Genomic DNA, 113,464 nt, shown 5'->3' on the forward strand with positions numbered 1-113,464 from the left:
CCGAGAAGTACCAGCTCAAACCCCGCGACTGGACCCGCGCCGACACCGAGGGCATCGCGCCTCTCATCACCCGCCTCAACACCGTCCGGCGCAGGCACCCCGCACTCCAGCAGCTGCGCGACCTGAGCTTCCACCACACCGACAACGACTCCGTCATCGCGTACAGCAAGCGCGCCGGGACGGACACCGTCCTGGTGGTCGTCAACCTTGATCCGCACCACACCCAGGAGGCCACGGTCTCGTTGGACATGCCGCGACTCGGCCTGGACAGCAACTCCGCCCTGTCCGTGCGGGACGAACTGACAGGTGAGACCTACTCGTGGGGCAGGACCAACTATGTACGTCTCACACCCGGCCGGGCGCCGGCGCATGTGCTCCAGGTAGGGCGACCGACACCAGCGAACGGAGGGCCCAGCGCGTCATGACTGTCAACGACCCCGTCCAGGACACCTTCGAGGACACGCCTGCCAAGGACCGGGACCCGGAGTGGTTCAAACGCGCCGTCTTCTACGAGGTTCTGGTGCGTTCCTTCCAGGACAGCGACGGTGACGGCATCGGCGACCTCAAGGGTCTGACCGCGAAGCTCGACTACCTGCAGTGGCTCGGTGTCGACTGCCTCTGGCTGCCCCCGTTCTTCAAGTCCCCGCTGCGGGACGGCGGTTACGACGTCTCCGACTACACCGCCGTACTCCCCGAGTTCGGTGACCTCGCCGACTTCGTGGAGTTCGTCGACGCCGCCCACCAGCGCGGCATGCGCGTGATCATCGACTTCGTCATGAACCACACCAGCGACCAGCACCCGTGGTTCCAGGAGTCCCGGAAGAACCCCGAGGGGCCGTACGGCGACTTCTACATGTGGGCGGACGACGACAAGCAGTACCAGGACGCGCGGATCATCTTCGTCGACACCGAGGTCTCCAACTGGACCTTCGATCCGGTGCGCGGCCAGTACTACTTCCACCGCTTCTTCTCCCACCAGCCGGACCTCAACTACGAGAACCCGGCCGTCCAGGAGGAGATCCTCTCCGCGCTGAAGTTCTGGCTGGACCTGGGCATCGACGGCTTCCGCCTGGACGCGGTGCCGTATCTGTACCAGCGCGAGGGCACCAACTGCGAGAACCTGCCGCCCACCCATGAGTTCCTGAGGCGGGTCCGCCGCGAGATCGACGCGATGTATCCGGACACCGTCCTGCTGGCGGAGGCGAACCAGTGGCCCGAGGACGTCGTCGACTACTTCGGCGACTACGAAAAGGGCGGCGACGAGTGCCACATGGCGTTCCACTTCCCCGTCATGCCCCGCATCTTCATGGCGGTGCGCCGGGAATCCCGCTACCCCGTCTCGGAAATCCTCGCCAAGACCCCCGCCATCCCCTCCGGCTGCCAGTGGGGCATCTTCCTGCGCAACCACGACGAGCTGACCCTCGAAATGGTCACCGACGAGGAACGCGACTACATGTGGGCCGAGTACGCGAAGGACCCGCGGATGCGCGCCAACATCGGCATCCGCAGGCGGCTGGCCACACTCCTCGACAACGACCGCAACCAGATCGAGCTGTTCACCGCCCTGCTGCTCTCCCTGCCCGGCTCGCCGATCCTCTACTACGGCGACGAGATCGGCATGGGCGACAACATCTGGCTCGGCGACCGCGACGCCGTCCGCACCCCCATGCAGTGGACCCCCGACCGCAACGCCGGCTTCTCGACCTGCGACCCGGGACGTCTCTACCTGCCGACCATCATGGACCCGGTCTACGGCTACCAGGTCACCAACGTCGAGGCGTCCATGTCCTCGCCGTCCTCGCTGCTGCACTGGACGCGCCGGATGATCGAGATCCGCAAACAGAATCCCGCGTTCGGGCTCGGCACGTTCACGGAGTTGCAGTCGTCGAACCCGGCGGTGATCGCCTTCCTGCGGGAGGCTCCCTTGTCAGAGGAAGGAGGGGACGACCTCGTCCTGTGCGTGCACAACTTCTCCCGGTTCGCCCAGCCCACCGAACTCGATCTGCGGGTCTACGACGGCCGGCATCCGGTCGAGATGATCGGCGGGGTGCGGTTCCCCGCCATCGGTGAACTGCCCTACCTGCTGACCCTCGCGGGGCACGGCTTCTACTGGTTCCGGCTCTCCCGAGTCGCCTCCCGCATCGGCCGTCGGCGCTGAGCGTGCGGAGCCGAGGAAAGGACGCGTCACGATGACGAAGACCGTTGACCTCCCCCGGAGCACGGCGGCCACCGGCCTCGACCGGCCGCTGGCCTCGCTCGGCGGGCTGCTGCGCGACTGGCTGCCCCGGCAGCGCTGGTTCGCGGGCAAGGACCGGCCCGTCACGGACCTCTCCGTACTGTCCCTGACCGAGCTCTTTCCCGGCTGTCTGCATCTGCTCGTCCACGCCGACCACTCCCCCGGCGGGGACAGCGTCCCTTCCGGTGACTGCTACCAGCTCCTGCTCGGCGTACGCGAACACCGCACCCCCCGGCTGGAGCGGGCGTACATCGGCCGGGCCGAGGAGGGCCCGCTGGCCGGACTCGCGGTGTACGACGCCCTGCAGGACCCCCGTGCGGCCGAACTGCTCCTTGACCGGCTGCGGATGCCCGGCACGGTCGGCCCGCTGCGTTTCGAGAGCGCCCCGCGGACCCGGATACCCGGTGGACTCGCGCCCCGCCTGCTGGCCGCCGAGCAGTCCAACTCCTCCCTGGTGTACGGCGATTCCTACATCCTGAAGGTGTTCCGGCGGATCCAGCCCGGCATCAACCCGGACCTGGAGGTGCCCGGGGCGCTGGCCGCGCAGGGCTGTGCGCGGGTGCCCGCGCCGGTGGCCTGGTTCCGCACCACCGAGCCGAGCCCGGCGACCCTCGGGGTGCTGCAGCCCTTCCTGCCGGACGCGGCCGACGGCTGGACCCTCGCGCTGCGCGCGCTCGCGGCCGGTGACGACTTCGCCATCGAGGCGCACGAGCTGGGCCGGGCCACCGCGGACGTGCATCTCGCGCTCGCCGCCGCCTTCCCGTCCGCCGTCCACGACGAACACGGCCGTACCGCGGAGGCCATGTCGGCGCGGCTGGAAGCGGCCGCGCACGCGGTGCCGGCGCTGCGGCCGTACGTGCCGGGGCTGCGGGGTGCCTTCGACGCGCTCGCCACCTGTGACGCGGTGCCGCACGCCCAGCGGATCCACGGCGATCTGCATCTCGGGCAGGTGCTGCGAGCGGACCGTGAGTGGTTCGTCATCGACTTCGAGGGCGAGCCGTCCCGTCCGCTCGCCGAGCGGCGCAGCACCCAGTCCCCGGTGCGGGACGTGGCCGGCATGCTGCGGTCCTTCGACTACGCGGCCCGGCAGCGCCGCCCCTGGCGCCCGGAGTGGGCCCGCCGCTGCCGGGAGGCCTACTGCGCGGGTTACGCTGCCCGGGCCGGCTGGGACCCGCGGAAGAAGCACGCGTTGCTGCGCGCCCACGAGACGGACCGCGCGGTGTACGAAGTGGTGTACGAAGCCCGGCACCGGCCGGCCTGGCTTCCGGTTCCCATGGCCGCGATCGAGCGGCTCGCCCGCTGGGGAGGCTGACCTCATGGCCCTGCGCGACTCTTCGCTTCCCGAGCCTTCCGGCCAGTCCCGTGCCACGGCCCCGCCGCTGGACGCCGAAGACCGCGGCCGCCTGCTCTCGGGCGCCCACCACGATCCGCACGGCGTGCTCGGCGCCCACCCGGTGGACGGCGGCACCCTCGTCCGCGCGCTGCGTCCGCACGCACGTGCCGTGAGCGTGCTCGTCGACGGGGCGCGCATCCCTCTGACGCCCGAGGACGACGGGTTCTTCGCGGCCGTACTCCCGTATGCCGAACTCCCTTCGTACACACTGCTCGTCGCATACGAGGACGGCGACGGCGGCGAGCAGGAGGTGCACGACCCGTACCGCTTCCTGCCCGCGCTCGGTGAGTTCGACCTGCATCTGATCCGTGAGGGACGGCACGAGCAGCTGTGGAAGGCGCTCGGTGCCGAGCCGATGACCCACGAAGGGGTGACCGGTACCCGGTTCACGGTGTGGGCGCCGAACGCGCAAGGCGTGCGGGTGGCCGGGGACTTCACCTGCTGGGACGGCACGCAGTACCCGATGCGCTCGCTGGGCGCGGCCGGGGTGTGGGAGCTGTTCCTGCCGGGTGTGGGCGAGGGGGCCCGGTACAAGTTCGAGATCACCTCCCGGTACGGCGGCCGGTTCCTCAAGGCCGACCCGATGGCCCGCCGTACCGAGGTGCCGCCCGCGACCGCGTCGATCGTGGCGGTCTCCCGCCACGAGTGGAGTGACGCGCAGTGGATGGCGCACCGGGGCGACACCCCGGTGCACGAGGCCCCGTTCTCGGTGTACGAGGTGCATCTGCCGTCCTGGCGGCCGGGATCGACCTACCGGCAGCTGGCGGAGGAACTCCCCGCGTACGTCAACGACCTGGGCTTCAGCCATGTCGAGTTCATGCCGGTCGCCGAGCACCCCTTCGGCGGCTCCTGGGGCTACCAGGTCACCGGCTTCTACGCGCCGACCTCGCGGCTCGGCTCTCCGGACGACTTCAAGTACCTGATCGACGCCCTGCACCGGGCCGGGATCGGCGTGATCATGGACTGGGTGCCCGCCCACTTCCCCAAGGACGACTGGGCGCTGGCCCGCTTCGACGGGGACCCGCTGTACGAGCCCGGGGACGAGCGGCGGGCCGAGCATCCGGACTGGGGGACCTACGAGTTCGACCTGGGCCGGGTGGAGGTCCGCAACTTCCTGGTCGCCAACGCGGTGTACTGGTGCGAGGAGTTCCACATCGACGGGCTCCGGGTGGACGCGGTCGCCTCGATGCTCTACCTCGACTACTCGCGGGACTCCGGGCAGTGGACACCGAACGTGTTCGGCGGGCGTGAGGACCTGGACGCGGTGGCGTTCCTCCAGGAGATGAACGCGACCGTGTACCGGCGTGCGCCGGGCGTGGTGACCATCGCCGAGGAGTCCACCGCCTGGGACGGGGTGACCCGGCCCACCGACAGCGGCGGGCTGGGGTTCGGTCTGAAGTGGAACATGGGCTGGATGCACGACTCGCTGGAGTACATCCGGCACGAGCCGGTCCACCGCAAGTACCACCACGACGAGATGACCTTCTCGATGGTGTACGCGTACAGCGAGAACTACGTGCTGCCCATCTCGCACGACGAGGTCGTGCACGGGAAGCAGGCCCTGGTGTCGAAGATGCCCGGCGACTGGTGGCAGCAACGCGCCAATCACCGCGCCTATCTGGGCTTCATGTGGGCCCATCCCGGCAAACAGCTGCTCTTCATGGGTCAGGAGTTCGCCCAGGGCGCGGAGTGGTCGGAGGCCCACGGCCCCGACTGGTGGCTGCTCGACCCGGAGTACGGCGCCGAGGCCGATCACCGGGGTGTCCGGGATCTGGTCCGCGATCTCAATTCCGTGTACCGCACGCATCCCGCCCTGTGGCAGCGGGACACCGATCCGGCGGGTTTCCAGTGGGTCCTGGGGGACGCGGCCGAGGACAACGTCTTCGCCTTCCTGAGGTTCGACGCCGAGGCCCGGCCGCTGCTGGCGGTGTCCAACCTCTCCCCCGTGGTCCGTCCCGACTACCGGCTGAGCGTGCCCGGGAGCGCCGCCGTCTGGCGCGAGATCCTCAACACCGACAGCGCGCGGTACGGCGGCGGGGACGTCGTCAGCCGGGGGCCGCTGCTGACCGACGAGGGCGCTGTGCGGCTGACGCTGCCGCCGCTCGGCACGGTGTGGCTGGAGCCCGTCGCCCCGTAGGCCGCCGACGACGCCGTCACGTGTCCGGGCGGCCGGGCCGGGGCAGTTCGGGATGAAAGACCCCGCCGCGCCCGGTCGCGGCCCGGCTGGAGGGCGGTCCTCGGTGCTGCGTACCGTCGGAGTGGAGGAAGAACTTCTGCTGGTCCACCCGGACAGCGGGGAGCCGATGCCCCAGTCGGCGGCCGTCCTGGACCGTGCCGCGTTGGACGATCCCGGACAGGCGGTGTTCCAGAAGGAACTGTTCGGGCAGATGCTGGAGCTGGCCACCAGCCCGCAGCTGCACATGGCGGACCTGGGTGCCGAGATCGCGCGCTGCCGCAAGGAGGCGGCCCGGCTCGCCGGGGAGATCGGCTGTGCGGTGGCGGCGCTCGCCACCTGCCCGCTGCCGGTCACGCCCGCGCTCAGCGCGCACGAGCGGTACCGGTGGATGGCCGGGCGGTTCGGCAGCGCCACGCTGGACCAGTTCGTGTGCGGCTGCCATGTGCATGTGTCGGTGGAGTCCGACGAGGAGGGCGTCGCCGTCCTGGACCGGCTGCGGCCCTGGCTTCCGGCGCTGCGTGCGCTGAGCGCCAACTCGCCGTTCTGGCAGGGCCGGGACTCCGGTTATGCCAGTTTCCGCAGCCGGCTGTGGGCACGCGGCCCGTCGGCGGGGCCGACCGAGCTGTTCGGCTCGGCCGAGGGGTATCGGCAACGGGTCGCGGACATGGTGGCCAGCGGGGTCATCCTCGACACGGGGATGGTGTACTTCGACGCCCGACTGTCGGTGCACTACCCGACGGTGGAGATCCGGGTGGCCGACGTGTGCCTGCGGGCGGACACCACCGTCCTCGTGGCCACCCTGGCCCGTGCCCTGGTGGAGACGGCCGCCCGCGACTGGCGGGCCGGCCGGCCGCCGCTCGACCACAGCGTGAGCATGCTCCGGCTGGCCTCCTGGCAGGCCGCCCGCTCCGGACTGGACCAGGAACTGCTCGATCCGGCGACCATGCGGCCCCGGCCGGCCGTCGAGGTGGTGCGCGCCCTGCTGCTGCACACCGAGGAGGCGCTCACCGCCAGCGGTGACGCCGGGGGTGTCGAGGAGGCCGTCGCACAGGTGCTGCACAGGGGTAACGGCGCCCGCGAGCAGCGATCTTTCCTGGAGCGCACGGGCAGCCTGCGGGATGTCGTCGTCGAGTGTGTGCGCCGTACCCAGGGCTGAGCTCCGGTCACCAGGCGGAAACTAGTTGACCATTCCCGACACAGGCCGTGCTCCCCTGGGCTAGATTCGACCCGCGTCGACAACAGTACCGATCGGTGGGGTCACCCTCCGTACAACCAGGAGCAGCGCATGCGCGACTACGCCCTCGCTCCGACTACCGCTTCGACCCTGGCCGGCGGGCTCGCCGACAGCATTTTCGAGACGGCGGACCGGAACCCGACCCTGCCGGTGCTGGCGCGCCGGCCCGATGCCACCGCCGCGGGCTGGCAGGAGATCTCCGCGGTCGAACTGCGTGACGAAGTGGTCGACTTGGCCAAGGGCCTGATCGCGTCGGGTATCTCGCCCGGTCATCGGGTGGCCATGATGGCGCGTACGCGCTACGAGTGGACGGTGTTCTGTCTCGCGCTGTGGTCAGTGGGCGCGGAGGTGGTGCCGATCCATCCGACCTCCGCCCGGGACCAGGTCGAGTGGATCCTGCGGGACGCCCGTTGTGTGGCCGTGGTGGTCGAGGACGAGCTGGCGGTGATGACCGTCGGCACGGTGTGCGAGGGCCTGCCCGGGCTCAAGCATGTCTGGCAGCTGGACGCGGGAGCGCTGGCCGACCTGGTGCAGCAGGGCGAGTTCGTCCCGCTGACCACGGTGGAGTCGCTGCGCCGGATCGTGATGCCGGACTCCACGGCGGCGATCACCTACACCTCGGGCACCTCGGGCCGTCCGCTGGGCTGCGCGCTGAGCCACCAGGGTCTGGCGTACCCGTGCGACACCCTGCTCGCGGGCTGGGGGCACACCGCCGCACGTCCCGGCGAACAGGCCTCCGTGCTCGCCTACTTGCCGTTCTCGCACGTGTACGGCCTGATGGTGATGGTCCTCTGTCTGCGCGGCGGAATCATGATGGGCCACGAGCCGGAGATGTCGGAGATCGCGCTGGCGTCGGCGCTGGGCACCTTCAGACCGACCTACCTGTACGCCGTGCCTTCGGTGCTGGAGAAGCTGTACAAGACTTTCCTGCGCACCGCCCAGCAGACGGGCCGGGGGACCCTGTTCGAGCGGGCCGCGGAGACCGCGCGGGACTTCGCCGCCGCCCAGGAGCGGGGGCGGCTGGGCACCGGGGCGGGTCCGGGCTTCGATCTTCGGCTGCAACACGCCCTGTACGAGCGGACGGTGTACCGCAGGCTGCGGGCGGCGCTCGGCGGGCGGGTCCTGCGGGCCACCTCCGGCGGCTCGTCGCTCAGCCGTGAACTCACCCTGTTCTACGAGGGCATCGGCGTTCCCGTGCACGACGGCTACGGGCTGACCGAGTCCAGCGGCGGGATCACCATGCAGCCGCTGGGCCGTGAGAAGTCCGGCACGGTCGGCCAGGCCCTGCCGGGCACCCAGATCCAGGTCGCCGACGACGGCGAGATCCTGGTGCGCGGGCCGTCCGTGTTCCAGGGGTACGTCGGTGACAACTACGCGACCCGGGCCGCGCTGCGCGGCGGCTGGCTGGCCACCGGGGACATCGGGCGGCTCGACCCCGAGGGCTATCTGACCATCACGGGCCGCAAGAAGGACATCATCATCACCAGCAGCGGCAAGAGCGTGGCCCCGGCCCCGCTGGAGCAGCGGCTGCGGATGCATCCGCTGGTGCACCAGGCGGTGGTCGTCGGCGACGACCGGCCCTGTGTGGGTGCGCTGATCACCCTGGACCCGGACTTCCTGGCGCACTGGCGGGGTGCCCTGTCGCTGCCGGGAGACTCGCCGGGGCGGGAGGCGCGCGAGGAGAACGCGCTGCGCGAGGAGATCGCCCGGGCCATCGCGTCCGCCAACAGTGTGGTGTCCCGCTCCGAGTCGATCCGGGTCTACCGGGTCCTCCAGGAACCGTTCGCCCCGGGCAACGGTATGCTCACGCCGTCGATGAAGCTGCGCCGGGACGCCATAGCGCGCCACTACGCGGCCGAGATCGACGCCATGTACCAGGCCCGCTCGCGCGCCGTGCGCCGGCCGGGCCCGGCGGAGCCGGCCGACTGGGAGGACTCGGACGACGTGTTCCGCTGAGTGCGGCACGCTTAGCCGATGCGGCAGTGGGAACTCGCCGCGAGGGGAAAGATCCGACAGTGAGCACGGCCCTGAGACCCCCCCGGGGCCGGGAGAGACGACATGTCGACCGGGCCACGGCGCGACCGCGGACGCTCCACGGAGGAGACCCCTGAACGCACGGTCTCCTTCCCCGGCGAGCTGCGCAATGTCACCGGCGCCCGGCTGGCCGTGGACGGCTATCTCGCCGACCTCGCCCGTACCTCGCCGCCCAACGCCGCCGAGTGCTGGGACGACATCCTGCTGGTCGTGACGGAGCTGGCCGCCAATGTCGTCCAGTACGCGCCGGGCCCCTTCGAGCTGCACATGCGACGCACGTACGACGGTGTGCACATCACCATGCACGACACCAGCCGGGTCCAGCCCCAGCCGCGCCCCTTCCATCCGCAGCACGGCGGGGGCGGTGTCGGCTGGCACCTGCTGCACACCCTGTGCGACCAGGTCAGCGTGGTCGTCACCGAGACCGGCAAGGACATCCACGTCTTCCTGCCGTGGTGAGCGGCGGGTTCCGGCCCCGGTGAGCGACGGGCGCGGTCACTCCGGGCGGTGTGCGACCACTCCGAACATCGTCACCGACATGTGCAGCGACCCCTGCTCGGCGGCCTCGGTGAGGTCGGCGTACAGGGTGTCCCGCTGTTCCTCGGTGAGGGCGCCGGTGCGCACGGCGGCCTCGCCGAGCATGCGGATCAGCGGCCAGGCGACCGTGCGGTGGTCCTGGAGCAGGGCCTGCGAGCCGCGGTCGTCCACCACGAACCCGGCCGCGGTGAGCTGGCCGACCAGGCGGCGCCCGGAGTAGGGGTTGGCGCCGTTGAGGGCGGCCGCGGTCAGCGCGCGTACGGTCGCCGGGTCGCCGGGGTGCAGCAGAGTGGTCCCCCAGTCGGTGTCCAGCAGCGCCACCCGGCCGCCGGGCCGCAGCACCCGGGCCATCTCGGCGACGGCCCGGTCGGGGTCGGAGAGGTGCTGGAGCACCCGTTCGCACCACACCAGGTCCATCGAAGCGTCGGGGACGGGCAGCTCGGCCGCCTCCCCGTGGACGAAGCGGACCCGGCTGCCCGGGGACCGCTCCTCGGCGACCGCACGCAGACTCGGGTTGGGCTCGACACCGATCGCGACGCCGTCCGGGCCGACGGCGGCGGCCAGTGCCCGGGTCTGCGAGCCGGTGCCGGAGCCGACGTCGAGGAGCCGCTCGCCGAGCCGTACCGCCAGCGCCTCCTCGGCCCAGGCACGCAGCCGTCGTACCCCGGGATTGGCGTCCTGCGAGTCCAGGGCGCCCACCAGCGGGGCCACGCGGTCGGGGTCGATGTGCCGCTGCTGGAAGCCCGTTCCGGGCTGGGTGTGCGCCATGGCGGGCACTCTACTGGCGTACGTGATCGCCGTGGACGACCTTGTACCGGACGGAAGTCCGGCGCATATCTGTGCGACAGCCGGTTACTCCTCTTGATCGGGGGCATGCTGGAGCCCATGCGTTCGTCTGCCTGCGCCGCCCGGCTGGCGGAACGGCGTCGGGCACGGTGGGATCGAACTGGTGCGAGGCAAGCGTTCCAGGGCATGCGAACGGCGTGACCCGGGCCCCTGGAGCAGCGGAAAGGGATGGACACCGTGACACGACCCAGGATCCTGGTGGTGGGCGCAGGCTTCGCCGGAGTGGGATGCGTACGCCGTCTGGAGCGCAAACTCGCTCCGGACGAGGCCGACGTCACCCTGGTGGCGCCGACCTCCTACCAGCTGTATCTGCCGCTGCTGCCGCAGGTCGCCTCGGGCGTGCTGACGCCCCAGTCGATCGCCGTCTCGCTGCGCCGCAGCAAGAGGTACCGCACCCGGATCATCCCGGGCGGTGCGATCGGCGTGGACCTCAAGTCCAAGGTGTGCGTCGTCCGCACCATCACCGACCAGCTGGTGAACGAGCGGTACGACTACATCGTGCTGGCCCCGGGCAGCGTCACCCGCACCTTCGACATCCCGGGGCTGACCGAGCACGCCTTCGGGATGAAGACCCTGGCCGAGGCCGCCTACGTCCGTGACCACGTCATCTCCCAGCTCGACCTGGCCGACGCCAGCGACAATCCGGTCGAGCGGGCCGCGCGGCTGCAGTTCGTGGTGGTCGGCGGCGGATACGCGGGCACCGAGACCGCGGCCTGCCTGCAGCGGCTCACGCACGCGGCGCTGCACCGCTATCCGAACCTGGACCCGAAGCTGATCAAGTGGCATCTGATCGACATCGCGCCGAAGCTGATGCCGGAGCTGGGCGACAAGCTCGGCCGCAGCGCCCAGGAGATCCTGAGCCGCCGCGGCATCGAGGTCTCCCTCGGGGTGTCGATCGAGAAGGCGGGCCCGGAGGAGGTCACCTTCACCGACGGCCGGGTGGTGCCCACCCACACCCTGATCTGGACCGCCGGTGTGGTCGCCAGCCCGCTGATCGCCACCCTGGGCGCGGAGACGGTCCGGGGGCGGCTCGCGGTCGACGCCGAGATGACCCTGCCGGGTCACGACGGGGTGTTCGCGCTCGGCGACGCGGCCGCCGTGCCGGACAAGTCGAAGGACGAGGCGGGCGCGGTCTGCCCGCCGACCGCGCAGCACGCCATGCGGCAGGGCAAGGTGGTCGCCGACAACGTCATCGCGACCCTGCGCAACCAGCCGCTCCACCCGTACGTGCACAAGGACCTGGGGCTCGTGGTGGACCTCGGCGGCAAGGACGCGGTCTCCAAGCCGCTGGGTATCGAACTGCGCGGGCTGCCCGCCCAGGCGGTGGCCCGCGGCTACCACTGGTCGGCGCTGCGCACCAACGTGGCCAAGACCCGGGTGGCGACCAACTGGCTGCTGAACGCGCTGGCCGGCGACGATTTCGTCCGTACCGGCTTCCAGTCCCGCAAGCCCGCCCGGCTCAAGGACTTCGAGTACACGGACACCTATCTGACCCCGGAGCAGGTCCGGGCCCGTGCCGAGGGCCCCGGCGAAGCCACGGCCTGACGCAGAGCGCGGCCAAGTGAGCACAGCGGGGCGGTCGGTGCGGGCGGAGGTCCGGGGACGGCTCGCGGCGGCCGACCCCGGGCTGCTCCGTCTCACCGCCGGCCTGCGGACGGTCCTGTCCATCGCGCTCACGCTCGCCGTCCTGGCGGCCCTGCGGCTCGACGTGTCCCATCTGGTGGCGGGGGCCATCACGGCGATGGTCGCCACCTTCGCGATCCGTGAGAAGGCGCGCTCCCAACAGGCCGTCACGCTCGCCCTGGGGCTGCCGGTGGCACTGGTCTCGATGTCCCTGGGCGCGCTGCTCAACCAGCGGGTCGTGATCGGTGACCTGTTCTTCGTGGCGCTCATCTTCTGCGCGGTCTACAGCCGGCGGTTCGGCGACCGGGGCACGGCGCTGGGGCTGATCGGCTTCCAGATCTACTTCGCCTCGCTGTTCGTGCACGCGACCGGGCCCGCGCTGCCGGGCCTGTACGTCGTGATCGCGGTGGCCTTCGGCAGCGCGGCCCTGGCGCGCTTCGTGCTCGTGCCGCAGACTCCGGCGGGCATCCTCGGCCGGCTGCGGCGGGCCTTCCGGGGCCGGTTCGCCCAGCTGGTGGCCGCGCAGGCGGAGTTGCTCGACGCCGGGCCGGACGAGCTGGACAAGGCGGTGGAGGAGGTCAGGGTCAGGACCGCCCGGCTGCACGAGACGGCGCTGCTGATCCAGGGGCGGCTCCCGGACGGCACCTCCGACGAGGCGGTGGCCCGGCTGGTGCAGCGGCGGATCGCGGACGCCGAGATCGCCGCCGAGCGGCTCGGGTTGATGCTGCTCACCGCGCGCAGCGCCCGGCGGGCGGACACCCTCACCCTGCATCTGCCCGGTGCCCACCTGCCCACGGCTCCCCCGCTGCCGGCCCGGGACGAGGCGCTGGATCAGCTGCGCCTGGACCTGGAGGCGCTGCGGCTGCTGGTGCTGCGGCCGGCCGGGCCACAGCCGGGGACCGCGCTGTCCCGGCTGCGCAACCGGCTCCTCGGCTACCGCGAGGAGGAGAACCTGCCATCCGCCGACCCCGCCGTGCAGGACGTCTTCCGGGGGGTCGGCGAGGCCGCCCGCGCGGTCATGGGGCTGCGGATCGCGCTGGACGGGCCGCAGGACGAGTCCGACGACACCCCGGCCACGTCCCGGTCCCGCGAGGAACTGGACGCCGAGGACGCGGCCATCGAGGTCGCCGAGGAGGAGGAAGGCGAGACCGAGGAGGCCACCGGGCTGCGCCGCCCCACCACGCGGGCGGCGGTGCAGGTGGCCGTCGGCTCGTCGCTGGCCATCGTGGGCGGCGAGTTCCTGTCCGCCCAGCGCTGGTACTGGGCGGTGCTGACCTGCTGGATCGTGTTCATCAACACCGCGTCCACCGGTGAGATCCTGGTCAAGGGCTACCGGCGGCTGCTGGGGACGGTCCTCGGCGTGGTGGCCGGCATCGGGCTGGCGGGGCTGGTCGGGCACCACACCTGGACGGCGTTCGGGCTGGTGCTGGTGTTCGTCTTCGCGATGTTCTATTCGGCGCCGCTGTCGTACACCCTGATGTCGTTCTTCGTGACGGCGATGCTGGGCCTGCTGTACACGCTGCTCAACACCTACAGCCTGGACGTCCTGGTGCTGCGGATCGGGGAGACGGCGCTCGGCGCGGTCTGCGGGGTGATCGCGGCCGCGGTGGTGCTGCCGGTGCACACCGACCGCCGTACCGACGAGCTGCTCGTCACCACGCTGGACCGGCTGGCCGACGTGACCCGGGCCGCCGCCGACCAGTTGAGCGGGGCGCCCGCGGCCGACCTGGTGGAGAAGGCCCGCGACCTGGACCAGGCACTGGCCGACCTGCGGGCCGCGGTCCAGCCGTTGACGCATCCGATCACCCCGCTGCGGTCCCGCCGGGACACCGCGCGCTATGTGGTGGCGCTCCTGGAGACGTGCGCGTATCACGCGCGGTCGCTCGCGGCGACGGCCGAGTTGCTGCCCACCCATCCGGCGATCGCGGCGGATCCCCGGCTGCGCGGGGCGGGGCAGCGGATCGTGCACAACATCGAGGCGATCGCCGCCCAGGTGGACGACCGGCGGCCCGCCCGCGAGATCGAGACCGGCCCCAGCATCGCGGCGATGCTGGAGCCGGGCACCCTGCGCGCCCCGCGCTACGGCCGGGTGACCGACCGCGTGTTGCGGCATCTGCAACGCCTCGACGAGGCGGTGGCGGGCCTGGCCCGGCCGCTGCAGGTGCCGGTCCGGGCGCACGCCGCCTGAACGGGGATCACTGCTGGCCGAGGGCTTCGGCCCGGACGCGGGCGCAGCTGCGGCTGATGAGGCGGGAGACGTGCATCTGGGAGATGCCGAGGCGGTCGGCGATCCGGCTCTGCGTCATGTCCTCGAAGAAGCGCATGTAGAGGATGGCCCGCTCCCGTTCGGGCAGCCGGCGCAGCCCCTCCTTGGCCGCCTCCCGGTCGACGACGGTGTCGTAGGAGCCGTCGGCGTCCCCGAGGGTGTCGGCGAGGCTGTAACCGTCCTCGCCGGCGGCCAGTTCGGCGTCCAGGGACAGGGTGCTGAAGCTCTCCAGGGCCTCCAGGCCGGCGCTGACCTCGTGCTCGGTCAGCCCGGTGTGGGCGGCCACATCGGCGACGGAAGGTTCGGGGGAGCCGGGGTTCTGGGTGAGGTCGCGGCGGGCCACCCGCACCCGGTTGCGCAGTTCCTGCACCCGGCGGGGCACCCGCAGCGCCCACATCCGGTCGCGGAAGTGCCGCTTGACCTCGCCGGTGATGGTCGGCACCGCGTAGCTCTCGAAGGCGCCGCGCGAGGGGTCGTAGCGGTCGACGGCCTTGACCAGGCCTAGTGCGGCGACCTGGCGCAGGTCCTCGACGGACTCGCCGCGGTCGCGGAAGCGGCCGGCGATGCGGTGGGCCATCGGGAGCCAGGCGGCCACCAGTTCGTCACGCAGGGCGTCCCGCTCGGGGCCGTCGCCGAGGGCGGCGAGCCGGGCGAAGAGGGACGCGGTGTCGGGGGCGTCGTCGTGCGAGCGCCGAGGCGGGGCGTGCGTGGTCTGGCCGGGCGTGCTGGGGCGGCCGTTCGACAAGTCGGTGAGCATGCGGAATCGCTCCTGAACTGTGGGTTCCAGGGCATCACCGGAACGTGGTTCCGGGACTCGACCCGAACTGCGGTGTCAGAGTCGCCGTGGGAGCACCGTCCGGACCGCTCTGCGGGGCCCGGGGCGATATGACCGCTCCCACTGGCGCGCGCCTCCGGTCCGAAGCACGAAACTCCGCCTGCCCCTTGGCTCCGGGCGCAAACGCCGTCCGGGGAACTTCAGTTGGCCGGCTCAGTTCAGGGGCACGATCGCGGTGATGCGCTTGCCTCCGCGGGGCAGTCCGGCGACCTCCACGTCCCGGGCCAGCCGGCAGACGATGGGCCAGCCCCGGCCGCCGGGCCGGCCGCGGTCGCGCCCGTCCGGGGCCGATGCGGCCACCGGTACCGCATCGCTGCGGTCGCTGACCGACACGCGTACCGCGCATCCTTCGACGTCCACGTCGAAGCCGGTGATCCCGCCACCGTGCAGGATCGCGTTGGTGGTCAGTTCCGAGGTGACGAGCAGGGCGTCGTTCAGCGCCTCGGCGGCGCACGGCACGGCCTGCCGGGCGATGGCGCCGCGGACCGCTCTGCGGGCCTCGGCCGGCCGCAGCGACGGCCGACGGGAGTCGATGGGTATCACTGCCGATTCGGTCCCGTACGTCTCGCGCATCCCTTCGCTCCCTGAATGGTGGACCGGTTGGTCTGACGGGCCCGTCCGCGCGGGTCTCTCCTTGTTCGGCTCACCGGTCGGGGCTCCGCCAAACACATCCGGGGGGCGGCAAGGGCTTCCCCGAGTGAAACAGGTCACGTAGCCTGTTCCCGGGTACCCGAAACGGCCCTGGATGGTTTAGCGTTCATCCATAAGTGGTCGAGGAGTCGACGTCAGGTCCTCCCGCGCCACCGTTTGACGGCCCTGGCTGGCCTCCCCCGTCCAGCCAGGGCTTTTTTACGCCCGGACGGCTGCGGGCAGGCGATTCTCATGCCCTTCGAGGTGCCCGGTGCGGCGGCAGCGGCTGAAATGGGCGTAGGGAAAGCCCCCGTACCCTCGCCGGCGAGGAGCCCCGCGCCATGACCAAAGCCATCAAACTGCTGACCGCCCTCCCGCAGGCGCAGCGCGAGCGCCTCATGGAACTGGCTCAGGAGGTCTCCTTCCCCGAGGACTCCCGCATCTTCGAGGCCGGCGGCACCGCGGACCGCTTCTGGGTGATCCGCTCGGGAGCGGTCAACCTGGACCAGGAGGTGACGTCCCACAAACGGGTCACCGTCGCCAGCCTGGGCGCCGGTGACCTGCTCGGCTGGTCATGGCTGTTCCCGCCGTACACCTGGGACTTCGGGGCGGTGGCCTTCAGCCAGGTGCGGGCCTACGAGTACGACGCCGCGGCCGTGCTGGCGCTGTGCGTGGAGGATCCGCTGCTGGGGCTCTCGCTGGTGCGGACCGTCGCCGAGATCCTCGCCAGCCGGCTGGAGGTCACCCGGGGCAAGCTGCTGGACGCGTACGTGGGGCGGCGGCCCGCATAGCGGTCAGATGCGGTAGCGGCGCAGGGCCGGCACGGCGGCGGCCAGGGCCAGCATCACAGCCACGACCAGCAGGCCACCGCCCGTGACGGCCGCGCGCGGCCCGAACACCGACCCCATGGTGCCGTGCAGGACGTCGGCCAGCCGCGGGCCGCCCGCGACCACCACCGTGAACACACCCTGCATCCGGCCGCGCATCTCGTCGGTCGCGGCGGACAGCAGGATCGCACCCCGGAAGACCATCGAGACCATGTCGGCGACCCCGGCGGCGGCCAGGAAGGCGACCGCCATCCAGAGGTTGCGGCTGAGCCCGAACCCGGCGATGGCGGCGCCCCAGCCGACGACCGCGCCGATCACCATCCAGCCGTGCCGGCGCGCCCGCGAGAACGTACCGGAGAAGAGCCCGCCGAGCACCGCGCCGACGGGGATCGCCGCGAACAGCAGGCCGAGCGCCAGCCCTTCGCCGTAGGAGCCGTAGGTCTGGGCGGCCAGCTGCGGGAACAGGGCGCGGGGCATGCCGAAGACCATCGCGATGATGTCGGCCAGGAACGACAGCAGCAGCACCTTGTGCATGGAGATGTAGCGGAACCCCGCCACGATCTCCCGCACCCCGGCCCGGCGGGCCGTCGCCCGCGCCGGCGGCGGCAGCGCGGGCAGCCGGTAGACCGCCCACACCGTCACGCTCAGCGCCAGCGCGTCGATCAGATACAGCTCGGGCAGGCCGATGACGGGAATCAGGGCACCGGCCAGCAGCGGGCCGATCACCTGCCCGGTCTGCATGACCGTCGACCCGAGGGCGTTGGCCGCGGGCAGCTGCGTCTCGGGGACGAGCCGGGCGATGGAAGCGGTACGGGCGGGGGCGTTCAGCCCCCAGAACGCCTGCTGCATGGCGAGCAGGACCATCAGCGCGACCACGGATTCGAGGCCGGTGACGGCCTGGAGCCAGAACAGCAGCGAGGTGACGGCGATACCGCAGTTGGTGATCAGCAGCAGCTTGCGGCGGTCCATGGCGTCGGCGACCGCGCCGCCCCACAGCGCGAACACGACGAGCGGCAGCAGTCCGGCGAGGCTCGCGGCGCCGACCCACGCCGAGGACCCGGTGATGTCGTAGATCTGCTTGGGCACGGCCACCGCGGTGAGCTGGCTGCCGACCGAGGTGACGATCGTCGAGGTCCACAGCCGGCGGTAGGCCGGGACGGCCAGCGGGCGGGTGTCCATCGCCCAACGGCGCCAGCCTCGCCGGGGAGGGGGCGGGGGCAGGGGCAGGGGCGCCGTGGTGTCTTCGGTGGGCTGTATGCCGGACGGGGTGCCGCTCTCGCTGGTGTCCACGGAGTTCCTGGTGTCCTGGTCCTCTTGGTGCTCGCTACATCTTTCGAGTGCAGTTCACTATCCCAGCAACTTCGGCGACGGCCGAACCGGTTGTCTCAGGATGCGACCGCACCAGGGCCCCTGGGCGTCAGGAACCCGTCAGGAGCATCAGGCCGAGCCCGATCATGGTCAGGGCCACCAGTCCGTCCAGCACCCGCCAGGCGGCCGGCTCGGCGAGGTACCGGCCGAGCAGCCGGGCGCCGAAGCCGAGCGCGGCGAACCAGCACAGGCTGGCCAGCGCGGCACCGAGCCCGAAGGTCCAGCGCAGGTCGCCCCGGTCGGCGGCGAGCGAGCCGAGCAGGAACACGGTGTCCAGGTAGACATGCGGGTTCAGCCAGGTCATGGCGAGGCAGGTGAGCACGGCCCGCCGCCGCGAACCGGCCGCCACGCCCTCGGTGCGCAGGCCGCCGGTGCCGTGCCGCAGAACCCGGCGGGCGGCCAGGACGCCGTAGCAGAGCAGGAAGGCGCCGCCGACCAGACCGACCGCCCGCACCGCGCCCGGCCAGGCCACCACCAGCGCGCCCACCCCGCCGACGCCGAGCGAGATGAGGGCCGCGTCGGACAGGGCGCAGATGCCGACGACGGCGAGGACCGCGTCCCGGCGGACGCCCTGGCGCAGGACGAAGGCGTTCTGGGCGCCGATGGCCACGATGAGCGAGAGGCCGCTGACGAAACCCGCGGCAGCGGCGGCGAGAGAGCTGGACATGCTCTCGACGGTAGAGAAGCGATCTCTGGACGTACAGCTAAAGATTTTTATGTACCCTTAGCGCAGCTGTAGACGGGAGTGGACGGTGGAGCTTCCCCTGGACCAGGTGCGGACGCTGCTGGCGGTGGTGGACGAAGGCACGTTCGACGCGGCGGCCGCGGCCCTGCATGTGACGCCGTCGGCGGTCAGCCAGCGGGTGAAGGCGCTGGAGCAGCGGACCGGCCGGGTCCTGCTCCAGCGCACCAAGCCGGTGCGGCCGACGGAGTCGGGCGAGGTGCTGGTGCGGTTCGCCCGGCAGCTGGCCAGGCTGGAACGCGACGCGCGCGGCGAGCTGGGCATGAGCGGTGCCGGGGAGCCGACCCGGGTGTCGGTCGCGGTCAACGCGGACTCGCTGGCGACGTGGTTCCTGCGGGCGCTGACCGCTCTCCCGCGCGTCTTCGTCGAACTGCGCCGGGAGGACGAGGACCACACGGCCGCGCTGCTGCGGGAGGGGCTGGTGATGGCGGCGGTGACCTCGTCGGCGGACGCCGTGCCGGGGTGTTCGGTTCGGGCGCTGGGTCGGATGCGGTACCTGCCGGTGGCCGCGCCGGAGTTCGCGGCGGCGCATCTCACCGGGCCGCTGCCGGATGCGCTGGCCGAGGCACCGGTGATCGTGTTCGACCGGCGGGACGACTTCCAGGACGGGTTCGTACGGCGGCTGGGGCGGGGCGGGGCCGGCTCGCTACGGCATTACGTGCCCACCTCGGAGGGGTTCGTGGACTCGGTGACGGCGGGGCTGGGGTGGGGGATGGTGCCGGAGGTGCAGGCGGAGCCACGGTTGCGGGAGGGGCGGCTGGTGCGGCTCGGGGGGCGGGACTCGTGGGTGGACGTGCCCTTGTACTGGCAGCAGTGGAAGCTGGATTCGCCGGCTTTGGGGGCGGTGGCCCAGGCGGTGGCCAGTACGGCGGAGGGTGCGTTGCGCCAACCGTAGGGGGGCGCAAGGGTCGTGCGGGTCCGGGCGGGTCCGGGCGCATGGGGTCTGGTCGCGCTCACGCGGCGGAGCCGCCTGTCGACACAGCCCCGCGCCCCTTCGGGGGCGGCTCCAGGTACCGTCCTGCGCTGGCCAGGAGCATCTCCAGTGCCGTCGGATAGGCGCTGGTCACCATGCGTTTCGCCAAGAGTGGGGCCGCTTCCGCGATGCGGGGGTGGGTGGTGGCGGGCAGGCGGGCGTAGGTCGAGTTCCACTTGGCCTCGTCCGCTCGCTGGGAGTCCTGCGGCAGGGCGAGAGACGCCGCGTCCAGGGCCGCGAAGGCCAGGGTCTGGTCGATGAAGGCGTGGTAGATGCGGACGGTCTCCGGCAGGGGGAAGCCCGCGGTGCGCAGGACGTCCAGGATCGCCTCGTCCGCGGCCAGCTCCTGCGCCCGGCCCGTCACCCGGTTCGCGGTCAGCAGGGCCGCCTGCGGATGGGCCACGTACGCCGCGTGGATGCGCAGACCGATCGCGCGCAGGTCGGTCCGCCACTCCCCCGTCGGTGCCCAGCCGGCCAGCGCCTGGCCGATCAGCGCGTCGCCGATCGCCAGGGTCAGGTCGTCCATGCCCCGGAAGTAGCGGTACAGCGTGCTGGGGTCGCAGTCGAGGGCCAGGCCCAGGCGGCGGGCGGTGAGGCCCGCGCTGCCGTGTGCGCGCAGCAGACGCAGGGCGGTCGCCACGATCAGCCGCTCGGACAGCACCGTGCCGCCACGGGTGGGCCGCCGCCGGCGGCGCTTCCCCTCCGGTACGACCGGCTTGGGCATCGGGCACTCCCCTGAGGTTCTTACGGCGACGGGGTTCTTACTGCGACGGGGTTCTTGTGGTGATGGGGTTCTTATGCCAACGCCATTGACCTTACGACAGGGTCCGGCGTTTGATTCCCGCCGGGCGCCCCGTACTCGACCTCGCACACTGTTCGAGAAGGAGATTCCGCCATGCGTGTACTGCTCGTGGGAGCCGGTGGTGTGGGCACCGCCGTCACCCGGATCGCGGCCCGCCGCCCGTTCTTCGAGGCGATGGTGGTCGCCGACTACGACCCGGCCCGCGCCGAGGCGGCCGTGGCCGCCGTCGGCGACGACCGGTTCCTCGCCGAGCGGATCGACGCCGGTGACGAGGCGGCCGTGGCCGGCCTGCTGGCCCGGCACCGCTGCGATGTGCTGCTCAACGCCACCGACCCGCGCTTTGTGATGCCGCTGTTCCGGGCCGCCCGCAAGGCCGGCGCCGGCTACCTCGACATGGCGATGTCACTGTCCCGGCCGCACGCCGAGCGGCCGTACGAGGAGTGCGGGGTGAAGCTGGGCGACGAGCAGTTCGCGCTGGCCGAGGAGTGGGCGAAGGCGGGCGCGCTGGCGCTCGTCGGGATGGGCGTGGAACCGGGGCTCTCGGATGTGTTCGCCCGGTACGCGGCCGACGAGCTGTTCGACGAGATCGAGGAGATCGGCATCCGCGACGGCGCGGATCTGACGGTGGACGGTTACGACTTCGCGCCCTCCTTCAGCATCTGGACCACCATCGAGGAGTGCCTCAACCCGCCCGTCGTGTACGAGAAGGAGCGCGGCTGGTTCACCACCGCCCCCTTCAGCGAACCCGAGGTGTTCGACTTCCCTGAGGGCATCGGGCCCGTCGAGTGCGTCAACGTGGAGCACGAGGAGGTGCTGCTCGTGCCGCGCTGGGTGGACGCGCGGCGGGTCACCTTCAAGTACGGGCTGGGCCGCGAGTTCATCGAGACGCTCAAGACGCTGCAGCTGCTCGGGCTGGACAGGACCACCCCGGTGACCGTGCCCGGCGCCGACGGCCCGGTCGCGGTCTCGCCGCGGGACGTGGTCGCCGCGTCGCTGCCCGACCCGGCGACGCTGGGCGACCGTATGCGCGGCAAGACCTGCGCGGGCACCTGGGTGCGCGGGGTCAAGGACGGGCAGCCGCGCGAGGTGTATCTCTACCACGTGGTCGACAACGAATGGTCCATGGCGGAGTACGGTTGTCAGGCCGTGGTGTGGCAGACGGCACTCAACCCGGTCGTCGCCCTCGAACTCCTGGCCACCGGCGCGTGGTCGGGCTCGGGCGTCCTCGGCCCGGAGGCGTTCCCGGCCCGCCCGTTCCTCGACCTGCTGACCGAGTACGGCTCGCCCTGGGGCCTGCGCGAGCAGTGACCGCCCGTGAATTCCACGGGATTTGGCCGTTTCGGAGGCGCCCGCTCCGGTGACCCGGAGCCGAGTACGCACACCGAACGGCAGAGTCGACTTGGATCGCAGGTGAATTCGATGGACGACTGGCGAGACCACGCCGAGTGCCGCGAGGAGGACCCCGACCTCTTCTTCCCGATCGGCACCACCGGGCCTTCGCTGCAGCAGACGCGGCGTGCGAAGGCCGTCTGTGAGCGCTGTCCGGTCCAGGATCCGTGCCTGAACTGGGCGATGGACACCGGGCAGCCCGTCGGCATCTGGGGCGGTACGACCGAGGCGGAACGCCGGCTGCTGGCCCGGCGCCGACAGCGGGCCGCACGCCGGTTCAGCTGACGTCGGCCGGTGCCTCGGCGGCCGGCAGCCGCAGGGTGAACTCGGCCCCCTTGCCCGGTTCGCTCGCGGCTTCGACGGTCCCGTCATGGGCCGCGACCAGGTGGCGCACGATCGGCAGACCGAGCCCACTGCCCCCGGTGCGGCGGCTGCGGGACTTCTCCGCGCGCCAGAACCGTTCGAAGACGTGCGGCAGATCGTCGGGGGCGATGCCCTTGCCCGTGTCGGCGACGGTGAGCACGACCTCGTCGCCGTCCCGGCGGGCGGCCAGGGTCACCGTTCCGTCGGCGGGGGTGTGCCGGATCGCGTTGGAGACCAGGTTGCCCAGTGCCTGCCGCATCCGCACCGGGTCGGCGTGCAGCCAGGCCGTGCCGTCGACGTCGGTCAGCAGCGTGACCCCGGCCGCGTCGGCGGCCACCCGGTGGGCGGCGGCGACCTGGTCGAACAGGTCGGCGGCGCGGACCGGTTCGCGGTGCATGCGCAGGGTGCCGGCGTCGGCGGCCGCCAGGTCCTGGAGGTCGTCGATGATCCGCTGAAGGAGCAGCGCCTCCTCGTGCAGCGAGGCCAGGAGCGCCGGGTCGGGGTCGACCACGCCGTCCCGGGTGACCTCCAGCCAGCCCCGGATGTTGGTGAGCGGGCTGCGCAGTTCGTGGGCGATGTCGCTGACCATCGCCTTGCGTTGCTCCTCCAGGCGCTCCCGGCGCTCGGTGAGGTCGTTGAACGCCTCGGCCAGCAGCCCGGTCTCGTCCCGGGTCCGCACCGGCGCCCGCACATGCAGTTCGGGCGGCTGGCGGACGGCGACCGTCAGCGCGCGCAGCGGCCGGACGAGCCGGGTGGCGACCACGGCGGTGACGGCGACCGTGAAGGCGAGGACCAGTCCGGCCGCGCCGACGATCTTCGCCTTGTTGGCCCGGGACATGTCGAACCGGGGCACGCTCTGGTCGCCCAGGCCGAGGAAGAGTTCGGCGGCCGGGGCGGCATACGGTTCGAGCTGGGTGCGGCGGGCGCTGGTGATGCAGTTCTTCGCGATCTGGTCCGTCTGTGCCTGATCGCGCGCGGCCTTCTTGGCGGTGATAAGGAAGCCGCCGGTGACCGGGTTGCGTCCCGTACGGTCGTAGGTGAGGTACAGCGGCCCCTCAAGGTCCAGGTCCTTGCCCTGGAGACAGGGGCGGACCAGGGTCGTCAGCGTGGCGAGGGCCTTCGTCTCGGTGCGGGTGGCACCGTCGATCCCCTTCTTCACCATCGTGACGGAGTCGTCCAGAGCGCCGCCGCAGCCGACCGCGCGGAAGCCCGCGGTGTCCGTCCCGTCGTCGTCGACGAGGTAGGGCCGCCCGCTCGGGGTGTGGGCGACGGTGGTCGGGATGCCGTAGGTGTTGTAGCAGTACCGCTCCTTCTCCGCCACCATGTCCAGTTGCCCGCGCTCCTTCGCCGTCAGCCGGTACGGGCCGACCACCCGCGGGTCGATGCCGCTGAGCTGGGCGCCGGACTCGGTGTAGGTGTCGGTGTGCAGCGGGTCGATGGCGGCGGCCGGCCGGGGTGGCAGTGCGGTGCCCGGTGCCGCCGAGTCGGCGATCAGGGTGCGGTCGGCGCTGGTCAGCGCGATCCTGCGGCCGGTCTGCGCGGCCAGCGCGCGCACCGTGTGCCGCACGCCGGTCCAGTCGGGGTGGTCCGCCGCGTACCCGCTGAGCTGGGCGAGGATCTTGTTGTCGGCCGCGAGGTCCTGGCCCTGCTCCTCCTCCAGCGCGCTGGTGGTGGTCGTCACCGCGAGCCAGGCGGTGGCGGCCACCGAGCACGCGGCGATCAGCACCGAGGCGAACAGCAGCCGGACGAGCAGCCGTTTGCGCCACGGTATCCGGGCCCTCACGGACGGCCGCCGCTGAGCTTGTAGCCGACGCCGAACACGGTCAGCAGCCGCACCGGCCGCCGGGGATCGGCCTCGATCTTCCGGCGCAGGTTCATCACATGGACGTCGACGGCCCGTTCGGTGGAGGCCCGGTCGAAGCCGCGGGTGCACTGGAGCAGCTGCCGCCGGGTGAACACCCGGTCGGGCTCCCCGGCCATGGCGAGCAGGATCTGGAACTCGGCCGGGGTCACCTCCACCGGCACGCCGTCACAGCGCACCTCGTGACGCACCGGATCCACACTGATCCCGGCGGCGATCACGGCAGGCTCCTCCCGCACCGCGGCCGCCCGCCCGCTGCGCCGCAGAATCGTCCGGATCCGGGCCATCAGCTCCCGTGGACTGTACGGCTTGGTCATGTAGTCGTCGGCGCCCAGCTCCAGGCCGAGCAGCACGTCGTCCTCCTCGGACCGGGCCGTGAGCATCAGCACCGGGATCTCCGGGTCGCCGCCGCGCAGCACCCGGCACACGCCGAAGCCGTCGATCACCGGGAGCATCAGGTCGAGGACGACCAGGTCGGGCCCGAGCCGCCGGGCCGCGTCCAGCGCGGCGGCCCCGTCGTGGACCACGGTCGCGGTATGGCCCTCGGCCAGCAGGGACCGCCGGATCAGCTCGGCCTGCATCTCGTCGTCCTCGGCGACCAGCACATGTGCGCACACAGGTTCGGATCCTAAACGGAGTTCCGGCGGCCTACTGGGCGAGCCAGTCGGCGTACCCCATGACGACGGCCGGATGCCGGGCGGGGTCCAGGGTGCGCAGCAACTCCTTCATATGCGCCTTGGCGACGCTGACGCAGGCGTGTGTCGGACCGCCGTGGTCGACATGCAGCCAGATGCCACCGCCGCGCTGCGCGCCCATGGGGCGGGTCCAGTCCAGGGGCGAAGTGCCCGGCTCCCGGTTGTAGTTGATGGCGACGACATAGTCGAAGGAGCCTTCCAGCGGCTCGCCCTCGAAGCCGGTGCCGGGCGATTGGAAGCCGTACGACTGGTGGTACGGCAGCTTGCTCCCCGGGTCGGCGAGCAGGCCGCCGGCGTCGGTGAGCCCGTACACGCCGACGGGCGAGCGCAGGTCTCCGGCCACGTGGTGCTCGCTCCAGCCGTCCCTGCCGTTGTGCGCGGGCCAACTGGCGCCGGGCTGCCAGACACTGTCGTCGCGCTCGTACAGGACGACGGTGGAGACGGGCGAGTCCTTGCCCCGCCCTCTGGCGACGACGATCTGCTCCGCCCGCTCGGGTATCGCGGCCGCGGTCCGCGGCCCCAGCCCCGGTATGCCGGTGGGCTGCGGGCTGCTGCTCTCGGGTGTGGGGGCAGCCGTCGTCCGCGCCGGCCGGTCGTCGTCCGACCGGCTCGGCGCGGCCTGGGCGCCACCCCCGCAACCCGAGAGCAGGAGGGGGGAGGCGGAGAGGCACGCAACGGCAGTTCTGCGATGGATCATGAGACAGACCTTGGCCGACGGATGTAAGAAACTCGTCAGCTTCTGCAGCATGTTGGCGGCGGCGCCCGGCAAGGGGCGCGGGGCTGTGTCGATATGCGGCTACCGCCGCGCGAGCGCGACAAGCCCCCACCGGCCGGCATCCGAACCGCTACGGCTTGCCCTTCTTGTACAACCACGTCTGGAACAAGGAACCGAGATCCTTCCCCGACTGCCCTTCCGCGAGCCTCACAAACTCCGCGGTGGTCCCGTGCCCGTACCGGTGCTCCGAAGCCCACGCCCGCAGAATCCGGAAGAACACCGCATCCCCCACGGCCTTCCGCAGCTCGTGCAACGCCATCGCACCCCGCGCGTACACCGGCGTGCCGAAGATGTTCGCGCCGCTCCCCGGATCCGCCGGCGGATACGCCCACAACTCGTTGCTCGCCGGCTTGGCGTACAGCGCGTCGAAGGACTTCTGCGCGCTGTCGCCCCCGTGCTGTTCGCTGTAGAGCCACTCGGCGTACGTGGCGAAGCCCTCGTTGAGCCAGATGTCCTTCCAGGCGGTGAGGGAGACGGAGTCGCCGAACCACTGGTGGGCGTTCTCGTGCACGAGCGTGCTCAGATCCGGCGCGGAGTCGTAGATCGGCCGGCCCTGCGTCTCCAGCGCGTATCCGACGCTCGGCGCGTGGTCGACGATCGACCCGGCGGAGCGGAACGGGTACGGCCCGAACAGCTTGCTCTCCCAGTCCAGGACGGACGGCAGTTTCTTCAGCACGGCCGCGGAGCCGCTCGCCTCACGTGGGTCCACGGCGTTGTACACCTTGATGCCGTTCCGGGTGGTGTACTGCTCGACCTTGAACTTCCCGACCGTGGCGGTGGCCAGGTACGCGGCCATCGGCTCGCTCTGCCGCCAGCGGAAGGTGGTGCGGCCGCCGGCGGTGTGCTGCCCGAGGAGGACGCCGTTGGCGACGGCGGTGCGTCCCTTGGGGACCGTGATCGTGAAGTCGTACGACGCCTTGTCCCTGGGGTGGCTGTTCGCCGGGAACCAGGTCATCGCGCCCTGCGGCTCGCCGGCGACGAACGCGCCGTCGTCGGTGCGGATCCAGCCGTCCGGCGAACCGTCCGGGTCCGTGACCTGCTTGGGGGTGCCGTTGTAGGTGACGGCGACCCGGAACTCGCGGCCCTTCGCGAGCGCGTGCGCGGGCGTGACGACGAGTTCCTGACCGCTGCGGCTGAAGCGGGCGGTACGGCCGTCGACCGTCACCCGGGTGACCTTCAGGCCGTTGAGGTCGAGGTCGAAACGGGTGAGCTTCTGGGTGGCGCGGGCGGTGAGGACGGCCTTGCCCTCGAGATGGTGGGAGGAGGTGTCGTAGCGGAGCGTCAGATCGTAGTGGCCGACGTGGTAGCCGCCGTTGCCGCTGAGCGGGAAGTAGGGGTCGCCCGCGCCCGCGGCGCCGATCGTGCTCGCCGAGGCCGGTCCGGCGGCGGCGAGCAGCGCCGCCACGGCGACCGGGACGGTGGCGAGGACGGCCTCGCGGCGGAGGACTGCGGTACGTCTGCTTGCACCCTGCACATGGGCTCCTTCGGGGGGTGGCCGATGATCAGTGGCCCACAGACTAGGCGCGGGGGCGTCCGCCTCTCCCCCTCATTCTGGTCAAGCTGTGCCGCGTCGACGGCCGGTGGTCCGGCCTCGCCGCATACGCTCACCGCACCGCCACCGATCCGAGAGGTGCCCGACCGTGAGCGTGCGTGTCCGCAGGATCTATGAACCGCCCGAGCCGGACGACGGTGTGCGCGTCCTGGTCGACCGGCTGTGGCCGCGCGGCATGTCGAAGGCGGACGCGCGGGTGGACGAGTGGCCCAAGGCACTGACACCGTCGAACGAGCTGCGCCGTTGGTATCACGCGGCCGAGGGGGCGTACGACGAGTTCGCGGGCCGTTACGAGGCGGAGCTGGCCGCTCCCGAGGCCGCCGAACTCCTCGACGGCCTGCGGGAGTCGGCCCGCAAGGGCCCGGTGACGCTGCTCACCGCGTCGAAGACACCGCAGGAGAGCCACGCCACCGTGCTGGCGCGGCTCCTCACGGCCCCGTCCCCGCCCCAGGACACCTCGGCCTAAGCCGTCTGCTTGGCCGCCGCGCGTCCCGCCGCCCGGCCCGAGAAGAGGCAGCCGCCGAGGAACGTGCCCTCCAGCGCGTTGTAGCCGTGCACACCGCCGCCGCCGAAGCCGGCCACCTCGCCGGCCGCGTAGAGCCCCTCGATCGGCCGCCCGTCGGCGCCCAGGGCGCGGGAGTCCAGGTCGGTCTGGACACCGCCGAGGGTCTTGCGGGTGAGGACGTGCAGCTTGACGCCGATCAGCGGCCCGGCGGCCGGGTCGAGGATGCGGTGCGGGGCGGCGACCCGGCCGAGGCGGTCGCCGATGTAGCGGCGGGCGTTGTGGATGCCCTGGATCTGGGAGTCCTTGCTGTAGGAGTTGTTGATCTGCAGGTCGCGGGCGACGATCTGGCGGCGCACCTCGGCCGCGTCCAGGAGCGCCTTGTCGGTGAGCCCGTTCATCTTCTCGACGAGCTGTTCCAGGGAGGTCGCGGTCACGAAGTCGGCGCCCTTGTCGACGAATGCCTGCACCGGGCCCGGGGCGCCCTTGCCGAGCAGCCGGTCGCGCAGCACGGCCTTGCGGTCCTTGGCGGTGATGTCGGGGTTCTGCTCGGAGCCGGAGAGCGCGAACTCCTTCTCGATGATCTTCCTGGTGAGGACGAACCAGGAGTGGTCGTGTCCGGCGATGTCCTCGGTGGTGCGCAGGTACTTGAGGGTGCTGAGGGTGTCGTAGCCCGGTAGGCAGGGGTCGGGCAGCCGACGGCCGAGGGCGTCCAGCCAGATCGAGGACGGGCCGGGCAGGATGCGGATGCCGTGGCCGGGCCAGACGGAGTTCCAGTTCTGGATGCCCTCGGTGTAGTGCCACATGCGGTCGCGGTTGACCAGGCGTACGCCCGCTTCCGCGCTGATGTCGAGCATGCGGCCGTCCACGTAGGCGGGGACGCCGGTGACCATCTCGGCGGGGGGTGTGCCGAGGCGCTCGGGCCAGTAGCGGCGGACGATGTCGTGGTTGGCGCCGATGCCTCCGGTGGTGACGACGACGGCCTGGGCGGTGAGTTCGAAGTCGCCGATGCGGTCACGGTTGGAGGCGACACCGCGCGGCGAGTCGTCGGGGGCGAGGACCGTGCCGCGCACGCCGCGTGCCGCGCCGTCCTCGATGACGAGTTCGTCGACCTGGTGACGGTGGTGGAAGGTGAGCAGTCCGTCGCGGGAGGCCTGCTTGGCGTACCGGACGAAGGGCTCGACGACGCCGGTTCCGGTGCCCCAGGCGATGTGGAAGCGGGGTACGGAGTTGCCGTGCCCGGTCGCGCGCAGGTCGCCGCGCTCGGCCCAGCCGACGGTCGGCAGCAGGCTGATGCCGTGACTCTGCAGCCAGGGCCGCTTCTCCCCGGCCGCGAACTCGACATAGGCCCGCGCCCAGCGCACCGCCCAGGAGTCCTCGTCGTCCTTGCGGTCGAACTGGGCGCTGCCCTGCCAGTCGTTCCAGGCCAGGTCGAGGGAGTCCTTGATGCCGAGGCGGCGCTGCTCGGGCGAGTCGACGAGGAAGAGCCCGCCGAAGGACCAGAAGGCCTGGCCGCCGAGGTTGGCGGCGTTCTCCTGGTCGACCAGGGCGACCCGGCGGCCCTTGCTGGTGAGTTCGTGCGCCGCGACCAGGCCGGCGAGGCCCGCTCCGACGACGATGACGTCCGCGTCCATGGCGACCGTTGCCTCTCTTATCCGAATGGGGTGCTGCCGTCGGTCAGCAGCGCGGTGAGCAGTTGCTTGAGCCAGGCGCGGGCCCGGTCGATGTCCTTGTCGAGGAGCAGTTGGGTGGTCACGCCGTCGTACGCGGCGACCACCGCGTGGGCGGCGCCGTCCACGCCGCCGAGTACGGCGGGGATCGGGGCGTGGCCGCGGGCCCGGAAGAGCCGGTCGGCGATGGCCTGCCGCAGCCGGGCACGGTGGTCGAGGAGCGCCTCGGCGACGGCCGGGTCCCGGGCGGCGTGCACCAGGAAGTCGGTCTTCACCAGCAGCCAGTCCACGTCGAGGAGCAGCACGTCGGTCACCCGGTCCACGGAGGCCGGTACGTCCAGGTCGGGTCGGTCCAGGGCGAGGGCGTCGGCGACCTGCCGGGCGATGACGTCGGCGCGGTCCCGGTAGAGGGCGAAGAACAGTTCGTCGAGGGTGGCGAAGTTGGAGTAGAAGGCGCCCCGGCTGAACCCGGCGGCCTCGCAGACCTCCTCGATGGAGACGCGCCCGAAACCCTTGGCCGCGAACACCGTGAACGCGGCGTCGAGCAGCCGGGCCCGGGTCTGCACCCGGCGCCGGGTGACCCGCTTCGTCGCGCCGACGGCTTCCATGTCCCGACCTCCGTTCCATACACGAACGTATCCGATACATGAACGTATCGAAAGACCTCGGAGCGACGTCGCCATGATCGAATGGGAACACATTTTCGATTAAGGAGTACGCTGGCTCCATGGCCACGCACCTCCAGGGCTCCCTGTTCGACCAGACCGACGAGCTGCGGCTCGGCTCCCTCGCCGGCGTCGGCCGGACCGAGTTGGGGTCCGGCGCCTGGATCGACGTACTGCCCGGCTGGCTGAGCGGCGCCGACGCCCTGTTCGAACAGCTGGCGGCGGACGTCCCCTGGCACGCCGAGCGCCGCACGATGTACGACAGCGTCGTGGACGTACCGCGGCTGCTCGCCTTCTACGGAGCGGGCGACCCGCTTCCGCACCCCGTGCTCGTCGAGGCCCGCGAGGCACTCACCCGGCACTACGCCGGTGAGCTGCGCGAGCCGTTCACCACGGCGGGGCTCTGTTACTACCGGGACGGCCGGGACAGCGTCGCCTGGCACGGCGACCGGATCGGCCGGGGCGCGCGCGAGGACACCATGGTCGCGATCCTCTCCGTGGGCGCGCCCCGGGACCTGCTGCTGCGCCCGCTGCGCGGCGGCCCCTCGGTCCGGCGCCCGCTGGGCCACGGCGACCTGATCGTGATGGGCGGCTCCTGCCAGCGGACCTGGGAGCACTGCGTACCGAAGACGGCACGGGCCGCCGGTCCGCGCATCAGCGTCCAGTTCCGGCCGCACGGGGTGCGGTGAACCGGGTCCCCGTTGACAGGTGTCCCGCGCCGTCTGATTGGCTGTGCTCCGGTTCGGTCGGCACGCTGCGGGAACGTCGGAGAGATCATGCACGCAGAGGTACACGAAGTCGGCGAGGGCATCTACCTGGTGCACGGGCAGCACACCAACTGGGTGATCCTCAAGGACGGTGACGCCGTCACGCTGGTGGACACCGGCTACCCCGGGGACCGGCCGGGACTGCTCGACTCCCTCGCGGAGGTGGGCAGTTCGCCGGAGGCCGTCGCGGCCGTCCTGATCACCCACGCGCACAACGACCACCTCGGCTCGGCCGAGTATCTGCGCCACACCCACGGCACCCCCGTCTATCTGCACGAGGCCGAAGTACCGCACGCCCGGCGGGAGTTCCTCCAGCAGGTCTCGGTGGGCTCGGTGCTGAAGAACGCCTGGCGGCCGGGTGTGGTGCCGTGGCTGGTGCACGTCCTGCGGGTCGGCGGCACCGAGCAGCACCCGGTCAGTACGCCCGAGGCGTTCCCTATCGCCGACGGCCCGCTCGACCTGCCGGGCCGGCCCGTCCCGGTGCACACGCCCGGCCACACCGACGGGCACACCGTCTACCACCTGCCCGAGGCCGGGATCGTGATCTCCGGCGACGCCCTGGTCAGCGGCCACCGCACCGCGCGCGTCAGCGGCCCGCAGCTGCTGCCCGACATGTTCCACCACGAGCGCTCCCGGGCGGTGGACTCGCTCGGCATCATCGAGGCGCTCGACGCCGACGTACTGCTGCCCGGGCACGGCCCCGTGCACCGGGGATCCGTCAAGGCGGCCGCCCAGCAGGCCCGCGAACGCGCCCTCTAGGGTCGGGCCATGGCATTGCAGATCAGCGCCACCAACCCGGAGCACCCCGCTCTCCTGCTCGAACTCCCCTGGGACGTCCCGCTGGAGGAGTGGCCCGAGGAATACCTCGTGCCACTCCCCCGCGGTATCTCCCGGCACGTGGTGCGCTACGCCCGGGCCGGCAGCGAGGTCATCGCGGTCAAGGAGCTGGCGGAGCGCCCGGCGCTGCGCGAGTACGAGCTGCTGCGCGACCTGGACCGGCTCGCCATCCCCGCGGTCGACCCGCTCGCGGTGATCACCGGCCGTGCCGACGCGGCGGGCGAACCGCTGGAGTCGGTGCTGGTCACCCGGCACCTGGGCGGCTCGATGCCGTACCGCTCGATGTTCGAGACGACCATGCGCCCGGCGACCATGCACCGCCTCATGGACGCCCTGGCCGTGCTGCTCGTACGACTGCACCTGGCCGGGTTCGCCTGGGGCGACTGCTCGCTCTCGAACACGCTGTTCCGGCGGGACGCGGGCGCGTACGCGGCGTACCTGGTGGACGCCGAGACCGGCGATCTGCATCCGCAGCTGAGCAACGGGCAGCGGGAGTACGACCTCGACCTGGCCCGGGTCAACATCAGCGGCGAGCTGCTCGACCTGGAGGCGTCGGGGGCGCTGCACCCGTCGCTGGACCCGATCGAGTTCGGGTTCGAGATCTGCACCCGGTACGGCGAACTGTGGGAGGAGCTGACCCGCACCTCGGTGTATCCGGCCGGCAAGTACCACTACATCGAGCGCCGGATCCGACGGCTCAACGAGCTGGGCTTCGACGTGGCCGAGATGCAGATCGAGCACTCCTCCAACGGCGACAGCGTCACCTTCGTGCCGAAGGTCGTCGACGCCGGGCACCACCAGCGCCAGCTGCTCCGGCTGACCGGTCTGGACGCCGAGGAGAACCAGGCCCGGCGGCTGCTGAACGACCTGGAGAGCTGGATGGCCACCCAGGACGACTACGCCCCCGGCGACCCCCTCGCCGCCCGGCCCGAGGTGCTGGCCCACCGGTGGGTGCGGGACGTCTTCCGCCCCACCGTGCGGGCCGTGCCGCTGGAGCTGCGCGGCTCCATGGATCCGGCCGAGATCTACCACGAGCTGCTCGAACACCGTTGGTACCTGTCCGAGCAGGCGCAGCACGACATCGGCCTGGAGGTCGCGGTCGAGGACTACATCGAGAACGTGCTGCCCAAGGCACGAGAGACCCTGGAGCCGGTCGCTCCCGAATGACCCGGTCGTGCGGCACCACGTGACTCAGTCGTGCGGCACCACGGCCACCGGGCAGTCGGCGTGGTGCAGCACCCCGTGCGCGACCGAGCCGATGCGGGCGCCGACCGCCGTCCGGTGGGCGCGCCGCCCGACGACCATCAGCTGGGCCCGTCCGGCCACCGAGAGCAGCACCTGGCCGGCGCTGCCCATCTCCACGTGCTCGGCGACCGGCACGTTCGGGAACCGCTCCCGCACCGGCCGTACCGCCTCGGACAGGGCCTTCTTCTCGAAGGGCTCCAGGCCCCCGGTCTCGTCCAGCAGCTTCAGCGAGCCCGGGCTGTAGGCGAAGACCGGCGGCAGGGTCCAGGCCCGGACCACCCGGACCGTCGCGCCACGGGCCGCCGCCGTCTCGAACGCGAACTCCAGCACGGCCGCGCTGTCCTCCGCCCCGCCCTGCTGACCCACGACGACCTCCCGCCCGGCGGCCTCGGCCGTGGGCCGGTCCCCGGCGCGCACCAGCACGACGGGCCGGGCGGCCTCGGCGATCACCTGCTGCCCGACGGAGCCGAGCAGGAACCCGACGACCGGCCCGTGCCCGCGCGAGCCCAGCGCCAGCAGCTCGGCCCCGGCGGCCGCCTCGACGAGCACCTCGACCGGGTCGCCCGCCACGACGTCGACGCTCACCGCGAGCTCCGGATGCCGACCGGTGACGGTACGCACCGACTCGGTCACCCCGTTCGACACCCACCCGTACTGGGTCTCCCGGTCGCCGCCGAACGCCTCCTGCTCCTCGTACCGCCACGCGTGCACCACCCGCAGCGGCAGACCGCGCCGCACCGCCTCCCGGGCCGCCCAGTCCAGAGCCGCGAGGCTCTCCTCCGTACCGTCGATCCCTGCCGTGATCGGGCGTGTCATGCACCGGCCTCCTCGTCGGTTCCGCGTATACGCGGTCAGTCTTCCGCACGGACGGGTGCCCGCTGTGCACCGGCGTACAAGAGCGCAGGCGGGCGATCGAACATACGATGGGCGGGTGCGGTGGCCGCGCTCCTTCCGGAGGGCCCGCCGTACCGAGGAACCAACGGCTCGGGGTGGGAGACGTATGGCACAGGCTGCCGACGCAGCACGGACCGTCATCATGACCGTGGACGACGACCCGGGAGTCTCCCGTGCCGTCGCCCGGGACCTGCGGCGCCGCTACGGGGCGTCGTACCGGATCGTGCGCGCGGAGTCCGGGGAGTCGGCGCTGGACGCGCTGCGGGAGCTGAAGCTGCGCGGCGACCTGGTGGCGGTGATCCTGGCCGACTACCGGATGCCGCAGATGAACGGCATCGAGTTCCTGGAACAGGCCCTGGACGTGTACCCGGGCGCCCGGCGCGTGCTGCTGACCGCGTACGCGGACACCAACGCGGCGATCGACGCGATCAACGTGGTCGATCTGGACCACTATCTGCTCAAGCCCTGGGATCCGCCCGAGGAGAAGCTGTACCCGGTCCTCGACGACCTGCTGGACTCGTGGCGGTGCAGCGAGTACAAGCCGGTGCCGGCCACCAAGGTCGTCGGGCACCGCTGGTCGGCCAGGTCCTCGGACGTGCGGGAGTTCCTCGCCCGCAACCAGGTGCCCTACCGCTGGTACTCGGTCGAGGAGCCGGAGGGCCAGCGGCTGCTGGCGGCCGCCGGGGTCGACGGGCAGCGGCTGCCGCTGGTGATCACGCCGGACGGTACGCCCCTGGTCGAGCCGGAGGCGCCCGAACTGGCCGCGCGGGTGGGCCTCGCGACCACGCCCACGGCGGACTTCTACGACCTGGTGGTCATCGGCGGCGGGCCGGCCGGGCTCGGCGCGGCGGTGTACGGGGCGTCGGAAGGTCTGCGGACCGTGCTCGTGGAGCGCGCCGCGACCGGCGGGCAGGCCGGCCAGAGCTCCCGCATCGAGAACTACCTCGGCTTCCCCGACGGGGTGTCGGGGGCCCAACTCACCGACCGGGCCCGGCGGCAGGCCGCCAAGTTCGGCGCGGAGGTGCTGACCGCCCGCGAGGTCACGGCACTGGAGGTCAGCGGGGCCGCGCGGGTGGTGCGGTTCGCGGACGGCTCGGCGATCGCGGCGCACAGTGTGATCCTGGCGACGGGTGTGCAGTACCGGCAGCTGGATGCCGCGGGCTGCCTCGACCTGACCGGCTGCGGGGTGTTCTACGGCTCCGCGCTGACCGAGGCCACCTCCTGCCAGGGCCACGACGTGTACATCGTCGGCGGCGCCAACTCGGCGGGCCAGGCGGCCATGTACCTGTCCCGGTTCGCCAAGTCCGTGACGCTGCTGGTGCGCGGTGCCGACCTGTCGGCCTCGATGTCGTACTACCTGATCCAGCAGATCAACGAGGCCCCGAACATCTCGGTACGCAGCCACACGGTGGTCGACTCCGCGCACGGGACCGACCGGCTGGAGCGGCTGACGCTCCGTCACTCGACGAGCGGCGAGACCGAGTCGGTCGAGGCGCAGTGGATGTTCGTGTTCATCGGCGCGGCCCCGCTGACCGACTGGCTCGGCGACACGGTGCTGCGCGACGGCCGCGGGTTCATCCTGGCCGGCCCCGATCTGACGGTCGACGGACGGCCGCCGACGGCCTGGGAGCTGGACCGGCCGCCGTACCACCTGGAGACCAGCGTGCCCGGAGTGTTCGTGGCGGGCGACGCGCGTGCCGAGTCCGCCAAGCGTGTCGCGTCCGCCGTCGGAGAAGGAGCCATGGCAGTGATGCTCGTCCACCGTTATCTGGAGCAGTCATGAGCGGGCAGCTGTGCCCCTGCAGCCCGCAGGAGATCGGCTCGCTGTTCCTGTTCGAGAAGCTGGCGCCGGAGCAGCTGGGGCGGCTGTGCGCCGCGGGCCGGGTGGAGCGGTTCGAACCCGGACCGGTCTACACCGAGGGTGAGCCGGCCACCTGCTTCTACGTGATGGTCGAGGGCACCGTGGTGCTCTCCCGGCAGGTCGGCGGGGACGACGTCGAGGTCACCCGGACCTCGCAGGCCGGGGTGTACGCGGGGGCCATGCAGGCGTACCTCGGGGACCGGGTGCGGCAGGCCTACAACAACTCGATGCGGGTGACCGAGCCGACGCGGTTCTTCGTGCTGCCCGCGGACACGTTCTCGGACATCATGCGCGAGTGGTTCCCGATGGCCGTGCACCTGCTGGAGGGCCTGTTCTTCGGTTCGAAGAGCACCCAGGCGGCGATCGGGCAGCGCGAACGGCTGCTGGCGCTCGGCTCGTTGTCCGCCGGGCTCACCCACGAGCTCAACAACCCGGCCGCGGCGGCCGTCCGGGCCACGTCCACGCTGCGCGAGCGGATCGCGAAGATGCGGCACAAGCTCGCGGTGATCGCCGAAGGGCCGTTCTCGCGGGAGCAGTTGGCCGGTCTGATCGAGATCCAGGAGCGCACCGCCGAACGGGTCGCCAAGGCCCCGGCGATGAGTCCGCTGGAGGCCACCGACCGCGAGGACGCGCTCTCCGACTGGCTCGACGACCACGGCATGGACAACGGCTGGCAGCTCGCGCCGACCTTCGTGCAGGCCGGGCTCGACGTCGACTGGCTGGAGCAGGTCGAGGCGGCCGTGGACGAGGAGATCTTCCCGAACGCGGTCGGCTGGCTCAACTACACCATCGAGACCGAGCTGTTGATGAACGAGATCGACGACTCCACCACCCGGATCTCGAACCTCGTCGACGCGGCCAAGCAGTACAGCCAGCTGGACCGGGCGCCCTACCGGGTCGTGGACGTGCACGAACTCCTCGACAGCACCCTGCTGATGCTGTCCGCCAAGATCGGGCAGGACATCCAGGTGGTCAAGGAGTACGACCGTACGCTCCCGCCGGTCCCCGCCTACCCCGCCGAGCTCAACCAGGTGTGGACCAACCTCGTCGACAACGCGGTGTGCGCGATGAAGGACGGCGACGGCGGCGGACAGGGCACGCTGACCGTACGGACCGCACTCGACCACGAGCAGCTGCTGGTCGAGTTCCGGGACACCGGAACCGGGATCGCGCCCGAGATCAAGGACCGGATCTTCGACCCCTTCTTCACGACGAAGCCCGTGGGGCAGGGCACGGGGCTCGGTCTGGACATCTCGTGGCGGATCGTCGTCAACAAGCATCACGGCACCATGCGCGTGGAGTCGGTGCCCGGGGACACCCGGTTCCAGGTACTGCTTCCACTGACCGCCGAAGCGCCCGAGACGCAGGCACCCGACACATCTGAGGAGACGGTATGAGTGGCGACACCGCGATCGACCCGAACGTTCCGCCGAGCGGTGCCGGGTGTGTGGAGTGCGACAAGGCGGGGGGCTGGTGGTTCCATCTGCGGCGGTGTACGCAGTGCGGGCACATCGGGTGCTGCGACGACTCGCCCGCGAAGCACGCGACGGCGCACTTCCGTGACACGGGGCATCCGATCATTCGTAGTTACGAGCCGGGCGAGGGATGGTTCTGGAGCTACGAGACGGAGGAAGTGTTCGAGGCGGGGCCGGAGTTGGCACCACCGGAGAGCCATCCCTCGGACCAGTCGGTGCCGGGTCCTGCGGAGCGGGTGCCGGAGAACTGGGCGCAGGTTCTGCGGGGTTGAGCGCACCGGGGGCGAGGGCTACTGGACGGACTTTGCCGGCGAGTTGGTGGAGCCGGCCCGGGTCTCCCCGCTGACCGTCCGTGAGCAGGAGGTGCCGCGGCTGCCGGCGCCCGGTCGCAACGACTGGCAGACCGGCAGACCGGCGAGGAGCTCTCCAGCACCGGCAAGGCGGCGAGTCTCCATGTCTCCACCATCCTCGCCGAGCTGGGCACGGCGAGCCGTACGGAGGCGGTGGCGATCGCCCGCCGGGAAAGCCTGATCACCCCCGAGCCGACGGCCCGGGGGTGATCAGACGGGGGGTGGTTCAGCGGTTGCAGTCCAGGCTCGCCAGGTCGACGGAGTCGGCCATGGCCTGCATTCCCTTGTCGTTGGGATGGATGTGGTCGCCGCTGTCGAAGAACGGCAGCATCCGCGCCTGGTCGTAGGGGCTGCGCAGGATCCGGTCGAAGTCGGCGGTCCCGTCGAACTCCCCGCTGGTGCGGATGTACTGGTTGACCTCCTGCCGTACGGCCTCGCCCGCCGGGTCCCACTCCGACCAGCCCTCGAACGGCCCGACGGTGGAGGCGACCACGCACATGCCGGCCGCGTGCGCCCGCCGGACGATCTCCTGGTAACCGGCGATCAGGTCGGCCGCGGTGACCCCGGTGTGGGCCTTGATGTCGTTGACCCCCTCGAAGAGGAAGACGGTACGGACGCCCGGCTGGCTGAGGACGTCGCGGTCCAGCCGGTGGAGGGCCGCCTGTCCGGCGCCGTCGGCGAGGACCTGGTTGCCGGAGATCCCCTCGTCGGCCACGCCCTTGACCTCGGTGCCCGCCTTCTGGAGCCGGCGGGCGAGATAGTCCGGCCAGCGGCGGTTGAGGTCGGTGGTGGACGCCCAGCCGTCGGTGATGGAGTCCCCGAGCGCGACCACGGCCCCGGTGGCCGGGTTCGACGGCCGGACCGAGACCGAGTCCAGGTACCACCAGGAGCCGGTGGTCTCCGTCCAGTTGGCGGCGCTCACCTCGGCGGTGTGGTCGCCCTGGGTGGCATAGGAGGTCTGCATCGCCATCCAGTGGCCGGTCGCGGGGCCGGCCGCGTCCGGGCTGTGCAGACTGACGACCAGGTTGCTGCCGGCGGGCAGGCTGCCGGGCAGCGGGTCGCTCCACGCGGTGGCACCCGCGGGCACGGTGACCGTGCGGGAGCCGTCGAAGGTCAGCGGCTTGTTGCTGCCCGGCTTGAGGGCGGCGCCCTGGCTCTGGAGTCCCGCGTAGACGCTGTCCAGGGTCAGGGGCCGGTCGCCGAAGGCGTTGGACAGCCGCACCCGCAGATCGCTGCCGGCGGCGCTGGTGCGTACGACCAGCCGGTAGCCGCGGTCGGCGGTGCCCTGGCCCATCTGGTCGGCGCTGGCCCCCCAGGTGACGACGTCGTGCCGGGTGGTGGCGGTCTGCACGGGGGGCTCCCACACGGGTGCCGCCTGGGCGGGCCCGGTCTGGCAGGCGACTGTGGCCAGTAGGACGGTGGCGAGGCCGAGGAGCCTCGAGAACCGGCCGGTCACCGCGCGAGATCCCTCAGCGTGACGGACGCGCCGGGCTTCAGCGTGACCGTCCTTGACTTGCCGCCGTAGGCGACCGTCGTCGTACGGCCGCCGACGCTGCGGATCCGGGCCTCGGTCGGCTTGCCGTCGCGCCAGCTCAGGTCGACAACGAAGCCGCCGCGCGCCCCCGCCCCGGTGACCTTGCCGGAGGCGGCCCAGGCGGCGGGCAGGGCGGGCAGGAGCTCCAGATGACCGGGGCGGGAGTACAGCAGCATCTCCAGGATCGCGGCCGGGGTACCGAAGTTGGCCTCGATCTGGAAGATGCCCCGGCCTTCCTCGACCTGGTAGATGTCGAAGAGGTTGGGTGAGGTGCCGTTGCTGCCGTTGTCGGAGGGGCGGAGGTTCCTGACCACGAGCTGGTAGGCCTTGTCGGCGTCCTTCAGCCGGGACCAGCACAGCGCGCGCCAGGCGTTGGCCCAGCCGAAGCTGTCCATGCCGCGCGCGGTGAGCAGGGCGGTGGCGCCCTTGACGATGTCGGCGGGGGTGGAGCCGTCGGGGCGGATCCGGTCGCCGGGGAAGAGGTTGATCAGCGGCGAGAGGTGGCGGTGGGTGGTCTCGCCGAGGTTGTCCGGGGACATCCACTCCTCCAGCCAGCCGGTCTTGGGGCTCACCACCGGCAGGTAGAGGCGGTCGCGGAGCTTGCCGATGGTGCCCGCGTATCCAGCATCCCTCTTCAGCTCGGCGGCCGCAGTCCGGAAGTTCCCGAACAGCATCCACACCTGCTCCTGGGAATAGGTGTTGCCCTTGGCGTCCTGCGGCCCGTGCTCGGGCGACCAGTCGCTGTCCGCGATCAGCACCTCCTTCCCGTCGTCCAGGGTAGTGGTGAGCAGCCGCGCCTCCCAGAACTCGCAGGCGCCCTTGAGCAGCGGGTAGATCTTCTCCAGGTGGGAGCGGGAGAGCGTGAACTCGTAGTGTTCCCAGAGGCTGTTGCACAGCCAGGCGTTGCCCGTCGGGTGCCACCACCAGCCGAGTCCGCCATAGGGGTTGGTGGAGTAGGCGACGGTCCAGCCGGCGACCTTCCCGCTGGAGTTGCGGTAGCGGTTGCGGGAGTCCTGGAACAGCCGCTGGGTGACGTCCGTCCAGGCCGGGAGCTGGTCCACGCAGTAGTTGGTGAAGGCGTCGAAGCACTGCGACAGGCCCAGCCTGTCGGACATCCAGTAGTTCATCTGGATGTTGACGTCGGAGTGGTAGTCGCCCATCCAGTCCGGGTCGTTGCCGTCCAGCCAGTTGCCCTGGAGGCCCATCGGCAGACTGTCACGCGACCCGGCGATCATCAGATAGCGGCCGAACTGGGCGTAGGCGGCCTCCAGTTCCGGGTCCGGGTCGCCGGTGTCGGCGCGGGCCTGGATGCGCGCCCAGGTGTCCAGCTCGCGCTGGTCGGCCGTCGAGGTGCCGAGCGAGAGGTCGAACTGCCCGAACAGCGCACGGTGGTCGGCGGCGTGGGTGCGCAGCAGCGAGTCCGCCGAGTGCCGGGCCGCGGTCTTGACCTTGGTGCGGGCGAGCGCCCGCGGGTCGAGGGAGGGGTCACGGAAGCCGGCGGCGGCGTCCGGTGCGTAGTTCGTACCGCCGCTGAGGACGACCGTCAGCTCCCGGCAGTCGGTGAAGGTGATGTGCGAGCCGCTCACCCGCACGCTGCCGCCGCTGCCAGACGCGTTCACGGCGGCCCCGTACTTCAGCCCGTTGGCGAAGGACCCGGCGAACGACTCGGCGGTGCCGCCGGTCTCGCCGTGGGTGCCCTCGAAGGTGAGGGTGCCGGTGTAGCGCCCGCCGCCGTCCTGGCTGAAGTGCGCCACGATCACGTCGTCGGGGCGGCTGGCGAAGATCTCCCGCCGGTAGGTCACTCCGGAGCGGACGTAGGACGTTGTCACCACGCCGTTGTCGAGGTCGAGAGTGCGGCGGTAGTCGGAGACGGCGCCCAGTTCGTGGTCGGGTATCTCGACGACGAGCCGGGCCAGCAGGGTGAGCGAACCGAAGTCGGCCCGGCCGTAGGGGAGCTGGCCGTCGGAGTCGAGGGTGTCGTTGAGACCGCCGGTCCACAGGGTGGCGTCGGTGAGAAGGAGGAGTTCACGACCGGAGTCGTTGCTCGCGAGGGCACCGAGCCGGCCGTTGCCGACGGGCAGACCCTGCGTGATCATCGAGCCGTCGTCGGCGGGCGCCTGCCACCAGAGCTGATGGCGGGCGGAGGTGAGCGGCTCGGATGACCGCAGCGGGGCGGCGGAGGCGGTGAAGGAGGGAAGCCCGGCGAGGGCTCCGGTGGCGGCGGCCAGGGCGAGGAAGCTGCGTCTGCTGGGGTGGTTGTCCATGGGGTTCCAATCCAACGTCCGTGAGGGGGGCGCCCCTTCAGGGGCGCAGGGAACTGCGCGACCGGCCCCCACCGGCCCGCAGTTCCCGAACAACGCACTTATCGAGGCGACTTGGGAACGTCGATCCGGTCGACGTCCGGCGCGTACCCCGAGCCGCTGTCGAAGCTGATGGTGTTGGCACCGGCCTTCAGAGTCACCGGAACGCTCACCGTCGAAACGGTCCCCCAGTCCCCCGTCGACGGGAACTTGTGGCTGGTCCCGCCCCCGGAGTTGGCAGCGATCGTGGCCGACCGCGAGTCACCGCTGACATACGCGACCTTCACCAGATACGTGCCGGCCTTGTCGACGACGACGTTGTTGATGGTCAGCTTGCCGCCGACGTACAGGTTTCCGACCTTCTTCTGACCGGAGCAGGCATCGCACCCGGCGACGGAGGCGTTTCCGCTCAGCGTGTTGCCGCTCGCCTCGGCCTCATAGCCGGTGGAGGCCAGGGCACTGCCCTTGGGCGTCACGGTGAACAGGCGCGAACCATGCGCCGGCAGCGCCTCAGTGATCTTGCTCGTGTGCGAACCGAGGTCCTCACTGTTCCACAGGTCCCGCACCGACGCCTTGCCGCTGAAGCCGAGGGCCGTCCAGTCGGCCGTGACCGCCGCGGGCGAGTCGGCGAGGTTGAACAGCGCCACCGTGTACGTGCCGTCGGCGTTCTTCGCCGCCCAGACCTGCTGCGGGTCGGACGGAGTGATGGGCCGGGCCGGCGGGTTGTCGCTCTGGTCGACGGCGATGACCTCGCGGTTGGTCAGCAGGGAGACGCCGTAGTCGTCGAGCTTGGTGATGTCGTCGCCGGTGAACAGGGGCGACTTGGCGACGGCCCAGAGCGTGGCGTAGCTCTGCCGTTCGGCCTTGGTGAGGCCGTCCATCGCGCCGTTGCCGACGTCGAGGGAGTCGAGGTCGTTCCAGCCTCCGGGGCCCGCCTTGTCGGTCCAGGCCGGGGTGTCGTCCCAGCGGTCGTCGACCGAGTTCTCCCAGCTGACCAGGGTGTTGCAGTAGCACTCGACGTCGGTGTCGATGCGCCAGCCGTTGGTGTACTTCTGCCAGTCGGCGGCATGCCCGAAGTCCAGGGACCAGGAGGCCTCCAGGTGGATCGGGCGGCCGGTGGCGGCGATCGCCTTGTTCCAGGCGGCCACGTCGGCGACGTTGTTGTACTGGTCGCCGCTCTTGCCGGAGCCGGGGCCCACGCCGTCGAGCTTGAGGAAGTCATAGCCCCAGCCGGCGATCATCTGGGCCTGGGAGTCGATGTACTTCTGCGCGCACGGCTTGTCGAAGTCGATCTTGTACGCGCTGTCCCAGCCGTTGGTGGTGCGCAGGTCGTCGTAGACGATGTCGGCGGTGGTGCAGCCGTCGGCGTTCCAGATCGGCGTCTTGCCGTCGCCGTAGGCGCCCTTCTCCAGTCCGGCCGGGAGGTAGATGCCGGCCTTGAGGCCCGTGGCGTGGATGCGGTCGGCGACGGCCTTCATGCCGCTGGGGAAGCGGGCGGAGTCGGCCTTCTGGCGGCCGTACTGGTCGTAGCCGGACTTCCAGCTCCAGTCCATCCACCAGCCGGCGTCGATGTTGATGTACTCGTAGCCGTACTTCTTCAGCTTGCTCGCCATGGCGTCGGTCTGCTTGAGGACGTTCGCCTCGGTGAGATAGCTGTAGTCGCCCTGGTCGTTCAGGCCCGGGTACTTGGACGACTGCATGCTCCAACTCGACCAGCCCATGTAGGGCTTGGCGGCGATCGGGACGGACGCCTGGGCGGGCGTCTGGGCGGACGCCTGGGCGGGCGTCTGGGCCTGGGCGGCCGGTACGGCGGCCGCGAAGGCCGCGGTGAGTGCCAGCACGAGGACGGTTCTCAGCCCGCGTACGGGCAGGACGGATTGCGAAGGTGACCGCATGGGCCCTCCAGGGTTCGGGGTCTTGGGCGGCTCAGCCCTTGCCCATTGGGGTGGGAGACGAGGTGATGAAGGACTGGATCGCGGCGGCCGCGGCCCCGCGCGCCCACTCCTCGAACGGGAGTGGACGGGTCTGTACGTCGCACTGCGCGGCGGAGCCGAAGGCGGCCGCGGTGAACGAGTCGAGGATCTGCTCGGCGAAGAGGTCGTAGGCGGCGAGTCCCTCGCCGGAGATGATCACGCGTTCGGGGCCGAAGAGGTTGGCCACGGTGGCGATGCCCCGGCCGATGGCCTCGCCGGCGCGGGCGTACACCTCCCGCGCTCCGGGCACGCCTTCATGGGCCAGGGCCACCGCCTCGGCGGAGTCGGTCACTTGACGGCCGGTCACCTCGCGCATGCGGGTGACGATCGCGGCGTCCCCGGCGATCGCCTCCACGCAGCCGCGGTTGCCGCAGTGGCACAGCGGTCCGGACGGGTCGATGGCCACATGGCCGATCTCCCCCGCCACCCCGTGCGCGCCCGCGACCAGCCGGCCGTGGATCACCAGTGCGCAGCCGATGCCGGCGCCGACGGTGACCACGGCGAAGTCGGAGAGCCCGACACCGGCGCCGAACCACTGCTCGGCGACGGCCAGGGCACGTACGTCGTTGTCGACGACGACCGGCAACCCCGTGGTCATGGCGACGAGTTCGGCGAGGGCCACGTCCCGCCAGTCGAGGAAGGGCGAGTAGCGCACGACCCCCTCGGCCCGGTCCACGTCGCCGGAGACGGCGATGCCGAGGCCGAGGACCGGGGTGCCGAAGTCCTCGGCCTCGGTGCGCAGTTCGTGGGTCAGGTCGGCGATGGAGGTCAGGACGGCCTTGGCGGCGCGGTCCCTGACCGGCAGCCTGCGGGCCAGACGGATCCGGCAGCACAGGTCGGTGAGGACGGCGATGACCTCGTCGCCGGTCACCTTGACCCCGATGAACAGCGCGCGCCCGCCGTCGACCCGCACCAGGTTGGCGGGGCGCCCCAGGGCCGGCCGGGCCTCTCCGTCGGCGTCCTCCGCCAGATATCCGGCCGCCAGCAGCGGCCGGACGGCCTTGGTCACGGCCGCCGCCGACAGGCCGGCCCGGCGGGCCGCCTCCAGCCGGGTGAGGGGGCCGTGGGACAGGACCGTGGTGAAGATCTGCGAGGCGGCCGGCGTGTGGGCCGGGAACGTCTCGGCACGGGAGGTGGAGCGCATGGCCGGGAACTTAGGTGGCTTATTTTCCGCTGTCAATAAAAGAAACAGGAATCACCTGAAGGTTGACTGTGAGGCTGCCGTGGCCTTCAAATAGCGGGTGACCTGGAGGCGTTGACGCGTGTTCCACCGGTGGGAGTGATCCGGTTCCACCGGTGGGAGTGATCCGGTTCCACCGATGAGGGTGATCCGGGTGCCCGGCCCCCCGACAGGGCACCCGGATCAGCGGTGTGGCGTGCCCGTCAGTGACGGGCGGCCGGCTTGTTGGCCTCGGTGACGTTGACCGCGGCCCAGGCCTGGTCGACCGTGCGGTACTCGACGCCGCTCGCGCCGTAGAGGTCCTTGGCCGCCTTCAGCGTCGCGACCCGCGCGTCGTGGAAGTCGGTCGAGGAGACCATGTACCGGGTCAGGGCGCGGTAGAAGATCGCCGTGGCCTTGGCGCGGCCGATGCCGGTGACCGTCGATCCGTCGTAGGTCGGCGAGTCGTAGGTGGTGGCGCCGATCTTCTTGCGGCCGCTGCCCTCGGCGAGCAGGTAGTACGCGTGCGAGGAGACACCGGAGCCGGCGTGCACCTCGGCGTCCGCCACCTCGGGCGACCAGTAGTCGACCGTGCCTTCGAGGCGGTCGAGCGAGGGGTGGTCGAGGCGGCGCAGGAACTTCTGCTGCAGCCCCAGCTTCTCGCCGAGCAGGTAGTTCGGCGGGTTCTTCGCGTTGTTGGCGGAGAACTCGACGTTCGAGCCGAAGACATCGGCCAGTGACTCGTTCAACGCGCCGGGTTCGCCGAACTGGTTGCCGTCGTTGTCGACGTACGTCGGTTCGAGCTTGGCGGTCGCGTCCACCACGCCGTGGGTCAGCTCGTGGCCGGTGACGTCGAGGACGACCAGCGGCTTCTTGATCTCCTGCCCGTCGCCGTCGCCGTACAGCATGCAACCGCAGTCCGAGTCCCAGAAGGCGTTGCCGACCTTCTTGCCCCAGTGGACCATGGCGCGGGCAGGCTTGGAGTTGTTCGCGATGCCCTTGCGGCCGAAGGTCTTCTTGTAGAAGTCCAGGGTCTTGGTGATGCCGTACTGGGCGTCGGCCGCGGCGCTGCCCCGGCTGCTGGTGGCGCCGTTGCCCCAGCTGTCGGTGGTGCTGGTGAACTTGGTGCCCTGGGCGAAGCTCTCGGTCTCCTTGCCCTTGGCGTCCCGGGTCTCGGTGCCGTAGCGGGTCGGATCCTTGAGCAGGAAGCTCTTGCGGGCGGTCTGGGTGGTGGTGAGCGGGACCTTGCCGACGAAGAGCGACCTGCCGGAGCCGTGCGCGGTCGCCGGGTAGTGGGCGGCGGCGGAGACGGACGCGCCGGCGAAGGCGTCGGCGTGAGCGGCGATGCCGGTGGCCGGGTCGAGGGTCTCGCCGTGCTTGCGGAGGGTGTCCAGCACCTTGGGCGAGAGGAACTCGTCGTTGTCCGGCGCGTTGCTGCGCACCTTGCCGGTGAGAGCGTCGACGACGACCGTGCGGGCACCGTCCGGGCCGTCGACCGCCACCTGGTAGGCGAGGGCGGAGGCACCGCCGCGGGCGTCCACCACGAGTGCGGCGGTGCCGGCGTCACCGTCGGCGACCGAGGCGGCCTCCTCCTCGGCCTGGCGGGCCGTCAGCTTCGCCTCGGTGGTGGCGAGCCGGACGGTGTGGTCGGCCGCCCGGGTGACGCCGGTGTAGGCCGACCGACGGGAAAGATGGACGACGAGATCGCCGCCGAGCACCGGCATACCCCGGTGGGTGCGGACGAAGCGGACATGACGCGCCCCCTCCGGGTCGATCATCACGTCCTGTGCCTGGAGCTCGTCGCCCGCGCCGACACCGGCCGCCGAGGCGTGGGCGAAGGCCACCGTCCGTGCCGCGGTCACCACCTGTGCGGCCGTCGTGGCGGCGGCCGCGGCCCGCTGTTCCACCCCCGTGGTGGGGCCGGCGAAGGCTGTACCGGTCAGGCCCGTGGCGGCCGTCGTCACGGCGACGGCGACCGCCACGCTGCGTATGTGCGCGCTACGCACTGATCAGGGTTCCTTACGTTCGAAGACGGCCTGGATCCATCACCGACCGCCTTGCGGCACGGCGCCGTTGAGGCGCCAAGGGGGCTGGTCGGGCCCCCGGCCGCAACCCTTTCGGACGAGTCATGTCCATGTAAAGCACAATTCATCGCTTTTCTTGCTTTTCGTGGCAATACTTTGCAAATCCGCACCGCGTGGTGATCACGAAGTGACCAACTGTGCGTCGACTGTGGAGATGTGACGGGATGCGAGAGGGTTCCCCGAACCGCATGTGACCCATCTCGCATCGGAAGCAGACAGAGAGGAGCAAGACCCGGATGGTCTCGGCAAAGGTGAGCAGAAGCGTGGTACTCGGAGCGGTGGCGCTGTCGCTGCTCGCGGTACCGGCCCAGGCGGCGCCCATGAAGGCGGGAGCGGAGCCCCGGCCGGCCGCCGCCCTGCCGGCGCCGGACACCGCGGGCATGGCCGCGGTGCTGAACTCGGTGGTGGCGACGGGCGCGCCCGGCGCGATGGCCCGGATCGACGACGGCACGACGGTCTACAAGACGACGCGGGGCGTCGCCGACCGGACCACCAGGCGCGCCATCACCACCGGCGACCGGTTCCGCGTCGGCAGTGTCACCAAGACGTTCTCGGCGGTCGTCCTGCTGCAACTGGTGGACGAGGGCAAGCTCGCCCTGGACGCACCGGTCAACCGCTATCTGCCGGGGCTGCTGCCCGACGACCGCATCACCGTGCGGCACGTGCTCAGCCACCGCAGCGGTCTGTACGACTACACCAACGACATGTTCGCCAGCAGCGTGTCGGGCTTCGAGGCGGTGCGGAACAAGGTCTTCACCTACCGTCAGCTGGTGAACCTCTCCCTGAAGAAGCCGCGGACCAACGCGCCGGGAGCCGTCTACTCCTACTCCAACACCAACTTCGTGGTCGCCGGCATGCTGATCGAGAAGCTCACCGGGCACAGCGTGCGGACCGAGTACGAGAACCGCGTCTTCAAGCCGCTGAAGCTGCGCGACACCTTCTACGTCCACCCCGACACGACGATCCCCGGGCAGCACGCCAACGGCTATCTCACCGCGGACGAGGCGGGCGCCAAGCCGGTCGACGCGACGGACCAGACGGTGTCCTGGGCACAGAGCGCGGGCGCCATCGTCTCCACCGCCCAGGACCTCGACACCTTCTACTCGGCGCTGGTCCGGGGCAAGCTGACGTCCGCCGCACGCCTCGCGGAGATGGAACGCTTCACCCGGGTCAACGCCACGACCTCCTACGGCCTGGGGCTGCGCCGCCGCGATCTGTCGTGCGGGATCTCGGTGTACGGCCACACGGGCGCCGTGCAGGGCTACTACACGTACGCGTTCACCACGAAGGACGGCAGGCGCAGCCTCACCGCGCTGGCCAACGCCTCCAACAGCTCGGCCGTGCTCAACACGCTGGCGGACACCCTGGAGCCGGCGTTCTGCGGCAAGCGCGCGGCGACGCGGAGCGCCGGGACACCGCTTGAACGGGAGGACATCGCACCGGCCGCGCCGCGGGAGCAGTAGCGCCGGCACTTCGCTCCCCGCGGGAGCGGCGGCGCCACACTCACCTCAGAAGCAGCGGCACCACGCTCACCGCCGGAGCGATGGCACCACGCTCACCGCGGGAACGGCGGCACCGCCCTCGCCGCCGGAGCAGTGGCACCCGCCTCCGCCGCGGAAGCACCAGCCACGGGTGCGGTGACCGCGGGTGCGGTGGCCGCGAGAGCGGCAGGCGTACCGCCTCGCCTCGTCGAGGGAACCTCGCGCCCGGGCCGGACGTTCTACCGGCGACTTCCCCACCGGGCGCGACGTTCGGCCCCTGACCTGGCAGAGGCGGCGTGATGAGCGAGCTGGTCCCCGGGGGCAATCTGCCCCTTCCGGACGGCGCGCTGACGCTGCGGGTGCCCGGTCCCTTCGACGTCTCCGCGCTGATCACAGACGAGAGCGGCAAGGTCGGCGGCGACACCGACTTCGTCTTCTACAACCAGCCGGACGCGCCCGGCGTCCGGCTGCGCGGCGACACCCTGACCGTCGAGCCGGCCCGGCTGCGAAGCGGCGCCCAGCGCGTCACCCTCACGGTCACCGCCGCCGAGCCGGGCACCCCGCTCGGTCGACTGCCCGCCTCCGCACTGCATGTCACCGACCTCGTCGGCCGGACGGTGGCCCGGTTCGCCCCGCCGCGCCCGCAGACGGAGACCCTCCTGCTGCTCGCCGAGATATACCGCCGGGGCACCGGCTGGAAGCTGCGCGCGGTCGGACAGGGATACGCCGACGGACTGGCGGGGCTGGCCCGGGACTTCGGGGTCGATGTCGTCGAGGACCGGCGGCCGGCTCCGGCGTCGCGCCCCACGATCCCCGCCCAGCGCACCGCGGCCGCACCGCCCCGGCCCTCGGCGGCCGCGCTCCCGGACCCGGACGGCCTGCTGGGCCTGGTCAACTCCGCCCGCGCCCAGGCCGGCCGGCCACCCGTGGCCCCGGACGCCCGGCTCACCTCCGCCGCCCTCGCTCATGCCACCACGATGGCCGACGCCGGCCGACTGGCCACCGAGAGCCTCGACGGCGTCTCTCTCCACCAGCGGATCCACCGCACCGGATTCGCGTATGTCACGGTCGGCGAGCATCTCGTCTCCGGCCCGCGCACCCCGGTCGAGTTCGTCGAATACTGCCTGCGCACCGAGGGCGCCCGGCGCACCCTGCTCGACCCGGCCTTCACCCACGCCGGCCTGGCCCACGTCCAGGGCCTGGCGGACGGGGACACCTACTGGACCGCGCTGTGGGCCAGACCCCTCACCCCGGCCGAACTGACCCGCACCCGCGCCGAGGTCGTCGACCTCACCAACCGGGAGCGCGCCCGGGCCGGGCTGCGGCCGCTCGCGGTGGATCCGCAACTGGCCACGGCCGCACAGGCGTACAGCACGGACATGGCGACCCGGGACTTCTACTCGCACACCTCCCCCGAGGGGACCCAGCCCTGGGACCGGGCCGCCGCCGCGGGCTCCCGGCGGCGCACCATCGGCGAGAACATCGCCTGCGGCCAGCGCTCGGCCGCCGAGGTGGTGGACGGCTGGATGAACAGCCCCGGCCACCGGGCGAACATCCTCAAACCGGACTTCACCCACATCGGCATCGGCTTCGCGGGCGGTGGCCGGGCGGGCACGTACTGGACCCAGCTGTTCGGTGCCTGAACCGATACGGCCCGTGATCTTGGCGGAACGGGTCCGTCCGGGACACCATGCCCGGCATGAAGGGTGATCTCTTTTCCAGTCAGCACATGGTGGAGCCGGCCGTGGCGCCGGGCATGACGATCGAGAACGCGAAGTGCGTCAGGTACGCCGTGAACGGCGAGATGTACGCGCGCCAGGGCGCGATGATCGCGCACCGCGGCAGTCTGAAGTTCGAGCGCAAGGGCCAGGGCGTGGGCGGCATGCTCAAGCGCGCGGTCACCGGGGAGGGGCTGCCCCTGATGTCCGTGCAGGGCCAGGGTGAGGCCTGGTTCGCGCACGAGGCACAGAACTGTTTCATCGTCGAGGTCGAGCCGGGCGACCAGTTCACGGTCAACGGCCGCAACGTCCTGTGCTTCGACGCCTCGCTGTCGTACGAGATCAAGACCGTGAAGGGGTCCGGCATAGCGGGGGGCGGTCTGTTCAACAGCGTGTTCACCGGACAGGGCAGGCTGGGGCTGATCTGCGACGGCAACCCGCTGGTCATCCCGGTCTCGCCGCAGGCGCCGGTGTACGTCGACACGGACGCGGTGGTGGGCTGGACCACGCAGTTGCAGACCTCGCTGCACCGCTCGCAGTCCATCGGGTCGATGCTGCGCGGCGGTTCGGGGGAAGCGGTCCAGCTGATGCTCCAGGGTGAGGGATACGTCGTGGTGCGGCCGAGCGAGGTGACCCCGCAGAAGGCGCAGCAGCACTGACAGCGCACGCCGTGATCCGCACCACACAGGCAACCCCGACGGCCGTACGGACGTCCTGATTCACAACAGCGAAGCCCTGGCCCGTGCGGCCAGGGCAAAATCCGGGCGCACTATAAACACCATGTATACGCGCGATGTATAGACGGGGTGTATATGCGCCTCGCGTAGAGAGGCACCCATGTACGGCAAGGCATTCGCCCCGGAGTACCAGGGCGCGTTGACCTCCCTGTCCGTGAACTCGTCGCTGGTCGACGTGCTGGCCGAGGGCATCGAGCGGCTGCGCGAGGCCGAGCGGTCCGGCCGCCGCGGCGAGGAGGCGCGCTGCGGGCTGGCCGTCGCCGAGGCGCATCGGCGCCTGGGGCAGGTGGGGGACGCCGACCGGGCCTGGAAGGCGAGTTACCGTGCCGCCCGGGCGGCCGGGGACCTGGCGGCGATGGCGTGGGCGCTGTGGAGCGGTGGCACCCTGGCCCGGCAGCGCGGCGCGTTTGCGCTGGCCCGGCGGCTGCTGGGGCTGGCGGCCGACCTCGGCGAGCGGGGCGGGGACGTCGTCGTCCGCGGCTACTCACTGGCCGGGCTCGCCGAGACCGGCCGTATCCAGGGCGACTACGCGGCCGTGGGACGGCTGCACGAGCAACTTCTCGCCGAGGCCCGGCGGCGCGGTGAGGCCCGGCACACGGTGTGGGCGCTGGAGGGCATCGCGCAGATGCATCGCAACACCGGGTTGTACGACCGGGCGTACGCCCTCTTCGAGGAGGCGGCCGGGATAGCGGCGCGGGCTCAGGACCGGCGCGGGCACGCCTGGGCGCTGCGCGGGCTCGCGGACCTCGTGTCGGTGCGGGACGGCGACAGCGAACGGGCACTCGCGCTGCTGTCCGAGGCGGAGACGGCGTGCCGGGCGATGAACCTGTCCAGCGCGCTGGCCTACAACCACAAGATGCGCGGCAACGTCCTCTACCGGGCCGGGCGTTACGCCGAGGCGCGGGAGTTGTACGAGCTGGCGCTCACGGAGTTCCGCGCGATGAGCGAGCCGCGCGGCGAGGCGCTGTCCCGGCTGGGGCTGGCCAAGTCGCTGGCCCGCCTGGGCCGTGACCGTGCCGAGACGGCGGCCGAACTCGCCGACCTCGCGGGCGTGCTGGAGCGGGCCGGTCTGCGGCACGCCCGGGAGATGGTGACCCGCGCCCAGGCGGAGTTCGGCGTCGGGACGGAGGCCGTCCGATGACCGCGCCCGCACCCGTCACCGCTGCCCCGCACGTCCTCGTCCGGTGCCGGGACCTGGTGCGGCCCGCGCTGGTGGCGGCGGTGGGGCGGCTGCACCCCTGGGTCGGCGAGATGGCCGGGTACGCGTTCGGCTGGTGCGAGGTCGGCGGCTCCCCCGCCGACGCCCCGGGCGGCAAGGGTGTCCGGCAGGCGCTGGCGGTGCTCGGCGCGGAGGCGGCCGGCGCGCCCGCGGAGCGCGGGGTCCCGGCGGCGGTCGCGGTGGAGCTGGTGCACGCCTTCTCGCTGCTGCACGACGACATCATGGACGGCGATGCCACCCGGCGCCGCCGCCCGGCGCTCTGGCAGGCGTACGGCACCGGACCGGCCGTCCTCGCGGGCGACGCCCTCTTCGCGCTCGCGGTCGAGACCCTGACCGCCGCCCCCGGCGGACCCGGTGCCCTGCGGCTGCTGTCGGCCGCGCTGGCGGACCTGGTGCACGGGCAGGCGGACGATCTGCTGTTCGCGGGGCGGCCCTGGACGGGCGTGTCGGCGCGCGAGTACCGGGTGATGGCCGAGCGGAAGACGGGTGCGCTGCTGGGGTGCGCCGTCGCGCTGGGGGCGGCGCTCGGCGAGGCGCCCGCGGCCACGGTGGGCTCGCTGGACCTGGCCGGACGCCATCTCGGCGTGGCGTTCCAGCTGGTCGACGATGTGCTGGGGATCTGGGGCGACCCGGCCGTCACCGGGAAGCCCGTGCACGGCGATCTGCGGGAGCGGAAGAAGACGTATCCGGTCCTCGTCGCGCTCGGCTCCCCCGCCGGCCCCCGGCTCGCCCAGCTGCTCGACACGCCTGGGCACGCCGGGGCGGCGGCCGCGTTGATCGAGGAGGCGGGCGGACGCGCGGCCGCGCTCGCCGAGGCCCGTCGGCACACCGCCCGGGCCGAGGCGCTGCTCGCCGGGGAGCCGCTCGCGTCGGCCGAGCTACGCGGCCTGCTGGACTACCTGGTGCGCCGGGACCTCTGAGACGGTTCGACCGGCCCCCCCGTACCGGGGCTTCGGAGTGGGCCGTCCAGCGGACCGCAGCCGGCCTTTTACCGTCGGTTACCCGCAGGTGGGGGCCCGGTCATTTGCCGTTTTCCTCAAGTCCCAGGCAGGTGACGCCGTTTGAATAAAAGGCAAGAAGGGAGCCCGAGTTGCAGATTCTTTGAACAAACCGGGGCGCGTCCCGCGTACCTCTTCTTAAGAAGAGGCAGGGGTTTCAGCGAGGGATGACGATGGTCAAGGCGCATGTCTCCGCACAACAGTTGGTCGCCGGAAGGTACCGGCTCATTGAGGTCGCCGACCGCGAGCCGAACCGCATCAGCTGGTACGCGGAGGACGTGCAGGCCGAGCGTCCCCGTCTGGTGACCCAGATCGTTCTTCCGGACGCCCTCACCGACGACGTGGTACGCCGGACCACCTCCCGGATCCTGCGTACCTCCGAGGTCATGGGCGCGCTGCGGCCCGGCCGCGTCGTCATGGTGATCGACGCCTTCGAGGAGGCGGGCACGCTGTGGACGGTCACGGAGCTGATCGACGGCGCCCCCCTCAGCGAACTCCTCGTCCAGCAGACCACGTTCGACTTCGTGCAGGCCGCCCGGATCGGCCTCGAGGTGCTCGACGTGCTGGACGGCGCGCACGGCGAGGGGTACACGCACGGCGAGCTCAGCCCCGGCCAGATCTTCGTCCGTGACAAGGGCCCGGTCGTGATCACCGGGTTCGGCCTGGCGGGCGCGACCCTGGCCCCCCGCGTCACCGCACCGTCGTACGCCTCGCCGGAGCAGGCCAGGGACGAGCGCATCGGCCCGGCCGCCGACCTGTGGGCACTCGGCGCGATCCTCTACACGATGGTCGAGGGGCGGCCACCGTTCCGGGACCGCGGCCGCGCCGACGCCACGCTGAAGGGCGTGGACCGGCTGCCGCTGCGCACCCCGCTGCGGGCCGGTCCGCTGACCCAGGTCGTGCAGGGGCTGCTCCGCAAGAACTCCCGCGAACGGCTGAGCAGGCCGGTGATCCGGCAGGCGCTGACACGTGTCCTGGACGAGGACCCCGACGCGGTCGGGCAGCCCGCCCCGGTACCCCGGCTGCGCGGCGCCTATGTGGCGGCGCGCGCCTCGGGGTGGAGCAGGACCACCATGATCGGGGGGACCGCGCTGGCCGTGGTGACCGTGTCGGTCGCGGTGCTCGCCGCCACCCAGGGGCTCCCGGGCGTCGGCTCCTTGGCCGGCTCGGCGCCGAGTACCTCCGCGACGGCCGCGGAGCCGGGCAACCGCACGGACGGCAACGGGCCGACCCCCTCGCCCTCCCCTTCCTCCCCTTCCTCTCCTTCTTCCGCCTCTTCTCCCTCCACCTCTCCCTCTCCCTCGAAGACATCACCGTCGCCCTCCCCGTCGGCCACGGCCGGTGCCCTCCCGGCCGGGTTCCACCGCTACACCGCCCCGGAGGGCTTCTCCGTGGCACTCCCGAAGGGCTGGAAGCGCCTGGACACCTCGCGGGTCGACGACGTCGCCTACCGGGTCACCTTCGGCCCGGGCGGCGGCGACCCGCGCACCCTGGCCGTCACCTACAGCACCCAGGCCGGCCCGGACCCGGTCGCCGTCTGGCGGGACGACGTGGAGCCCCAGCTGGAACAGCTGGACGGTTACCGGCGGATAGGCCAGATAAAGGCGACCACGTACCAGGGGTACAAGGCGGCGGACATGGAGTGGCTGTCCGGCACCGGCGCCGACCAGGTGCGCACCTTCGGCCGCGGCTTCCTGCTGGGCGGCGGCCGCAGTTTCTCGCTGCGCGTCACGGCCCCCGCCTCGACCTGGGACGATGTCACCAACACGCTGGCGCTGAAGACGTTCCTGGCCACGTTCCGGGGGTCGGCGAGCTGATCCGTGCTCCGGACAGGCCGGTCCGCGTGACCTCATGGACCGTCCGGTGCGCCCGGCTGGTCTTCGACCGTGCGGCAAACTCTGGCCAATGGGTCGATATAGGCTGCCCGTCGGTACGTATGCAGTTCGGCAGCCTTCAGGAGCGTCCTCCGTGACCCTAGCGATCGACCCGTCCGAGACGTCCAGCGCGTCCCCGGCTCCCCTCTCCGACCTCGTGGCGCGGGACGCCCGGGAGTTCGGCGCCTATGTGCGCACCGGAGGCTGGACGTTCGGGCTGATGGTGGCCCGCAGTGTGCGGCCCGGAGGGCAGGGCGCGGACGAGACGCCGAAGGTGTCGGCGAAGGAGTTCGCCGAGCTGGCCGGCTGCTCCCCGGAGCGGGTGATGCGCTACTACAAGGCGTGGGACAGGGCCGCCGACGACGGTGTCGTCCCGCACTTCGAGGCGCTCGCCCCGGGTCAGGAGGTCGAACTCCCGGACTCCGACGTCTGGCTGGACTACTACGTCTCCCGCAGCAGCGCCGCCTCCGAGCGCGGCACCGCCATCTCCGAGGCCGCCGAGGCCGAGGGCATCCGGCCCACCAAGGCCCTCGAAGTGGCCGAGAACCCCACCGCGCTGCGGGCCGCGATCCTCGCCGACCCCTCCACCGCCCGCGCGGCCCGCTCGGCGCTCCTCGACCGCATCAAGGAGGACCCGGACCTGCAGACGGTGCTGGCCCGTGACGTGGTCCGCACCGCCGACCTGAAGAAGGCCGTCGCCACCGAGAGCCGCTCGGCCGACCGCATCGGATACGTCCGCCAGATCGCCGAGTCCGGCCAGATCAAGACACCTGCCGGGCAGACGGTCGACGCACCCGTCGAACTGCGCCAGGAGGCCGAGCGCCATCTGTCGCTCCTCGACGAACTGGAAGAGGACGAGGACACCGGCGAGTGGGCGACCGAGGCCTACGACACCATGAAGAACCTGGTCGTCGAGACGGTCGAGGCGGACCCCGAACTCCGCGTCCAGGAGAAGCGCACCAAGTTCTACAGCAGCCTGCAGAAGGCGACCAAGGCGTTCGAGGAGCTGACCTTCGACGACGCCCAGGACTTCTACGAGGACGACATGGTGCAGCGCCTGGAGGATCTCCAGCAGGCCATCGGCTCCTGCCTGGCAGCACTGCGCGGCACGAAGGGCGGTTCCGTGGTGGATTCCACAGCGGATTCCGCAGTGGATTCCGCTCACGATTGAGCGTTTTTCATGTGAGAGGGGTACTAGAGGACACCAAGCCGATCGTTCTCGGAGGGCTCTCGCGTGAACCCCATCGTGCACAGGACCCTGGTGGTACAACTCCGCGCGGACGGGACCGCCCGCTGCCCCGTCCTCGCCCATCTGTCGTACGACGCCGAAGACCCGTTCGCCGTCACCGCGGTGTTCACCCTGGACGGCAGGGTGCTCGCCCGGTGGCGACTGGACCGGGAGATGCTCAACGAGGGTCTGAGAGAGCCGGTCGGGGTCGGGGACGTACGGCTGCGTCCGGTACGGCAGGGGCGCTGGAGGGAAGTGCGCATGGATTTCCTCGGCGATCCCCTGCCCGGCGGCGAACGGCATCACGCGGTGGTGTTCGCCTGGGCTCCCGCGCTGGCCTCGTTCCTGAGCGACACCTACATGGCCGTGCCGCCCGGACGGGAAGAGGTCCGGGTGGACGACCTGCTGGCGGAGATCCTCGCCACCGGCTGAGTGACCGCGCCCCCGGCTGAGTAGCCGTACTCATGTCCGGGGCCGGCCGCCGCGGCCACGATGGGGCTCCCACGACGAGGAGTCCGCCATGACCGCAGTGCACCCCGCCCCGCGCCCCGTTCCGCACCGTGTGCCGCGCCGGGTTCCGCCCGCCCTGCTCGCCGGGGTGGTGGTGGCCGGCATGGCCGTGTCGGCGTGGGGCGCCCGGGACCGTACGACCTGGTTCCTGGAGACGGTGTGGGTGCTGGTCGGCCTGCCGCTGGTGGTGCTGACCTGGCGGCGCTTCCCGCTGACGGGGCTGCTGGCCGGACTCCTCACCGCGCACGCGCTGGTGCTCGCCGTCGGCGGCCACTACACCTACGCCGAGGTGCCGGTGGGCGACTGGGTGCGCGACACCTTCGGCCTGGACCGCAATCCGTACGACCGCTTCGGCCACCTCATGCAGGGATTCGTGCCGGCGGTCCTGGTCCGTGAGCTGCTCAGCCGTACCTCACCACTGCGCGGCAGCCGCTGGCTGGCCCCGCTGACGGTGTGCGCCTGCCTCGCCTTCAGCGCCTTCTTCGAGCTGCTGGAGTGGCTGGCGGCCGAGATCGGCGGGCACGGCGCGGACGCCTTCCTGGCCACCCAGGGAGATGTCTGGGACACCCAGTGGGACATGTTCTGCGCGCTGGTCGGGGCGACGGTGTCGGTGCTGCTGCTCAGCCGGGTGCACGACCGGCAGCTGCGGGCGTTGGAGGCGGCTCAACGGGTGGTGTGACGGCGCCGGGACCACAGCGGCAGGCCGTACCAGCACACCAGGTACCAGACGACGACGGCCACGACCACCCAGGTCACCTTGCTGCCGCCGGTGGCGACCCGGAGGATCAGCACCAGCGCCGCGGCCATGGTGGCCAGCAGCAGGAACAGGCCGATCTGGGTCAGCCCGGAGGCCAGCCGCACCGCCTGTGGCTTCACCTTGCGGCCGGCGACCAGCCGGTGCAGGGACACCGGGCCGATGAGGGCGCCCGTGGCCGCGGCTCCCAGGACGACGGTCACGATGTAGATCGTCCGGTCCACGTCGGACAGCTCGGCGTACTTCTGCTGGAAGACCACGGTGAGCAGGAAGCCGAAGAGGATCTGCACACCGGTCTGGGCGACGCGGACCTCCTGGATGAGTTCGCCCCACATCCGGTCGGCGCGCTCCTCCTCGCTCTCGTCGCGCCCCTGCCGCCGCTCCTGGTCGGTCATGGAATCCGTGTAACCGTCGGGCCCGACGTTCAAACGGCCCCGGCCGGGAGCCCGCACCGTGGCGGCGCTCCCGGCCCGGCGGGTACTACCAGCGCTTCTCGACCTGGTCCTTGATCCGGCGGTCGTAGAGGTCGCGGAGGGCGGTGACCGTCTCCGCGGGCAGTTCCGGAAGCTTGGCGGCGGCCGCGTTGGCGCGGGCCTGTTCGGCGTTGCGGGCGCCGGGGATCACCGTGGTCACACCCGGCTGCTCGATGATCCAGCGCAGGGCGAGCTGAGCCGGAGTGCAGCCCTCGGGGGCGAGCGCGGCGAACTCGGCGGCGGCCTCGACGCCCGTCGTGTAGTCGACGCCGGAGAAGGTCTCGCCCTGGTCGAAGGCCTCGCCGTGCCGGTTGTAGGTGCGGTGGTCGTCGGCCGCGAAGACGGTGTCCTTGGTGTACTTGCCGGACAGCAGACCGGAGGCGAGCGGCACCCGAGCGATGATGCCGACGCCGGCCTCGCGGGCGGCCGGGAGGACCTCGCGCAGCGGCTTCGTGCGGAACGGGTTGAGGATGATCTGCACGCTGGCCACGCCCGGGCGGGCGATGGCGGTGAGCGCCTCCGCGCAGGTCTCGACGCTGACGCCGTAGGCCGCGATGCGCTCCTCCTCGACCAGGGTGTCGAGGGCGTCGAACACCTCGTCCGAGGAGTAGACCGGGGTCGGCGGGCAGTGCAGCTGCACCAGGTCCAGGCGGTCCACGCCGAGGTTGCGGCGGGACCGGTCGTTCCACGCGCGGAAGTTGTCCAGGACGTAGTTCTCCGGGATCTGGTCGACCCGGCGGCCCATCTTGGTGGCCACCAGCACATGCAGATCGGGCCTGCCGCGCAGGAAGGAGGCGATGGTCTGCTCGCTGCGCCCGTCGCCGTACACGTCGGCGGTGTCGAAGAAGGTCACCCCCGACTCGGCCGCGGCCTCCAGAACGGCGAGCGCGTCCTTCTCGTCCACGTCGCCCCAGTCGGCGCCCAGCTGCCATGTGCCGAGGCCGACGACCGATGCCCGCTGTCCCGACCTGTCGATTGCGCGTTCGTCCATGGCGCCAGTCTGCCATCCGCCGCCGACAACGCTGTCAGGTGTCTCCTCGGCCCGGCGTACCTGTGAATCCTTCACTCACACGGGTGATTGAGTTCGACAGAAATCGAGGGGCCGTCAACCCGGCCCTAGCGTGTCGGCGTGACTGATCGTTCAGCGAACAACTTTCCTGACAGCTTTCCTGTCCAAGGCGGCTGGAGCCGTCGGGGATTCCTGCGGTCCGCCGCCGCGCTGGCCGCCGTACCGGTGCTGCTGGCAGCGGATCCGGCGGTGGCCGCGGCCGAACTGCCCGGATTCCCGGCGGATGTCGCGCTGTACCGCTCGGCGTACCGCAACTGGGTCGGCGAGATCACCGCGGACGGGCTGTGGGCTTGCGCCCCGGCCGACGCCGATCAGGTGCGCACGGTCGTCGACTGGGCCTGGCGCAACGGCTGGCGGGTACGCGCGCGTGGCTCCTCGCACGGCTGGTCGCCGCTGACCGTCACGGAGGGGACGGCCGCCGACGACAAGGTGCTGCTCGTCGACACCCGGACGCACCTGACGGCGCTGTCCCTGGACTCCGGAGCGGAGGTGCGGGCCGGGACCGGCGTCACCATGGAGGCGCTGCTCACCTTCCTGGAGGACCACGGTCTCGGGCTCACGGCCACGCCCGCGCCGGGCGACCTGACGCTCGGCGGGGCGCTGGCGATCGACGCGCACGGCACCGCCGTTCCGGCCGACGGCGAGGAGCCGCTGCCCGGGCACACCTACGGTTCGCTGAGCAATCTGGTGGTGTCGCTGACGGCGGTGGTGTGGGACGGGGACGCGGGAGCGTATGTCCTGCGGACGTTCCGGCGGTCCGAGACGGACTGCGCGGCCCTGCTCACCCATCTGGGCCGGGCGTTCGTGACCGAGGTCGTGCTGCGGGTGGGGGGCGACAGCAATCTGCGCTGTGTGAGCCGGACGGACATCCCGGCCGACGAACTGTTCGCCGCGGCCGGTTCCGGCGGGCGGACCCTCGACAGTTTCCTGACCCGGTCCGGGCGGGTCGAGGCGATCTGGTTCGCGTTCACCGAGTACCCGTGGCTCAAGGAGTGGAGCGTCGCCCCGGCCAGACCGCTCGCCTCGCGCCATGTCACCTCGCCGTACAACTACCCCTTCTCCGACATCGTGCCGACGGTGGTCGCCGACCTCGTGGGGCGGATGGTGTCCGACGCGGCGTGGTATCTGGCGCCGGAGCTGGGCAACGCGCAACTGGACGTGGCATCGCTCGGGCTGGTGGCGACGCTGTCCTCGGACATCTGGGGGGCGTCGAAGAACACGCTGCTGTACGTGAGGCCGACGACGCTGCGGATCAACGCGAACGGGTACGCGGTGCTGACTCGGCGGGCCGAAGTACAGCGTGTCGTACACGAGTTCACGGCGTTCTACCGGGAACGGCTCGCCGCGTACGCCGCGTCGGGGCGGTTCCCCGTCAACGGGTCGGTGGAGATCCGGGTGACAGGGCTGGACGAACCGGCGGATGTGGGACTGGCCGGTGCCCAGGTGCCGTTGCTCTCCGCCTTGCGGCCGAGGGACGGGGCGGACACGGCGGTGTGGCTGGATGTGCTGACGCTGCCGGGGACGCCGTCTGCGGAGGCGTTCTTGCGGGAGTTGGAGGAGTTTCTGTTCGAGCGCTACGAGGGGACTCGGGTGGAGTGGTCCAAGGGGTGGGCGTACACCGAGTCCGATGTGTGGAGTGACGAGGAGGTGCTCGGTACGAGGATTCCGGGGTCGTTCGGGGGTGCGGTGTGGGATGCGGCGGTGGAGACGTTGGATCGCCTTGACCCACACCGGGTGTTCGGCAATGGATTTCTGGATGGGGTGCTTGTGCGCCGTTGAAATCTGCGGGGCGGTGGGGGCTGGTCGCGCCGTTCCCCGCGCCCTGAAGGGGCGCGTTGCCAGTGCCGGAGCCTAGAAGTAGTGGCCCTCCTCCAAGTCCGCGAGCAGGCCCGCCTGTTCCGGCCTCCAGCCCAGAAGTTCCCGGGTCCTCTCGCTCGATGTCGCGTTGTCGATCGTCGCCACCATGCCCAGCCAGCCGAAGTGGGCTTCCGCCTCCGTCGGCGGGATGCTCTTCAGGGGGACGCCGAGGCCCTGGGCGATCGCCGCGGCGATGTCCTTGAAGGGGACTCCCTCGTCGGCCGATCCGTGCAGGGCCGTACCCGCCGGGGCCGACTCCAGGGCCAGGCGGTAGAGGTGGGCCGCGTCCAGGCGGTGGACGGCCGGCCAGCGGTTGGTGCCCTCCCCGACGTACGCGGCGACGCCCGTCCGGCGGGCGATGCCGATCAGCTGTGGCACGAAGCCCCGGTCACCGCGGCCGTGCACCGTGGGGGCCAGACGGACCACCGAGCTGCGTACGCCGCGCTCGGCCAGGGCGAGTGCGGCCACGTCGCAGGCGCCGCGGTGGATCCTCGGTGCCGGGGTGTCCTGCTCCGTCGCCACACCGTCGACGGCGGCGAGCATCAGGGTTCCCGAAGTGACGACGAAGGGCCGGTCCGAGCCCTCCAGGGCGGCGCCGATCGCCTCGATCGCGCGCAGGTCGGTCTGCACGGCTCGCGTCATGTCCGAGAAGTCCTCGTGGTTGAAAGCCAGATGCAGCACGCCGTCGGTCCCGGCCGCCGCGACTGCCAGGTCCTCGGGGTCGTCCAGGCTGCCACGGTGCACCTCGGCGCCCGCCGCCTTCAGGGCCTCGGCGGACTTGTCCGAGCGGGCGAGGGCGAGGACCTGGTGCCCGGCGCCGAGGAGTTCGGGGACGGCCGCGGAGCCGATGAAGCCGCTGCCGCCGGTGACGAATACCCGCATGATGGGTGCTCCTTCGAGGGAGGGGGTGGTGCTTCCATCGTTCGGCCGGCGGGCGGCGGACGTCCAAAGCCTGTTTCGCACTGCGCAATGCCTTTCAGGCATCGGCGCAGGTAGCCGGCATTATCCTGAGGACATGGCTGATCCGGTTTCCGCCCCTGACCTCGATCTGCGGCTCGTCCGGTACTTCACCGTCGTGGCCGAGCAGCGGCACTTCGGACGGGCCGCCGGCGCCCTGCACATCACCCAGCCCGCGCTGAGCCGGCAGATCCAGCGGCTGGAGCAGGTGCTGGGTGCGCGGCTCTTCGACCGCACCCCGCAGGGCGCCCGGCTCACCGAGGCGGGCGAGGTGTTCCTGCCGCGTGCCGGGGCGTTGCTGCGGGCCGCGGGCGAGGCCGCGGCCGTCACCCGGGCCGCCGCCGAGCCCAGCCGGATCACCGTCGGGTACATCAACGGGATCTTCGTCACCCCGGCCGTGCGTGATCTGCGCCGGCGCTTCCCGGACGCCGACGTGCGTACCCTGCACCTTGACTGGAACGAGTCGCGCGAGGCCCTGCTGGCGGGGCGCGTGGACGCGGTCGTGACCCGGCTGCCGCTGCGCACCGACCGGTTGCGGGTGACGGTCCTCTACGATGAGCCGCGCGTCCTGGTGGTCCCCCTGGACCACCGGCTGGCCGGGAAGGAGTCGGTCACGCTCGACGACATCGCCGACGAGCCGCTGCCCCGGGGAAACGATCCGCTCTGGAACGCGTTCTGGCGCGTCGATCCCCGGCCGGACGGCAGCCCGGCGCCCGACGGTCCGCTGATCGGCGCGGTGGAGGACAAGTTCGAGCACGTCGCCGCCGGGCAGGCCGTGGCGATCGCACCCCGGGTGCCCGGCGCGACCATCCGCCCCGACCTGACCACGGTCCCGCTGCACGGCGTCGAGCCGAGTCAGGTGGTCCTGGCGACCCGCGCCGGGGACAACCACCGACTGCTGGCCGCCTTCCGCGGGTCGGCCGAGGCGCTCCTGACGGAGCCTGAGGCCGGTTAGGTCGTCAACTGGGCCTGGACGGCGGGGCCGTAGCGGTCGGCGAGGTCCTCGATCGCGGAGTCGCGCAGCCGTGGGCCGCGGGCGATGCCGTACATCACGCCCAGGCCGATGAGCTGGGCGACGGCGAGTTCGGCGCGCAGTCCGGGGTCGGGGCCGGTGAGCCGGGCAGCGACGCGGTCGACCACCTGAGCGCGGAAGTTGGCGCGCAGTACGTCTCCGTGGTCGCCGTGCAGGGGGGCGAAGACGATCCGCAGCAGCGGGTCGGCGCCCCGGTCGCGCTGGCCCTCCAGGACGTGCCGGACCATGTGCCGGCCCAGGTCGTCCAGGGGTGCGTCGAGCAGGGCGGCCGCGTCGGTGTCGAAGGACATCACGCGGGCGAACAGGCCGTCCTTGTTGCCGAAGTACTTGAGGATCAGCGGCGCGCTGACCCCGGCGCGCTCGGCGACGTCCTTGAGGGTGATGTCGGCGTGCGCGTGCCGGGCGAGGAGGTGGCGGGCGGCCTTGAGGATGGCGGCCTTGGTGGCCTCCGCGTCCCGGCGGCCGGGCGCGGGGGTGGTGCCGGGGTCGGGGCCGGGGTCGGGGCCGGCGTCGGGGCCGGTGTCAGGTCGGGTGCTCACGGTGCTCATGCTCCCTCCAGCGCGTCGTCCCGGGCGCCCTGGGTGCGAGGCCGGGCGCGCGGGGCGTCGTCCGTGGCCTTGTCGCCGGGTATGGACAGCGCGGCGGCGCTGGCGGCGAGCGCGATGACGCCGGCCATCGCGAACGCCAGCAGATAGCCGTGCAGCGTGGGCATCTGGGCGCCGCCGACGAGGCTGGTGTGATGGGTGAGGACGGCGGCCACGGCGGCGCTGGAGGTGGCCTGGCCGATGGTGCGCATGAGGACGTTGACGCCGTTGGCGGAGGCGGTCTGGCTCGCCGGGACGGCCCGCAGGATCAGCGTGGGCAGCGCCGAGTAGGCGAGAGTGGTGCCGGTGGCGACGACGGTGGCGCCCAGGATGATCATCCAGAGGTCGCGGCTGTCGGCGATGCGCACCACGTATCCGCAGGCGATGACCGCGGCGCCGAGGGCGAGCGTGATGCGCGGGCCCCGAGAGGCCGAGATCCGGGCCGAGAGCGGCGAGAACAGCAGCATGGTGATGCCGCCGGGGAGCAGACAGAGGCCGGTGGCCACGATGGACAGGCCCAGGCCGTACCCGGTGGCCTTCGGCGCCTGCACCAGTTGGGCGGTGACCAGGGAGTTGGCGTAGAAGGCGAACCCGGTGAGCAGGGCGGCGACATGGGACAGGCCGACCCGGGGCCGGGACACCAGGTGCAGGTCGACCAGCGGCTGCTCGGTGCGCAACTGCTGCCACCACCACAAAGCCAGGACGAGGACGGTGGCGGCGAACAGCCCGAGGACGCGCGGGCTCCCCCAGCCCCACTGGCCGCCCTGGGAGACGCCGAGCAGCAGGCAGGTCAGCCCGACGGCCAGCCCGAGCGCGCCGAGCACGTCGAACCGCCCGGGTTCGCGCACCGGTGACTCCCGGACCGCCCACCACACGGCCGCCACGCCCAGCGCCCCGAGGAGGCTGGTCAGCCAGAACATGGTGTGCCAGTCGTAGTACTGCACCACCAGCGCGGCCAGCGGCAGGCCCAGCGCGGCGCCGATGCCGACGGTGGAGCTCATCAGCGCCACCGCCGATCCCCGCCGCTCGGGCGGCAGTTCGTCACGCAGGATGCTGATCGACAGCGGTACGACGGAGGCGGCGGCACCCTGCAGGGCGCGGGCGACGATGAGCACGGTGATGTCGGACGACAGGGCGCACATCACGGAGCCCACGGTCATCAGGGTGAGCGCCCCGGTGAGTACCCGGCGCTTGCCGTACATGTCGCCGGCCCGGCCGAGCACCGGGGTGAGGACGGCCCCGGCCAGCAGGGTCGCGGTGACCATCCAGGAGACGGTGCCGGCCGAGGAGTGGGTGAGCCCCGGCAGGTCCGGGAGCAGGGGCACGACCACCGTCTGCATGACGGCCATCAGGATCCCGCCGAAGGCCAGTACCGGGATGGTCAGCCGCTCCCGCAGCCGGGGCGGTGCGGCGGGCGAGCCCGAGGGGCCGGCTGTCGGGGCGGGGTGATCCATCGGCGCTCCTGCGGACGGCACAGACAAGAAGGTGAATACAAATTCACCCTATCGGGTGAATTGCCTTTCACCAACTCGTGCTGCCCCAAGTCGGCGCCTACGACCGGGAGTGCAGGGCGCGCGCCGCCCGTGGCCCGAGCCACCGCTTGAACCGGCGCAGTACCTCCAGCCGCCCGGCCGCCTTGTCGATGCCGTAGTAGAGCTGCGGCGGAACGTACGGCAGCAGCGGCGAGTGGCGCTGGCCGAGCAGGGCGAACATGCGGTGTGCGGGCAGGTCGATGTAGCGGGGCAGGCTCTCGTACCACTGGGCGCTCAGGCGGGCGGCGCTCTGGGCGGAGAGCAGTTCGGCCTTGCGCTGCCGCTCGTAGGCGGCGAGGGCCTGGGGTCCGGCGCCGTGCTCGCGCAGGACGCCGGCGAGGCACATCGCGTCCTCCAGGGCGAGGGTGGTGCCGGCGCCGATGGAGTAGTGGGTGGTGTGGGCGGCGTCGCCGAGCAGGACGAGGTTGCCGTGGTGCCAGGTGCGGTTGGTGAGGGTGCGGAAGGTGGGCCAGGCGCCCACCGAGGAGCCGGCCACCAGCGGTCGGCCGTCGAGGACGCCGGTGAACAGCTTCTCCAGCAGGGCCAGTTGGTCGGCCTCGTGCAGTGTGTCGAGGCCGAGGCCGGTGAGGGTCTCGGGGGCGCACTCGATGACGCAGGTGCTGTGCCCGTCGTCGTAGGGATAGCCGTAGCACCAGACCCAGCCGTGGTCGGTCTCGGCGAAGGCGAAGGTGAAGGAGTCGAAGACCTTCGTGGTGCCGAGCCAGACGTAGTGGTTGCGGCCCTCGGTGGCCTCGGCGCCGAAGTCGTCGGCGTGCCGGGTGCGCAGGGCGCTGTGGATGCCGTCGGCGGCGACGACCAGGTCGGCCTCGGGGAGGTCGTCGGGCGTGATCTCGCTCTCGAACTCGAGCCGTACGCCCAGGGACCGGGCGCGTGCGGCGAGGATCTCCAGGAGGCGGTGGCGGCCGATGCCGTGGCCCGGGTCGCCGGGCTGCCGGGTCACCTGGTCGCGGACATGGGCGACACCCTGGTTCCAGCGCACCGAACTCTCCTCGACGGCGCGTGCCGACTCGGGGTCGTACGTGTGCAGCCGGTCCATCAGGGCACGCCAGTAGGTGACGCCCCAGCCGTAGGTCGAGCCCTCGGGGTTGCGTTCATTGACGGTGACGTCATGGGACGGGTTCTGCCGCTTGAGCAGGATCGCTAGATACAGGCCGGCGGGCCCGCCTCCGACACAGACGACCTTCACACGCACCCCTGGGTTTCACTGAAAGTGGCCGATTGGCATCGCAGAGTAGCAGCGGTGACGGGTCCGGCCGGGTTTTCGAATCGCGCCAGATTGACGGCGTGAGCCACGACACCCGGACGGCGGACCCGCGCGAAAGATCGACGAAAACACCCACGCCCGGGCAAGGAATTCCCCGTTCCGGTACCGGCGGACCCTCGACACGGCAAGATCATCTTCGTTCAACCTTGTATGACATGTAGTCAATTGTCCTGATCACAGCCAACCCGATCCGGGCGATTTCTCCCGCCCGGAAACCGGCGGATAGGCATACGGAGTCATCACCCGCACCCAGCACAGGAGCATCCGTATGCCCGAACTCACCCGCCGTCGCGCGCTCACCGCAGCGGCCGCCCTCGCCGCCGCGGCCGGCGCCTCGGCCCTCATCGCCCCCGGCGCCGCGGCCGCCGCTCACCCGCGGGAGGGAGCGCTCGAACCCTTCGACGAGGTCTACAAGGGCCGCCGAATACAGGGCCGTCCGGCCGGCACGGACGGCATGGACGGCATGGGCGCCACGGACGGCACGGACGGCACGGACGGCACGGACGGCACGGACGGCACGGACGGCATGCAGGGCATGGGCGGCCTGGGCGGTCACCACCACGGACACGGCACCGGTTACACGGTGTTCGTGGACGGGGTGGAGCTGCATGTGATGCGGAACGCGGACGGCAGCTGGATCAGTGTCGTCAGCCACTACGACCCGGTGCGCACCCCGCGTGCCGCCGCCCGCGCTGCGGTGGACGAGCTGCAGGGCGCCGCGCTGCTGCCGTTCCCCGCCAACTGACCGCCCTCGCAAGGACTTCCGGAGCCTCGAAGCACATGACCGTACGCAAGAACCAGGCCAGTCTGTCCGCCGACGAGAAGCGGCGGTTCGTCGCCGCCGTCCTCGAGCTGAAGCGCAGCGGGCGTTACGACGACTTCGTGCGCACGCACAACGCCTTCATCATGTCCGACACCGACGAATCGGAGCGCACCGGCCATCGTTCGCCGTCGTTCCTGCCCTGGCACCGCAGATTCCTGCTCGACTTCGAGCAGGCGCTCCAGGCGGTGGACTCCTCGGTGGCAATCCCCTACTGGGACTGGAGCGCCGACCGCACCGTCCGTGCCGCACTGTGGGCGCCGGACTTCCTCGGCGGCACCGGGCGCAGCTCCGACGGGCGGGTGACGGACGGTCCGTTCGCCGCGTCGAGCGGGAACTGGCCGCTCAACGTCCGCGTGGACGGCCGTACTTATCTGCGCAGGTCGCTCGGGACCGGCGTGCGCGAGCTGCCGACCCGGGCCGAGGTCGACTCGGTGCTGGCCATCGCGGCGTACGACATGGCGCCCTGGAACAGCGCCTCGGACGGCTTCCGGAACCATCTGGAGGGCTGGCGCGGGGTCAACCTGCACAACCGCGTCCATGTCTGGGTCGGCGGGCAGATGGCCACCGGGGTCTCCCCCAACGACCCGGTGTTCTGGCTGCACCACGCCTTCATCGACAAGTTGTGGGCCGAGTGGCAGCGCCGGCACCCGCAGGCGGCCTACGTGCCGGGCGGCGGGACGCCGGACGTCGTCGACTTGGACGAGACGATGAAGCCGTGGAACGACGTGCGGCCGGCGGACCTGCTCGACCACACGCGGTTCTACACGTTCGACGTCTGAAGACAGCTGAAGACAGCTGAAGACGCCTGACGACGCCTGACGACTGCTGGTCAGGCCTCCGCCGTGCGGCACTCCGGGTGGCCCCAGCCCTGCCCGTTCTTCGCGATCGACTCGCCGGCCGCGTAGGAGCGGCCGCACAGGCAGCGGCCGGGGAACTTGGCCTTGATGGTGCGCGACGAGGCGCCGCCGGCGGCGCTCTTGCGGGGTGCCGCCTTGCGGCGCGGGGCCCCGGCGGAGGCGGCGGACGTGGGCGACGGCGGCGGTACCGGGGAGCCGAGGGCGCTGCTCGCGGCCTCCTGGACCGTCGCCGCCTGGCTGGCCGCGCGGTCGGCGAAGTCGTTCAGCGGGTCGCCGTCGACCTGGTGGGCCGCGACGTACCGGAAGTCGACCGTGCGGCCGTCCAGGAGTGCGTCGATGCGTACGACCAGTTCCTGGTTGGCGACCGGCTTGCCCGCCGAGGTCTTCCAGCCGTTGCGCTTCCAGCCGGGCAGCCAGGTGGTGACCGCCTTCATGGCGTACTGCGAGTCCATCCGCACCTCGAGCGGCACGTCCGGGTCGACGGCCGTCAACAGCCGCTCCAACGCGGTCAGTTCGGCCACGTTGTTGGTGGCCTTGCCGAGCGGCCCGGCCTCCCAGCGGGCCGGAGTCGCCGCGTCGTCGGACACCACCCAGGCCCAGCCGGCCGGTCCCGGGTTTCCCTTAGAAGCCCCGTCGCACGCGGCCACCACTCGTTCACGCATGGGCCCGATCATGCCACGGCCGGTCGGGGAGCCCGGCCCTGGCCCGGTGTTCGTCCTGGTCAGACGTCCTTGACCTGGGGCTGCTCGCCCTCGGTGGTGGTGATGTCGATCACCGAGAAGTTGGCGCCCTGCGGGTCGGTGAGCGCCGCGAACCTGCCGAAGGGGCTGCTCATCGGACCGAAGCGCAGCACCGCGCCCTGCTTGGTGGCCTTGGCGACGGCCTCGTCGCAGTTGTCGACGGTGAAGTAGACGTTGATGTACGAGGGCACCTCGGGCGGGAAGTCGTCCGTCATCCCCATCCGGCCGAGAACCGTGTTCCCGGCCACGTCGAACATCCGGAAGTCGACGTTGTCGTCCTCCACCTGCCTGGCCGTGTAGGAGAAGAGGGCAGTGAAGAAGGGGTCGGCCTTCTCGGGCTCGCGGGTGAAGACCTCCGCCCAGCAGTAGGCGCCGGGCACGGCCGTGGCCTCGAAGCCCTCGTGGACGCCGCCCTGCCAGATGCCGAAGACCGCCCCGCTGGGCTCACGCGCCAGGCACATCGTGCCGAAGTCGCCGACCTGCATCGGCTCCATCAGCACCTCACCGCCGTTCTCACGGATCCGCTCGGCGGTGGCCGCCGCGTCCGGCGAGGCGAAGTACAGACACCACTGCGACTGCCCCTCCTGGCCGGGCATGGGCGGTACGACGGCGGCGACGGCCTTGCCGTTCGCGTAGGCCTGCGTGTAGTTGCCGTACTCCGACGTCGACTCACCGAACGTCCAGCCGAGGACCTCCCCGTAGAAGCTCTTGGCCCCCTCCAGGTCGCCGAACATCGCGTCGGCCCAACAAGGGGTTCCTTCAGGTTGTACCGCCATGGCCGCGGCCCTTCCGATCGCACGGATTCTCCCGGTTCCTCACGCTAGCCATCCGGCGGACCGCCCGCGCGCCGAACGCCGGACTCCGGCGGACACTGGGAAGGATGACCGAGCGGCCTTCGGCGGACGGGGCGCGGCATGACGGACGTGATGCGGGCGTGGACGGTGGCGCGGCCCGGACCGGTCGAGGCGGATCCGCTCCGGCTCGTCGAGCGTCCGGTGCCGGTGCCCGGAGCCGACGAGCTGCTGTCCGGGTGCGCGCCTGCGGGGTGTGCCGGACCGATCTGCATGTCACGGAGGGTGATCTGCCGGTGCACCGGCTCCGGGTGACGCCAGGGCACGAGGTGGTCGGCTTGGTCGCGGGCCTGGGCGCCGAGGTGGCGGACTTCGCGGTGGGCGACCGGGTGGGGGTGGCCTGGCTGCGGCGCACGGACGGGGTGTGCGCCTACTGCCGGCGGGGCGCCGAGAACCTGTGCCCGCACTCGGAGTACACCGGCTGGGACGCGGACGGCGGCTACGCCGAGTACACCACCGTGCCGGCGGACTTCGCCTACCGGCTGCCCGGCACCCTCGACGACGTGGCGCTCGCGCCGCTCATGTGCGCCGGGATCATCGGCTACCGCGCGCTGCGCCGGGCAGCGCTCCCGCCGGGCGGCCGGCTCGGCCTGTACGGCTTCGGGGGCAGTGCCCATCTCTGCGCGCAGGTGGCGCTCGCGGAGGGCGCGACCGTGCATGTGCTGACCCGGGGTGCCGAGGCCCGGCGGCTGGCCCTGGAGCTGGGCGCGGCCTCGGCTCGGGACGCCTCCGAGCCGCCGCCCGAGCCGCTGGACAGCGCCGTCCTGTTCGCTCCGGTCGGCGATCTGGTGCCGGTCGCGCTGCGCGCCCTGGACCGGGGCGGGGTGCTGGCGGTCGCGGGCATCCACCTCAGCGACGTACCGGCACTGAACTACGAGCGGGAGCTGTTCTACGAGCGGGAGCTGCGCAGCGTCACCTCCAACACCCGTGCCGACGGGCGGGAGTTCCTGGCCCTGGCCGAGCGGCACCACGTCCACGCGACCACCCACGCCTACCCGCTGTCCGAGGCCCCCCAGGCCCTGCGGGACCTGAAGGCCGGGCGCTTCGACGGGGCCGCGGTGCTGGTCAACGACCTTTCCTGAGTCCAACCCGCGGCGGGCCCCGGCACCGGAGCGGGCCACCGGCGCGCGCCCGGAGAACGCAACCTTTTCCACCCCGAACACCAGGTTTGCGCGACTAAGGCGCGCAACCGCCCCTTTCGCGCCGTACCCGTAGATCACCAAGGCTGTTTGGCTGGTCCTTGCGCAGCGCCACCTCGCACACCACCGACCCTCCGGGTCACCTCTGTTCGCCTCTCTGCTGGAGGGAATGTGTCCACACCGGACAGCGTCATCGGTTCCGCCGTCGACGAGCCCGAGCCGGATCCGACCACCGACGGGCAGCTCACCAGTCTGAGCACCCGGGCGGCACGTCAGCTCGCCACGACCACCAAGTCCGAACCGCAGATGCAGGCCATCACGTCCCGATGGCTGCTGAGGACACTGCCCTGGGTGGACGTCAAGGGCGGCGCCTACCGGGTCAACCGGCGCCTCCAACTGCGCACCGGACGCGGCCGGGTGAGCTTCGAGCAGAACGGCGGGGACGACATCCGGGTCATCCCGGGGACCCTCACCGAACTGCCCGTCCTGCGGGGTTACGACGACCTGGACGCGCTGACCCAGATCGCCGAGCGGTTCCAGGCCCGCGAAGTGCGCGCCGGGCAGGTGCTGTTCGAGGCCGGGCAGCCGGTCACCGAGACCTACCTGGTCGTGCACGGCCGGTTCATCCGGTTCGCGGCCGGCAAGTACGGCGAGGAGGAGGTCGTCGGGGTCGTCACCGACGGCGACCAGATGGGCGACGAGGCGGTCGGCCAGACCGACCCGCTGTGGCTCACCTCGGTCCGGGCGGAGACCGCCGGCGTGGTGCTGGCGCTGCCCTGGACGGTCGTCGAGGAGGTCATGGACCGGGTGCCGTCGCTGGGCGCGCATCTCCAGGCGTACGTCGACCGGCAGCGGCTGCCGATGAACCGCAAGGGCGAGGCCGAGGTGCCGGTACAGGCCGGCCACCGGGGTGAGCCGACCCTGCAGGGCGGCTTCGTGGACTACGAACTCGCACCGCGCGAGTACGAGTTGTCACTCACCCAGACCGTGCTGCGGGTGCACTCCAGGGTCGCCGACCTCTACAACAACCCGATGGACCAGACCCAGCAGCAGCTGCGCCTCACGGTCGAGGAGATCCGTGAGCGCCAGGAGTGGGAGCTGGTCAACAACCGTGATTTCGGGCTGCTGCACAACATCGACTACGGGCAGCGGATCAGCTCCTTCACCGGCCCGCCGACCCCGGACGACATGGACGAGCTGATCTCCATGCGGCGCAAGACCAAGGTGATCCTGGCGCACCCCAAGGCGATCGCGGCGTTCTTCCGGCAGTGCAACCGACGCGGACTGGTGCCCCCCAGCGCGAACATCGACGGGCACGAGATCCCGGCCTGGCGCGGGGTCCCGATCTATCCGTGCAGCAAGATCCCGATCAGCGACGACCACACCAGCAGCATCATCGCGCTGCGCACCGGCGAGGCCGACCAGGGGGTCGTCGGCCTCTACCAGACCGGGATCCCGGAGGAGTTCCAGCCCGGCCTGAACGTCCGCTTCATGGGCGTCAACGAGCAGGCCATCGTCAACTACCTGGTCACCGCCTACTACTCGCTGGCCATCCTGGTCCCCGACGCGGCCGGGATCCTGGAGAACGTCCAGCTCGGCCGCACCGCCGACTGACGGCCTGGAGCACACAGTCATGACCTCACCCACCACCCCCTACGTCCTGCCCGGGCCGCCGAACATCGCGCAGCGTCTGCGCCCGGCCAGGCGCACCGGGGCGGTCCCCGGACTGCACTACCGGCCGGCCGTACCCGCCGACCCCGCGAAGGCCGCCGAGCTCGACCGCCGCCTGGAGGCCTGGGCCCGGGAGCTCGACCTGTTCCCCGAGGCCTGGAAGGGGGACTTCTCGGGCTTCCAGTTCGGCCGGGCGGTCGTACTCCAGCATCCGGGCGGTCTCGACCTGGACCGGCTCACCGTCGCCGGCAAGCTGCTGCTGGCCGAGAACATCGTGGACTCCTGCTACTGCGAGGAGGACGAGGGCCGCGGCGGATCCCGGCGCGGGCTCGGCGGCCCGCTGATCATCGCCCAGTCGGCGCTCGACCCCTACCACGGCATCCCGGAGCTGGAGGAGGAGTGGCGCGAGGGCATCCGGGCCGACGGTCCGCTGCGCTCGTACCACTTCGCCCTCGCGGACTTCGCCGGGTTCGCCACCCCGAGCCAGACCGACCGGTTCGTGCACGACATCGCCCGGCTGCACCTCGGGTACCTGGGCGAGGCCGCGTGGATGGAGACGCGGTACATGCCGCGGATCTGGGAGTACCTGGTGATGCGGCAGTTCAACAACTTCCGGCCGTGTCTGTCGATCGTCGACGCGGTGGACGGCTACGAACTGCCCGAACCGCTCTACGCCCGCCCGGAGATCCAGCGGATCACGGCCCTGGCCTGCAACGCGACCACGATCGTCAACGACCTGTACTCCTTCACCAAGGAGCTGGCGAGCGACCCGGACCACCTCAACCTGCCCCAGGTGGTGGCGGCCAACGACCGGCGCGGTCTGAAGGCGGCCTATCTGAAGTCCGTCGACATCCACAACCGGATCATGGCGGCCTTCGAGGAGGAGTCGGCCACCCTGGGCGCCACCTCGCCGCTGGTCGCGCGCTACGCGGAGGGCCTGGCCGCCTGGGTCGCCGGCAACCACGAGTGGCACTCCACCAACACCAACCGCTACCACCTGCCCGACTACTGGTAGCACCGAGCCAATCCGAAACACCATCAGAAACACGTCGAGGAGCAACTGTTGACCACCGCCCCTGTCGCTCGGAAGACCACCACGTCAGCCCCGGTGCCGACCCAGTCCAGGTACCAGAACAGCGTCGCGGAGTACTGGAACGCCGAGGAGAACCCGGTCAACCTCGAACTCGGAAAGATCGACGACCTTTACCACCACCACTACGGCATCGGCGAGGCCGACTGGTCGGTGCTCGACGAGACCGACCCCGGGCTGCGCAAGGAGCGCGTCACCAGCGAGCTGCACCGCCTGGAGCACGCCCAGGCCGAGCTGCTGGCCGGTCACCTCGGCCCGCTCACCCCCGCCGACCGGGTCTTCGACGCCGGCTGCGGCCGGGGCGGCGGCAGCATCGTGGCGAACCTGCGCTACGGCTGCCACTCCGACGGCGTCACCATCTCCGCCAAGCAGGCCGACTTCGCCAACGGCATGGCCCGCAAGCGTGAGGTCGGTGACAAGGTCCGCTACCACCACCGGAACATGCTGGACACCGGCTTCGAGACCGGCGCCTACGCGGCCTCCTGGAACAACGAGTCCACGATGTACGTCGAGCTGGAGCTGCTCTTCGCCGAGCACGCCCGGCTGCTGCGCCGCGGCGGACGCTACGTCACGATCACCGGCTGCTACAACAACGCCTACGGGCAGGCCTCGCGCGAGGTGTCCCTGATCAACGCCCACTACATCTGCGACATCCACCCGAGGTCGGAGTACTTCCGGGCGATGGCGAACAACCGGCTGGTGCCGGTCCATGTGGAGGACCTCACCGAGACGGCCATCCCGTACTGGGAACTGCGCAAGCAGGCCGACCACCTGGTGACGGGGATCGAGGACGCCTTCCTCACCGCGTACAAGAACGGCAGCTTCCAGTACCTGCTGATCGTGGCCGACCGGGTCTGACCCGGCGAGGCGCGGGCGCGGGGCGGTGTCCGTGGACACCGCCCCGCGTCGCCGTGCGGGTCACTCGCCCGCGTACGCCTTCTTCAGCGCGGCGATGTCGAGCTTGCCCATCGCGTACATCGCCCGCGTGGTGCGGGCCGCCTTCTCGGGGTCGGTGTCGCCGATCATCTCGATCAGCCCCTCCGGGATGACCTGCCAGGACACGCCGTACCTGTCCTTGAGCCAGCCGCACGGGCCGGGTTCGCCGCCGTTCTCGGTGAGCTTGGTCCAGTAGTAGTCGACCTCCTGCTGGCCGTCGCAGTAGACCTGGAAGGAGATCGCCTCGGTGAACTTGAACTGCGGGCCGCCGTTGATGGCGACGAACTTCTGCCCGTTGGCCGTGAAGTCGACGGCCAGCACGGAGCCCGCCTCCCCCGGGCCGGCCTCGTTGTAGCGGCCGACCTTCCCGATGCTGGAGTTCTTGAAGATCGACACGTAGTAGTGGGCGGCCTCCTCGGCCTGGCCGTCGAACCAGAGACACGTGGTGAATCCGTCGGTGGTCATGGGCACCTCCTGGGAGCGGGGAACGCGGTCATCCGTACCGACCGGTGCGCTCCAGGAAACTCATCGGTCATCGCGCCCCTTCAGGGGCGCGGGCCTGTGGTGTGCATGCGGCTGCGCCACGTGGGCGCGACCAGCCCCCACCGAGCCGCGGACAACGGACAACCGCGCCTAGCATCCCCACCATGACCTCTTCGTCGCCGGACATCACTCCCTTCCGCGTCTCCATCCCGCAGGCCGATCTCGACGACCTCCACGCGCGCCTCGACCGCACCCGCTGGCCGGCCGAGATGCCGGGGGCCGGCTGGGCGTACGGCGTCCCCACGCCGTATCTCCGGGAGCTGGCCCGGTACTGGCTGCACGAGTACGACTGGCGGGCGGCCGAGGCACTGCTGAACGCGTGGCCGCAGTTCACGACGACGATCGACGGCGCCCACGTCCACTTCGCCCACATCCGCTCCCCCGAGCCGAACGCCACCCCGCTGGTCGTCACCCACGGCTGGCCGGGCTCGATCGTGGAGTTCCTGGACGTGGTCGGCCCGCTCACGGACCCGGCCGCACACGGCGGGGACCCTGCCGACGCCTTCCATGTGGTGGTGCCGAGCGTCCCGGGTTTCGGTTTCTCCGGTCCGACCGCGGAGCCCGGCTGGGAGGCGGGACGGGTCGCGGACGCCTGGGCCGAGCTGATGGCGCGGCTGGGCTACCAGCGGTTCGGTGCGCAGGGCGGCGACTGGGGCGCGGCGATCTCCCGTGAGCTGGGCCGCGCCCATCCCGAACAGGTGATCGGCGTGCACCTCAATCTGCTGCCGGGCGCCCAGCAGGCCACCGAGCCCACCGCCGAGGAACTGGCCGCGCTCGCCCCCGAGGAACAGGCGAACACCCTTGACTCGTGGCGCCGCTGGGCCGCCTGGTCCCGGGAGAGCACGGGGTACGCGATCCTGCAGAGCACCCGCCCGCACACCCCCGGCTACGCGCTCACGGACTCACCGGTCGGGCAACTCGCCTGGATCGTCGAGAAGTTCCGGGAGTGGACGGACTCCGAGGAGCTGCCGGAGGAGGCGGTGGACCGGGACCGGCTGCTGACGAACGTGATGCTGTACTGGCTGACCGGTACGGCCGCCTCGTCCGCCCGCATCTACTACGAACGGGCGCATGCCACCGGCGCCCGCGCCGCCGCGCCCTCCCAGCCGTCGACGGCACCGACCGCCCTCGCCCTGTTCCCGGCCGAACCCCAGCGTCCGCTGCGGCACAAGGCGGACCGCACGGAGAACATCGTGCGCTGGACGGAGTTCGACCGGGGCGGGCACTTCGCGGCGATGGAGGAGCCGGACCTGCTGGTGGGCGACGTCCGGGCGTTCTTCCGGCAGCTGCGGGAGCGGGGCGAGCGCTGAGCGGCCCTCAGGCGACCAGGCACAGCCCGTTGTAGGGCCCGGGCACGGGTCGGCCGACAGCGGTCTTGCGGGCGAACTCGGACTGGACCAGGGACAGCAGGCCGCCGAGGTCGAGGCCGAGGGCGTGGGCGGCGGCCGCGAGGACCTCGGAGGAGGCCTCCTTGCGGCCGCGCTCGATCTCCGAGAGATACGGCATGGAGATCCGGGCCGCCTCGGCGACGTCCTTGAGGGTGCGCTCCTGGTCCAGCCGCTCCCGCCGCAGGACGTCTCCGACCAGGTCGCGCCAGAGGGGTTCCCTGGGCTTCGGGGCCGGCTTCTGCGGGCGCAGGGGGATGACACGGGCGTCGTTCGGCGGTTGGCTGCTCACCCCCATAGCCTAAAAGCAGTGGCACGCCATGGGAGGGGTCGGCATGCTCCCCTGCATGGAAGCGCTGGAGTTCATGGGAACGGGGCCGGAGCTGCGGGACACCTTCGACAAGGACGCGGAGCGGTACCAGCGCGCACGGCCCGGCTATCCCCCTGCCCTGATCGAGGAGCTGAGCCGGGTCACGGGCGCCGGCCCGGGTGTCCGCGTGCTGGAGATCGCTCCGGGCACCGGCCAGCTCACCGTCGACCTCGCCCGGTCCGGCTGTGGGATCACGGCCGTGGAGCTGGGCCCGTCGTTGGCCGCCGTGGCCCGCCGGCAACTGGCCGCGTTTCCCGCGGTGGACGTCGTGACCGCGGGCTTCGAGCGGTGGGAGCTGCCGCCGGAACCGTTCGACGCGGTGGTGTGCGCGACCGCGTTCCACTGGATCGACCCGGCGGTGCGGGTCCCCAGGGCGGCCCGGGCGCTGCGCCCCGGCGGACTGCTCGCCGTGGTCGTCACCCACCATGTGGCGGGCGGCACGGAGGATTTCTTCGCCGACGTCCAGGAGTGCTACGAGCGTTGGGACCCGGCCACGCCGCCGGGGCTGCGGCAGACCCCCGAGTCGGAGATCGCCACCGACACGGCCGAGTTCACCGGCTCCCCCTACTTCACGGACGTCACCGTGCACGGCCACGCCCAGGAGATCACGTACACGACCGACACCTACCTGGACGTACTCCTCACCTACTCCAACCACCGCGCCCTGCCCGAAGCCGCCCGGAAGGGGCTGCTGGCCGGTATCCGGGAACTCATCGACTCGCGGTACGGCGGTACGGTCACCAAGCGGTACTGGCACGAGCTGATCACGGCCGTACGCGTCGGAGTGTGATCACCCCTCCGCCAACCGTCACCGGCTGTTTTCCGCCACCCCGGTGGACGGTACGCATGCGGCGCGTCACCCCGGGTACCCGTCGGTCAAGCACGCATGGGATGCCCGATACCGGGTACCCGGGCCAGGGTGATCAACTGGGCAGGGCGGCACGACACAGGCCGAAGTGGCCGAGCCGAACCGTGACTTTCGTGGGGAGAGGTAATGAATACCGCCGGGATCCGGTCGGAAGCAGTGAACACCGCGCAGTCCGCCGAGGAGTGCACGACGGAGAGGGAACTGCCCGGAATCGAGGACCCGAAGACGGTCGCCCCACGTGACGCACGGGCGCTGTCCCGCCAGTTCTTCCGGCGGCTCGGTGAGCTGGAGGAGGGCACACCCGAGTTCCAGTACGCCCGCAACACGCTCATCGAGATGAACATGTCGCTGGTGCGGTTCGCGGCCGGACGGTTCCGCAACCGCGGCGACGACATGGAGGACATCGTCCAGACCGGGATGATCGGCCTGATCAAGGCCATCGACCGGTTCGAGCTGTCGCGCGAGGTCGAGTTCACCTCCTTCGCACTGCCGTACATCGTGGGCGAGATCAAGCGGTTCTTCCGGGACACCACCTGGGCCGTGCACGTCCCGCGCCGGCTCCAGGAGCTGCGGGTCGAGCTGGCCAAGGCACGCGAGGAACTCTCCAGCCGCCTCGACCGGGACCCGACGGTCGCCGAACTCGCCACGCTGATGAACCTGTCCGAGGACGAGGTGGTCGAGGGCCAGCTGGCCTCCAACGGCTACAACTCCTCCTCCCTGGACTCCGCGCTCACCGGGGACGGCCCCGAGGACGGCGAGTCCGTGCTCGCGGACTTCATCGGCGTCGAGGAGGACGGGCTGCGGCTCGTCGAGGACTTCCAGTCGCTGGCTCCGCTCATGGCCGAGCTGAGCGAACGGGACCGGGAGATCATCCATCTGCGGTTCGTGGAGGAGGCCACCCAGGCGGAGATCGGCGAGCGGCTCGGCTGCTCCCAGATGCATGTCTCCCGCCTCATCAAGAGGATCATCGCGCGCCTGCGTCAGGGGATGCTGGGCGAGCTCGGCTGCGCCTGACGGCGGGTCACCCGGGCGCTGCCCCGCACCGGCGCGTGGGGCAGCGCCTGTGGTGATCCCGCGGCCGGGTGACCCGTGTCCGGTATCTGTGTTCTTTGGCGTTGGTGTCCGGTGCGAGTTCAGTGCGAGAGGGGTACCAGCGCGCGGACCCGTTTGCCGACCGGCACCCGCTCGGCGGTGACCTCGGCGGCCACGGCGTGCACGATCTCCAGGCCGTGCCGGCCGACCCGCTCGGGATCCCGGGGAAAGCGCCGGGGCAGGGCGGCACTGCTGTCGTACACGGAGACCAGGACCGCGCTGTCCGTACCCTCCAGTTCGAGGATGTACGGGCCGTTGCTGTGCCGGTCCGCGTTGGTGATCAGCTCGCTCACCACCAGGAGCAGCTCACCGTCGGCCCGGGGGTCGATCGTGGCACACCACTCGGTCCTCAGCTGCTGCAGGAAGCGGGCCGCGAAGTCCCGCGCCTCGGCGATGCAGCCCGGTTCACCGGTGTAGTGCGCCGCCCGCCGCAGCGGCTCCACGGGTACGTCGAAGCCAGTCGGTATCACTGCCCCGCCCAGGTGTTCGATCATGCGTGTCTCTCCAGGAGGCCGGTCACGGCCCGGTCGCTGTTGCAACCATGCTCGTACCCCGAGTGTCGTCCGGCAGTCCCCGGCGTGTCCGCCGACCGCGCACAAAAGGCGTCGCGCTGGTCACACCGCCGGGGAACCGGGACCTTCGGACTCCGGGGGCGCGGGGGGCACCGCGCTGGGCGGGACCTGCGGCGACACCGGGGCGGCGGAGGACACCGCGGACTCGGGGCCGGGCGACGCCGGGGAGGGCGGCTGCGCGGAGGGCGGGGCCACTGACCTGGGCGATTCCGGCGCCGGCGACTCCGGCACCGGCGCTTGGGACTTCGGCACTTCTGGTGATTCAGTCTTGGGTGATTCAGTCTTCGGCCCCTCGGACTTGGGCGCCTCGGACTTCGGGGACTCCGTCTTGGGCGACTCCGTCCCGGGGGATTCGGTCCTCGGCGATTCGGACTTCGGAGGCTCCGACGAGGGCGGCTCGGAGGACGGCGGCTTCGAGGACGGCGACTCGGACGAGGGCGGCTTCGAGGACGGCGGTTGCGAGGACGACGCGCTCGACGACGGGGACTTCGAGGCGGTGCCGGGGCTGGACGGCCCCGACGGGCCGGTGGAGGTCGGCGGGCACGGCGTGGCGCCGGGGCTCCCGGTCCTGCCGGGGGTGGGCGGGCAGCCGTGGTGGACCGGCGGGTTCATGGGGTTCGGATTGGCCGGGCGCTTCGCCGGGCGGTCCTCGTGCCCGGTGTGGTCACCCCGGTGACGGCCGAACCAGTCGTCGTGCCGGTGGTCGAAGAGGACGAAGACGTTGACGATCCGCACGGCGGGTGCGACGACGACCACGTTCGCCGGCCGGTACCCGGACCAGGCCGTGCCCGTGGTCCTCGGGGTGTTCTTCTGCGCGACCGGCGGGGTCAGCGGGTTGCCGCAGGCGCAGCGCACCCGGGGCACCCCGTGCCCGTCGACCAGGACGGCGGTGCCGGTCTGGAGGACGGACTGGTATGTGGTGGAGCCGCCGTCGCGGTAGCCGTGGGCGCTGACCCGGGTGTCCGCGCGCAGCTGTACGGGGGTGAGGGAGCGCAGGTAGGCGGGGACTCCGGAGGGGCGCACGCCGACCTGCGCGGCGAACGCCTTGTTGCGTGAGGGCGAGGCCTGGAAGTACCCGATCTGTCTCTCGATGTCGCAGCTGCCGCTGTTTTTCGTGCCGCTGTAGAGGCCGGGGGCTCCGCCGTCCACCCCCCGCACCTCGTTCGCCGGCACCGCCGACCCGTCCGTCCCGTCCGAGGCGGCCGAGGCGGCCGGTCCGACGGGTGCGGAGGATGCCGGCGCATCGGAGCTCTTCGTCGCACTGGACTCGGTGAACGGGTCCTGCCCGGAGCTGTTGGCGGCCTGGAGGAAGACCTCGCCACCCTTCCCGGAACCACCGCCCGGACGGGTGAACACCACGGCCAGGACCGCGGCGACCACGACGGCGGTGGTGAGCATCGCGATCCGGGGCGCGGACCTCCACCACGGCTGGTGCGGCTGTCCGCCCTGGCTGCCGCCGCCTCCGCCGCCGGGTGGCTGCGAGGGCGGGCCGGGAGGCGGGCCGGAGGGCCCGGACAGCGGGCCGGAGGGAGGTCCTGTGGGGCGGCCGGATGACGGCGGTTCGATGCTCACGCTCATCTCCCCGTTGCGATGGACGGCATTCGCACTAAACGACTTTTGCGAAAAATGCCTCATTTGATGCACAACGAGCCCAATGTGCGCCGGTCCCGTACCGTCCGCAAGCCGACGCTTACGGCCCACCCGGCGCGCGGGGTGTCGGGGTGTTGCTTAGCGTGACAGTGTGAGCCCGCGAATCGCCTCGGCTCGGCCGGTGGCCGCCCCGGCCGGCCGGACCGTCGCCCGGCACGGCTGGCCGCCGGCCCTGGCCGTGGTGGTGGCCGCGCTGGTCGCCATGGCGGTGCCGGCGGCGGTGGGCCTGTGGGCGGCGGGCGCGTCGGACCTGCCGAGCGGGGCCTTTCTCCCGGTGGTGCTCGCGACCGTGGTGACGGCCGTCGGCGGCACCGTCGAGCTGTCGGGCGACGCGGGCGACCTGGCGCGGACGAACGCCGGGCTGACCGTCGTACCGCTGTCGGTGACGCTGGTCGGGGCGCTGGTCGTCGCCGGGGGCTTCCTGCGGCCGCTGCGGCACCGGGCGGTGGCCGGCGCCCGGGAGCTGGCCGGCTGGGCGGCCCGGATCGCGGTGCTGTGGCTGCTCGCGCTGATCGGGCTCGCACTCGGTGCCCGGCACACCTTCGCCGTGAACGTGGGCAGCGGCGCGCTCAGTGACGTCACCGATCTGCTGGACGCCGCGCCGACGGTGGGTTTCACGACGGATGTGCCGCTCAGTGTCGTGTTCGGGCTGCTGTGGCTGGCCGGGATCCTGGTGCTGACGCTGCTGGTGTCGCGCGGGGCACCGCTGCCGGGGCGGCTGCTGCGCTTCCAGGCGTCGGTGCGCCCCGCGGCGTTCGCCATGGTCGTGTTCGTGCTGGCCTACGTCGGTCTGGCCCTGGTGGTGGCGCTGGTCGCGCTGGTGACGCGCGGGTCCGCCAGGGAGACCCTCGCGGTGATTCTGCTCGGGCTGCCCAACCTGGCGTGGCTGGCGCTCACGCTCGGTCTCGGCGTCACCTGGAAGGGCCGGGTCGACGGCCCGTTCGGGCTGCCGGTGCCGCACGTCCTCGCCGAGGTGCTGCGCACCCCGGACGTCTCGACCCTGAACCTCCGTACGATCACCGACCACGACGGCCGGTGGTGGTGGCTGGTGGGGGTGGCCGCGGTACTGCTGCCGGCGGCCGCGTTCCTGATGGCGGTGCGCTCACCCGCCCGGGTCCGCGCCTGGCGGCACGCCCTGCGTCTGGCGATCGCGCTCGCGCTGACGGTGCTGACGCTCTGCCTCACCGGCCGGGTCTCCGCCCACTACGGCCTCTCCCTGCTCGGTATCGGCGACCTGGGCGGCAATCTCTCCGGCGAGCTGCTGCTGAGGCCGCAGCTGTGGTGGGCGGTGGGCCTGGGCGCACTGTGGGGTCTGGTCGCCGGATACCTCGGCGCGCTGCTGGCCGGCCCGGTGCGCCGACGGGGCGAGGTGGCGGCCGGGAGACCCTGAGACCTACCGCTCCCGCTCACCGTCGGGGGTGACCACCCTGGTCGGACAGTGACCGGGACCGTCGCCGCCCGGCTCAGCCCGGTCGGTGGGGTGCCGGTCGGTGAGATGCCGGTCGGTGACGTCCCCGTCGGTGACGTCCCGGTCGGTGAGGTAGGTCGACAGCCGCCGCCCGTCGCCGTAGACCCAGCACCCCTCGGCCGGGTCGTACAGCCACATGGACTCCCCGTCGACCACCAGCCCGATACGCAGCCCGTGGGTGCGGCCCCGGAAGGACTCGCCGTCGAGGCCGCCGCCGGCCAGGTCCTCGACGGCGTCCCGGTAGTCGGCGAGGGCCTGCGCGGCACGGGCCAGCAGTGGGCGCGGGTCGGTGGCGTCCGCGGACGGGCCGCCGGTCAGGGGCGGGTCGCGGGGTACGGCGACGAGGTAGCGGCCGTCGACCCACGCGGCCCAGCCGTTGGCGCAGCTGATGTGCGCCCAGTCACCGCGCCGCTCCACGAGCCGCACCGGCAGCAGCGGGTCCAGGGGCACGGTCGGCCGGGCGGGGTCGGGGGCCTCCCAGGCGGGCATGCCGTCGGCCGGGACGACGTGGGTGGGCCGGAACCCTGGGCTGGTGGTCATCGTGTCGCCTACTTCCGCATCACGGCGGGTTCGTGCCGGCGCAGCAGCCGGGAGAGGAGACAGCCGAAGGCGACGGACAGCACCACCAGCATGACCATGTTGCGCAGCCAGACGCCCGCCGAATGCCGGAAGAACGGGTCGGCGGTGAGCCTGCCCGGCACGATCCGGTGCAGTTCGACGGTGCCGGCCATGGCACCGAGCGCCCACCGCGAGGGCACCAGCCAGGCGAGCTGTTCGAGCCCGGGCACGCCGTCCAGCTTCAGCAGGGTCCCGCAGAAGACGACCTGGACGACGGTGAGCAGCACCAGCAGCGGCATCGTCACCTCCTCCTTGCGGACCAGGGCGGAGATCAACAGGCCGAGCATCATCGCGGTGAACGAGAGCACGGCCACGGCGACGGTGATCTCCAGCAGGGCTGGCATCAACACCCCTTCGCCGCCGGGCGCGTTGAGGTCGACGCCCGCCAGGCCCACCTGGGTGAGCACGATCGCCTGGACCACGGTGATGGTGCCGAGGACGACGACCTTCGACATCACGTACGCCGATCTGGGCAGGCCGACGGCTCTCTCGCGCTGGTAGATGACGCGTTCCTTGACCAGCTCGCGCACGGCGTTGGCGGCGCCGGTCAGCACCCCGCCCACGCAGAGGGTGAGCAGCGCGTTGGTGGCGGTGTCGAAGGTGAGCTTGTTGCCGGCGACGGCCCGGGCCATCGCGCCCATGACGAACGGCAACCCGATCATGATGGCGAGGAAGGTCCGGTCGGCGAGGAGGGCGGCGGTGTAGCGCCGCACCAGGGTCGAGAACTGGGCTCCCCAGCTGCGCGGGCGCGGCGGCGGGGGCGCGGCGACCGGGCCGGCGCGCGGCACGACGGGCTGCGCGCTGGAGTTCACGATGTACTTCCGGTGGTACGAAGACCCGCGGAACTCCCCCGCCCAGTCCCGGCCGGTGTCCCGCTCGAACGCCTCGAAGGCCTCGGGCCACTCCTCGAAGCCGAAGTAGCCGAGGGCGTCGCCGGGCGGGCCGAAGTAGGCGGTCCGGCCGCCCGGCGCCAGGACCAGGAGGCGGTCGCAGACGTCCAGGCTGAGCACGCTGTGGGTGACGACGATGACGGTACGGCCGTCGTCGGCGAGGCCGCGCAGCATGTTCATCACCGAGCGGTCCATGCCCGGGTCGAGTCCGGAGGTCGGCTCGTCGAGGAAGAGCAGGGAGGGCTTCGTCAGCAACTCCAGAGCGACGCTGACCCGCTTGCGCTGCCCGCCGGAGAGGCTGTGCACGGACTGGTCGGCGCGCTGTTCGAGGCCGAGTTCCCGGATGACCTCCTCGACCCGCTCCCGCCGCTCGGCCTTCGCGGTGTCCTCGGGGAAGCGCAGTTCGGCGGCGTAGGTGAGGGCGCTGCGCACGGTCAGCTGGACGTGCAGGATGTCGTCCTGCGGGACCAGTCCGATGCGCTGGCGCAGTTCGGCGTAGTCGCGGTAGAGGTCGCGGCCGTCGTAGAGGACGGTGCCGTGCTCGGCGGGGCGCTGGCCGGTGAGGGCGCCGAGCAGGGTGGACTTGCCGGCGCCGCTCGGCCCGACCACGGCGAGCAGGCACTTCTGGCCGACCGGGAAGGAGACGTGGTCGAGCAGGATCTTGCGGCCGCGGTCGACGGCGACGGTGAGCTCCTGGACGTCGAGGGAGACCTCGCCGGTGTCGACGTACTCCTGCAGCTCGCCGTCGACCAGGCAGAACGCCGAGTGGCCGATGCCGACGACGTCCCTCGGGCTGAGCGGGGCGCGGATGACGGTGCGGCCGTTGAGGTAGGTGCCGTTGTGGCTGTCGAGGTCGACGATCTCGTAGCTGCCGTCGGGGTGGGCGCGCAGTTCCGCGTGGTGGCGGGAGACGACCAGGTCGTCGACGACGACGTCGTTGTCGGTGGCGCGGCCGATGCGGATGGTGCGGGCGTGCAGCCGTCGTACCGAGGACGGCTGCCGGAAGGTGCCGGTGCGGCTCGGCATGGAGACGGAGGAGGGGCGGTCCGTGGCGGGCGGCGCGCGGCCGACGAGGACGGCGCTCGGCCCGTCGGCGGGGCTGCCGAAGCGGATGACCGTACCGGGGCCCACTTCCCACTCCCGGATGCGGCGGCCGTCGGCGTAGGTGCCGTTGGTGCTCTGCTCGTCCTCGAGGGTCCAGTGGCCGTCGTCGGGCCGCAGCACCGCGTGGTGCCAGGAGACCCGGGAGTCGTCGATAACGATGTCGCTGTACGGGTCACGCCCGACGTGGTAGTCGCGGCCCGGGCTCATCACCGTGGAGCCCGTGTCGGTCTCCAGGACGAGTTCGGGCGCCGTCGAGTCGACCGGCCGCTCCGCCATGGCCAGAATTCTACAGATTTGTCAGCTTATACGCCCGATCACTGCCACCCGACTACGGCCGCCCGGCCGGCGACTGTCACGTGTCAGGCCACGGGGACGACGAGGGCGGGGATGGTGCGCTGCATACGAAGGGCGTCGACGGACTCGGCGAGCAGTTCGTACTCGGTGGTGTCGTCCTGGACGGCGATCCGCACCAGCCGTCCGCCGGCCAGTTCGTCGGCGACGAGTTCCTGCCGGACCGCGTCGGCACACCAGACGCGGAGCAGACCGGGCACGTCCGAGACGGTCGCCCCCACCGGGACGAGAGCCCCCTGCGGATATCTGGGGTTCTCGGGTAAGGGATCCAGCCGTTCCGCGATCCAGGAGGCCCGGTCCCGTAACCACCACAGCGCCAGGGCCAGCGTCGGCGCACGGTAGGTGCCGAGCGGAACGCCGATGCGCTGCCCGCCGCAGATGCCGTATGCCGTGACATGGCACAGGAATTCGTCGTGCACGATCACTCCCCCGTAGCTCGCCGGTGTGCCGTCGCGGCCGGTTTCCCGTGCGGCTCCTGTGCGGTGAAGTGCTCCTGACATTCGAGTATGTTCACTTTCGAAACACTGTCACCACACCTTTCCGGCCAGTCTCTTGGCATATTCGCCTTACGAATTGGCCGGAATGCGCCAGCTGTACGGCCCTGCCTTCATTACCCGAGGGGTAATCGACCCGTCACGCGGATCCGGGCATGGTGGTGTCAACGGATCGCCGCAAGCCGCGATCCACCCCCTGACCAGCAGTGACACCCTCGATGGAGGCTGATTCGCCATGTCCGTGAACACCGACCGTTACCAGACCGCCGCCGCCCGCTACTTCGAGGCCTGGAACGCCACCGAGCCCGAGGCGCTGGGCAAGGCGGTCGCCGAGGCCTGGGTCCCGGAGGGCACCTACACCGACCCGCTCGCCGATGTCTCCGGGCACGCCCAGATCACGGCCGTGATCTGGGCGGCGCACGAGCAGTTCCCGGGTTTCGTGTTCCGTCCGCTCGGGGCCGTCGACGGCCACCACGACACCGCGCGCTTCGGCTGGGAGCTGGTGAACGAGGCCGACGGCTCGGCACCGGTGGCCGGTTTTGACGTGGTCACGCTCAGCGAGGACGGCCGGATCCGGCAGGTGCTGGGCTTCCTGGACCGGGTGCCCACCGGGGCCTGAGCCGGCGTCCGCGATGAGTTCCCGCGCTCGCGGCGGTCTCCAGTTTACGAGAGACCACCGCGAGCGGAGGACCGCCATGAGTACGACCGCACGGCTGGACGTGGAGTTCACCGCCGTCCTGCGCAGGAGCCCGGAGAAGGGCGGCTGGACCTACGTGGTGTGGCCCGGGTCCGCGGAGTTCTTCGGCACCCGGGGGCTCGTCAAGGTCCGCGGGACGGTGGACGGGCATCCGTTCCGGAGCTCCTTCATGGCCCTGGGCGACGGCACCCACAAGCTGCCCGTGAAGGCCGATGTCCGCGCGGCGATCGGCAAGGGTGAGGGGGACGCGGTGTGCGTCCGCCTCACCGAGCGCGTCACCGGTTGACGACGACGCCGGTCACTGGTTGACGATCGCGTCGATCCGGGCCAGTTCCTCGGCGTCGAAGTCCAGGTTGCCGATGGCGCCGACACAGTCCTCGACCTGCTGCGGGCTGCTCGCGCCGATCAGCGCGGAGGTCACCCGGCCGCCGCGCAGCACCCAGGACAGGGCGAGCTGGGCGAGGGTCTGGCCGCGGCCCTTGGCGACCTCGTCGAGCGCGCGCAGCCTGCCGACCAGGTCCTCGGTGACCGCGTCCGAGTTCAGGAACGGGCTGTCGCTCGCGGCCCGGGAGCCCTCCGGGATGCCGTCGAGGTAGCGGCCGGTGAGCAGGCCCTGCTCCAGCGGGGAGAAGACGATGGAGCCGACCTGGAGCTCGTCGAGGGCGTCCAGGAGGCCCTCGTTCTCCGGGCGGCGGTCGAGCATGGAGTAGCGCGGCTGGTGGATCAGCAGCGGGGTGCCGAGTTCGCCGAGGATGCGGGCGGCCTCGCGGGTCTGCTCCGCCGAGTAGTTGGAGATGCCGACGTAGAGCGCCTTGCCCTGCTGGACGGCCGAGTGCAGGGCGCCCATCGTCTCCTCCAGGGGAGTCTCCGGGTCCGGGCGGTGCGAGTAGAAGATGTCGACGTAGTCCAGGCCCATCCGGGTCAGGGACTGGTCCAGCGACGACAGCACGTACTTGCGCGAACCCCACTCCCCGTACGGGCCCGGCCACATCAGATAGCCGGCCTTGGTGGAGATCACCAGCTCGTCACGGTAGGCGGCGAAGTCCGCCTTCAGCGCCTCGCCGAACGCCGACTCGGCGGCGCCGGGGGGCGGACCGTAGTTGTTGGCGAGGTCGAAGTGGGTGACCCCGAGGTCGAAGGCGCGGCGCAGGATGGCGCGCTGGGACGTCACGGACCGGTCGGGCCCGAAGTTGTGCCACAGGCCGAGCGACAGCGCGGGAAGCTTCAGGCCGCTGCGGCCAGTGCGGCGGTACGGCATGTCGGCGTAGCGATCGGGGTGTGCGGTGTACAACGCGACTCCAGAGGGGTTGCCACAGGATCTACCGGTTCCACTCTTTCCCGAGCCGCGGGCAGTGGTCCAACAGGAGAATCCGATGGAATTGTGCGGTTAGGCTTCTCAGTCATGGAACTGCGCCACCTCCAGCACTTCGTCGCCGTCGCCGAGGACCAGCACTTCACCCGGGCCGCGGAACGGCTGCTGGTGTCCCAGTCCGGCCTGTCCGCCTCGATCCGGGCCCTGGAGCGGGAGCTGCGGGCGCCCCTGTTCGTGCGGACCACCCGCCGGGTGACGCTCACCGAGGCGGGTCGCGCGCTGCTGGGCGAGGCGGAGCGCATCCTGGCACAGGTGCGCTCCGCGCACGAGGCGGTGGCCGCGGTGCAGGGCGTGCTGCGCGGGACGCTGGCGCTGGGCACCGAGCAGTGCATCGCCGGGGTGCATGTGGCGGGGCTCCTCGCCGCCTTCCGGCGCCGGCACCCGGACGTGGAGATCCGGCTGCGGCAGGCCGGTTCGGGCGCGCTGGCCGAGGAGGTGGCGGCGGGCCGGCTGGACCTGGCCTTCGCCTACCGCACCCAGGACGACACCGACCAGCTGCGCTCGGTGGCCCTGACCGGCGAGCCGATGACCGTGCTGTGCCATCCCAGCCACCGGCTGGCCACGGCCGGCGCGGCGGTGGTCCCGGCGGACCTCGACGGGGAGGTGTTCGTGGACTTCCACCCGGACTGGGGCCCGCGCCGCACGACCGACTCGGCCTTCGCCGCGGCGGGCGTACGGCGCACGGTCGCCCTGGAGGTCAACGACGTGCACAGCCTCCTCGACCTGGTCGACGAGAACCTCGGCATCGCCGTCGTACCCCGGCACTTCCGGCACAAGCGGCCCTCGCTCACCGCGCTCGCGCTCAAGGACACGGACGAGTCCACCTACGAGACGGTCGCCCTGCTGCCGCCCGAGACGGCCACCAGCCCGGCGGCCCGGGCGCTGGTCACCCTCCTCGAAACAGGGGGCCTGGCAACACCCCCGGAGGGGGTCCACCCCTCCTGACCTCGGCTTCCCGTCGGCGCAGACTCATGAGCGTCCACAACGACGACGGGGAGCAGAGGACATGGCGGAACACACACGGCGTACGGTGCTGCGCGGCGCGGCGGGCCTCGCGGCGGCCACCGCGCTGGCCGGCACGACAGGGGCCACGACGGCGGCGGCACGCCCGGCGACGGAATCGACGGAGCATCAGTACCCGTTCCTCCAGGGCGCGTTCGCCCCGGTCACCGAGGAACTCACAGCCTTCGACCTGCCGGTCACCGGCCGCATCCCGCGCGAACTCAACGGCCGCTTTCTGCGTAACGGCCCGAACGTCCTGGGCCTGGAGGACCCGCGCGCCCATCACTGGATGCTCGGCGATGGCATGGTGCACGGTGTACGGCTGCGCGACGGGCACGCCGAGTGGTACCGCAACCGCTGGGTGCGCTCCTCCCAGGTCGCCGCGAAACTCGGGGAGTCCTACCCCGGCCCGGTCCCGCCGGACGACTTCGCCTGCAACACGCATGTGATCCCCTACCGGGGACGGATCCTCGCACTCCAGGAGAGCGGCCCACTGCCGTACGAGCTGGACGGCGAGCTCAACACGGTGGGCACCCACGACTTCCGGGGCACGCTGGAGGGCGCGTTCACCGCGCACACCAAGTACGACGCGCACGCCGGCGAGTTGCACGCGATCACCTACTACCCGACCTGGGACCATGTCCGGCACCTGGTCGTGGACCCCACCGGCCGGGTCGCGCGCACCACCCGGATCCCGGTGCGGGACGCGCCGATGATGCACGACTTCGCACTCACCGAGAAGCATGTGGTCGTCTTCGACATCCCGGTCACCTTCGACCCGGCGGCCGCCGAGGCCGGCGCCCTGGTGCCGTACGTGTGGAACCGGGAACACCCGGCCCGGGTGGGGGTGATGCCCCGGTCCGGCGGTGCGGTCCGCTGGTTCGGTGTCGACCCGGTGTTCTACTCGCACACCCTCAACGCGTACGACGAGGGCGAGTCCGTGGTGATCGACCTGACGACGTATCCGGCGCCGTTCGACGTCGCCGGGAAGTTCACGGACGGACCGCACGCGACGGGCACCGCGAGGCTCGAACGCTGGACGGTCGATCTGCGCCACGGCCGGGTCAGCAGGCGGACCCTGGACGACCGGCCGCAGGAGTTCCCGCGCGTCAACGAGGAACTGGTCTCCCGCCGGCACCGCTACGGCTACTCGGCGGCGGCGGCCGAGATGTCACTGGCCTATCTGGCCGGGGACGGCAATCCGCCGGACCACGCCTTCTCCAACGCCCTCCTCAAGCACGACCTCGCGCGCGGCACCGCCCAGGTGCACCGGCTGCCGAGGGGCGCGGCGGCGGGCGAGGCGGTGTTCGTGCCGGGCGAACACGCGGTCCAGGAGGACGACGGTTTCACGCTCGCCTACGTCCACGACCCCGACCGCGGCGCCGCCGACCTGCTGATCCTCGCCGCGCAGGACTTCACCGGCGAGCCGCTGGCCCGGGTCCACCTGCCGGGCCGGGTGCCGCTGGGGTTCCACGGAAGCTGGATTCCGGACGCATGACGAGCCGTGATGAGCGATCGTGGTCGCATGCATGCAAGGGACATCCTCATCGACGGCTTCGGCCGCATCCAGGAAGAAGTCCACGCCGCCCTCGACGGCCTCGACCCCGACCTGCTCAACAGGCCCCCGGCCCCCGGCGCCAACTCCATCACATGGCTGGTCTGGCACCTCACCCGGATCCAGGACGACCATGTCGCCGACGCCTTCGACCTCGACCAGGTCTGGCTGGCCCAGGGCTGGGAGAAGCGTTTCGCCCTCGGCCTGCCGCCCCGTGACCACGGGTACGGCCACGCCCCCGCGAAGGTCGCGAAGGTCACGGTGGACTCCGGCGACCTGCTGACCGGCTACTACGACGCGGTGCACGAACAGACCCTGGGGGTGCTGCGCGAGCTCCCCGCCAAGGAACTCGAACGGGTCGTGGACACCCGCTTCGATCCGCCGGTCACGCTGGGCGTACGGCTGGTGAGCGTACTGTCCGACGATCTCCAGCACGTCGGACAGGCCGCCTATCTGCGGGGGCTGCTTCAGAGCACGGAGGCGTAACCGGGCAGGACGACGTCCTCGATGAGGGCCGTGCGCTCGTCGAACGGGATGAACGCGCTCTTCAGGGCGTTCACCGTGACCGTGCGCAGGTCCTCGGCCGTCCAGCCGGCCTCCTCGACCAGCAGGGACATCTCCCGGGTCATCGTCGTCCCCGAGACCAGACGGTTGTCGGTGTTGAGGGTGACCCGGAAGCCCAGCTCCTTCAGCGCGGTGATCGGGTGCTCGGCGATGGAGGTGGCGCAGCCGGTCTGGAGGTTGGAGGTGGGGCACATCTCCAGGGCGATCCGGCGGTCGCGCACCCAGCTCGCGAGACGGCCGAGCTTGTCGCCGGCGATGTCCTCGGTGATCCGCACACCGTGCCCGATGCGCTGCGCGCCGCACACCTGGACCGCCTGGTGGATGCTGGGCAGGCCGTGCGCCTCACCGGCGTGGATGGTGAAGGGCACGCTCTCGCGGCGCAGGTGCTCGAAGGCGGCGAGGTGGTCGGCGGGCGGGAAGCCGTCCTCGGCGCCGGCGATGTCGAAGCCGACGACACCGGCGTCCCGGTAGGCGACGGACAGCTCCGCGGCCTCGCCGACCCGGTCGAACATCCGCATCCCGCAGAGCAGCGTGCCGACGCGGACCGGCGTGCCGGCGGCAGCGGCCTTCGCCATGCCGGCGGCGAGCCCCTCCTGCACGCTCTCCACGACCTCCTCGAGCGTGAGCCCGCCCTTGACGTTCAGCTCCGGGGCGTAGCGCACCTCGCCGTAGACCACGCCGTCGGCGGCCAGGTCGAGCACGTACTCCTCGGCGACGCGCCGCAGCCCCTCCTTGGTCTGCATGACGGCCAGGGTGTGCTCGAAGGTGGCTATGTACCGCACCAGGTCACCGGAGTTGGCGGCCTCGAAGTACCAGGCGGCCAGCTCGTCCGGGTCGGTGGTGGGCAGGGTGTGACCGACCTCGGCCGCGAGCTCGACGAGGGTGGCGGGGCGCAGGCCGCCGTCGAGGTGGTCGTGCAGGACGGCCTTGGGGAGGCGGCGGATCACATCGGCGTCTACGCGCGTAGCAGTCATGGCGGGGTTTTCCTCGGCGGGTGATTCGGGGCGGTGGGTCAGTCGGCGGGCTGGAGCAGGTCCCAGCGGTTGCCGTAGAGGTCCTGGAAGACGGCGACACTGCCGTACGGCTCGTGTCGCGGCTCCTCCAGGAAGGTCACGCCGGCGGCGGTCATCCGGGCGTGGTCGCGGGCGAAGTCGTCGGTGTGCAGGAAGAACCCGACGCGCCCGCCGGTCTGGTCGCCGACGCGGGCGTGCTGCCGGTCGTCCTTGGCGCGGGCGAGCACCAGTCCGGTGCCGTGCCCCTCGGCCCCGGGCGCCACGACGACCCAGCGGGAGCCGTCCGGCCGCGGCGCGTCCTCGACCAGCCGGAACCCGAGAGCCTCGGTGTAGAAGCGGATCGCCTCGTCGTAGTCGCCGACGACAAGGGTGACCAGGGCGACGCGTCGCATGGGGGCCTTTCGGTGGAGCGGTTAGCGCGAGAGGTTATACGTAAAACGTAACGAACGCCAGTCGCCCTGTTCGAGGGGCGCCGACCACAGCGCCCCGTCAGGGGCGCGGGCCGCGTCGATGTGCGGCTGCCGCCGTGTGGGCGCGACCAGCCACTACGCACCCACCCTTCGCACGGCGCCCGCCCTACCGCTCCGCTTCCCCCTGCGCGACCTCCACCTGGTGATGAAAGTCGATCATCCCGGTCGCGGAGGCGACACACGACAGCGCGGCGCACGCCGCGAGCAGCACCGCGAACCCGGAGCCGGCCCGGCGCCGCCCCCGCGGCGCCGCCAGCAGCGCCTCCACCCGCCGCGGCACCGGCCCCGACGTCGCCCCCGACACGAACGCCGGCCGATCGGCGCCGCCCCCCTGCCCCGCCAGCGCGGCCCGGGCGATCGCGCGGGCCGTCAGCCGCCGGTCCCCCACCGCGCTCGCCGCGGCCTCGTCGGCGACCCGCTCGACGGCCAGTCGTACGACGTCCCGGACCCGCCGCAACCCCGGATGGCAGTGCGCGGCAAGCTCCGCGGCGGCGAGAAAGAAGTGGTGACCGCCGCTGTTGTGCGCCCGTTCGTGCGCGAACAGCGCCTCCCGTTCGGCCCCGTCGAGGCTGCGCAGCATGCCCGTGGTGACGACGATCCGGTGCGGCCGGCCGGGCAGCGCGTACGCGTCCGGACTCGGCGAGTCGACCACGCACAGGTCGCCCGCGGCGGGCCCCCGCCCGGCCTCCGTGCGGGCCGCGCGGAAGGCGCGCGCCTGCCGGAGTACCGACCGCGTGCCGGTCCAGGCGCAGACGGCGAGAGCGCCGGCCGAGAGGGACGCGAGCGGCAGGACGTAGCGGTCGGAGACCGTGTGCAGCGGCCGGACCAGCTCACCGAGCGCCGCGAAGAACGGCAGCTCGAACAGCCCGGTGAGGACGAACGCGCCGAGCGCGGCCAGGGTGCAGCCCGCGAGGGCGACGGCCGAGACGGTGATCACCCAGAGCGCGGTGGTGGGCGCCAGCCGGTCCAGGGCCCGCCGGGAGAGCGCCGGCAGCACGAACGGCACCAGCAGCGGCAGGATCAGCAGCGCGGTCATGACGCCCCGGGCTGTTCGCCGGCGTCGAGCAGACCCCGCAGGACACGCTCGTCGTCGGGGCTGAGCTGGGCGACGAAGCGGGCGAGCACGGTCTCCCGGTCGCTGTCGCGGTCGAGCTCGCTGTGCATCCGCTTCGCGGTCAGGCCCTGCGCGTCCTGGACGGGGAAGTAGGCGAAGCCGCGGCCCTGACGGTGCCGGTCGACCACACCCTTGTCGTGCAGCCGGGTCAGGATCGTCGTCACGGTGGTGCGGGCCAGGTCAGCGCCGAGGCTGCGCTGCACCTGACCGGGGGTCCGGGGCGCACCGGCGGCCCAGAGGGCTGCCATGACGCTCGCCTCCAGCTCACCGGCGGGCCGGCGTTCGTCCTTCGCGTCGGCCATGGAAGGTTCCTCACCCCTAGTTCGTCCGCAGTCCCAGGGACCGTCTACGGCAGTGTAGTCAGACGGGCGGTGGCCACCGCCCGTCCACCCATTATGAGGAGCCCCCGCCGAAGGCGGAGGAAACCTCTCGTGGTGAGCGGTACCGGAGACCTGGGACGCAGGCGGCACCCGGGATGTCGTCCTGCTGGACGGGGAGGTGACTGTCTTCTCCTAGGCCGACGTACGGGGGCCGACGGCGGAGGGTCTGCGGGCGAAGACGGGCTGGGACCCGCGCGGGGACAGCCCGTCGCAGGCCTGGTTCCGGATCCGGCCGGGCACGGTCGAGGCATGGCACGAGGAGCACGAGCCGCGCGGCCGGCATCTGATGCGGGACGGGGTGTGGGCGGACTGAGCCGGGCCGTCAACCGGCCCTGGTGTGAAGGGCGTTCAGCCGGGCCAGTTCCTCGTCGGTGAACCGGATGGCGCCCGCCGCCACGTTCTCGGCGAGGTGGTCCGGGTTGCCGGTGCCGGGGATGGCGAGGACGTGCGGACCCTGGTGCAGGGTCCAGGCGAGGCGGACCTGGGCGGGGCTGGCGTCGTGCGCGCGGGCGACGGCGAGGAGTTCGTCGTCGTGGGTCTCGGTGACCCCGCGCATCGCGGCCTCGCCCGCGACGGCGAAGTACGGCACGAAGGCGATGCCGCGTTCGCCGCAGATACGGACCAGTGCGTCGCTGGCCGGGTCCGGCTTGCCGAGTCCGTAGCGGTTCTGCACGCACACCACGGGGGCGATGGCCAGCGCCTCGTCCAGGTGCCGCGGTTCGATCTCGGAGACACCGAGGTGCCGGACCAGGCCCGCCTCGCGGAGTTCGGCGAGGGCGCCGAAGTGCTCGGCGATCGAGTCCTGGCCCATCCTGCGGAGGTTGACGACGTCGAGGTGGTCGCGGCCGAGCTGGCGCAGGTTCTCCTCGACGTGCCCGCGCAGTTGGTCGGGGCGGGCGGAGGTGGCCCACTCGCCGGAGTAGTCCCGGTAGGGGCCGACCTTGGTGACGATGACCAGGTCGTCGGGATAGGGGGCGAGCGCGGTGTTGATGAGTTCGTTGGCGGAGCGCAGGGCGGAGAAGTAGAAGGCCGCCGTGTCGATGTGGTTCACACCGAGTTCCACGGCCTTGCGCAGCACGGCGACCGAGCGGGTGCGGTCGCTCGGCGTGCCGCTGGGGAAGGCGATGCTGCCCGTCAGCCGCATCGCGCCGAAGCCGAGACGGTGGACGGGCAGGTCGCCGAGTTTCCAGGTGCCGGAGGTGTCCGCGGTGATCGTTTCGGAGGTCATCGACGGAGTCTGGCACACGGCGGCTGCGGGACGGGTCAGCAGTAGAGGTTGTTGCCCGCCGCGACACCGAGAATCTGCGTGAACTTCTGGTAGGCGCTGACCCGGCTCTGCACTTGCGCCGGGTTCTTGCCGTCGCACTCCAGGGAGCCGTTGATGGAGCGGATGGTCTGGCCGAAGCCGGCCTGGTTGACCATGGCGTTGTGGCCGGTCATGGTGCCGGGGCCGGTCTGGGTGTTCCAGTACCACAGGCCGGTCTTCCAGGCGACGGAGGAGTTGTTCTCGACCTGCCAGGGGTTGTTGAGGAGGTCGATGCCGAGTGCGTCGCCGGCCGCCTTGTAGTTGAAGTTCCAGCTGAGCTGGATGGGGCCGCGGCCGTAGTAGGCGGCCTGCCCCGCCGGGCAGCCGTAGGACTGGCTCCAGTCGCAGTACGTCGGGTAGTTGGCGGTGTTCTGCTCGACGACGTACACCAGCCCGCCGGTCTCGTGGCTGACGTTGGCGAGGAAGGCGGCGGCCTCCTGCTTCTTGACGGTGTCACTGCCGGTGTTGGCGAAGGCCGGGTAGGCGCTCAGCGCGGCGGTGAGGCCGCTGTAGCTGTAGAAGGAATTCCGGTTCGGGAACATCTGGTTGAACTGCGCCTCGCTGACGACGAAGCCGGCGGCGGAGGCTGTGGGGGCCGCCTGGAGCACCAGGGCGGAGCCGCCTATGGCGAGCGAGGTCAGGAGTGCGGCGATACGGCGCCTCGACACGGATCAACTCCTTTGCGGAGCACGGCCGCGCCCCACAGAGGGGGAGCGGCCGCGGTGGGGGGTGTGAGGCACACTCAACTGCTTTGGTCTGTACCAGTCAAGGGTGTAGACCAGTCATTCGGAAGTCGATCTTCTGGGAGTGGTTTCCGCAATTGCGCCCGGAAACTGGCATGTCGGGCTCGCCGTGTCGCCCGGCAGGACAGCGGTCGGGCCCGGCGGCGTCCCAATGCGGCCGGGCCCAAAAGGAGTTGGCGGATCAGCCGAGCGGCTTCGCCAGGACCGCCTTGCGGTGGCTGAACGTCTCGATGGAGTAGCGGCCGTGGTAACTGCCCATGCCGCTCTCCCCCACCCCGCCGAACGGCAGGTCGGAGACGGTGAGATGGGCGACCGGCAGGCCGAGGCCGAGCCCGCCGGAGGAGGTCTCGGCGGCGATCCGGTCCCGGGTGTCGCCGGACTCGCTGAAGACGTACAGCGCGAGGGGCTTGTCGCGGTCGTTGATGAAGCCGATCGCGCCGTCCAGGTCCGGGACGGTGACGATGGGCAGGATCGGGCCGAAGATCTCCTCCCGCATCACCGGGGACTCGGGGTCGACGTCGGCGAGCACGGTGGGCGCGATGTACTTGGCGGCGCGGTCGGTGTCGCCGCCCACGGCCACCCGGCCGGAGCCGAGCAGTCCGCTGAGCCGGTCGAAGTGCCGCTCGTTGACGATCCGGCCGTACTCGCCGGACTCCTTGGGCTCCGTGCCGCACAACGCCTGGACGGCCTTGACCAGCGCGGGTTCCAGGGCGGCGGCCGTCTTGGGGTCGGTCAGGACGTAGTCGGGGGCGACACAGGTCTGCCCCGCGTTGAGGAACTTGCCGCGCGCCAGCCGGTCCGCGACCACCGCGAGGTCGACGTCCCGGTCGACGAACGCCGGGGACTTGCCGCCGAGTTCGAGGGCGACCGGGGTGAGGTGCTCGGCGGCGGCGCGCAGGACGATCCGGCCGACCACGCCGTTGCCGGTGTAGAAGATGTGGTCGAAGCGTTCGGCGAGCAGGGCCGTGGTCTCCGGGACACCGCCCTCGACGACGGCGACGGCCTCGGTGTCGAGATAGGCCGGGAGCAGCCGGGCCAGTGCGGCCGAGGTCGCCGGGGCCAGCTCGCTGGGCTTGGCGACGACCGCGTTGCCTGCGGCGAGGGCGCCGGCCAGCGGGGCGAGCAGCAGCTGGGCGGGGTAGTTCCACGGGGCGATGACGAGGACGACGCCGAGCGGGTCGTACTGCGTCCAGGCGGTCGCGTCGCCGCCCAGGTGCGCCGGGACCGGGGCGGACTCGGGGCGCAGCCACTCCGCCAGGTGGTCGAGGCTGTGGTCGATCTCCCGGACGGTGAAGTCGATCTCCGTGCGGTAGGCCTCGCCGGCGCTCTTGCCCAGGTCCGCGTGGAGGGCGGCGGCCAGCTCGTCGCCGCGCTCCGTCAGCATGGCGCGCAGCCGGCGCAGCTGGCCGGTGCGCCACTCGACGGGCTTGGTGCGGCCGGTGCGGAAGGTGGCGCGCAGCCGGGCGACGACGTCGGCGGGCTGCTCGGGGGTGGACTGGTTCACGGATGCCTCGCTGGTGGTGCGTGCGGGCCTGGCGGCCCGGCTGGATGTCGATCACTCGGATGCATAGTGCAACCTTTCAGGGGCCGAAGTAAATTCCGCCACCACGGAACCACTCTCCGCCGCGCCCGGATCACCCTGCCGTGGACCCGCTCCTCAGGCCACGAGCTCGGCCCGCCGCCGCCGAAGGTACGCCTGTTCGGGCAGCCCGTCGGCGAGCCCGATGGCGGTGTCGTACTCCCGTACCGCCTCGTCGTCACGGCCGAGCCGGCGCAGCAGGTCGGCCCGGACGGCGTGCAGAACGTGATAGCGGTCGAGGTCGAGCGCGTCGACCAGGGCGAGGGCCTGGTCCGGCCCCTCGACCTCGGCCACCGCGACCGCCCGGTTCAGCGCCACGACCGGAGACCGGTCGACGGCCATGAGCTGGTCGTACAGCCGCAGGATCTGCCCCCAGTCGGTGTCCTCGGCGGTCGGTGCGTCACTGTGCACGGCGTTGATCGCGGCCTGGATCTGGTACGGCCCCGGCCGGTCGCGGCGCAGGCACCGCCGTACGAGTTCCTGCCCCTCCCCGATCAGCTCCCGGTCCCACAGCGCGCGGTCCTGGTCGGGCAGCGCCACCAGCTCGCCGTCCGCCGGCCGCCGGGCGGGCCGCCGGGCGTCGACCAGCAGCATCAGCGCGAGCAGCCCGGCGACCTCGGGCTCGTCCGGCATCAGCCCGTACAGCAGCCGCCCCAGACGTACGGCCTCCGCGCACAGCCCGGGATCACCGCCGTACCCCTCGTTGAAGATCAGGTAGACGACGGCCAGCACCCCGCTGAGCCGGTCGGGCAGGTCGGCGTCCTTCGGCACCCGGTAGGGGATGCCCGCGTCGCGGATCTTGGCCTTGGCGCGCACCAGGCGCTGGGCGAGGGTGGGCTCGGGCACCAGGAAGGCGCGGGCGATCTGGGCGGTGCTGAGCCCGCCGAGCAGGCGCAGGGTCAGGGCGACCCTGGCCTGCGGGGCGAGGGCGGGGTGGCAGCAGGTGAAGATCAGCCGGAGCCGTTCGTCGCGCACGGGGCCCTCCTCGGCCGGTGGGCCGGACGCGTACAGCCGGGCGGCCTCGGCCTGCCGGGCGTCCCGGGAGGATTCGCGGCGCAGTCGGTCGACCGCACGGTTTCGGGCCGTGGTGATGATCCACCCGGCCGGGCTCGGCGGCACCCCGCTCTCCGGCCATCGGTCCAGCGCCGTGGCGAAGGCGTCCTGGACCGCTTCCTCGGCGAGGTCGATGTCGCCGAGGAAGCGGACGAGAACCGAGACCGCGCGCCCGTACTCGGTACGGAAGGCCGCCTCGACGTCGGCGGCGTCCGCCATCAGAACCGGTCCACGAAGGGCCGCACCTCGATCGGCAGCCGAGTGGCCAGGGCGGCCTTGCGTCCCCACTCCAGGGCGGCGTCCAGGTCCGCCGCCCGGATCAGGCTGATCCCGCCGAGGTACTCCTTGCCCTCGGCATAGGGCCCGTCGGTGACCAGTACGTCGCCGTCCTTCGGGCGCAGCAGCGTGGCCGTCTCCGGGCCGTGCAGGCCGCCGGAGAAGACCCAGGCGCCGGCCGCGCGCAGCTCGTCGTTGAACACCTCGACATCGCGCATGATCGTGGCCATCTCGTCGGGCGGCGGCGGGGTGCCGTCGGCCGGCTGGACCACGCTGAGCAGGTAGTGCTTCATGACGTTCTCCTCGGTCGTCGTGGGGTGTGCTCGCCTTCTACACGAACGGCGGGCCCCCGGATCGACACCCCGCCCCGGACAGCCGAAAGAATCTTCTCCATGACCCTCTCCGCACATCCGCTCGTGATCCGCGCCCGGGAACTCGCCGACGGTCTCCTCTCCCCCGCCGCGGAGCGCGTCGACCAGGAGGGGGTGCCGGTGAGCCACATCGAGGCGATCAGGCGCTCGGGCCTGCTCGGCCTGAACGCGCCGGTGGCGTACGGCGGCTCGGCGGCGCCCGCGGCCGTGGTGCGGGAGACGGCGGAGATCCTGGCCGGGGCGTGCTGCTCGACCTGGTTCGTGCAGACCCAGCACCACACGCCGGTACTGACCCTGGCGAAGACCGAACTACCGGTGCGGGAACGCCTGTTGGGTCCGCTGGCGCGGGGCGGGCTGCTGTCCGGGGTGGCGTACGCGCATCTGCGGTCGTATCCGCGGGTTCCGGTGCGGGTCCAGCGGGAGGGGGACGGCTGGCGCTTCCACGGCACCGTCCCCTGGTACACCGGCTGGGGCCTGAACGACGTGATGCTGCTGGCCGGGGTGACCGAGGACGACGAGGCCCTGTTCGCCTTCGTCGAGGCGCGGGAGCAACCGGGGCTGCGCCCGTCGGAGCCGATGCGGCTGGCCGCGCTCACCGCGTCCCGGACGGTGTCCCTGGACCTGGACGGCCTGCGGGTGGCGGACGACGCGGTCGCGCTCCGGACGCCGTACGAGGAGTGGGCGGCGACGGACCGCCCGAAGTCCCGCAACGCCAACCCGGCCGTCTTCGGGATCACCGCGGCGGCCCTGGCCCTGCTGGACGAGGAGTACGCGGCTCCGCTGCGGGCCCGTACCGACGACCTGCGCCGCCGGGCCTACGCGCTCGCGGACCATCCGGTGCCGCGGGAGCACGCGCAGGAGCGGCTGGCGCTGCGGGCCGAGGCGTTCACGCTGATGCGTACGGCGACCACGGCGGCCGTGGTGTCGGGCGGCGGCCGGGCGATGTCCGTCACCGACCGCGCCCAGCGCCTGGCCCGGGAGGCCCTGTTCCTGCTGGTCCAGGGTCAGACCGCCGAATCGCGCACGGCCCATCTGGAGCGGCTCGCGGAGCGGTCCCGCTGAGACGGATCGGTTCCCGGGCCGCTCACGCGTATTCCACGGCCGCGTCCAGCAGCCAGTCCACCAGGTAACCGGCGAAGGAGGAGCGCACCAGCAGCCAGAACCCGGCCCGGCTCTCCTCGCGGGCGACCAGCACGACCTGGGTGCGGGCGAGCGTCGTCTGGGCGCAGCGGCCGGGGCCGAAGGCACGCGGGTGCAGGTCCAGCGCACAGCCGTGGGACAGCAGATCGCGGGCGCGGGGGCCGCCGACCAGCAGGGTGGTGCGCTGGGCGGAGACATCGGTGACGGCGGCCGGTTCGGCCCCGGCCGCCGAGCGGATCCGGCCCTCCAGTTCCCGCTCGGTGCCGGGCCGGCCCACCACCAGCCATTCGTCCGGGCCGAGCCACATCGCGGTCACCTCCCCCGTATGCGCCACGGTGTCGGGTTCCAGGGGCAGTGGGAGTCCCAGGGCCAGTCCGACCGCGTCCGCCGCCGGGCCCTTGGCGTCCAGGCGGACGTTCACCTGGGCCAGGAACGGGAGTTCGGCCAGCCGGATGGCCCCCCGGGAGGAGCGTGTCACGGCGGACAGCCGGTGCGCGGCGCCGGCCAGGGGGCTGCGCTGCGCTGCGATCGGGGCGGTGTCAGCCATCGCGGCGGGCTCCCTCGGGGTCGTAGAGGACGGGCCCGGCGACGGTCACCGGCAGCAGCCGGGCGCCGACGGGTGCGTAGAGACGTTCGCCGATGCGGTCCCGGCCGCCCTTGACCAGGGCCAGCGCGAAGGTCCGGCCGAGCGCCGCGCTGCGGTAGCTGGAGGTGACATGGCCGAGCATGGGGACGGGCGGGGCGGGCAGTTCGCTCTCGGCGACCAGGTGGGTGCCTTCCGGGAGGAGGGCGCCGAGGTCGTCCGTGAGCAGAGCCACGAGGTGTTTGCGGTCGGGGCGGGCGGTGTCGGCGCGGGCGTGGGAGCGCTTGCCGATGAAGTCGGGCTTCTTCCTGGACACCGCCCAGGCCATGCCGAGGTCCTGCGGGGTGACCGTGCCGTCGGTGTCCTGGCCGACGATCGGATAGCCCTTCTCGGCGCGCAGCACATGCATGGTCTCGGTGCCGTACGGGGTGATGCCGTACGGCGCGCCCGCCGCCTCCAGCGCCTCCCAGAGGGCGCGGGCCCGCCATGGCGACACGTTGATCTCGTAGGCGAGTTCGCCGGAGAAGCTGATCCGGCACACCCGGGCGTCGAGGCCGGCGACGGTGGTCTCCCGCCACGCCATGAACGGGAAGTCCTCGTTGGACACGGCCAGTTGGGGTGCGAGTGAGCCGAGGACCGCTCGGGACCTGGGGCCGACCAGGGCGACGGTGGCCCAGTGTTCGGTGACCGAGGTGCAGTGCACCCGCAGGTCGGGCCACTCGGTCTGCAGCCACTCCTCCATCCAGTCCAGGACAGCCGCCGCGTTGCCGGTCGTCGTGGTGACCAGGAACCGGTCCGGGGCCAGCCGGATGACCGTGCCGTCGTCGAAGACCATTCCGTCCAGGCGGCACATCACGCCGTAGCGGATCATGCCGACCTTCAGGGTACTGATCATGTTCGTGTAGAGCCGGTCCAGGAAGAGCGCGGCGTCCGGGCCCTGTACGTCGATCTTGCCGAGTGTGGAGGCGTCCATGAAGGCCACGCCCTCGCGGGCGGCCCGGCACTCGCGCTCCACGGCCGTCTCCCGGTCCTCGCCGTCCCGCGGGTAGTACCAGGGCCGCTTCCACTGGCCGACGTTCTCGAACAGCGCGCCGTGCTCGACGTGCCAGCCGTGCAGGGCGGTCGTGCGGACGGGGTCGTGCAGCGCGCCCCGGTCGCGGCCGGCGAGGGCGGCGAAGGAGACTGGGGTGTACGGCGGCCGGAAGGTGGGCAGTCCGAGCGCCGAGACGTCCACGCCGAGGAGTTCGGCGACGACCCCGCTCGCCAGCACTCCGCCGGTCTTGCCCTGGTCGTTGGCGGTACCGGCCGTGGTGTAGCGCTTGGTGTGCTCCACCGAGCGCAGGCCCGCGCCGGTCGCCCGGATCAGGTCGGCCACGGTGACGTCGCGCTGGAGGTCGACGAAGCGCGGGGCGCCGGTGGCGGTGGGGATCGTGAAGACCTGCATGGGCGGGGTGTACGGCTGGGCGGCGACAGCGGGGAGGGCTGGGGGCTCTGCGGTGTAGCCCTCGGCCTCGACCGCCCGGGCACCGGCCGCCGCGCCCTGGGCGAGGACCGCGGCGAGGTCGAACGCCCCGTTCGCGGCGCCCACGGCCACCACCGCCTGACGGCAGCCATCGGGGACGAACGTGCCGAGCGTCTCGTCGTGGCGGAGCCTGCCGCCCGCCTGGCTGAACAGGTGCGCGACGGGGTTCCAGCCGCCGGAGACGAGCAGCAGGTCGGCGGCGAACTGCTGCTGCTCGCCCGTTCCCTGGTACGGGGCGACCGTCACGGCGGTGAGCCGGGCGCCGCCCGCCGTGCCGGTGACCGCGTGTCCGGCCAGTACCTCAATACCGGCGCGGCGGGCGCGTTCGGCCCACTCCCCCGGCTCGGGCCGGGTGTCGGCGATCGCCGCGATGTCCACGCCGGCCGCCGCCAGGTCGAGTGCGGCGGCGTACGCGCTGTCGTTGGTGGTGAACACGACCGCGCGGTGGCCGGGCAGGACGCCGTACCGGTGGAGGTACGTGCGGGCCGAGGCGGCCAGCATCACGCCGGGGCGGTCGTTGTCGCCGAACGCGAGGGACCGCTCGTGGGCGCCGGTGGCGAGGACGACGTGCCGGGCGCGGATCCGCCAGACGCGTTCGCGGGAGACGTGTGCGGGGGCGTCGGCGCCGAGGTGGGCGGTGCGCCGTTCGACGGCGAGGAGGTGGTTGTCGTCGTAGTGGCCGAAGACGGTGGTGCGGCGCAGGACGCGGACCTCGGGGGCGGCTTCGAGGCGGGCGTGTGTCGCGGCCACCCAGTCGGGGTGCTCGCCGGTGCCGAGCAGGCTGCCGCCGGGTTCGGGCTGGTCGTCGGCGAGGATGACGCGGGCGCCGCTGGTGGCTGCGGCCGCTGCCGCCGCGAGGCCGGCCGGGCCGGCGCCGACGACCAGCAGGTCGCAGTGGGCGTGTACGGCGTCGTAGCGGGCGGGGTCGGGTTCGGTGGCGAGGCGTCCCTGGCCGGGGAGGCCGGTGGCCACCAGGCCGTCGTGGAGCTCGACGGTGGTGGCGGGGAGCATGGGTTCGGGGAAGGGGGCCTCGATCTGGACGACCGCGTTGGGTTCTTCGGGGCCGGCGGTGAAGATGCCCCGGGGGCGGCCGAGTCTGATGCTGGTGGCGGACCGGGTGACGCCGTTGGCGAGGAGGGCGGAAGCCAGGGTGTCGCCTTGGTAGCCCTGGTACTGGGTGCCGTCGAAGGTGAAGGTGAGGGGGGTGGTGCGGTCGATTCGGCCGCCGGTGGGGGTGCGGAGGGGGCCCGCGGCGGAGCCGCTGATGAATGCGGTGCCCCCGCCGCCCCTGCCCTTCCCGTCCTCCAGGGGCGCCGCGCCTTCGACGCCGCCGGGGGCTGCGCCCCCGGACCCCCCGTCGGCCTGAACGGCCTCGGCCTCGAACGCCGGACGGGCTGAGAGGGGAGCCGTCGGGCGCGGCTCGCCCGCCCGGTACACCGTCAGGATCTCGTTCGTCGACGTGTCCCGGACCGCGTTGAACCACCTCCGGCAGCCTGCCGCGTGGCTCCAGCGCTCCGCGAACGGCCCCTTCGGGTTGGCGCGGAAGAAGAGGTAGCGGGCCCACTCCTCGTCGGTGAGGGACGCGGGGGTCTCGGGGTAGGGGATGTGGGCCTGGCCGCCGTAGTGGAACTCGGACTCGTCGCGGGGCCCGCACCACGGGCAGGGGATGAGCAGCATGGTGGGGCTCCCTAGTGGGCCACCGCGGCCGCGCCGTGCTCGTCGACGAGCGCGCCGGTGGTGAAACGGTCGAGCGAGAAGGGGGCGTTGAGAGGGTGGGGGACGTCGTGGGCGATGGTGTGGGCGTAGACCCAGCCGACACCCGGGGTGGCCTTGAAACCGCCGGTGCCCCAGCCGCAGTTGAGGTAGAGGCCGGCCACCGGGGTGGGGCCGACGATGGGTGAGGCGTCGGGGCTGACGTCGACGATGCCGCCCCAGGTGCGCAGTACGTGGGCGCGGGCGAAGACCGGGAAGAGTTCGAGGGCCGCCGCCATCTGTTCCTCGATGATGTGGAACGCGCCGCGCTGGGTGAAGGAGTTGTACGCGTCGATGCCCGCGCCCATCACCAGCTCCCCCTTGTGCGCCTGGCTGACGTAGACGTGCACCGCGTTGGACATGACGACGGTGGGGTGCACCGGCTCCAGGAGTTCGGAGACGAGGGCCTGCAGGGGGTGGCTCTGGAGGGGGAGTTCGATGCCCGCCATGGCGGCGAGGACGGAGGTGTGGCCGGCCGCGCTCAGGGCCACCTTGCCGGCGGCGATCGGGCCGAGGGTGGTCTGGACGCCGACCACCTTGCCGGCCACCACGTCCACGCCGGTGACCTCGCAGTTCTGGATGATGTCGATGCCGGCCGCGTCCGCGGAACGGGCGAAGCCCCAGGCCACGTAGTCGTGCTTGGCGATGCCGGCGCGTGGCTGGTAGGTGCCGCCGAGGACCGGGTACCGCACCTCGGGCGAGGTGTTGACGATCGGGCAGACCTCTTTGACCTGCTCGGCGTCGAGCCACTCGGCGTCCACGCCGTTGAGGCGGTTGGCCTCGACCCGGCGGACGCTGTCGCGGACGTCCTGGAGGCTGTGGGCGAGGTTCAGCACGCCGCGCTGGGAGAAGAGGATCGGGTAGTCGAGTTCCTCCTCCAGGCCCTCCCAGAGTCTCAGCGCGTGTTCGTAGATGCCCGCGCTCTCGTCCCAGAGGTAGTTGGAGCGGATGATCGTGGTGTTGCGGGCCATGTTGCCGCCCGCCAGCCAGCCCTTCTCCAGGACCGCCACGTCGGTGATGCCGTGGTTCTTGGCCAGGTAGTGGGCGGTGGCGAGGCCGTGTCCGCCGCCGCCGACCACGATCACGTCGTACGAGCGCTTCGGCTCGGGGGTGCGCCAGAGGAAGTCCGGGTGGTCGGGGAGGTCGGCGCCTGGGGGTCCCCCCACGCCCGCAGGGCGTAGGGGGCGGGTGCGGGGGCTCATCGGACGTCTCCGTCGTCTCCGTCGTGCGAGAGGTGCGGGTAGAGCGGGTGCTCGGCGGCGAGGGCCTCGGTGCGGGCGCGCAGGGCGGACACGTCCGGGTCGGGCTGGAGGGCGAGGGCGATCACATCGGCCACCTCGGCGAAGTCCGTCTCGGTGAAGCCCCGAGTGGCCAGTGCGGGGGTGCCGATGCGCAGGCCGGAGGTGACCATGGGCGGGCGCGGGTCGAAGGGGACGGCGTTGCGGTTGACGGTGATGCCGATCGTATGGAGGAGGTCCTCGGCCTGCCGGCCGTCCAGGGGTGAGTTCCGGAGGTCGACGAGGACGAGGTGGACGTCCGTGCCGCCGGTCAGCACCCGCACTCCGGCCGCGGCGGCGTCGGGGCGGGTGAGGCGCTCGGCGAGGACGCGGGCGCCGGCCAGGGTGCGGGCCTGGCGTTCGGCGAACTCGGGTGTTGCCGCGACCTTGAAGGAGACGGCCTTCGCGGCGATGACATGCTCCAGCGGACCGCCCTGCATGCCGGGGAACACCGCCGAGTTGATCTTCTTGGCAAGGTCGGCGTCGTTGGTGAGGATGACCCCGCCGCGCGGTCCGCCGAGGGTCTTGTGCGTGGTCGTGGTCACCACGTGGGCGTGCGGGACGGGGCTGGGGTGCAGTCCGGCCGCCACCAGGCCGGCGAAGTGCGCCATGTCGACCATGAGGAGGGCACCGACCTCGTCCGCGATCCGCCGGAAGGCCGCGAAGTCCAGCTGCCTCGGGTACGCCGACCAGCCCGCGATGATCATCTTCGGGCGGTGTTCCTTGGCGAGCCGCGCCACCTCTTCCAGGTCCACGAGGTTGTCCGCCTCGCAGACGTGGTACGGCACTACGTCGAGCATCTTGCCGCTGTAGTTGAGGCGCATGCCGTGGGTGAGATGGCCGCCGTGCGCCAGGTCGAGGCCGAGGACGGTGTCGCCGGGCTTGAGCAGGGCGAAGAAGACGGCGGTGTTGGCCTGGGCGCCGGAGTGCGGCTGCACGTTGGCGTAGCCCGCGCCGAAGAGCGACTTGACGCGTTCGATCGCCAACCGCTCGGTGACGTCGACGTGTTCGCAGCCGCCGTAGTAGCGGCGGCCGGGGTAGCCCTCGGCGTACTTGTTGGTGGCGACCGACCCCTGCGCCTCCATCACGGCGGTGGGCGCGAAGTTCTCGGAGGCGATCATCTCCAGGGTGGACTGCTGGCGGTGCAACTCGGCGCGGAGAGCGGCGTGGACCTCGGGGTCGAGCTCGGCCAGGGGCGTGTTCAGCGCGTTCATGCGGGGTTCGCGATCCTTTCGACGGCCTCAGCGCCCCGAAGGGGCGCGGGGAACTGCGCGACCAGCCACGAAGCACCCGCAGCCGACCGACGACACATCGCGGCACTCCTCTCCGGTCCCTCACCCACGGAGCCGGCTCATCCCCGGGTCGAACAACGGCTCCTCGGCCACCACCGCCGCCACGCGCTGGTCGAAGTACCCGATCTGGACGCCGGTTCCGGGCACCGCCAGCTCCGTCGGCAGCCACGCGTACGCGATCCCCTTGCCGATCGTGTAGCCGTAGGCCGCGCTGGTCACGTAACCGACCGCGCGCTCACCGTCGTACACCGGCTCCTTGCCCATGACGACGGCCTGTGGGTCGTCGATGGTGAGGCAGCTCAGCCGGCGCCGCACGTCCGTCCGGCGCCGCTCCAGCGCGGCCTTGCCGACGAAGTCGTCCTTGTCGAGCTTGACGGCGAAGCCGACGCCGGCCTCGTAGGGGTCGTGCTCGTAGGTCATGTCGGTGCCGAAGGAGCGGTAACCCTTCTCCAGACGGAGGCTGTTGAAGGCACCGCGGCCGGCGATGATCCCGCCGAGCGGCTCGGCCGCCCGCCACAGGGTGTCCCAGAGCTTCTGGCCCTGGTCGGCGGTGGTGTACAGCTCCCAGCCGAGTTCGCCGACGTAGGACAGCCGCATCGCGGTGACCGGCACCGAGCCGATGTAGGCGCGCTTGGCGCGGAAGTACTTGAGGCCCCCGTTGGAGAAGTCCTCGTCGGTGAGGGGCTGGAGGACCTCGCGTGCAAGGGGGCCCCACAGGCCGACGCAGCAGGTGCCGGGGGTGATGTCGCGGACCTGGACCCGTCCGTCGGCGGGCAGGTGGCGGGTGAACCAGTCGAGGTCCAGGTTGCCGTTGGCGCCGACCTGGAAGAGGTCGCGGGCGAGGCGGGCCACGGTGATGTCGCTGCGGATGCCCCCGTCGTGGTCCAGGAGCAGGGTGTACGTGACCGAGCCGACGGACTTGGCGACCTTGCCGGTGACCAGGCCCTCAAGGAAGTCGGCGGCACCGGGACCGGTGACCTCCAGGCGCTTGAGGGCGGTCATGTCGTACATCGCGACGGTCTCGCGGGTGACCTGGGCCTCGGCGCCGACGATCGGCGACCAGTAGCGGGCGGCCCAGTCGTTGGGGGTGGCGACAGAACGGCCTTGGACCAGGGGGGCGTTGGCCTCGTACCACTGGGGGCGCTCCCAGCCGTTCGCCTCCAGGAAGAACGCGCCGTGTTCCTGCTGGCGGGCGTGGAAGGGGCTGGTGCGGATCGGGCGCGGCTTTCCGCTCGGCTGGAGGGGGTGGAGGATGTCGTAGACCTCGGCGAAGTTCTGGCAGTCGCGGGCCAGGACGTACTCCGGGGCGAGTTGGTGCGGCTCGAAGCGGTTGACGTCGCACTCGTGCAGGTCGAAGGACGAGCAGTGGCCGTCCACCAGCCATTCGGCGACCGCGCGGCCGACGCCCGCGGAGTGGGTGACCCAGACGGCCTCGGCGACCCAGAAGCCCTTGACGTCCGGGGACTCGCCGAGCAGCGGGTAGCCGTCGGTGGTGAAGGAGAACAGGCCGTTGATGCCCTCCTCGACCTTGGCCTCGCGGGTCGCGGGGAGCAGCGAACGGGTCTCGGTCCAGGCGTCCTCGAAGTCCTCCTCGGTGAACTTCAGGACGGAGGGCATCGGTTCGGCCTCGTCGAAGGAGAGGATGTCGTCCGCGGAGACGGGCATGGGACGGTGGCCGTAGGAGCCGATGCCGAGGCCGTCGAAGCGGTCGCGGTAGTAGAGGTCGGCGTCCTGGTGGCGCAGGATCGGGCGGACGGCCTCCTCGGTCTGGCCGGCGAGGGCGGGGACCGGGCCGGTCCAGGCGAGTTGGTGGGCGAGCGGGGTGAGCGGCAGGTTCATGCCGACCATGCGGGCGATCTTCGGGCCCCAGATGCCGGCGCAGCAGACCACGATGTCGGCGGGGAGTTCGCCCTGGTCGGTCAGAACGCCGGTGACGCGGCCCTCGCTCTGCTGGACGTCGAGGACCTCGTGGCGGGCGAGGAAGCGGACGCCGCGCTCGGTGGCCCGGCGGATCTGGGCCTCGACGGCGAGGACGGCCTTGGCGAGGCCGTCGGTGGGAACGAAGAGGCCGCCGAGGATCCGGTCACCGTTCACCAGTGGGTGGCGCCGCACGCACTCGTCGGCGCTCAACAGGTGTGCCTCGACGCCCCAGGCGGTGATCCAGCCGTGGCGGCGGTGGAGTTCGGCCAGGCGCTCGGGGGTCGTGGCCACTTCGAGGCCGCCGACCTGGAGGAAGCAGCGCTCGCCGTCGACGTCGAGGGAGCAGAACTTCTCGACGGTGTAGCGGGCCAGCTCCGTCATGGTCTTCGACGGGTTGGTCTGGAAGACCAGGCCGGGGGCGTGCGAGGAGGAGCCCCCGGTGGCCGGGAGGGGGCCCTGGTCGACCACGGTCACCTCGGTCCAGCCGCGTGCGGAGATCTCGTCCGCGAGGGCGGCTCCCACGACGCCCGCTCCGATGATGACCACTCGGGGTCCCGCCATCGCCCAACCTCCGAACTTGAGACCGGTGCAGTTGCTTTGTACGCAACGTGATTCAGGCTGCGCAACTCAATGTGCCCGTCGTCGAGGAGGGGTGTCAAGGGGCCCGGTGACGTCGGGAAACGACGGAGGGGCAGGGGGCAAAGGGCAACGCCCGGCGGGCGGTGCGCACAGCTGCGCACCGCCCGCCGGGCGTACTGGACCGGCCTTTTCGCGCGTCAGCTACTTCAGCCAGGCCTCGACCTTGTCGCGGTTGGCGTCGACCCACTTCTTGGCCGCCGCGTCGTCGGACATCTTGTCCACCGCGATGTACTTGGCCACGGTGTTCTGGTCGTCGTTGGTCCAGTTGAACTTCTTCACCAGGTCGTACGCCGGGCTTCCCGACTTGGCGAAACTCGCGCTGACGATCTTGTCCAGGTCGTAGACGGGGTAGTCGCAGGCGACCTTCGCCGCGTCGGCGTCACAGCCCGTCGTGTATTTGGGCAGGTCCACCTTCACCAGCGGCACCTCGGAGAGGAACCACTGCGGTTCGTAGAAGTAGCCGATGAGCCACTGCTTGTTCTTCTCGGCCGTCCGGAAGGCCTGGATGAGCGCGGTCTCGCTGCCCGCGTACACCACCTTGAAGTCCAGCTTCAGGTTCGTCACCAGGGCGGCGTCGTTGGTGACGTACGACGGGTCGCCGTCGAGCAGTTGGCCCTTGCCGCCCGACTCGGACGTCTTGAACTGGGCGGCGTACTTGTCGAGGTTCTGCCACTTCGTGATGTCCGGGTGCGCCTTGGCGAGCCACGGCGGGACGTACCAGCCGATGATCCCCTTGTTGCCGGTCGAGCCGGCCTCGACGGCCGTCTTCTGCCCGGTGATGTACTTCTTCTTCAGATCGTCGTGGCCCCAGTTCTCCAGGACGGCGTCGACCTCGCCGGTGCCGAAGCCCTGCCAGGCGATCTCCTCCTTGAGGTCCTTCTTCTCCACCGTGCAGCCGAGGTCGTGTTCCGCGACGTACGCGACGACCGCCGCGTCCGCCTCGTACCCCACCCACGGGTTGACGGCCAGGTTGAAGGTGCCGCACTTGCCGCCCGAGGACTTCGAGCCGGCCGAGGTGTCCTCGCCGACCTTCGCGCCGCCGCAGGCCGTGAGGGTGAGGCCGAGGACGGCCAGGCCGGCCGCGCCTATGCGCCAGTGTTGTGCCATGGTGTCGGTGCTCCTTATGCCCGGGTGCGTCGCGCCGCAGCCTGAGTGATCCGGTCGAACATGACTCCGAGCAGGACGATGGCGAGCCCCGCCGCCAACCCCTTGCCGTACAACTCGCCCTGCGAGAAACCGGCCACGACGTCGTAGCCGAGGGCGCCCGCGCCTACCAGGCCGCCCACCACAACCATCGACAGCACGTAGATCAGGCCCTGGTTGGTCGCGAGGGTGAGGGCGCCGCGTGCCATCGGCAGCTGGACCTTGGTGATGATCTGCCAGGTGTTGCACCCGGCCGAGGTGGCCGCCTCCACGGTGGACTCGGGCACGTTCCGCACCCCGTCCGCGATGATCTTGATCGCGACGGGTGCCGCGTAGACGACGGCCGCGACGATCGCCGTGAAGCGGGTGGCGCCGAACAGCGCCAGGAACGGCACGAGGTAGACGAAGGGCGGCATGACCTGGGCGGCGTCCAGGGCGGGCCGGATCAACCGGTCCGCCGGCGCGCTGCGGCCCATCCACACGCCGACGACGGCGCCGAGCAGCATCACCAGCACGGTGGCCACGGCGGTCGAGGCGAGGGTGGTCATGCTGTCCGACCACAGGCCCGTACCGACCAGCAGTCCGACGCACACGGCGGCCGTCAGTCCGGCCCGCCAGCCGCCGAGGACCGCGCCGAGCGCGACCAGGGTGGCGCCGACGAGCCACCACGGGGAGTCGGTGAGCAGCGTCTGGAACGGGTTGAGCAGGCCGTTGGTGAGGGCGTCCCGCAGCGCGTTGGTCAGACCGGAGAGATGGTCCTGGAGCCAGGTGGTCGCGGTGTCGGCGGCACTCGCGATGTGGGTGCCGACGGCGCCGTCGCCGGGGAACTCGGCCGCCCAGACGTAGGTGTGGGAGAGGTAGACCAGGACGGCGGCCGCGATGCCGCCGGCCGCCAGCAGCGGGCGGCGCCACTTGAGGAACGGGCCACCGGCGCGGCGGACTTCGGTGCGGGCGGCCGCCGCCGTGGTGACCCGGTCGAGCACGATGGCCATGACGACGATGGCGAGTCCGGCGTTGAAGGCGGTGCCGACGTCGAGGGACTGCAGGGCCTGGACGACGGTCTTGCCGAGGCCGGGCGCGTCGATCAGGGCGGCGATGGTGACCATGGCCAGGGCGGCCATGATGGTCTGGTTGACGCCCATGACCACCGTGCGCCGGGACATCGGCAGCAGCACCTTCAGCAGTTGCTGCGTCCGTGTCGCGCCGAGCGAGTCGGCCGCCTCGACGGTGGTCCGGGGCACCGAGCGGATGGCGTGCGCGGTGATACGGATGGCGGGCGGTGCCGCGTAGATCACCGTGGTGATCACCGCGGAGGCCCCGCCGATGAGGAAGATCAGGGTCAGTGGGGCGAGGTAGACGAAGGTCGGCATCGTCTGCATGAAGTCCAGGAAGGGCGTCATGATCCGGTTGAACCGGTCGGAGAGTCCGGCCCAGACGCCCAGCGGGATGCCGATGAGCAGGGCCACCAGGACCGCCGACAGGGTCAGCGCCAGGGTGTCCATGCTCTCCTGCCACAGGCCCTGGAGCCCGAAGAAGGTGAAGCCGGCCGCGGCCAGCAGCGCGACCCGCCAGTTGCCCACGGCCCAGGACACGTACCCGGCGAGTCCGACGACGCCGAGCCAGCCGATCTGCGGGACCGGGCGGGAGCCGGTGGGCTGGGAGATCAGCGACTGGACGAAGGTCACCAGGTTGTCGATGACCAGCCGGATCTCGTTGAAGAAGTACAGGAAGACCGGGTTGGAGTTGCGGTTGGCGCCGATGCTGTCGTTGACGTCGTTCAGCCAACGGTGCAGTCCGGTGAGGTCGGCGGCGGCCAGGGTGAGCGTCTGCCGGCCGCGCAGCACGGTGAAGAGCACCAGCCAGACGACCAGGATGGCCGCCACCACCATGGGGCGGCTGACCCTGTGGCGCAGGGCGGCGACGGGGACAGTCGCGTCGGCGACGGCGGCCATCAGGCGCCGCCTTCCTGTCCGGCGACGGCGGCTCCGGCACGGGCTGCTCCGACACCGGCCGCTCCGGCACCACTTGCTCCGGCGCCGCTTGCTCCGGCGCCGCCTTCCTGTCCCGCGACGACGGCGAGGATCTCCTCGTCGCCGACGATGCCGAGCAGTTTTCCGTGCTCGACGACCTTGACCGGTTTCTCGGCCGCGAGCACCGCCCGGGTGGCCTCGCGGACCACCACCTCCGGGCCCAACTCGGGTCCGTCCAGGGCATCTTCGGGGGTGGCGGGCCGCATGATCCAGCGCAGGGTGAGGACGTCGCCGCGCGGTACGTCCTTGACGAAGTCCCGTACGTAGTCGTCCGCCGGGGCGCCGACGAGTTCGTCGCCGGTGCCGCACTGGACCATTCTGCCGTCGCGCATGATCAGGATGCGGTCGCCGAGTTTCAGCGCCTCGGAGAGGTCGTGGGTGATGAACACCATGGTCTTGCCGACCTCGTGGTGCAGGCGGATGACCTCGCTCTGCATGTCACGGCGGATCAACGGGTCGAGCGCGGAGAACGGTTCGTCGAAGAAGAGGACGTCGGGGTCGCCGGCCAGGGCACGCGCGAGGCCGACGCGCTGCTGCATACCGCCGGAGAGCTGGTCGGGGTAGGAGTTCTCGTATCCGGCGAGGCCCACCAGTTCGACGACCTCCATGGCCTTCCTGGTCCGTTCGGCCCGGCCCATGCCCCGGATCTCCAGGCCGAACGCCACATTCTCGACGACCTTGCGGTGCGGCAGCAGACCGAAGTGCTGGAAGACCATGGAGAACTTGCTGCGCCGCAGCTCCCGCAGCCGCCGCGCGTCGGCGCCCCGGATGTCCTCGCCCTCGAAGACGACCTCGCCGGCGGTGGGTTCGATCAGCCGGGTCAGACATCGCACCAGGGTGGACTTGCCGGACCCGGACAGGCCCATGACGACGAAGACCTCGCCGGGCGACACCTCGAAGTTCAGGTCCCGTACGGCGGCGGTGCAGCCGGTGCGGTCCATCAGTTCGCGGCGGGTGAGCCCGCACAACTCCTCGGAGCCCGGCACCTGGTCGGCCTTCGGCCCGAACACCTTCCACAGCCGGCGCACGGAGATGACCGGGGTGCGGTCCTCGGGGTCCTGGGACGTGTCGCGCCGCTGCGACACCTCGGTCTGGGCTGGGGTCATGATCGGCCTCTCTTCGGCGTCAGCCGCGGAACCAGTGCTGCGGCCGGGGTTGGATGTTCTGCCAGACGTGCTTGGGCTCTCGGTACTCGTCCAGGCCGGTCGGTCCCAGCTCGCGGCCCACGCCCGAGTGCCCGAAGCCACCCCATTCCGCTTGCGGCACGTAGGGGTGGTAGTCGTTGATCCACACGGTGCCGTGGCGCAGCCTGCGGGCGACCCGTTGCGCCTTGCCCGCGTCCTGCGTCCAGACGGCTCCGGCGAGGCCGTACTCCGT

At 71.7% G+C, this 113,464-nt stretch carries 98 protein-coding genes and 2 pseudogenes (1 of these 100 cut by a window edge); 47 read left to right on the forward strand and 53 right to left on the reverse strand.

The features are described 5' to 3' along the window. From AB0D59_RS40565 to AB0D59_RS40595, 7 genes are all read left to right on the forward strand, one after another. Positions 1-425: alpha-glucosidase C-terminal domain-containing protein (locus AB0D59_RS40565; RefSeq protein WP_362576269.1), on the forward strand; the 425-nt coding region annotated here is incomplete at its 5' end. Then, a complete protein-coding gene (gene treS / locus AB0D59_RS40570; RefSeq protein ID WP_362576271.1) occupies positions 422-2,158 on the forward strand; it encodes a maltose alpha-D-glucosyltransferase in 1,737 nt (578 codons plus the stop codon). The genes AB0D59_RS40565 and treS, both read left to right, overlap by 4 nt. Positions 2,159-2,189: 31 nt before the next feature. Beyond that, complete coding sequence (locus AB0D59_RS40575; RefSeq protein WP_362576273.1) at positions 2,190-3,548, forward strand: maltokinase; 1,359 nt, start codon at positions 2,190-2,192, stop codon at positions 3,546-3,548. 4 nt (positions 3,549-3,552) lie between these two features. After that, positions 3,553-5,766 carry a 1,4-alpha-glucan branching enzyme gene (glgB, locus tag AB0D59_RS40580; protein ID WP_362576275.1) on the forward strand — a complete coding sequence of 738 codons (2,214 nt, stop codon included), beginning with the start codon at positions 3,553-3,555 and terminating at the stop codon, positions 5,764-5,766. Between the two features lie 106 nt (positions 5,767-5,872). Next, the gene (locus tag AB0D59_RS40585) at positions 5,873-6,961 is read left to right on the forward strand and encodes a glutamate--cysteine ligase (RefSeq protein ID WP_362576396.1); all 1,089 of its coding nucleotides are present in this window, start codon (positions 5,873-5,875) and stop codon (positions 6,959-6,961) included. A 129-nt stretch (positions 6,962-7,090) separates the two neighbouring features. After that, on the forward strand, positions 7,091-8,995 hold the full coding sequence (locus AB0D59_RS40590; RefSeq protein WP_362576277.1) for an AMP-dependent synthetase/ligase: 1,905 nt from the start codon (positions 7,091-7,093) through the stop codon (positions 8,993-8,995). A gap of 102 nt (positions 8,996-9,097) precedes the next feature. Next, on the forward strand, positions 9,098-9,532 hold the full coding sequence (locus AB0D59_RS40595; RefSeq protein WP_362576279.1) for an ATP-binding protein: 435 nt from the start codon (positions 9,098-9,100) through the stop codon (positions 9,530-9,532). Positions 9,533-9,568: 36 nt separating this feature from the next. Here the strand turns inward: AB0D59_RS40595 and AB0D59_RS40600 are convergent, their stop codons facing one another. Beyond that, a complete protein-coding gene (locus AB0D59_RS40600) occupies positions 9,569-10,378 on the reverse strand; it encodes a methyltransferase domain-containing protein (protein WP_362576281.1) in 810 nt (269 codons plus the stop codon). Positions 10,379-10,624: 246 nt separating this feature from the next. Between AB0D59_RS40600 and AB0D59_RS40605 the strand changes: the two genes are divergently transcribed. Both AB0D59_RS40605 and AB0D59_RS40610 read left to right on the forward strand, forming a co-directional pair. Continuing rightward, positions 10,625-12,001 (forward strand): NAD(P)/FAD-dependent oxidoreductase, encoded by a 1,377-nt coding sequence (locus AB0D59_RS40605; RefSeq protein ID WP_362576283.1) that lies wholly within the window; start codon positions 10,625-10,627, stop codon positions 11,999-12,001. A gap of 16 nt (positions 12,002-12,017) precedes the next feature. Continuing rightward, entirely contained in the window at positions 12,018-14,267 is a 2,250-nt protein-coding gene (locus AB0D59_RS40610) for an FUSC family protein (RefSeq protein WP_362576285.1), read from the forward strand. A gap of 7 nt (positions 14,268-14,274) precedes the next feature. Here AB0D59_RS40610 and AB0D59_RS40615 read toward each other — a convergent pair whose 3' ends face one another. Then, positions 14,275-15,102, reverse strand: a complete 828-nt coding sequence (locus tag AB0D59_RS40615) for a SigB/SigF/SigG family RNA polymerase sigma factor (protein ID WP_362576286.1) — start codon at positions 15,100-15,102, stop codon at positions 14,275-14,277. Positions 15,103-15,333: 231 nt separating this feature from the next. Beyond that, positions 15,334-15,753 (reverse strand): ATP-binding protein, encoded by a 420-nt coding sequence (locus tag AB0D59_RS40620; protein ID WP_362576288.1) that lies wholly within the window; start codon positions 15,751-15,753, stop codon positions 15,334-15,336. 398 nt (positions 15,754-16,151) lie between these two features. Here AB0D59_RS40620 and AB0D59_RS40625 point away from each other — a divergent pair, with 398 nt between their 5' ends. Beyond that, positions 16,152-16,601 (forward strand): cyclic nucleotide-binding domain-containing protein, encoded by a 450-nt coding sequence (locus AB0D59_RS40625; protein ID WP_362576290.1) that lies wholly within the window; start codon positions 16,152-16,154, stop codon positions 16,599-16,601. A gap of 3 nt (positions 16,602-16,604) precedes the next feature. Here AB0D59_RS40625 and AB0D59_RS40630 read toward each other — a convergent pair whose 3' ends face one another. Together AB0D59_RS40630 and AB0D59_RS40635 are read right to left on the reverse strand one after the other, a co-directional pair. Then, positions 16,605-17,894: an MFS transporter gene (locus tag AB0D59_RS40630; protein WP_362576397.1), complete on the reverse strand. Its 1,290-nt coding sequence runs from the start codon at positions 17,892-17,894 to the stop codon at positions 16,605-16,607. A 160-nt stretch (positions 17,895-18,054) separates the two neighbouring features. After that, complete coding sequence (locus AB0D59_RS40635) at positions 18,055-18,672, reverse strand: LysE family transporter (RefSeq protein ID WP_362576291.1); 618 nt, start codon at positions 18,670-18,672, stop codon at positions 18,055-18,057. A gap of 85 nt (positions 18,673-18,757) precedes the next feature. On the opposite strand from AB0D59_RS40635, the gene AB0D59_RS40640 reads away from it, so the two are divergent. Further along, positions 18,758-19,642 carry a LysR family transcriptional regulator ArgP gene (locus tag AB0D59_RS40640; RefSeq protein ID WP_362576293.1) on the forward strand — a complete coding sequence of 295 codons (885 nt, stop codon included), beginning with the start codon at positions 18,758-18,760 and terminating at the stop codon, positions 19,640-19,642. A gap of 58 nt (positions 19,643-19,700) precedes the next feature. On the opposite strand, the gene AB0D59_RS40645 is transcribed toward AB0D59_RS40640, so the two are convergent. Then, entirely contained in the window at positions 19,701-20,444 is a 744-nt protein-coding gene (locus tag AB0D59_RS40645) for a TetR/AcrR family transcriptional regulator (protein ID WP_362576295.1), read from the reverse strand. A 171-nt stretch (positions 20,445-20,615) separates the two neighbouring features. Between AB0D59_RS40645 and AB0D59_RS40650 the strand changes: the two genes are divergently transcribed. Together AB0D59_RS40650 and AB0D59_RS40655 are read left to right on the forward strand one after the other, a co-directional pair. Continuing rightward, positions 20,616-21,830: a saccharopine dehydrogenase C-terminal domain-containing protein gene (locus AB0D59_RS40650; RefSeq protein WP_362576297.1), complete on the forward strand. Its 1,215-nt coding sequence runs from the start codon at positions 20,616-20,618 to the stop codon at positions 21,828-21,830. 111 nt (positions 21,831-21,941) lie between these two features. Beyond that, positions 21,942-22,196 (forward strand): WhiB family transcriptional regulator, encoded by a 255-nt coding sequence (locus AB0D59_RS40655; RefSeq protein ID WP_362576299.1) that lies wholly within the window; start codon positions 21,942-21,944, stop codon positions 22,194-22,196. On the opposite strand, the gene AB0D59_RS40660 is transcribed toward AB0D59_RS40655, so the two are convergent. From AB0D59_RS40660 to AB0D59_RS40675, 4 genes are all read right to left on the reverse strand, one after another. Beyond that, entirely contained in the window at positions 22,189-24,057 is a 1,869-nt protein-coding gene (locus AB0D59_RS40660) for a HAMP domain-containing sensor histidine kinase (RefSeq protein WP_362576301.1), read from the reverse strand. The two genes, AB0D59_RS40655 and AB0D59_RS40660, sit on opposite strands and share 8 nt — an antisense overlap. Then, positions 24,054-24,752 (reverse strand): response regulator transcription factor, encoded by a 699-nt coding sequence (locus AB0D59_RS40665; protein ID WP_362576302.1) that lies wholly within the window; start codon positions 24,750-24,752, stop codon positions 24,054-24,056. The genes AB0D59_RS40660 and AB0D59_RS40665 overlap by 4 nt, the downstream gene beginning before the upstream one ends. Before the next feature lie 31 nt (positions 24,753-24,783). Beyond that, entirely contained in the window at positions 24,784-25,527 is a 744-nt protein-coding gene (locus AB0D59_RS40670; protein WP_362576304.1) for a L,D-transpeptidase family protein, read from the reverse strand. 148 nt (positions 25,528-25,675) lie between these two features. After that, positions 25,676-27,079, reverse strand: a complete 1,404-nt coding sequence (locus AB0D59_RS40675; protein WP_362576306.1) for a M1 family metallopeptidase — start codon at positions 27,077-27,079, stop codon at positions 25,676-25,678. A gap of 166 nt (positions 27,080-27,245) precedes the next feature. Here AB0D59_RS40675 and AB0D59_RS40680 point away from each other — a divergent pair, with 166 nt between their 5' ends. Beyond that, entirely contained in the window at positions 27,246-27,623 is a 378-nt protein-coding gene (locus AB0D59_RS40680) for a DUF488 family protein (protein WP_362576308.1), read from the forward strand. Here AB0D59_RS40680 and AB0D59_RS40685 read toward each other — a convergent pair. Beyond that, a complete protein-coding gene (locus AB0D59_RS40685) occupies positions 27,620-29,293 on the reverse strand; it encodes an FAD-binding dehydrogenase (protein ID WP_362576310.1) in 1,674 nt (557 codons plus the stop codon). The genes AB0D59_RS40680 and AB0D59_RS40685 overlap by 4 nt on opposite strands. A 17-nt stretch (positions 29,294-29,310) precedes the next feature. Further along, positions 29,311-29,937 carry a helix-turn-helix domain-containing protein gene (locus AB0D59_RS40690; RefSeq protein ID WP_362576312.1) on the reverse strand — a complete coding sequence of 209 codons (627 nt, stop codon included), beginning with the start codon at positions 29,935-29,937 and terminating at the stop codon, positions 29,311-29,313. 119 nt (positions 29,938-30,056) lie between these two features. Here AB0D59_RS40690 and AB0D59_RS40695 point away from each other — a divergent pair, with 119 nt between their 5' ends. The 3 genes from AB0D59_RS40695 (at position 30,057) to AB0D59_RS40705 (ending at position 32,765) form a co-directional block, all read left to right on the forward strand. Next, on the forward strand, positions 30,057-30,683 hold the full coding sequence (locus tag AB0D59_RS40695; protein WP_362576314.1) for an alpha-ketoglutarate-dependent dioxygenase AlkB: 627 nt from the start codon (positions 30,057-30,059) through the stop codon (positions 30,681-30,683). Between the two features lie 87 nt (positions 30,684-30,770). After that, positions 30,771-31,520 carry an MBL fold metallo-hydrolase gene (locus AB0D59_RS40700; RefSeq protein WP_362576315.1) on the forward strand — a complete coding sequence of 250 codons (750 nt, stop codon included), beginning with the start codon at positions 30,771-30,773 and terminating at the stop codon, positions 31,518-31,520. Between the two features lie 9 nt (positions 31,521-31,529). Then, a complete protein-coding gene (locus AB0D59_RS40705; protein ID WP_362576316.1) occupies positions 31,530-32,765 on the forward strand; it encodes a DUF4032 domain-containing protein in 1,236 nt (411 codons plus the stop codon). Positions 32,766-32,789: 24 nt separating this feature from the next. Here the strand turns inward: AB0D59_RS40705 and AB0D59_RS40710 are convergent, their stop codons facing one another. After that, positions 32,790-33,659, reverse strand: coding sequence for a universal stress protein (locus tag AB0D59_RS40710; protein ID WP_362576317.1), 870 nt, complete (start codon positions 33,657-33,659; stop codon positions 32,790-32,792). A gap of 184 nt (positions 33,660-33,843) precedes the next feature. Between AB0D59_RS40710 and AB0D59_RS40715 the strand changes: the two genes are divergently transcribed. From AB0D59_RS40715 to AB0D59_RS40725, 3 genes are read left to right on the forward strand one after another with little or no spacing between them, the layout of a single operon-like run. Continuing rightward, positions 33,844-35,520: an FAD-dependent oxidoreductase gene (locus AB0D59_RS40715; protein WP_362576318.1), complete on the forward strand. Its 1,677-nt coding sequence runs from the start codon at positions 33,844-33,846 to the stop codon at positions 35,518-35,520. After that, entirely contained in the window at positions 35,517-36,995 is a 1,479-nt protein-coding gene (locus AB0D59_RS40720; protein WP_362576319.1) for an ATP-binding protein, read from the forward strand. Before AB0D59_RS40715 ends, AB0D59_RS40720 begins: the two co-directional genes overlap by 4 nt. After that, positions 36,992-37,345, forward strand: a complete 354-nt coding sequence (locus AB0D59_RS40725; RefSeq protein ID WP_362576320.1) for a UBP-type zinc finger domain-containing protein — start codon at positions 36,992-36,994, stop codon at positions 37,343-37,345. Before AB0D59_RS40720 ends, AB0D59_RS40725 begins: the two co-directional genes overlap by 4 nt. 18 nt (positions 37,346-37,363) lie before the next feature. On the opposite strand, the gene AB0D59_RS40730 is transcribed toward AB0D59_RS40725, so the two are convergent. The 6 genes from AB0D59_RS40730 to AB0D59_RS40755 all read right to left on the reverse strand — a co-directional run bounded on the left by AB0D59_RS40730 (position 37,364) and on the right by AB0D59_RS40755 (position 46,395). Continuing rightward, a complete protein-coding gene (locus tag AB0D59_RS40730; RefSeq protein WP_362576321.1) occupies positions 37,364-37,528 on the reverse strand; it encodes a hypothetical protein in 165 nt (54 codons plus the stop codon). A 121-nt stretch (positions 37,529-37,649) separates the two neighbouring features. Beyond that, positions 37,650-38,789 (reverse strand): SGNH/GDSL hydrolase family protein, encoded by a 1,140-nt coding sequence (locus AB0D59_RS40735; RefSeq protein WP_362576398.1) that lies wholly within the window; start codon positions 38,787-38,789, stop codon positions 37,650-37,652. A gap of 86 nt (positions 38,790-38,875) precedes the next feature. Continuing rightward, positions 38,876-41,221, reverse strand: coding sequence for a glycoside hydrolase N-terminal domain-containing protein (locus AB0D59_RS40740; RefSeq protein ID WP_362576322.1), 2,346 nt, complete (start codon positions 41,219-41,221; stop codon positions 38,876-38,878). A 98-nt stretch (positions 41,222-41,319) separates the two neighbouring features. Beyond that, a complete protein-coding gene (locus AB0D59_RS40745; RefSeq protein ID WP_362576323.1) occupies positions 41,320-43,152 on the reverse strand; it encodes a CBM35 domain-containing protein in 1,833 nt (610 codons plus the stop codon). Positions 43,153-43,183: 31 nt separating this feature from the next. Beyond that, positions 43,184-44,374: an ROK family transcriptional regulator gene (locus AB0D59_RS40750; protein ID WP_362576324.1), complete on the reverse strand. Its 1,191-nt coding sequence runs from the start codon at positions 44,372-44,374 to the stop codon at positions 43,184-43,186. Between the two features lie 239 nt (positions 44,375-44,613). Further along, positions 44,614-46,395 (reverse strand): M4 family metallopeptidase, encoded by a 1,782-nt coding sequence (locus tag AB0D59_RS40755; protein WP_362576325.1) that lies wholly within the window; start codon positions 46,393-46,395, stop codon positions 44,614-44,616. 314 nt (positions 46,396-46,709) lie between these two features. Between AB0D59_RS40755 and AB0D59_RS40760 the strand changes: the two genes are divergently transcribed. The 9 genes from AB0D59_RS40760 to AB0D59_RS40800 all read left to right on the forward strand — a co-directional run bounded on the left by AB0D59_RS40760 (position 46,710) and on the right by AB0D59_RS40800 (position 56,917). Next, on the forward strand, positions 46,710-47,936 hold the full coding sequence (locus AB0D59_RS40760; protein WP_362576326.1) for a serine hydrolase domain-containing protein: 1,227 nt from the start codon (positions 46,710-46,712) through the stop codon (positions 47,934-47,936). 317 nt (positions 47,937-48,253) lie between these two features. Next, positions 48,254-49,597 (forward strand): CAP domain-containing protein, encoded by a 1,344-nt coding sequence (locus AB0D59_RS40765; protein WP_362576327.1) that lies wholly within the window; start codon positions 48,254-48,256, stop codon positions 49,595-49,597. Between the two features lie 56 nt (positions 49,598-49,653). Continuing rightward, positions 49,654-50,331 (forward strand): AIM24 family protein, encoded by a 678-nt coding sequence (locus AB0D59_RS40770; protein WP_362576328.1) that lies wholly within the window; start codon positions 49,654-49,656, stop codon positions 50,329-50,331. A gap of 178 nt (positions 50,332-50,509) precedes the next feature. Next, on the forward strand, positions 50,510-51,550 hold the full coding sequence (locus tag AB0D59_RS40775; protein ID WP_362576329.1) for a tetratricopeptide repeat protein: 1,041 nt from the start codon (positions 50,510-50,512) through the stop codon (positions 51,548-51,550). Then, entirely contained in the window at positions 51,547-52,548 is a 1,002-nt protein-coding gene (locus AB0D59_RS40780) for a polyprenyl synthetase family protein (protein WP_362576330.1), read from the forward strand. The genes AB0D59_RS40775 and AB0D59_RS40780 overlap by 4 nt, the downstream gene beginning before the upstream one ends. Positions 52,549-52,793: 245 nt before the next feature. After that, positions 52,794-54,443 (forward strand): serine/threonine-protein kinase, encoded by a 1,650-nt coding sequence (locus AB0D59_RS40785; protein ID WP_362576331.1) that lies wholly within the window; start codon positions 52,794-52,796, stop codon positions 54,441-54,443. Between the two features lie 151 nt (positions 54,444-54,594). Beyond that, positions 54,595-55,671, forward strand: coding sequence for a hypothetical protein (locus tag AB0D59_RS40790; RefSeq protein ID WP_362576332.1), 1,077 nt, complete (start codon positions 54,595-54,597; stop codon positions 55,669-55,671). A 63-nt stretch (positions 55,672-55,734) separates the two neighbouring features. After that, positions 55,735-56,160 carry an SsgA family sporulation/cell division regulator gene (locus AB0D59_RS40795; RefSeq protein WP_362576333.1) on the forward strand — a complete coding sequence of 142 codons (426 nt, stop codon included), beginning with the start codon at positions 55,735-55,737 and terminating at the stop codon, positions 56,158-56,160. Positions 56,161-56,248: 88 nt separating this feature from the next. Further along, positions 56,249-56,917 (forward strand): DUF2238 domain-containing protein, encoded by a 669-nt coding sequence (locus AB0D59_RS40800; RefSeq protein WP_362576334.1) that lies wholly within the window; start codon positions 56,249-56,251, stop codon positions 56,915-56,917. Here the strand turns inward: AB0D59_RS40800 and AB0D59_RS40805 are convergent. Both AB0D59_RS40805 and AB0D59_RS40810 read right to left on the reverse strand, forming a co-directional pair. Further along, the gene (locus AB0D59_RS40805; RefSeq protein ID WP_362576335.1) at positions 56,902-57,387 is read right to left on the reverse strand and encodes a DUF6328 family protein; all 486 of its coding nucleotides are present in this window, start codon (positions 57,385-57,387) and stop codon (positions 56,902-56,904) included. The two genes, AB0D59_RS40800 and AB0D59_RS40805, sit on opposite strands and share 16 nt — an antisense overlap. A gap of 85 nt (positions 57,388-57,472) precedes the next feature. Beyond that, positions 57,473-58,456: an aldo/keto reductase gene (locus tag AB0D59_RS40810; protein ID WP_362576336.1), complete on the reverse strand. Its 984-nt coding sequence runs from the start codon at positions 58,454-58,456 to the stop codon at positions 57,473-57,475. Between the two features lie 138 nt (positions 58,457-58,594). Here AB0D59_RS40810 and AB0D59_RS40815 point away from each other — a divergent pair, with 138 nt between their 5' ends. Next, positions 58,595-60,313: a cholesterol oxidase substrate-binding domain-containing protein gene (locus tag AB0D59_RS40815; protein WP_362576337.1), complete on the forward strand. Its 1,719-nt coding sequence runs from the start codon at positions 58,595-58,597 to the stop codon at positions 60,311-60,313. Between the two features lie 72 nt (positions 60,314-60,385). On the opposite strand, the gene AB0D59_RS40820 is transcribed toward AB0D59_RS40815, so the two are convergent. Then, positions 60,386-61,273 (reverse strand): SDR family oxidoreductase, encoded by an 888-nt coding sequence (locus AB0D59_RS40820; RefSeq protein WP_362576338.1) that lies wholly within the window; start codon positions 61,271-61,273, stop codon positions 60,386-60,388. A 133-nt stretch (positions 61,274-61,406) separates the two neighbouring features. Here AB0D59_RS40820 and AB0D59_RS40825 point away from each other — a divergent pair, with 133 nt between their 5' ends. Continuing rightward, entirely contained in the window at positions 61,407-62,303 is an 897-nt protein-coding gene (locus tag AB0D59_RS40825; protein ID WP_362576339.1) for a LysR family transcriptional regulator, read from the forward strand. Here the strand turns inward: AB0D59_RS40825 and AB0D59_RS40830 are convergent. From AB0D59_RS40830 to AB0D59_RS40840, 3 genes are all read right to left on the reverse strand, one after another. Next, the gene (locus tag AB0D59_RS40830) at positions 62,300-62,929 is read right to left on the reverse strand and encodes a TetR family transcriptional regulator (protein ID WP_362576340.1); all 630 of its coding nucleotides are present in this window, start codon (positions 62,927-62,929) and stop codon (positions 62,300-62,302) included. The two genes, AB0D59_RS40825 and AB0D59_RS40830, sit on opposite strands and share 4 nt — an antisense overlap. Beyond that, positions 62,926-64,419 (reverse strand): MFS transporter, encoded by a 1,494-nt coding sequence (locus AB0D59_RS40835; RefSeq protein WP_362576341.1) that lies wholly within the window; start codon positions 64,417-64,419, stop codon positions 62,926-62,928. The genes AB0D59_RS40830 and AB0D59_RS40835 overlap by 4 nt, the downstream gene beginning before the upstream one ends. Before the next feature lie 97 nt (positions 64,420-64,516). Further along, on the reverse strand, positions 64,517-65,710 hold the full coding sequence (locus tag AB0D59_RS40840; protein WP_362576342.1) for an FAD-dependent monooxygenase: 1,194 nt from the start codon (positions 65,708-65,710) through the stop codon (positions 64,517-64,519). Between the two features lie 340 nt (positions 65,711-66,050). Here AB0D59_RS40840 and AB0D59_RS40845 point away from each other — a divergent pair, with 340 nt between their 5' ends. Beyond that, a complete protein-coding gene (locus tag AB0D59_RS40845; protein ID WP_362576343.1) occupies positions 66,051-66,527 on the forward strand; it encodes a tyrosinase cofactor in 477 nt (158 codons plus the stop codon). A gap of 35 nt (positions 66,528-66,562) precedes the next feature. Next, complete coding sequence (locus AB0D59_RS40850; protein WP_362576344.1) at positions 66,563-67,384, forward strand: tyrosinase family protein; 822 nt, start codon at positions 66,563-66,565, stop codon at positions 67,382-67,384. 50 nt (positions 67,385-67,434) lie between these two features. On the opposite strand, the gene AB0D59_RS40855 is transcribed toward AB0D59_RS40850, so the two are convergent. Together AB0D59_RS40855 and AB0D59_RS40860 are read right to left on the reverse strand one after the other, a co-directional pair. Next, positions 67,435-68,136, reverse strand: coding sequence for a ribonuclease H (locus AB0D59_RS40855; RefSeq protein WP_362576345.1), 702 nt, complete (start codon positions 68,134-68,136; stop codon positions 67,435-67,437). A 47-nt stretch (positions 68,137-68,183) separates the two neighbouring features. Then, on the reverse strand, positions 68,184-68,978 hold the full coding sequence (locus tag AB0D59_RS40860) for a VOC family protein (protein ID WP_362576346.1): 795 nt from the start codon (positions 68,976-68,978) through the stop codon (positions 68,184-68,186). Positions 68,979-69,128: 150 nt separating this feature from the next. On the opposite strand from AB0D59_RS40860, the pseudogene AB0D59_RS40865 reads away from it, so the two are divergent. The 4 genes and pseudogenes from AB0D59_RS40865 (at position 69,129) to AB0D59_RS40880 (ending at position 73,811) form a co-directional block, all read left to right on the forward strand. Next, positions 69,129-70,135, forward strand: a pseudogene (locus tag AB0D59_RS40865) (zinc-binding alcohol dehydrogenase family protein). Between the two features lie 228 nt (positions 70,136-70,363). Continuing rightward, positions 70,364-71,806 carry a family 2B encapsulin nanocompartment shell protein gene (locus AB0D59_RS40870; RefSeq protein ID WP_362576347.1) on the forward strand — a complete coding sequence of 481 codons (1,443 nt, stop codon included), beginning with the start codon at positions 70,364-70,366 and terminating at the stop codon, positions 71,804-71,806. Between the two features lie 19 nt (positions 71,807-71,825). Beyond that, positions 71,826-72,878, forward strand: a complete 1,053-nt coding sequence (locus AB0D59_RS40875) for a family 2 encapsulin nanocompartment cargo protein terpene cyclase (RefSeq protein WP_362576348.1) — start codon at positions 71,826-71,828, stop codon at positions 72,876-72,878. Between the two features lie 48 nt (positions 72,879-72,926). Then, complete coding sequence (locus AB0D59_RS40880; RefSeq protein WP_362576349.1) at positions 72,927-73,811, forward strand: geranyl diphosphate 2-C-methyltransferase; 885 nt, start codon at positions 72,927-72,929, stop codon at positions 73,809-73,811. A gap of 60 nt (positions 73,812-73,871) precedes the next feature. Here AB0D59_RS40880 and AB0D59_RS40885 read toward each other — a convergent pair whose 3' ends face one another. Further along, the gene (locus AB0D59_RS40885; RefSeq protein ID WP_362576350.1) at positions 73,872-74,354 is read right to left on the reverse strand and encodes a VOC family protein; all 483 of its coding nucleotides are present in this window, start codon (positions 74,352-74,354) and stop codon (positions 73,872-73,874) included. Positions 74,355-74,536: 182 nt separating this feature from the next. Here AB0D59_RS40885 and AB0D59_RS40890 point away from each other — a divergent pair, with 182 nt between their 5' ends. Continuing rightward, positions 74,537-75,742, forward strand: coding sequence for an epoxide hydrolase family protein (locus AB0D59_RS40890; RefSeq protein WP_362576351.1), 1,206 nt, complete (start codon positions 74,537-74,539; stop codon positions 75,740-75,742). A gap of 7 nt (positions 75,743-75,749) precedes the next feature. Here AB0D59_RS40890 and AB0D59_RS40895 read toward each other — a convergent pair whose 3' ends face one another. Then, positions 75,750-76,109: a helix-turn-helix transcriptional regulator gene (locus AB0D59_RS40895; protein WP_362576352.1), complete on the reverse strand. Its 360-nt coding sequence runs from the start codon at positions 76,107-76,109 to the stop codon at positions 75,750-75,752. A gap of 55 nt (positions 76,110-76,164) precedes the next feature. On the opposite strand from AB0D59_RS40895, the gene AB0D59_RS40900 reads away from it, so the two are divergent. After that, complete coding sequence (locus AB0D59_RS40900; RefSeq protein ID WP_362576353.1) at positions 76,165-76,977, forward strand: class I SAM-dependent methyltransferase; 813 nt, start codon at positions 76,165-76,167, stop codon at positions 76,975-76,977. Between the two features lie 204 nt (positions 76,978-77,181). After that, positions 77,182-78,069, forward strand: a complete 888-nt coding sequence (locus tag AB0D59_RS40905) for an RNA polymerase sigma factor SigF (RefSeq protein ID WP_362576354.1) — start codon at positions 77,182-77,184, stop codon at positions 78,067-78,069. Positions 78,070-78,188: 119 nt separating this feature from the next. Here AB0D59_RS40905 and AB0D59_RS40910 read toward each other — a convergent pair whose 3' ends face one another. Beyond that, a complete protein-coding gene (locus AB0D59_RS40910) occupies positions 78,189-78,641 on the reverse strand; it encodes an ATP-binding protein (protein ID WP_362576355.1) in 453 nt (150 codons plus the stop codon). 120 nt (positions 78,642-78,761) lie between these two features. Further along, positions 78,762-80,291 carry a DUF6777 domain-containing protein gene (locus AB0D59_RS40915; protein WP_362576356.1) on the reverse strand — a complete coding sequence of 510 codons (1,530 nt, stop codon included), beginning with the start codon at positions 80,289-80,291 and terminating at the stop codon, positions 78,762-78,764. A gap of 169 nt (positions 80,292-80,460) precedes the next feature. On the opposite strand from AB0D59_RS40915, the gene AB0D59_RS40920 reads away from it, so the two are divergent. Then, a complete protein-coding gene (locus AB0D59_RS40920) occupies positions 80,461-81,759 on the forward strand; it encodes a streptophobe family protein (RefSeq protein WP_362576357.1) in 1,299 nt (432 codons plus the stop codon). Positions 81,760-81,762: 3 nt separating this feature from the next. Here AB0D59_RS40920 and AB0D59_RS40925 read toward each other — a convergent pair whose 3' ends face one another. From AB0D59_RS40925 to AB0D59_RS40935, 3 genes are all read right to left on the reverse strand, one after another. After that, positions 81,763-82,377, reverse strand: a complete 615-nt coding sequence (locus AB0D59_RS40925; protein WP_362576358.1) for a hypothetical protein — start codon at positions 82,375-82,377, stop codon at positions 81,763-81,765. An 8-nt stretch (positions 82,378-82,385) separates the two neighbouring features. Further along, a complete protein-coding gene (locus AB0D59_RS40930; RefSeq protein ID WP_362576359.1) occupies positions 82,386-84,725 on the reverse strand; it encodes an FHA domain-containing protein in 2,340 nt (779 codons plus the stop codon). A gap of 83 nt (positions 84,726-84,808) precedes the next feature. Continuing rightward, positions 84,809-85,219, reverse strand: coding sequence for a hypothetical protein (locus AB0D59_RS40935; RefSeq protein ID WP_362576360.1), 411 nt, complete (start codon positions 85,217-85,219; stop codon positions 84,809-84,811). Between the two features lie 310 nt (positions 85,220-85,529). Between AB0D59_RS40935 and AB0D59_RS40940 the strand changes: the two genes are divergently transcribed. Both AB0D59_RS40940 and AB0D59_RS40945 read left to right on the forward strand, forming a co-directional pair. Next, a complete protein-coding gene (locus tag AB0D59_RS40940; RefSeq protein WP_362576361.1) occupies positions 85,530-85,913 on the forward strand; it encodes a nuclear transport factor 2 family protein in 384 nt (127 codons plus the stop codon). Positions 85,914-85,989: 76 nt separating this feature from the next. Continuing rightward, entirely contained in the window at positions 85,990-86,277 is a 288-nt protein-coding gene (locus AB0D59_RS40945; RefSeq protein ID WP_362576362.1) for a DUF1905 domain-containing protein, read from the forward strand. A gap of 12 nt (positions 86,278-86,289) precedes the next feature. On the opposite strand, the gene mgrA is transcribed toward AB0D59_RS40945, so the two are convergent. Continuing rightward, positions 86,290-87,282, reverse strand: a complete 993-nt coding sequence (gene mgrA / locus AB0D59_RS40950) for an L-glyceraldehyde 3-phosphate reductase (protein ID WP_362576363.1) — start codon at positions 87,280-87,282, stop codon at positions 86,290-86,292. 111 nt (positions 87,283-87,393) lie between these two features. On the opposite strand from mgrA, the gene AB0D59_RS40955 reads away from it, so the two are divergent. The 3 genes from AB0D59_RS40955 to AB0D59_RS40965 all read left to right on the forward strand — a co-directional run bounded on the left by AB0D59_RS40955 (position 87,394) and on the right by AB0D59_RS40965 (position 90,406). Then, positions 87,394-88,308, forward strand: coding sequence for a LysR substrate-binding domain-containing protein (locus AB0D59_RS40955; protein WP_362576364.1), 915 nt, complete (start codon positions 87,394-87,396; stop codon positions 88,306-88,308). Positions 88,309-88,369: 61 nt separating this feature from the next. Beyond that, the gene (locus AB0D59_RS40960) at positions 88,370-89,863 is read left to right on the forward strand and encodes a carotenoid oxygenase family protein (RefSeq protein WP_362576365.1); all 1,494 of its coding nucleotides are present in this window, start codon (positions 88,370-88,372) and stop codon (positions 89,861-89,863) included. 27 nt (positions 89,864-89,890) lie between these two features. Beyond that, positions 89,891-90,406 carry a DinB family protein gene (locus AB0D59_RS40965; protein WP_362576366.1) on the forward strand — a complete coding sequence of 172 codons (516 nt, stop codon included), beginning with the start codon at positions 89,891-89,893 and terminating at the stop codon, positions 90,404-90,406. On the opposite strand, the gene AB0D59_RS40970 is transcribed toward AB0D59_RS40965, so the two are convergent. The 9 genes and pseudogenes from AB0D59_RS40970 to AB0D59_RS41010 form a co-directional block, all read right to left on the reverse strand. Continuing rightward, positions 90,388-91,458: an adenosine deaminase gene (locus AB0D59_RS40970; RefSeq protein WP_362576367.1), complete on the reverse strand. Its 1,071-nt coding sequence runs from the start codon at positions 91,456-91,458 to the stop codon at positions 90,388-90,390. The genes AB0D59_RS40965 and AB0D59_RS40970 overlap by 19 nt on opposite strands. 38 nt (positions 91,459-91,496) lie before the next feature. Beyond that, the gene (locus AB0D59_RS40975) at positions 91,497-91,889 is read right to left on the reverse strand and encodes a VOC family protein (protein WP_362576368.1); all 393 of its coding nucleotides are present in this window, start codon (positions 91,887-91,889) and stop codon (positions 91,497-91,499) included. Positions 91,890-92,073: 184 nt separating this feature from the next. Next, positions 92,074-93,003 (reverse strand): M56 family metallopeptidase, encoded by a 930-nt coding sequence (locus AB0D59_RS40980; RefSeq protein ID WP_362576369.1) that lies wholly within the window; start codon positions 93,001-93,003, stop codon positions 92,074-92,076. Beyond that, positions 93,000-93,383 carry a BlaI/MecI/CopY family transcriptional regulator gene (locus AB0D59_RS40985; protein WP_362576370.1) on the reverse strand — a complete coding sequence of 128 codons (384 nt, stop codon included), beginning with the start codon at positions 93,381-93,383 and terminating at the stop codon, positions 93,000-93,002. The genes AB0D59_RS40980 and AB0D59_RS40985 overlap by 4 nt, the downstream gene beginning before the upstream one ends. Before the next feature lie 400 nt (positions 93,384-93,783). Then, positions 93,784-94,689, reverse strand: coding sequence for an oxidoreductase (locus tag AB0D59_RS40990; RefSeq protein ID WP_362576371.1), 906 nt, complete (start codon positions 94,687-94,689; stop codon positions 93,784-93,786). A gap of 35 nt (positions 94,690-94,724) precedes the next feature. Further along, complete coding sequence (locus AB0D59_RS40995) at positions 94,725-95,435, reverse strand: chitinase (RefSeq protein WP_362576372.1); 711 nt, start codon at positions 95,433-95,435, stop codon at positions 94,725-94,727. A gap of 256 nt (positions 95,436-95,691) precedes the next feature. Beyond that, a pseudogene (locus AB0D59_RS41000) lies at positions 95,692-97,035 on the reverse strand (aldehyde dehydrogenase family protein); the annotation flags it as partial. Between the two features lie 132 nt (positions 97,036-97,167). After that, positions 97,168-98,361: an RNA polymerase sigma factor gene (locus AB0D59_RS41005; RefSeq protein ID WP_362576373.1), complete on the reverse strand. Its 1,194-nt coding sequence runs from the start codon at positions 98,359-98,361 to the stop codon at positions 97,168-97,170. After that, positions 98,361-98,711 (reverse strand): YciI family protein, encoded by a 351-nt coding sequence (locus AB0D59_RS41010; protein ID WP_362576374.1) that lies wholly within the window; start codon positions 98,709-98,711, stop codon positions 98,361-98,363. The genes AB0D59_RS41005 and AB0D59_RS41010 overlap by 1 nt, the downstream gene beginning before the upstream one ends. Before the next feature lie 99 nt (positions 98,712-98,810). Here AB0D59_RS41010 and AB0D59_RS41015 point away from each other — a divergent pair, with 99 nt between their 5' ends. Next, complete coding sequence (locus AB0D59_RS41015) at positions 98,811-99,851, forward strand: acyl-CoA dehydrogenase family protein (protein ID WP_362576375.1); 1,041 nt, start codon at positions 98,811-98,813, stop codon at positions 99,849-99,851. A gap of 22 nt (positions 99,852-99,873) precedes the next feature. Here AB0D59_RS41015 and AB0D59_RS41020 read toward each other — a convergent pair whose 3' ends face one another. The 9 genes from AB0D59_RS41020 to AB0D59_RS41060 all read right to left on the reverse strand — a co-directional run. Next, positions 99,874-100,476, reverse strand: a complete 603-nt coding sequence (locus AB0D59_RS41020; RefSeq protein ID WP_362576376.1) for a sarcosine oxidase subunit gamma family protein — start codon at positions 100,474-100,476, stop codon at positions 99,874-99,876. Next, complete coding sequence (locus AB0D59_RS41025; RefSeq protein WP_362576377.1) at positions 100,469-103,711, reverse strand: sarcosine oxidase subunit delta family protein; 3,243 nt, start codon at positions 103,709-103,711, stop codon at positions 100,469-100,471. The genes AB0D59_RS41020 and AB0D59_RS41025 overlap by 8 nt, the downstream gene beginning before the upstream one ends. A gap of 11 nt (positions 103,712-103,722) precedes the next feature. Next, a complete protein-coding gene (locus tag AB0D59_RS41030) occupies positions 103,723-104,952 on the reverse strand; it encodes a sarcosine oxidase subunit beta family protein (RefSeq protein ID WP_362576378.1) in 1,230 nt (409 codons plus the stop codon). A gap of 32 nt (positions 104,953-104,984) precedes the next feature. Further along, on the reverse strand, positions 104,985-106,277 hold the full coding sequence (gene glyA / locus AB0D59_RS41035; RefSeq protein WP_362576379.1) for a serine hydroxymethyltransferase: 1,293 nt from the start codon (positions 106,275-106,277) through the stop codon (positions 104,985-104,987). A gap of 120 nt (positions 106,278-106,397) precedes the next feature. Next, positions 106,398-108,836: an FAD-dependent oxidoreductase gene (locus tag AB0D59_RS41040; RefSeq protein ID WP_362576380.1), complete on the reverse strand. Its 2,439-nt coding sequence runs from the start codon at positions 108,834-108,836 to the stop codon at positions 106,398-106,400. Between the two features lie 219 nt (positions 108,837-109,055). Beyond that, positions 109,056-110,021, reverse strand: a complete 966-nt coding sequence (locus AB0D59_RS41045) for an ABC transporter substrate-binding protein (protein WP_362576381.1) — start codon at positions 110,019-110,021, stop codon at positions 109,056-109,058. A 14-nt stretch (positions 110,022-110,035) separates the two neighbouring features. After that, positions 110,036-112,009, reverse strand: a complete 1,974-nt coding sequence (locus AB0D59_RS41050) for an ABC transporter permease subunit (protein WP_362576382.1) — start codon at positions 112,007-112,009, stop codon at positions 110,036-110,038. After that, positions 112,009-113,193 (reverse strand): glycine betaine/L-proline ABC transporter ATP-binding protein, encoded by a 1,185-nt coding sequence (locus tag AB0D59_RS41055; RefSeq protein ID WP_362576383.1) that lies wholly within the window; start codon positions 113,191-113,193, stop codon positions 112,009-112,011. Before AB0D59_RS41055 ends, AB0D59_RS41050 begins: the two co-directional genes overlap by 1 nt. 19 nt (positions 113,194-113,212) lie before the next feature. Next, positions 113,213-113,464: the 3' end of an aldehyde dehydrogenase family protein gene (locus AB0D59_RS41060; protein ID WP_362576384.1), read on the reverse strand. The gene runs 1,218 nt beyond the window's last position; only the last 252 of its 1,470 coding nucleotides appear in the window; the start codon falls outside the window, past its right edge; it ends in the stop codon at positions 113,213-113,215.

It is taken from the genome of Streptomyces sp. NPDC048417 (assembly GCF_040651615.1).
In the GTDB taxonomy this organism is placed as follows: domain Bacteria; phylum Actinomycetota; class Actinomycetes; order Streptomycetales; family Streptomycetaceae; genus Streptomyces.

What these genes read in the sequence shown, in the direction of transcription:
- AB0D59_RS40810 (WP_362576336.1), bottom strand. Translation starts at nt 58,456, where the DNA reads ATGGACGAACGCGCAATCGACAGGTCGGGACAGCGGGCATCGGTCGTC.
- AB0D59_RS40745 (WP_362576323.1), bottom strand. Translation starts at nt 43,152, where the DNA reads ATGCGGTCACCTTCGCAATCCGTCCTGCCCGTACGCGGGCTGAGAACC.
- AB0D59_RS40620 (WP_362576288.1), bottom strand. Translation starts at nt 15,753, where the DNA reads ATGCGCGAGACGTACGGGACCGAATCGGCAGTGATACCCATCGACTCC.
- AB0D59_RS40600 (WP_362576281.1), bottom strand. Translation starts at nt 10,378, where the DNA reads ATGGCGCACACCCAGCCCGGAACGGGCTTCCAGCAGCGGCACATCGAC.
- AB0D59_RS40990 (WP_362576371.1), bottom strand. Translation starts at nt 94,689, where the DNA reads ATGACCTCCGAAACGATCACCGCGGACACCTCCGGCACCTGGAAACTC.
- AB0D59_RS40700 (WP_362576315.1), top strand. Translation starts at nt 30,771, where the DNA reads ATGCACGCAGAGGTACACGAAGTCGGCGAGGGCATCTACCTGGTGCAC.
- AB0D59_RS40575 (WP_362576273.1), top strand. Translation starts at nt 2,190, where the DNA reads ATGACGAAGACCGTTGACCTCCCCCGGAGCACGGCGGCCACCGGCCTC.
- AB0D59_RS40635 (WP_362576291.1), bottom strand. Translation starts at nt 18,672, where the DNA reads ATGTCCAGCTCTCTCGCCGCCGCTGCCGCGGGTTTCGTCAGCGGCCTC.
- AB0D59_RS40770 (WP_362576328.1), top strand. Translation starts at nt 49,654, where the DNA reads ATGAAGGGTGATCTCTTTTCCAGTCAGCACATGGTGGAGCCGGCCGTG.
- AB0D59_RS40945 (WP_362576362.1), top strand. Translation starts at nt 85,990, where the DNA reads ATGAGTACGACCGCACGGCTGGACGTGGAGTTCACCGCCGTCCTGCGC.
- AB0D59_RS40930 (WP_362576359.1), bottom strand. Translation starts at nt 84,725, where the DNA reads ATGGCGGAGCGGCCGGTCGACTCGACGGCGCCCGAACTCGTCCTGGAG.
- AB0D59_RS40710 (WP_362576317.1), bottom strand. Translation starts at nt 33,659, where the DNA reads ATGACACGCCCGATCACGGCAGGGATCGACGGTACGGAGGAGAGCCTC.
- AB0D59_RS40970 (WP_362576367.1), bottom strand. Translation starts at nt 91,458, where the DNA reads ATGACTGCTACGCGCGTAGACGCCGATGTGATCCGCCGCCTCCCCAAG.
- AB0D59_RS40725 (WP_362576320.1), top strand. Translation starts at nt 36,992, where the DNA reads ATGAGTGGCGACACCGCGATCGACCCGAACGTTCCGCCGAGCGGTGCC.
- AB0D59_RS40925 (WP_362576358.1), bottom strand. Translation starts at nt 82,377, where the DNA reads ATGACCACCAGCCCAGGGTTCCGGCCCACCCACGTCGTCCCGGCCGAC.
- AB0D59_RS40800 (WP_362576334.1), top strand. Translation starts at nt 56,249, where the DNA reads ATGACCGCAGTGCACCCCGCCCCGCGCCCCGTTCCGCACCGTGTGCCG.
- AB0D59_RS40720 (WP_362576319.1), top strand. Translation starts at nt 35,517, where the DNA reads ATGAGCGGGCAGCTGTGCCCCTGCAGCCCGCAGGAGATCGGCTCGCTG.
- AB0D59_RS40670 (WP_362576304.1), bottom strand. Translation starts at nt 25,527, where the DNA reads ATGATCCATCGCAGAACTGCCGTTGCGTGCCTCTCCGCCTCCCCCCTC.
- AB0D59_RS40890 (WP_362576351.1), top strand. Translation starts at nt 74,537, where the DNA reads ATGACCTCTTCGTCGCCGGACATCACTCCCTTCCGCGTCTCCATCCCG.
- AB0D59_RS40955 (WP_362576364.1), top strand. Translation starts at nt 87,394, where the DNA reads ATGGAACTGCGCCACCTCCAGCACTTCGTCGCCGTCGCCGAGGACCAG.
- AB0D59_RS40765 (WP_362576327.1), top strand. Translation starts at nt 48,254, where the DNA reads ATGAGCGAGCTGGTCCCCGGGGGCAATCTGCCCCTTCCGGACGGCGCG.
- AB0D59_RS40830 (WP_362576340.1), bottom strand. Translation starts at nt 62,929, where the DNA reads ATGAGCACCGTGAGCACCCGACCTGACACCGGCCCCGACGCCGGCCCC.
- AB0D59_RS40590 (WP_362576277.1), top strand. Translation starts at nt 7,091, where the DNA reads ATGCGCGACTACGCCCTCGCTCCGACTACCGCTTCGACCCTGGCCGGC.
- AB0D59_RS40685 (WP_362576310.1), bottom strand. Translation starts at nt 29,293, where the DNA reads ATGGACGCGGACGTCATCGTCGTCGGAGCGGGCCTCGCCGGCCTGGTC.
- AB0D59_RS41005 (WP_362576373.1), bottom strand. Translation starts at nt 98,361, where the DNA reads ATGGCGGACGCCGCCGACGTCGAGGCGGCCTTCCGTACCGAGTACGGG.
- AB0D59_RS41045 (WP_362576381.1), bottom strand. Translation starts at nt 110,021, where the DNA reads ATGGCACAACACTGGCGCATAGGCGCGGCCGGCCTGGCCGTCCTCGGC.
- AB0D59_RS41025 (WP_362576377.1), bottom strand. Translation starts at nt 103,711, where the DNA reads ATGCTGCTCATCCCCTGCCCGTGGTGCGGGCCCCGCGACGAGTCCGAG.
- AB0D59_RS40905 (WP_362576354.1), top strand. Translation starts at nt 77,182, where the DNA reads ATGAATACCGCCGGGATCCGGTCGGAAGCAGTGAACACCGCGCAGTCC.
- AB0D59_RS40605 (WP_362576283.1), top strand. Translation starts at nt 10,625, where the DNA reads ATGGACACCGTGACACGACCCAGGATCCTGGTGGTGGGCGCAGGCTTC.
- AB0D59_RS40875 (WP_362576348.1), top strand. Translation starts at nt 71,826, where the DNA reads ATGACCTCACCCACCACCCCCTACGTCCTGCCCGGGCCGCCGAACATC.
- AB0D59_RS41010 (WP_362576374.1), bottom strand. Translation starts at nt 98,711, where the DNA reads ATGAAGCACTACCTGCTCAGCGTGGTCCAGCCGGCCGACGGCACCCCG.
- AB0D59_RS40730 (WP_362576321.1), bottom strand. Translation starts at nt 37,528, where the DNA reads ATGGAGACTCGCCGCCTTGCCGGTGCTGGAGAGCTCCTCGCCGGTCTG.
- AB0D59_RS40785 (WP_362576331.1), top strand. Translation starts at nt 52,794, where the DNA reads ATGACGATGGTCAAGGCGCATGTCTCCGCACAACAGTTGGTCGCCGGA.
- AB0D59_RS40965 (WP_362576366.1), top strand. Translation starts at nt 89,891, where the DNA reads ATGCATGCAAGGGACATCCTCATCGACGGCTTCGGCCGCATCCAGGAA.
- AB0D59_RS40650 (WP_362576297.1), top strand. Translation starts at nt 20,616, where the DNA reads ATGCGTGTACTGCTCGTGGGAGCCGGTGGTGTGGGCACCGCCGTCACC.
- AB0D59_RS40885 (WP_362576350.1), bottom strand. Translation starts at nt 74,354, where the DNA reads ATGACCACCGACGGATTCACCACGTGTCTCTGGTTCGACGGCCAGGCC.
- AB0D59_RS40695 (WP_362576314.1), top strand. Translation starts at nt 30,057, where the DNA reads ATGGCCACGCACCTCCAGGGCTCCCTGTTCGACCAGACCGACGAGCTG.
- AB0D59_RS40860 (WP_362576346.1), bottom strand. Translation starts at nt 68,978, where the DNA reads ATGGCGGTACAACCTGAAGGAACCCCTTGTTGGGCCGACGCGATGTTC.
- AB0D59_RS41055 (WP_362576383.1), bottom strand. Translation starts at nt 113,193, where the DNA reads ATGACCCCAGCCCAGACCGAGGTGTCGCAGCGGCGCGACACGTCCCAG.
- AB0D59_RS40775 (WP_362576329.1), top strand. Translation starts at nt 50,510, where the DNA reads ATGTACGGCAAGGCATTCGCCCCGGAGTACCAGGGCGCGTTGACCTCC.
- AB0D59_RS40705 (WP_362576316.1), top strand. Translation starts at nt 31,530, where the DNA reads ATGGCATTGCAGATCAGCGCCACCAACCCGGAGCACCCCGCTCTCCTG.
- treS (WP_362576271.1), top strand. Translation starts at nt 422, where the DNA reads ATGACTGTCAACGACCCCGTCCAGGACACCTTCGAGGACACGCCTGCC.
- AB0D59_RS40980 (WP_362576369.1), bottom strand. Translation starts at nt 93,003, where the DNA reads ATGACCGCGCTGCTGATCCTGCCGCTGCTGGTGCCGTTCGTGCTGCCG.
- AB0D59_RS40760 (WP_362576326.1), top strand. Translation starts at nt 46,710, where the DNA reads ATGGTCTCGGCAAAGGTGAGCAGAAGCGTGGTACTCGGAGCGGTGGCG.
- AB0D59_RS40625 (WP_362576290.1), top strand. Translation starts at nt 16,152, where the DNA reads ATGACCAAAGCCATCAAACTGCTGACCGCCCTCCCGCAGGCGCAGCGC.
- AB0D59_RS41050 (WP_362576382.1), bottom strand. Translation starts at nt 112,009, where the DNA reads ATGGCCGCCGTCGCCGACGCGACTGTCCCCGTCGCCGCCCTGCGCCAC.
- AB0D59_RS40750 (WP_362576324.1), bottom strand. Translation starts at nt 44,374, where the DNA reads ATGCGCTCCACCTCCCGTGCCGAGACGTTCCCGGCCCACACGCCGGCC.
- AB0D59_RS40960 (WP_362576365.1), top strand. Translation starts at nt 88,370, where the DNA reads ATGGCGGAACACACACGGCGTACGGTGCTGCGCGGCGCGGCGGGCCTC.
- AB0D59_RS40835 (WP_362576341.1), bottom strand. Translation starts at nt 64,419, where the DNA reads ATGGATCACCCCGCCCCGACAGCCGGCCCCTCGGGCTCGCCCGCCGCA.
- AB0D59_RS40845 (WP_362576343.1), top strand. Translation starts at nt 66,051, where the DNA reads ATGCCCGAACTCACCCGCCGTCGCGCGCTCACCGCAGCGGCCGCCCTC.
- AB0D59_RS40780 (WP_362576330.1), top strand. Translation starts at nt 51,547, where the DNA reads ATGACCGCGCCCGCACCCGTCACCGCTGCCCCGCACGTCCTCGTCCGG.
- AB0D59_RS40850 (WP_362576344.1), top strand. Translation starts at nt 66,563, where the DNA reads ATGACCGTACGCAAGAACCAGGCCAGTCTGTCCGCCGACGAGAAGCGG.
- AB0D59_RS40805 (WP_362576335.1), bottom strand. Translation starts at nt 57,387, where the DNA reads ATGACCGACCAGGAGCGGCGGCAGGGGCGCGACGAGAGCGAGGAGGAG.
- AB0D59_RS40975 (WP_362576368.1), bottom strand. Translation starts at nt 91,889, where the DNA reads ATGCGACGCGTCGCCCTGGTCACCCTTGTCGTCGGCGACTACGACGAG.
- AB0D59_RS40740 (WP_362576322.1), bottom strand. Translation starts at nt 41,221, where the DNA reads ATGGACAACCACCCCAGCAGACGCAGCTTCCTCGCCCTGGCCGCCGCC.
- glyA (WP_362576379.1), bottom strand. Translation starts at nt 106,277, where the DNA reads ATGAACGCGCTGAACACGCCCCTGGCCGAGCTCGACCCCGAGGTCCAC.
- AB0D59_RS40910 (WP_362576355.1), bottom strand. Translation starts at nt 78,641, where the DNA reads ATGATCGAACACCTGGGCGGGGCAGTGATACCGACTGGCTTCGACGTA.
- AB0D59_RS40645 (WP_362576295.1), bottom strand. Translation starts at nt 20,444, where the DNA reads ATGCCCAAGCCGGTCGTACCGGAGGGGAAGCGCCGCCGGCGGCGGCCC.
- AB0D59_RS41015 (WP_362576375.1), top strand. Translation starts at nt 98,811, where the DNA reads ATGACCCTCTCCGCACATCCGCTCGTGATCCGCGCCCGGGAACTCGCC.
- AB0D59_RS40820 (WP_362576338.1), bottom strand. Translation starts at nt 61,273, where the DNA reads ATGCGGGTATTCGTCACCGGCGGCAGCGGCTTCATCGGCTCCGCGGCC.
- AB0D59_RS40595 (WP_362576279.1), top strand. Translation starts at nt 9,098, where the DNA reads ATGTCGACCGGGCCACGGCGCGACCGCGGACGCTCCACGGAGGAGACC.
- AB0D59_RS41040 (WP_362576380.1), bottom strand. Translation starts at nt 108,836, where the DNA reads ATGGCGGGACCCCGAGTGGTCATCATCGGAGCGGGCGTCGTGGGAGCC.
- AB0D59_RS40715 (WP_362576318.1), top strand. Translation starts at nt 33,844, where the DNA reads ATGGCACAGGCTGCCGACGCAGCACGGACCGTCATCATGACCGTGGAC.
- AB0D59_RS40655 (WP_362576299.1), top strand. Translation starts at nt 21,942, where the DNA reads ATGGACGACTGGCGAGACCACGCCGAGTGCCGCGAGGAGGACCCCGAC.
- AB0D59_RS40940 (WP_362576361.1), top strand. Translation starts at nt 85,530, where the DNA reads ATGTCCGTGAACACCGACCGTTACCAGACCGCCGCCGCCCGCTACTTC.
- AB0D59_RS41020 (WP_362576376.1), bottom strand. Translation starts at nt 100,476, where the DNA reads ATGGCTGACACCGCCCCGATCGCAGCGCAGCGCAGCCCCCTGGCCGGC.
- AB0D59_RS40690 (WP_362576312.1), bottom strand. Translation starts at nt 29,937, where the DNA reads ATGGAAGCCGTCGGCGCGACGAAGCGGGTCACCCGGCGCCGGGTGCAG.
- AB0D59_RS40825 (WP_362576339.1), top strand. Translation starts at nt 61,407, where the DNA reads ATGGCTGATCCGGTTTCCGCCCCTGACCTCGATCTGCGGCTCGTCCGG.
- AB0D59_RS40900 (WP_362576353.1), top strand. Translation starts at nt 76,165, where the DNA reads ATGGAAGCGCTGGAGTTCATGGGAACGGGGCCGGAGCTGCGGGACACC.
- AB0D59_RS40985 (WP_362576370.1), bottom strand. Translation starts at nt 93,383, where the DNA reads ATGGCCGACGCGAAGGACGAACGCCGGCCCGCCGGTGAGCTGGAGGCG.
- AB0D59_RS40615 (WP_362576286.1), bottom strand. Translation starts at nt 15,102, where the DNA reads ATGCTCACCGACTTGTCGAACGGCCGCCCCAGCACGCCCGGCCAGACC.
- glgB (WP_362576275.1), top strand. Translation starts at nt 3,553, where the DNA reads ATGGCCCTGCGCGACTCTTCGCTTCCCGAGCCTTCCGGCCAGTCCCGT.
- AB0D59_RS40855 (WP_362576345.1), bottom strand. Translation starts at nt 68,136, where the DNA reads ATGATCGGGCCCATGCGTGAACGAGTGGTGGCCGCGTGCGACGGGGCT.